We start from the raw sequence: 115,343 nt of genomic DNA, 5'->3' as shown, positions 1-115,343 counted from the left end.
AGACCGCCGGCAATGGTTTTTGAATCATTCAGAGAAAAGACCTCTCTATGTGAAAACAGATGAGGATGGACATATCTACGGCTGGCTCAGCTTTGAAACGTTTTACGGAAGACCTGCATACAACGGGACCGTTGAAATGAGTATTTACTTAAACCAAGACGATCGAGGGAAAGGCTTAGGGTCACTTTTCTTACAAGAGGCCATTGAGTTGGCACCTTCATTAGGCATTCGAACGTTACTTGCCTTTATTTTCGGGCACAACGAAGCCAGCATTCAATTATTTAAAAAGCACGGCTTTGAGACATGGGGTCACCTGCCACGTATCGCAGAAATGGACGGCAGCAGGTACGATTTAGATATTCTAGGAAAAGAATTATAAAACGAGCGTCTCTCCAACAAAGAGACGCTTTTTTATGAAGCATGTAACAGCTGTTCAAACTGTTTCGCATTTTGAAGAGATTTTCTTTGCAGGATGATGCCATGTTCATCCATCAGAATCGCTTGCGGAACAACAGTTACCCCATACAGCTCCATGATTTGCGAAGAGCGCACATACACAGCTTGATCAGGCAGCAATTGAAGAAGCGATGCATCATCTCCTTGTTCATCTCCATTGATCAAAATGAATTGAGTATCGTCGCTAGAGATGTGCTGCTTCATATCAGACAAAATGCTTTTGCATGTCATACAAGTAGAGTTCACAAATAACAGCATCACGGCTCTTCCGCTCTGCAAATATTCCTTTAAAATGACCTTATCCCCTAAATGTGTATAGCTTCGAAATAACGGCGCCGCATCACCAACATCCGCTTCCTTTAATTCAATCCCATCAAGGGTTTTGATTTTATTCATAAATTTTCCGATAAAGCGGGCAAGCAAAAACACCACAGCCAGCTGAGCAATGACAATGAATAACACAATAATCAGTAGAATATCTGTCATTTCACTTGGTCTCCTTCTATAAATGATTCAAATTGATTCCACTTTCTTTTGAACATCATGATGTCTTTTCCCACCGCTATAATGAAACAGACAGCCACTGCAATCAGAAAACAAATAATGTGAAATTGCCATGGAATTGTTTCTACATAGGAATGCACATAAAACAAGCCAATCACAAGAGCCAGCATCGACACATTACGAATCACAATTCCCCAGTGAAGACGGTCATTTTCAAGTAAACCTCCACAGCCGCATGAAATGTTACGATGTCCTCTCAATAAATTGAAAGTGACCGCTCCAGTATAGGTACATAAAAGTGCTGTAAGACCAATCGCAGGTACAAGAGACATGTTCCATACGAACAATAGACCAGTACAAGCCAATTCAATAGTCAAAAACAAATAAAACATTGGCGCCGTGAGCGCAGAAGGCAGCAGCCGATAAGCATTCATCTGTTGCATATGCGCCGTTTGTTTTCTCACTTTATCAAGCCATGCACCTGCAAAGATGATTCCTAAGAAATAGACACCTATAAAATAAAAGACACTCACCTTACGCCATCTCCTTTTGTTGAAATAGTTGAGATTGTGCCTCATAAAGCCTTTTGTACTCTCCACCTAGCGCCATCAGCTCTTCATGGTTCCCTTCTTCAACGAAAGCACCATCTTTCATCACGATAATGCGGTCTGCTAAGCGGGCCGCTCCCATACGGTGTGTGATAAACAAGACCCCTTGATCCTGCGTATGATCGAATAGCTTTCGAATGAGTGAAATCTCCGATAGCGGATCAAGAGCAGAAGTCGGTTCATCTAAAATGATAAAATCACTTTCTCTAAAGAAGGTTCTCGCCATCGCAAGCTTTTGCCATTGTCCGCCAGACAGTTCATGACCTTCTTCAAAAAACCGGCCAAGCTGCGCATCGTATGTTTCTTCCATTTGATGAATTCTTTTCTCTATGCCTGCTTGCCGCGCAGCTGACACCATGCGCTCTTCCTCATCTATTTCGTCGATACGGCCAAATCCAATGTTTTCTTTCACAGTGAATTCGTACTTCATAAAATCTTGAAAAAGGACAGCCATTCTCGCATGATATGATTTTTTATAAATGGTCGAAATAGACTCACCATTGACCTTTTGCATATTCGGCTTGTCTGGATCATATAAACCGGTCAAACATTTAATCAAGGTCGTCTTACCTGATCCGTTATCCCCCACCAATGCAATGCGTTCACCTTTATTGATATGAAAATGTATATGCTCAATAGCAGGCGTTTTCATATTCGGATAGGTAAAAGAGAGGTTTTCTAGCGTAATGGACTGAATACACTCAATCCTCCGAAGCGATGCCCCTTTCTCTGTCTGTTCATCAATTTCTTCTTCTCTCTTTTGAAAAGTTCTCATTTCATTAATATAGAGACTCGTTTCATATAAACTAGAACATTCCCTCGTTAAGTCCTGAAAACCACTTTGAATATTTTGCACAGCTTGCAGCACAGCGACAAACGTACCTGCTGCTAATTTCTTTTGAAAGATAAGAAAGACAATAAAAAGACCGCAGCACACATAGGCAAATGTCATAAGCAATCCGCCCGCCATCTCCCAGCGAACCTGCCGTTTTAGTAATTTATATTTTTCATCTGCACTTTTTACATAATGACCTTTCCATTTTTGAAGAAGATAATGTCCTATTCCATATAAACGGATTTCCTTCAATGAATCTCGCTGTACAACAAGGTCGGACACATACATTTCTCTTCGATCGTTAGCAGTTAACATGCGGTTTAATTGATACCGCGCGCCTCCAAAGAAGAGCTCAATCCACAAGACAGGCAGGGTAAATAAGATCAGAATGACCGCCAAACCCCAATGGATACCGATCATATAAATGAGAAGTGATACAACAGTAATCAATGCGCTCATGATTGTAAAAATACTTCTAACCATACTCAGAACATGCTGATGACTGTTCATCACACGTTGACTTTCATTATAAAAAGACGGATGTTCAAATGTAATATATGGCAGCCTGATTGCCTTTTGAAGCAATTCACCCTTCAAATGCAAACCAATCAAATTTGTCGCTTTTTGCTGACTAAGTTGAAGAATGAATTGAAGCCCATATCCTAAAACCACAATGACCATTTGCAACCCAAATAACCTTAAGACCTTTTGAATGTCTCCTGAAGAAGTCATGAATAAAATAATTTCATTAATCAATGTTTGAATAATCCAGACACTAGCCAAAGGCATAAAACCAACGATCACTTGGATCAATAGAGTTAACAGCAGATATGATCGACTTCTTTTCCAAGTATAGGAGATTGCATATAAACAATGGTTCACTGTACTCATCAAACGCTCCACCTTACACCATTTAGTATAATTGACATATTTTTGATATTTATATTATGATAGCTCTGCGTAACTTCATTCTGAGAGGACGATAACGATGAATTCAATCTTACTTTTACAGCTCACTCTTATTCTTTGCAGTCTTTTATTGACGATCGGAATCATCATCTATTTAAAACACCAGATGGAATTAATCATCTTACCGATCCAGCATGTCGGACAAAAACTTGTTCATCCGCTAATTGAAAAACCATCACCTATTCAAATGAATGATTTGCTGCAAACCAATCACAAGCAACAGCTGCTTATATTCACTGACACAGCATGTCCGCACTGCATCCCATCACTGGAACAATTCCTAGAAACGAAAAGGCAGCGTCAATTAGACATTTCTTTTAGTATTTTGCTAAAGAATGGGCAAGAAGAGGATCAAGAATTATATCGTGATAACCAAACCAACATGCAAATTATCTCAGTGGACGAACAAATGATAGGCGCCTTTCATATTGAAGAGTTTCCATATTACATCTTGGTAGAAGAAGATGAAACAATCTCATATGCAGCCCCTTTTCCGGATGGTCTTTATTCAAGGATTTCTGCAAAATAAACATAAATGAGGCATGTGAAGACAACAAACACACGCCTCGTTTTTTTATTGGTGTGGATCTGCCTGAACATCCTGATCCTTTTCCCTTGCTGCGATTTCACTCGCTCCACTTGAAGCTGTCGCTTGTTCCTCAGCTTGTTCAAACTCACTGCGAGCCTCATTTGAAATGTCTACTTGGTCACCATGCTGATTCACAGTAACAGACGAAGAAGACGATTCTTTTTGAACCTCTTTCTCTAGTTCCTTTAATTTAGACACATGAAGCTCTAAATCTTTTCCTTGCTGAACTAGAGTCAGTTGTTGAAATAATGCCTTTCTCTCTTCTGGAGAATGGTCGCCTTGAACAATTTTCGCAGCTTGGTTTAAAAAAGAATTTGATGTTTGACCCGCTTGACGACTGTTTGACGTCTGCACAGCATTTGTTAAAAATGAAATTGAAGATATGCTCATGCGTTCACATCCTATTAAATAAAATCCTTGAATTTAGCAGCCACATCTAACGCGTTCTTGGCTAGTACATATCTCACCTGTATCACGATCCACGTAGTAACGGAAAGTTCCAACACCTTGAAGGAAACAAGTTGGCGCTGATTTACATGAAGTGACTAATTTTTGTAAAATACATCTTGAAGCTGCAGGTTGAACATTGGTCATTTTGTTTAAGAAACGATCTAACATATGAATTCCACCTTCCAATTTTTATGGTAATACAACACAATAATAACCAATTAAAAGACAACTAACAACATATTTTGATAAATTTACTAATTATTTTTAACTACTAATCTTATTTATGACATAAACTGTCGTTAAAATTTATAGTAAATGTTACTTTTTTCTTATTTGAAGATAATTTATTTATCCATAAATAGTAAAGTGAAGATAGAAATATTTTTTAATTGCTCTACATTCACTCTTCCTAAAGTACTACTTGCTCAAGTATGATAAAGAGTGAATACATAAAGGAGTGAACACCATTGCAACAAACTGAGAAAATCATTCAATCTCTTCATTCGATCACAAAGTGGGGAAAAGTTGGTAGTATATTTCTCTATATTTCAGGCGGCCTAGCTATTCTTATTGGTTTTTGGCTTGTTCTTCCTGCTGCCCTTGGCGTCTTCCTCATTATGATGGGAATCCATGTACAAAAATCTGTAAACGCAGCTGAACAATTAATTCAAGCTCCTGATACTTCTTATGAAGAGTTATTAGAACAATATGCTAAGATGATGAAAATGCAGACGCTATTTGCCATATCAAGTATTGTCACAGTCATTCTCTCATTCATCGCCATTATCTTGATGCTGATATTAGGTGGCCTAGCCTTTCTTCAAGAAATTCCTAGTGACGTCCAGCAATACGAAGGTGAATACGAACAAGAGCTTGGTGACTTTTATTAATGGAGAGGGGTATCAATGAACATTCGATACCCCTTTTGTTTGATCATTTGGCATTATTCATCCTACTAAGCTTGACATTCCGCCTTGATCATTTTAAAATACAAATCGTAATCATTACGAATTAAAGGAGGATCCTATTACTGATGCGCGTAAAAATTACCTTAGCCTGTACTGAAACGGGTGACAGAAACTATATCACAACAAAGAATAAAAGAACGAACCCGGACCGACTGGAGTTAAAAAAATATTCTCCTCGGCTAAAGAAATATACCCTTCATAGAGAAACAAAATGAATTTTTTAGGCATTAAATCGTAATCATTACTTTTTAAGTGAGGCGGAAATCAAAATGAGTATTGTCAAAAGGACAGAAAGAAATGAATAAGCGAATACCTGTTACAGTATTAAGCGGTTTTTTAGGAGCAGGAAAAACAACAATATTAAATCATGTCCTACAAAATCGTAAAGGGTTAAAAGTAGCTGTGATTGTCAATGACATGAGCGAAATTAATATTGATGCAGAACTAGTCAAACAAGGCGGTGAGCTCTCTCGATCAGATGAGAAGCTAGTTGAATTGTCTAATGGTTGTATTTGCTGCACATTGAGAGAAGATTTGTTAATCGAAGTAGAACGCCTGTGTAAGACTGGTCATATCGATTATATTGTCATTGAGTCAACAGGTATTAGTGAACCAATTCCAGTCGCGCAAACTTTCTCTTATATTGATGAAGAAATGGGAATAGATTTGACACGCTTTTGCCGGTTAGACACGATGGTCACTGTTGTAGATGCGAATCGTTTCTGGACCGACTTCCAGTCAGGAGAAAGTTTATTAGACCGTAAACAAGCCGTTTCCGATGATGACGAACGAGAAATTTCCGATTTACTTATTGATCAAATTGAATTTTGTGACGTGCTGATTATAAATAAATGTGATCTAGTATCAAACTCAGAATTAGATCGACTTGAGCGCGTGCTGACCACACTTCAACCAGAAGCATCTATCATCAGAACCTCAAAAGGTAAAGTACAGCCAAGTGACATTTTGAATACTGGTTTATTTGACTTTGAAAAATCCAGTGCTTCTGCTGGCTGGATCAAAGAAATCAACGCCGGGCATTCTCAGCATACGCCGGAAACAGAAGAATACCAAATCTCATCCTTTGTTTATGAAAGAAGACTCCCCTTCCATACTGGCAGGTTAAATAATTGGTTAGATCAGATGCCAGAGCAAATAGTTCGCGCTAAAGGATTTACATGGCTTGCCACACATCATGATTTAACCATTTTAATTTCACAGGCCGGAAAATCTGTTGCGATTGAACCAATTGCATACTGGATTGCTGCCTTGCCTGAGCAAGATAAGGCACGGATATTAAAGCAAGAACCAGAGCTTCTTGAAGAGTGGGACGCAGAATTTGGTGATCGGCATACAAAACTTGTGTTTATCGGCGTAGATTTGCCTAAAGCAGATATCATTCGCACACTAGATCAATGCTTACTCACACCTGAAGAATTTGATCAAGATTGGACTACATTTGAAGACCCCTTTCAATGGAAAATCCAACATTAAAAAAGGAGGGTTTTAAGTGGCAAAGAAATCTAAGATTGCTAAAGAAAAAAAGCGGCAGCAGCTTGTATTGAAATATGCAGAATTAAGAAAAGAGTTAAAAGAAAAAGGTGACTATGAAGCTTTACGGAAATTACCTAGAGACTCTTCCCCTACCCGTTTAAAAAACCGCTGTGAATTAACCGGCCGCCCTAGAGGTTACTTACGAAAATTTAAAATGTCTAGAATTGCTTTTCGTGAGCTTGCCTATAAGGGCCACATCCCAGGAGTAAAAAAATCGAGCTGGTAAAGATTGAGTTGATCTTATCACAGCTCTCATAAAAGTAAAGTAGCAAAAAATGTTTAAAATTCTATTTTCCAGGCATTTCTAAACCTTTTTGAGCTACAAAATAACATTTTAAAAACCAGCAGAGTTTCTGCTGGTTTTTTATAATGACTGGATTCATAAGATGAATAGACCTATTTCAAAAAAAGATTGTCAACAATGATTATGACTTTTTCTCTTCTTTTCAAAAATACATGATCATGATACTTTGTTGTCACTACCCACCGATGTATGACATTTCAACTTTTTTCTGATCTTTCTTCTGTTCTCTCTCGGCTGAATATTGATCATGTCTATTCGACCATAGTTCCTTCAATATATTCTTTATATCTTCATTATCTTTAGCCGAGCGAATCACCCGTTTCAGATCAAAACCCGACGATGCAAAAAGACATGTAAACAATTCACCGCGAGCAGAAAGCCTCGCTCTGTTACATGTTCCACAAAAAGCATCTGAAACAGAAGAAATAATGCCTATCTCTCCTGAACCATCTTTATAAAAGAATCGGTTGGCTACTTCACCTGGATATTGAGGAGGTTCTGGTTTGATAGGAAATGTTGAATCAATTAGACCAATGATCTCTTTCTTTGTCATGACATGCTCTAGATTCCATTTGTTCGTATTTCCAACATCCATAAACTCGATAAATCTGAGAACATGTCCTTCTTTTTTAAAGTAAGCTGCCATTGGTAAAACATCCTGATCATTCACACCTTTTTGAACAACCATATTGATCTTAATAGCAAGTCCAGCTTTTTTTGCAGCCTCAATCCCATCAAACACTTTTTGGATAGAAATATTCCTTCCGTTCATTTGCATAAAACGGTCAGGATTTAATGAATCCAAACTAATGGTGACTCTCTGAAGACCTGCTTTCTTTAACTTATCAGCATATAAAGGTAAAAGCGTTCCATTGGTTGTCATAGCAATGTCTTCGATTCCTGGAATTTTTGAGAGCTTTTCTATTAAGATAGGCAAATCTTTTCGCATTAAAGGTTCACCACCCGTGATGCGTATTTTCACCACACCTAAGTCCTTTGCAAAAAGGGTAGCAAGCTGTTCAATTTCTTCGAAACTAAGCAGTTCTTCTTTATTCAAAAAAGGATAATCTGGTCCAAAAATTTCAGCAGGCATACAGTACGTACATCTAAAGTTACAGCGATCTGTTACTGATATTCTTAAATCGCGCAATGGTCGATGTCTCTTATCCAATATACTGTCCATACTTTGCCTCCTATTCTGTAATACGCTGATGGTGAGTGTAGATATTAAAAGATTTTCCTCTGACGAATCCAACTGTCGTGATATTTAATTCTTCTGCCATATTAAGCGCCAGCTCAGTAGGTGCTGATTTTGAGATGACGATCGACACTCCTAGTTTTGCTGCCTTCAATAAAACTTCTGACGATATCCGGCCGCTAAACACAAGGATTTTATCTCTAAGTGGAATTCGATGAAGTAAACAGTATCCATAGATTTTATCTAAAGCATTATGTCTTCCTATATCAGTTCTAGTGATGAATAGCTTCTCTGTGTCACACAGTCCAGCATTATGCACACCACCAGTATGTTGAAATAATTGGCTTTCTTCTTGTAAACACTTCATTAGATGCATACAGGTTTCAGCAGAAATGTTGATTCGATCAATGGCTGTTTTTGCCGTTTTCACATCTTGGAGAAAATAAAAGTGTCTCCCTTTCCCACAACAAGAACCAATCACTCGCTTTGTAAAATCTGATGACTGAAATCCGCTTGGGTGAACTAAATCAACATATGCAAAGCCCATACTTTCATCTATTGTAAACCTTTTAATCTCATTTTCAAATCGAATGACTCCTTCTGAAGCTAAAAAACCGATAACCAATTCTTTCAAATGATCTGGTGAACAAACAAGTGTCACAAATTCCTCTCCATTCACGATCACAGTTAAAGGGAATTCTTCTACAACTTCATCTGTTTTGCAAGTAAATTGGCCTTCACTGTATTGGTGTATGACTCGTTTCTTTTTAACAGAAGGATTCATTGTATGATCTTCCTTTCAGCACAAATTTAGTTATATGATCCAATCAAATTATGATATTATTTTAAAAAGTCATAAAATTGTAACATATTCCTATCTTATCAAACTTTTTGATTGCTTTATATGGGGGGAACAAAATGAACAAATCGAAAAATCGCTGGCTCATTGCAACAAGTGCTGTAGGAATTCATTTATCTATTGGGTCTGTTTATGCTTGGAGTGTTTTTACGAATCCTTTACATCAAGCTTTTCAGTGGTCATTGACAGAAATAAGCTTGACCTTCAGTATTGCTATTTTATTTTTAGGATTATCTGCTGCTTTCATGGGGCATTTCGTTGAAAGGTATGGTCCAAGAGCATCGGGGCTTTTCTCAGCCATTTTCTTCGGTATCGGAATGACAGGATCAGGGTTCGCTGTCCACATGTCCTCACTCCCTCTCCTCTATTTATTTTATGGTGTACTCGCTGGGATAGGATTAGGAGTAGGTTACATTGCACCTGTATCAACTTTAGTGAAATGGTTTCCGGACCGAAGAGGACTTGCAACCGGCTTAGCTATTATGGGTTTTGGATTTGCTTCTCTTATTTGCAGCCCAATTATCCAATATCTCATTGAAAAAGTGAACATCGCAAATACCTTTTACATTCTTGGAATTTCCTATTTTATGATCATGGTGATCTCATCTCTTTATTTATCACCACCAACATCTGAAGACGTCAAACAGTTTGACGTGTTAAAAACAAATCAAAGAAAAATCCCTCAGGATTTATCACAGCTTACAGCAAATGAAGCGATCAAAACACGACGTTTTTATTATTTGTGGCTCATGCTCTTTATTAATATCACATGCGGAATTGCCATTATTTCAGTTGCATCGCCTCTTGCACAAGAAAGTGTTGGATTCACTGCAGGTGCTGCAGCTGCCCTTGTTGGTATTTTAGGTGCTTTTAATGGTTTAGGGCGGATTGGCTGGGCATCCTTCTCAGATTATATCGGAAGGCCGAATACGTATACAATCTTCTTTAGTATCCAGCTCATTGCCTTTCCTTTACTCCCTTATTTAAAAGAACCGCTCGTCTTTTCAATCGTGATGGCGATCATTTATACGTGCTATGGAGGAGGGTTTGCTTCAATTCCAGCCTATATTGGGGATTTATTTGGCACGAAACAACTTGGTGCCATACACGGTTATATTCTGACTGCCTGGGCCGCTGCTGGTTTAGCTGGACCTTTATTTTCATCCTTTATTCGAGATATAACAGGTAACTACACGCAAAGTCTGATGGTGTTCTCTGGCTTATTTTTCATCGCTTTTATCATATCTCTTCTCATACGGAAAGATATTCAACAGCTTAGAGAAACAAACCTTACTGCTACTTCTTCTGTCTCAGCCCGACCTTAATTTGAATTTGACAGAATCACAATCTAAAGGTAATTTTTAGATATGAAAACGCTTCATAAAGTAATAGGAGGGTGATGATATCATGGGGAAAACAAAACATAAGGGGCCTATTAAGCTTAATAAAAAACCCTCACCAAAGCTATGGGCCTCTTTTGCGCCTATGGGGCTTGGAAAAGTAAAACCGAAACACATTCGAGATACGATGAAAGTGGCATGGGAAAACAAGGATAATCTCCCCTATGCATATCGTATTTTAACGCAGGGCGTGTGTGATGGCTGTGCCCTGGGTGTTTCAGGGTTATATGACCAAACGCTCGCAGGACCTCATATATGCACCACAAGACTAAATGTACTTCGTCTTAATACAATGCCAGCTATTGATCCAAAATGGTTCGAAGATATTCAACAGCTCAAACAAATGGACAGCACCTCTCTTCGCAAACTTGGCCGTATTCCTTATCCACTGATTCGAAAAAAAGGTGACAATGCTTTTACGCGTATTTCCTGGGATGATGCATTAGATCAAATCGCAGCTAAAATCAAATCAATTGATAAACGGCAGCTCGCTTTCTATTTAACGGCTAGAGGAATTACAAATGAAGTCTATTATACCGCTGCGAAGGCAGCTCGCTTTATCGGGACAAATCATATTGATAATGCGTCTCGCATTTGTCATTCACCGAGCAAAACCGCTCTTAAACGATCCCTTGGTATAGGAGCCTCCAGCTGTAATTACAACGATTGGATCGGAACGGATGTCTTAATTTTTTGGGGATCTGTCGCAGCAAACAATCAGCCCGTTTCCACTAAATATATGTATGCGGCGAAAAAGAAAGGAACCAAAATTATTGTCATCAATCCGTACAAAGAGCCTGCCATGGAAAAGTACTGGGTTCCCTCTATTCCAGAAAGTGCTCTATTCGGCACAAAAATCGCGGATGATTTCTATCAAGTCAATATAGGCGGCGATATTGCGTTTATGAACGGCGTCATCAAACATTGGTTTGACATGGAGCAGCATGCTCCCCATTCCGCTCTTGATCATGAATTTATTCAAGCCCATACTACCGGCATACAGGATTTAAAGCAGCATGCCGCACAGTTGAAGTGGGAGGACCTAGAAGCATCATCAGGCTTATCAAAAGAAAGAATGAAGGAATTTGCGATCCTCCTTGCCAATGCCAATTCAGGCGTTTTTATTTGGAGTATGGGTCTTACCCAGCACCGCTTTGCAACTGATAATATATCACAGGTCGCCAACCTTGCTATGTTACGTGGATTTATTGGCAGGAAACATTGTGGTGTCATGCCAATTCGAGGGCATAGCGGCGTTCAAGGTTCTGGTGAAATGGGTGCTGATCCATTCGTTTTGCCGGGCAGTGATTTTGATGAAGAGAATATTGAAAGAATCGAAAAAATTTGGGGGTTTGACATTCCGAAATGGCATGGTGACACCATTGGGCAATCCTTTGAGAAAATGGCTCTCCCAAAAGAACATCCGCAAAAACTCAAAATGCTATTTACGAGCGGCGGAAACTTTTTAGAAACGATGCCAAATCCAGATGCGATCGAAAAAGCTTTATCTGAGCTTGAACTCCGTGTCCATCAAGATATCATTTTGAATACCTCTACACTTGTAGAGGCAGAAGAGACGGTAATTGTTCTGCCTGCTATGACAAGATATGAACAGCCAGGCGGCGGTACATCAACTAGTACGGAACGCATGGTATATTTCAGTCCAGAAATTGAAGGACCTCGTATTGAGGAAGCCAGAGCAGAATGGGACATTTATATTGATCTTGCAAAAAGAGTCCGGCCAGAAGATGCTGAGCTGATTCATTTCGAAACGGCTGAAGACATTCGCCGTGAGATTGCGGTCGCAAATCGAAACTATGACGGCATCCAGCATTTGCGTCATAAAGGAGACGTTTTTCAATGGGGTGGCGCATGGCTATGTGAAGACGGGGAGTGTCCAACACCGGACGGCAAAGGACATCTTCTTCCTGCCCAGCTGCCTCAATACCGAAAAACGGAAGGACATTTTAATATCACGACAAGAAGAGGAAAGCAATTCAACTCCATGATCTATAGTGAAAAGGATGCCTTTAATGGTGGGAAGCGTCATTCTATCTTGATGAATAACGAAGATGCAAAAGAACTTTATGTCCAAGAAGGTGATCCAGTTGTCTTGTTTAATCAATATGGGTCCTATCAAGGAGTGGCTCAATTCGGGGATTTGAAACGTGGCAATATCGCTGTTTATTGGCCTGAAGGGAACGTTTTAATTCCAAAGGGTGTGTATGAGAGCTACTCACAGATTCCCGAGTATAATACGGCGGCAATATTAGAAAAAGCCGAAACTTTTCATGCAAGAAAAGATCAGCACTACGTGGAGAAACGAATTGATGAATTAGAAACTACTTTGAATTGATCTTCAACTAAAAAACAGCTGGGGAAAACAATCCCCAGCTCCCATTCATATCCTACTGACCAAAAGCGCTCGCTTCATTTTGTAGAATGTGATTCAATTCTTCGGCATTCGCAGCCGGTTGATATTGTCCACCACCCGCTTTTGCAACAGACTTTAGACTTTTTGCTTCTTTTTCATTCACGTCAAAGCCGATGATATTGACAATGGTGTCAATTCCGTCTTCATGTAATTCCTTTGCTGCTTGTGAAGGGCTTCCTCCACAAGTTTCTTTACCATCACTGACGACATAGACAATATTTTTTCCTTCAGCCTGGTGATCTTCAAAATCTTGTTTCGTATCTGTTAATGCTTTTGCAAGTGGTGTCCAGCCGGTCGGCTTATACACATTCAGTGCTTGCTGAAATGTTGATGGCTCATATGATCCAAATCCGTAAACGGCTTCAGAGCTTCCACAAGAAACTGCTTTTCCTGCATTTTTATTGGTTCCTTCATGACCAAACACACGTAGCAGGACTTGTGTATCTTCTGATAAAATACTTGCGAAGCTTTGAATAGAACGTTTGGCGATATCGATTTTCTTTTCGCCTTCAACTGATTGTGCCATGCTGCCGCTTAAATCAAGTAATATCACCACATGAGCAGGCTCCTGTTTTGTCACAGCATGAGCTGGTGAAGAAAGAAGCAGGACAAGACTAGCCAAAATGGTTAATACAATATTTCGTTTCATTCATAAAAACCTCCCTTTTTACATTTGTACAGAAAAAGAGAAACGATAGCATACATCAATCGTTTCCCTTTTGTTCAGCAAGTTATTCGTGTAGTTTTAATGATTCTGCCGACAAGATAGAACCCATTTCTTTACCAGTGCTTGCTTGGTAGTATTGGCCTTTACCCGCTTTGGCTACTTGCTTCAATTGACCTTCATAGCCATCGTTAAAGTCTAATCCGATCACATTAACAACAGTCGATCCTTTTGAGTTATGCAATTCTTTTGCTACTTTTACTGGATCTCCGCCACAAGTTTCTTCACCATCAGTGATTAGGTACACAATATGTTTTGTTCCACCATTAAGCTGTTCATCCGTTTGCTTTGCATTTTCAAGAGCACGAGCAATCGGTGTCCAGCCATTTGGTCCAAGTCCGTTTAAAGAGTTTTCAAAGCTTTCTTTTTCGTAAGGCTGTACGCCATAAACGCCTCTAATGACTTCACATGATTGAGCTTTACCTGAATTTTTGTTGTTACCTTCAGAGCCAAACAAGCTCATACGAATTTTAGCGTCTTTTGGAAGTGACTGAGCAAATTTAAATACCTCTTGTTTTGCGAGGTCAAATTTGCGTTCTCCCTCTACTTTTCTTGCCATGCTTCCACTTGCATCAAGTAAGATAGTAACTCTTACATCTTTGTTATGTTTTTTGACTGTAGATGCTTTTGCAAATACTGGTGAAGAGATTGACATAGATAATGTCAATACAGCTAAGGTTACGAGTGTAAATACTTTTTTCAACATCATTTTTCCTTCCTCCTTATGTATTTAATTGAAACATCTTAATCGTAAAATATTCTGTCTTAGAATGGTATAGGACTCGGTCCCTTTTTCTCTTTCATCAAAATCACTAAAAATCTGTCAGTTGTCTAGATATATTCACCTAACACATCATTTTTTCTTTTGTTTTCTCCTTCTTTCGAGGGGCTTTGTATCGGCCATCGGTTCTTGTCGGGACGTAAATGTTTAAGATTTCCTGAGGTGCGTCTTAAGTCGCAAATTGACACATTCTGTTCAAACCTCTTGGAACACAAAAAAAGATGCCCCATTTCTGAGGCAACTTTGCTTTATTTTTTAGCCATATACGTGTTGAGAAAACGTTCAGCTGATTCAATTTGAATCCCTTTATAATAATGTTTCACGATAGCCTCTACTTTTTTGCCTGACTGTGCCATATAGTGCGCACCATACTGACTCATTCCAACCCCATGGCCATACCCTTTTGTCGTAATGATAATTTGCTGGCCCTGTCGTTCCCATGTAAAGTCCGCTGAATGAAGTCCTAGTGACTCTCGAATGTCTCTGCCTGTCAGTGTTTTACCGTTTATTACGGCTTTCGCTACTTGATTTCCTGGCGTCCGTTCTACTATCTGTCCTACCTGAGCCTGCTGAGTGAGCGTCACACCTAATTTTTGCTGAAATTCACTAACTGTGATGGTTTTCTTATTTTGAAATTTTGGCGATTTTTCGTCCCATTTACTTGAGACACTTTTCAAATATGGGATTTCGTTTTTCCAATAAGCTTCGGCATTTTCCGTTTTTCCGTTACTTGTTGAAAAGAATGAGGCATCAATTGGCTTCTCATCATAAGTCAGCACTTTTCCTTGTGTGCTGGCGACAGCTTCTGTGACTTTTTTTAACTTCCAATTGTACGCTTTCCCCCAAATTTTCTTGAGTTCCTGCTTGTTTTTATAAACTTGGAACATTTGGGTGTCATCTACAAGAGAGCCCTTTGGTGATTTGACGGTCTTATCGATGATCATTTGTCTGACGATATACGTTCTTGCAGCGAGTGCCTGTGCCTTGAGTGCTTCCATTTCAAAATCAGCTGGCATTTCAGACGCTACGACACCGATCACATACTCTTCTAAGGGGATGTTTTCTACCTGCTGATGAGCTGAACGATAGACGGGGATAGCGACGGGTGATTGCTTCAATTTGACTGTACCCTTCACTTCTTTTTTAACTGATGGCTCCGCTGATACATGCTGGCTTACCTCCGGTTTCCCTTGAAACGTCGGCAACACAAGTAAAGTTGGAATCATTAAAATAATGATGCATATTCCTGCGATTGTCCATATCATTGGTTTCATATTTGGCTGCCCCCATTTGTCATTGAATCTCTTTTATCCTATGGGCGGGGACAAGCTAATATGACAGCTTCTTTCATTCAGTGGACAAGTCTTTTGATGAAGATATGAGGCTGTTTATCAACTGATTTTACTGTTCGTCTTTATGAATAAAATTTAAGATGGTTGGATACACTAATGATAAGCTTTAAAAATAAAGCATTCTATGATTCTAAAAAAAATCAGCATGCCCCATGGACACACTGATTTCTTTATAATTACGCGTTCAGATCTGATACAACTTGTTCTTGTGTCACATCTGCTGTTTCATCGTTTACTCTTTCAATATCTGCACCGATTGCTGCAAGCTTCTGGTGGAAGTTCACATAACCACGATCGATATGCTTCAACTCCGTGACACGTGTATGACCTTCTGCTACTAATCCAGCAAGTACAAGTGCTGCTCCTGCTCTTAAATCAGTCGCTGATACTTCAGCACCTTGAAGTTGAACCGGCCCGTTGATAATCACAGAGCGACCCTCAATTTTAATATCGCCATTCATGCGGCGGAATTCTTCAGCATGCATAAAGCGGTTTTCAAACACCGTTTCTGTAATCATGCTTGTTCCGTTCGCACGAAGCAATAGCGCCATCATCTGAGATTGCATATCCGTTGGGAAACCAGGATGTGGCATTGTTTTTAGATCGATTGGCTTGAGCTCAGATGGTCCAATGACTCTTAAACCTTCTTCTTCTTCAATGATCTGAATACCCATTTCTTCCATTTTTGCTACAAGTGATGTCATGTGCTCTGGCACTGCGCCCTTTACAAGAACATTTCCTTCTGTAATAGCTGCTGCCACCATGAAAGTACCTGCTTCAATTCTGTCAGGGATGATGTTGTGTTTTGCACCGTGAAGTGTTTCCACACCTTCGATTTTGATTGTACCAGTACCAGCTCCGCGAACCTTACCGCCCATGGCATTGATGTAGTTTGCCAAATCAACAATTTCAGGTTCTTTTGCTACGTTTTCTAAAATCGTTGTTCCTTCAGCTAATGCTGCTGCCATGATGATGTTTTCAGTTGCACCGACACTTGGGAAATCCAAATAGATTTTCGCACCTTTTAAACGGCCTTTTACTTCAGCCTCGATGAAACCATTTCCTACTTGAATTTTAGCTCCCATTGCTTCAAAGCCTTTTAAATGCTGGTCAATTGGTCTTGAACCAATCGCACAGCCTCCAGGTAATGCAACTCTTGCATGACCTGTTCTTGCTAAAAGTGGTCCCATGACGAGCACAGACGCTCGCATTTTACGGACATACTCAAACGGAGCCTCAGTTTCTAGTGCATGAGATGCATCCACTGATACTTCGTTATTTTCAAAATGTACTTCTGCTCCTAAATGACGTAACACTTCATTGATTGTATATACATCGGAGAGCGTAGGTACATCACAAATTACGCTTTTTTCTGTACTTGCTAACAAAGATGCAGCGATAACTGGTAAAACGGCATTTTTTGCGCCTTCTACTTTAACTGTGCCGTTTAACTTTTGACCGCCGCGGACGATGATTTTTTCCAAGGTCTTCCCCTCCGCGTCCCAAATTCTCTATATTAATATTCAGTCGTTACGATTGGTGTGCCAACCGTAATCGTATGATTTTCGTTCATTTCCGAACTTCTGATGGCAATTTGAACATTCATTTTATCATTTGAAGTCATAATGAACTGTTCCCACTTATCTGTGTAAGCGGAAAGCGACACAAAATTAGACTCAACGAGATACTCAACTGGTTTTGCTTGAAATTCATTTGCTAACGTTTCAGCTTTTTTTTGCAAAACAACATCCATCATACCATTTACATGACCATCGAGACAAGTAAAAATTACAAATTTCTCTTGTAATATGCTTTTTGCATGACGTACGAACTGATCATATGTATGCTCCCAGGTATTCAGTGGGCGAGCACCTTTTTGCTCATATAATAAATACGACTTTTGATTGGATTTTGTGTCGGTCTTCACGAGTAAAATTTTCGATAAAGTATCATTTTTTTCATCTTTGTAAATTCCTGTGACTTTGGTGACATGTTTCTCTTCTTTTTCGGTCCACTCATACTGTCGTAGTTCGTCTTTCAAACGTTGCACTTTTTTTGAAAATTGTTCGGATGAAATGTCTACATTTGTTTTGGCGTGAAGGGTCCATCCATCTACTTCAATTTGCTGGTTTTTCAGACCTTCTGCTATTTGGGCGAGCGGAGAAGATTCTTCCGCACGAACACCTTGAATCATCAGAACAAAAAAAAGAATAAACGCAAATAATGGCCAACCTTTTACATACTTTCTCACTTGTCATTCCCCCTTGCTACAAGTGTTGCCGCAAGGAGGTCTATGCATACGTGGAAAAGTCATCAAAGGCCGTACTTTTGACGCTTCTTTTTACGTTCCCGCATAAGGTAGTGACCAAACCTTTTATGTTAGAACATATAAGGAATTTGTCTAGAGAAATTTAAGTAATCAAGGAAGAAATTGCTGACTGCAGATGCGATGGCAATGGTAATGAGCATCATCAGCAATCTTGCCTGAACGATTTTCCCTTTTTTAATCAGTGGATCAATATTTACGGCAAGCAATGCCCACCATGTTACCGCAATAAAAAACAGGTGGATCACAATACTCACGATGGCTTGTTGTCCTACGTCTTCCATACAGTTGAATCCTCCTTTTATTTATTTCTGTAAAGGAAAACTCCCTTTCATTATATCCTCGAAAATCGGAAAGATGAATCATTTGGAAAAAAGAGCTATATTTAGAGTAAATCCCCTCTTATCCTGGTGCCAGGGAGATGATATACTGCGTGTGGAAGGAGCTGAACACATTGAAAGATTCTTTTCCTGACTTTGTTGATTTGTACGGAGAACTGGTTCCCTCATTTGATCATGAATGGGAGGCCATTGCTTTCTACTTTGATTATAGACAGACACAGCTAGAAGAATTAGCGCAATTGTGTCATTTTCATAACATTTCTTTGGATTATTCTGAGGAAAGCCTGTATCAGTTAGAATCACTATACTTTGATGCATTTACCAAGCAGCTGTTTGCTGAGTGGAAAATGCCAATAGATGCATTAGAAGCGATGATGAGTGTGTATATGGGAGAGGTTGTCCTCCGTCATCATTCAGATGCTGACTGGGTCGTGCGGCCTTATATGGACTCTCCGCATCAATATACGCTTGGTTTGCGCCGGCACAATAAAACGTGGCATAGTACGCAGTTTTGCGAGCACTTATATCTTGAAAAACAGGATTCTCACCCGTATGTGTCGATGTACCAATCTCTCATGTCATTCTAAAAAATCCTTCTTATCATTGTGATAAGAAGGATTTTCTGTTTTATTTCCCTGCTACATTTAAACGGTTTAACGCCCGTTTTAATGCGAGTTCCGCCCGGCGTACATCACTTTCATTCGGGTGGTTCAAATGCTCTTCAGCACGCTGTTTCGCTGATTTAGCACGATCGACATCAACTTTATCTGATGTTTCAGCGGCCTGAGCAAGAATGGTTACTTGTTCAGGGCGAACTTCAACAAATCCGCCACTTACTGCAACCAATTCAGTTGATCCACTATGTTTTAAGCGAACTGCACCGATTTTTAGCGGAGCAACCATTGGAACGTGGCCAGCTAAAATACCAAGCTCACCGCTTTCTGCTCTGACACTGACCATTTCCACATCCGCTTCATACACTGGGCCGTCGGGAGTAACGATATTGACTTGAACGGTCTTCATGCTTTTACCCTCCTAAGGACCAGATTAGGCCTCTACACCCATCTCTTTGGCTTTTTCAACCACTTCTTCAATGCGTCCAACTAAGCGGAATGCATCTTCTGGAAGGTGATCGTATTTACCAGATAAGATTTCCTTGAAGCCTTTAACAGTTTCTTTCAATGGCACGTAAGAACCTTTTTGGCCAGTGAACTGCTCTGCTACGTGGAAGTTTTGAGATAGGAAGAATTGAACACGACGCGCTCTGTGTACCACAAGCTTATCGTCCTCAGATAATTCATCCATACCTAAAATGGCAATGATATCTTGTAGTTCTTTATAACGCTGCAATGTTTGCTGCACTTCACGCGCAATGGCATAATGCTCTTCGCCAACGATCTCAGGTGCAAGTGCACGAGATGTTGAAGCAAGAGGATCAACCGCTGGGTAAATACCCATTTCAGTCAGCTTACGCTCAAGGTTTGTCGTTGCATCAAGGTGAGCGAACGTTGTTGCTGGAGCTGGATCCGTATAGTCATCCGCAGGTACATAGATCGCTTGAATCGATGTAACCGATCCTACGTTTGTAGACGTGATACGCTCTTGCAGCTGACCCATTTCTGTTGCAAGTGTCGGCTGATAACCTACCGCTGAAGGCATACGTCCAAGAAGGGCTGATACTTCAGAACCTGCTTGGGTAAAACGATAGATGTTATCGATGAAGAACAATACGTCTTGACCTAGTTCATCACGGAAATGCTCTGCCATTGTCAAACCAGTTAGGGCAACACGCATACGTGCACCTGGCGGCTCGTTCATTTGGCCGAAGACCATGGCTGTTTTTTCGATAACGCCAGAATCTTTCATTTCGTAGTAAAGGTCGTTTCCTTCACGTGTACGCTCTCCAACACCAGCGAATACAGAAATACCGCCGTGTTCTTGTGCGATGTTGTTGATCAATTCTTGAATCAGAACGGTTTTACCTACACCGGCTCCACCGAATAGACCGATCTTTCCACCCTTGATGTAAGGAGCAAGAAGGTCAACAACTTTAATACCCGTTTCAAGAATTTCAACTTCTGTAGAAAGTTGATCAAAAGAAGGCGCTTGTCTGTGGATTGGATCTCTTTGGGCTTCCACACCAAGTGGCTCATCTAAGTCAATGTTATCTCCCAGTACGTTGAATACACGTCCAAGTGTTACGTTACCAACTGGTACTGAAATTGGTTTTCCAAGGTCTACAGCTTCCATACCGCGCTTCACACCGTCTGTTGATGCCATTGCGATGGTTCTGACTGTATTATCACCTAAATGTAGTGCTACTTCTAAAGTTAAGTCGATAGTAACTTCACTTTCGCTTTCCGCTTTATGCGAAACTCTGATCGCATTATAAATCTCAGGCAAGTGACCGTCTTCAAAATGAACGTCTACGACTGGTCCCATGATCTGACTGATGCGTCCTGTTTTCATTGCATTCCCTCCTGACAATTATTTCTATTCTAAGGCAGCTGCTCCGCCGACAATTTCTGTAATCTCTTGTGTAATCGCTGCTTGACGAGCACGGTTATAAGAGAGTGTCAGGTTGTCGATCAATTCTTTTGCGTTGTCTGTTGCACTCTTCATTGCTGTCATCCTTGCAGCATGTTCACTTGCTTTGCTGTCAAGAAGCGCACCGAAAATCAAACTCTCTGCATATTGAGGAAGGAGAACTTCAAGAATTTCTTCTTCAGAAGGCTCAAACTCATAAGATGCGGAACGTTTATTTGGTGTCGCTGCGGCCGAAAGGTCCGTTAGCGGCAATAATTTCTTCTCTGTTACTTCTTGTGAAATGGCACTGACAAAGTGGTTGTAGAACATGTAAAGTTCGTCAAACGCTTCATCAGAGAACATTTGAACTGTACTGCTTGCTAATTCTTTAATATCAGCAAACGCTACTTCGTCTCCAAGCCCTGTTACTTCAGAAATAACTGGAATACCGCGCTTTTTGAAGAAGTCGCGTCCGATTTTACCAATCACAATCACCGCATATTCATCAGCGGATTGATGACGAGATTGAATGGTTTGGTAAGCGGCACGCAAAATCGAGCTGTTAAAAGGTCCTGCAAGCCCCCGATCAGATGTAATGACGAGATACCCTGTTTTCTTGACAGGTCTTGAAAGAAGCATTGGGTGCTTAGCACTTGTTCCAGTTGCGATTGCAGCAACCACTTCCTGGATTTTCTCCATGTAAGGAACAAAAGACTTCGCATTGTTTTCAGCACGATTCAGTTTCGCAGCTGATACCATTTGCATCGCTTTTGTGATCTGACTCGATTTTTTCGTTGACGTGATCCTTGACTTTATATCGCGTAATGAGGCCAAAGATTTCACCACCTTTTTTCAGGAATCCGTGTTCATTTACGTGAAAAGAGAGAAAAAGAGAATCTTTTTCTCTCGGAAAGATTACTAATTAGTTGCTTGGTGCAAACGTACGTTTAAAGCCTTCGATTGCTGTATTCCACTCTTCATCAGCAGGCATGTTTCCTGTTTGAGAGATGGTGTCAAACAAGTCTTTATGGTTTTCTTCAATGTACATGAATAACTCAGCTTCAAAACGTTTGACATCAGCAATCGCGACATCGTCTAAGTATCCTCTTGTAAGTGCATAAAGAATCGCTACTTGTTTTTCAACTTTAAGCGGTTTGTTCAAGTCTTGTTTTAAGACTTCAACTGTTCTAGCACCACGGTTTAATTTTGCTTGAGTCGCTTGGTCTAGATCAGATCCAAACTGAGCGAATGCTTCAAGCTCACGATAAGAAGCAAGATCCAGACGAAGTGTACCTGCTACCTTTTTCATCGCTTTGATTTGTGCAGAACCACCTACACGAGATACAGACAATCCTGCGTTTACTGCTGGACGTACGCCTGAGAAGAAGAGATCAGATTGTAAGAAAATCTGTCCATCTGTGATTGAAATAACGTTTGTTGGGATATATGCAGAGATATCGCCAGCTTGCGTTTCTACGAAAGGCAATGCTGTGATAGAACCGCCACCCTTTTCGTCACTAAGCTTCGCTGCACGCTCTAATAAACGAGAGTGAAGATAGAAAACATCACCAGGGAATGCCTCACGACCTGGAGGACGACGAAGCAATAATGAAAGCTCACGGTAAGCTGCCGCTTGTTTAGAAAGGTCATCATATACAACAAGTACGTGCTTGCCGTTATACATGAATTCCTCACCCATCGTTACACCTGCATAAGGAGCAAGGTAAAGAAGCGGGGCTGGCTGTGATGCAGAAGCTGTGACTACGATTGTGTAATCAAGCGCACCATGCTTACGAAGTGTTTCAACAACACCACGAACCGTTGATTCCTTTTGTCCGATCGCTACATAAATACAGATCATGTCTTGATCTTTTTGGTTTAGGATCGTATCAATTGCAACAGATGTTTTACCTGTTTGACGGTCACCAATGATCAATTCACGCTGTCCGCGTCCGATTGGAATCAAGGCATCAATTGCTTTAATCCCTGTTTGAAGCGGCTCATGTACAGATTTACGGTCCATAACGCCTGGTGCTTCACTTTCGATTGGACGAGTTTTGCTCGTTAAGATTGGACCTAGTCCATCAACAGGCTGACCAAGTGGGTTCACAATACGTCCGATTAATTCTTCACCTACTGGAACCTCCATGATACGACCTGTACGTTTTACATCGTCACCTTCACGGATATCTTTGTAAGGTCCTAAAATCACGATACCTACGTTAGACTCCTCAAGGTTTTGAGCCATACCCATTACACCGTTAGAGAACTCAACCAGCTCTCCTGCCATAATGTTGTCAAGGCCATGTACACGCGCGATACCGTCCCCTACTTGAATGACTGTACCGACATCTTTTACTTCAATTTCAGATTGATAGTTTTGGATTTGCTGCTTTATCAGCGCGCTAATCTCTTCAGCTTTGATACTCACTAAGGTTTCACCCCTTCTAACGATTTTCGCCTGCAAGCTGACGTTCAATGCGGGAAAGCTTTCCGCTGACACTGCCGTCATAAATGCGGTTTCCGATACGGATTTTCACTCCGCCTATTAGATCCTTGTCAATCACATTTTCAACACGCAGTGATGTGACTCCGGCTTTTTTGGCAAATACTTCAGATAAAGATTGAATTTCAGCGCCGCTCAGCGGTTTCACTGAATACACGACCGCATCGTCTATTTGTTTCGTGCGGTTTGCAAGTTTCACAAACTCAGACGTCATTTCAGAGAAAATATTCGTGCGTCCGCGGTCAATCAATAAATACATGGTGTGCAATACATGTGTCGAAACACCTTTGAAAGCTTCTGCAATCAAATGTTTCTTTTTGTCTGCCGTAATCTTTGGATGAACAAGAAAGTCATTCAATTCTTGGTCAGCCTTTAGAACTTTTTTGATCTCATTCAGCTCTTTTTCAGTTTCGTCTACTGCCGAAGAAGCAAGAACGATGTCAAAAAGAGCAGAAGCGTAACGCTTAGAGACAATAGTCACGCTCATCGGCTTTCGCCTGCCTCTTTAAGATACTCTTGAATCAATTTCTCTTGTGCTTGCTCATCAAGTTCTCTTTCAATCACTTTAGATGCAATGAGTACAGATAGTGATGCAACCTGCTCACGCAGTGCAGCCACAGCTTGTTCTTTTTCTTTCACGATTTCAGTTCTAGCAGACTCTTTCAAGCGCTCTGACTCTTGACGTGCTGCTTGAATGATCTCTTCTTTTTGTTTCTCACCAATCTTTTTCGCATTTTCGATGAGTGTATGTGATTCTTCGCGTGCTTCTTTCAATAAGACACGTTGTTCTTCAAGAAGCTTTTCAGCTTGAACGTGCTTTTGTTCAGCACTTGAAATTTCATTTCCTATATAATCTTCACGCTGCTTCATAATACCTAATAAAGGTTTAAGCGCAAATTTCTTTAAAAGTGCAAGCAGGATGAGCATAGCGATAAGCTGGAATAACATATCCCCGGCGTTGAAACTTAAGCCACCTGCTCCTAAAACCACTGGTAACTGAGACATTTAGTACGGCAACTCCCTTCTTTAAATAATATGTTAAGAAACAAAACATAAAGGAATGGCGAAGTTTCGAACTAATCTGATCTTCGCCATTAAAATTCATATTAGAACGCTTCTCACATATTAACCAAAGAATGCCAAGAATGCGATAACGACAGCGATAATTGGAAGTGCCTCAACTAAAGCGACCCCGATGAACATAAGTGTTCTTAGTTCTCTACCAGCTTCTGGCTGACGAGCGATTCCTTCAACTGTTTTAGATACGATTAGACCGTTACCAATACCTGCTCCTAGTGCTCCCAAACCGATTGCAATTGCTGCTGCTATTAAATTCATTAAAAAGCTCCTCCTTTAAAATAACGTCCTTTTTGGACTCTCAATTTTTTAGTGTTCATCGCTGACTTTATGGGAAATGTACACCATTGTCAGCATGGTGAAGATAAATGCTTGGATTGTTCCGACAAACAAACTGAATGCCTGCCATACAATCATCGGCACGATGGCACCTAATGTACCAACGATACCAAGTGCAATGTTTTGCGTGTAGAAATTGGTCGCAAGTCCTGCAAGCAAACCAAGAAGAATCTCTCCAGCAAAAATGTTTCCATAAAGACGCAAACCAAGTGTTAGCGTGTTTGCAAATTCTTCAATAAGTTTCAATGGTACTAAAAGCGGAATTGGTCTGAAGTAGTCTTTCGTATATTCCTTGACTCCTTTTGCCTTGACACCGTAGTAATGTGTCAATCCCATGACCATAATCGCTAGTGTCATTGTGATTGCAGGGTCTGCTGTTGGTGATTTCCACCACAAGTTGTGATCGACCGTAATCGAGAATGGCAGTCCAAGCATGTTTGAAACAAATATGTACATGAGTAATGTAACGCCAAGCGCTAGAAATGGGGCTCCTGTTTTCATGTCCATCGAACTACCTATGATATTTCGAACAAAATCAACAATCCATTCCATGAAGTTCTGCGCCTTTGTCGGACGAATAGACAGAACACGAGTAGTCAGCACCGCTATGAGAAGAACGATGATACTAGCAATCGTAATCATGAGAACATTGGATAAGTTGAACGTTAACCCTAAAAATTCTGTCGTTTTTGAACTGTGACCCAAAGAGTATTCACCTCTCTTCCATAGTAGAACGTTTAAGTTGAATGAAGGAATCTATCATAATGACAGGATATATTGTCATTAATCCTATAACAACACCTGCCAGATGAACTTCATTAGGGTAACGCCAAGCAATCGCTACTGCGAGAATTGCGTTGGCCCACCTGGCTGTACTTCCCATTGAACGAATGGATTTTCCTTTTTTAACCGCTCGATCAAAAGCGTGCATTCTCCGTATAAGTAGGAATAAATTAAAGAAAGCAAAAATTGTGCCGATAATGAAACCAAGAAACAGTGGTTTAAAACCAGGCATGGCATAGCCAAACACAAAAATTGCCAATAGATAGAACATATATTTACTCTGTCTGCGGAAAATCGCGTTTGGATCGTTCATTCATCTGACTCCCGATGAAAAATATTGTAAAAAAGGTGATAATTGGTGATGAAAACTGCGTAGAAGACGCTTATGATAAGCAGTCCTGTTCGAAAAAAATCAATCACCCATCGGTCTAATTGCACAATCAGACTTGAAATCTAAAGATCTATGGGATGTTGCTTCATTCGCTGATACAAACCCTGATAATTAAAGGGTTCACAATGAGGATTAGTAGAGTGCTATAGGCTATGAAAACCTTACCATAATACCCTCGTTTAGCATACAATAGCGTCTATGATGTGTCAATCCGTTGAAAGTTAAAAAACTTTTCTATAGTGATAGAGCACACAAAATGTTCACAATTTCATCAAACTTTAGGAGACACGTGACATTCATTGAAAAAAACAGCTAATGTTCAGTATACATTGATTTTTCTAAGAACGATATCAACCGTTTGTCATATATTTCAAAAAGCCCACATGCACGTTTGCATGTGGGCTTTTATTAAAACATGTTATTTCGTTCCATACATACGGTCACCAGCATCACCAAGACCTGGGATAATGTAGCCTTTTTCGTTCAATTTCTCATCTAATGCTGCAATGTAGATATCAACATCAGGATGATGCTTTTGCATTTCTTCTACACCTTCAGGGGCAGCAATCAGACACATGAAGCGAATGTTTTTCGCCCCGCGTTTTTTCAAGCTGTTCAATGCTTCGACTGCTGAACCGCCAGTTGCAAGCATTGGATCTACTACGATAAATTCACGCTCTTCCACATCAGATGGAAGCTTCACATAATATTCAACAGGCTTTAATGTTTTCGGATCACGGTATAAACCGACATGTCCCACTTTAGCAGCTGGAATGAGTTTCAAAATCCCGTCCACCATTCCAAGACCTGCTCTTAAAATTGGCACAACACCGAGTTTCTTCCCTGAGATCACGTTTGATTTGGCTACTTGTACAGGTGTTTCTACATCTACCTCTTCAAGCGGTAAGTCTCTTGTGATTTCAAATGCCATTAATGTTGCGACTTCATCCACTAGCTCTCTAAATTCTTTTGTTCCTGTATGAACGTCACGAATATATGTAAGTTTGTGCTGAATAAGCGGGTGATCAAATACATAAACCTTTGCCATTGCTTGCTACAACTCCTTTTCTGTCATCTTCCGGTGAACTTTGCACACTTCCTACAATTCTACATAAAAAGACGTCATCTTTCAATATGATTCGCAAATCCTACAAAAAAAACCCACATGCCAATAATAGGCAAATGGGTCTGCTTTTTAATAATCTAATTCGTTATATAGAGGGAAGCGGGCAGTTAGATCAGATACACGCTTTTTCGCTTCTTCTAATTTCGCTTCATCTTCATGATGTTTTAGAGCAAGCGCAATAATGGAACCGACTTCTTTCATCGCCTCTTGATCGAAACCACGGCTTGTCACTGCTGCTGTACCAACACGTACACCACTTGTGACAAAAGGTTTTTCTGGATCATAAGGAATCGCATTTTTGTTCACTGTAATACCGATTTCATCAAGAACATTTTCTGCAATTTTTCCTGTGATGCCAAGAGAACGCAAGTCGATGAGAACAAGATGGTTATCCGTTCCACCAGATACAAGCTGAATATTTTCAGATAACAGGGTTTCAGCTAGCTGCTTTGCATTATCAATGACGTTTTGTGCATATGTTTTGAAATCTCCGTTCAATACTTCACCGAAAGAAACAGCTTTTGCAGAGATGACATGCATCAGTGGTCCACCTTGAATACCAGGGAAGATCGATTTGTCGATCTTTTTACCAAACTCTTCACGGCATAGGATCATTCCGCCGCGAGGTCCACGCAATGTTTTGTGAGTTGTCGTTGTCACAAAATCTGCATATGGAACTGGATTTGGATGAAGACCTACTGCAACAAGACCCGCAATGTGAGCCATGTCGACCATAAAGTAAGCACCGACTTCATCCGCAATCTCACGGAACTTTTTGAAATCAATTTGACGTGGGTATGCACTTGCACCCGCTACAATTAGCTTTGGCTTATGTTCACGTGCTTTTTCAAGTACATCTTGGTAGTCGATATGCTGCGTTTCTTTATCGACACCATATTCTACAAAGTTGTACTGTACACCACTAAAGTTGACAGGGCTTCCGTGCGTTAAATGCCCGCCATGTGATAAGTTCATACCTAGCACTGTATCGCCATGCTCAAGAATGGTAAAGTATACGGCCATATTCGCTTGAGCACCTGAGTGAGGCTGTACGTTCACATACTCAGCACCAAAAATTTCTTTTGCGCGGTCACGTGCGATATCTTCTACAACGTCTACATGTTCACAGCCGCCATAGTAGCGTTTACCAGGGTAGCCCTCTGCATATTTGTTTGTTAATACAGAGCCCTGCGCTTCCATGACTGCTTCGCTTACAAAGTTTTCTGATGCAATTAATTCAATTTTGTCCTGCTGGCGTTTCCGCTCTAGTTGAATTGCCTTGAATACTTGTGCGTCTTGCTCAGGTAAATGTTTCATCAGCGAAATCCTCTCCAATCTATTTCCATTCGATGTTTTCACCATCTCATTGTACACGGTTTTTGAGTGAAATGTAAAAGTTTTTTTGGGAAATCGACTTCTTTTTTTGCGAAAAACCGAATATTCAAGCGGTGAAGCGTCTTCATCATTCAACATTATATTAGAAATATATCTAAGCTATGATCTTGTATAAACCGCTCGTTCTCCGCCAATCAGCTTCGGACGCGTTTTCGCAAACGTCACATGTGCATGTCCTAATTGATGACGACTGAGGCGAACAGGTACAGCGACTCTCTTTAGATGCATCCCAATCAATGTATCACCGATATCGATTCCAGCATGCGCCTCGATGGATTCAACTAACACAGGATGTTCCATGTGCTGATACGCATGAGCCGCCATCGAACCACCCGCCTTTCGGACAGGTACTGCCGCTACAATCTCTAGGTTAAGCCGGAAAGCCACTTCTTCTTCCACAACAAGAGCACGATTCAGATGCTCACAGCACTGGAAAGCGAGCTCAATGCCAGTCTCTCGTCTTAGCTGATCCAATTCTTGATAGATAGACGCAGCAATTTGCTCACTTCCTGCTGTACCAATATGCTCGCCAGCCACTTCCGATGTACTGCAGCCGATGACTAAAATTTGTCCAGCACGCAGTTCGACCATTTGATGAAACTCTTTTAACATTTCAAGCCAATCTTGACCAATGTTCATGTTAAGCGCTCCTTATAGGTGCTTTTCTTCGTAATCAGCGATTTTACCAATCCGCACAGCATGTCGTCCTGCCGTAAATTCTGTTGTCAGCCAAATGTGCGCAATCTCACGTGCTAATCCAGGTCCAATAACTCGCTCTCCCATCGCAAGGACGTTTGTATCATTATGTTCTCTAGTCGCTTTCGCACTAAATGTATCATGCGCCAGCGCACAGCGAATTCCTTTCACTTTGTTTGCTGAGATGCTCATACCGATGCCTGTCCCGCAAATTAAAATGCCGCGGTCGACTTCTCCGTTTGCCACCATATTAGCTACAGGAAAAGCATAATCTGGGTAGTCTACAGAACCTGATCCACATTCACAACCCATATCAATGTATTCAATCTTCAATTCATCCATCAGTTGTTTGATTTCTTCACGAATATTCGTTCCGCCGTGATCGGATGCAATGGCTACTTTCATCGGGCAATTCCTCCTAAGGGTGAGTTGATCTGTCATGCCTTACATTTATTCTTTATTTATAGTTATATTTTAACCTCTGCCTAGTCATTTGCAAACAAAAGCAGAAAAACCGTTGACGCAACGGTTTTACAGGTTGTCCATTATGAGGATGTCTGATCTTTTTTCAATCTCTCAGCCAGTTGAAAGAGCAATGCTTCAAGTTCATCACGTGTTTCCTGATAAACAGACAGACTTCCTCCAAACGGATCGGATACATCGCCTTCTGTTCCTGTCGCAAATTCCTTTAGAGTGAAGATCTTGTCTTTTGCATGCGCATATTGCTCCACAATCAACTGTTTATGCTGCATGGTCATGGTGAAGACGTAATCTGCTTCTCGCAGAAGATCCTCTGTCAGTTTTGATGAAGAATGGTTCAGTGGAATGCTTTTCTCAAATAATGCTTCGACCGCTTGAGGAGAAGCCTTCCCAGCATCTAAGGCAAAAATGCCCGCTGATTTAACAGTGACCTCTAAACCTTTATCATGTGCAATTGAAGCAAAAAGGGCTTGAGCCATAGGACTTCTGCATGTATTTCCCGTACAAACAAATAAGATTTTCATCTTTCGCCCTCCTTTTCTTCTATTATATAGCATTTCATTCTACATGTTATGTAAGGAGATTGACTAGAGCGGAAATAATAATTTGATACCAAAGGCTAGTAAAATGATTCCGCCAAGCGCCCCGCTATATGATCCAACCCATGATCGAACCTGTTTACCGAGTAATAATCCAAGCCATGTGAGGATCATACTAAAAAAACCAAACAATAAAATGGTCATCCACACGTGAGAACCGTAAATTCCGAGACTTAAACCAACGGAAAAACTGTCTAAGCTGACACTTGTTGCAAAAAGAACGAGACCAGCCCCAACAGGTGCGATAAATGGTTTATCCTCTTTGCGAATAGACGCAACGATCATTTGCAGCCCGAGCACCAAAAGCAGCGCCCCGCCGATATAGGTGGCAAGGAGACCGAGCCAGCCTGATAGGAGCTGACCTGTCAGCATACCAAAAAGCGGCATAAACATATGAAATATCCCAATGACAAGTCCAATATAAATGATCTGGCGGAACCTCAGCTGAACCATCCCCATGCCAAGTCCAACCGAAAAAGCATCCATTCCCAGTGCAAAAGCCATGATGCTGAGCGTCAGCAATTCGCCAGCTAGTTCGTACATGTAAATCCCCCTTGGACACGCATTCTCCTTTAACCTATGTTTGTCCAAGAAGGGTTAGAACTATTTGAACGAAGAGAGGGTACGCCCTCCTGCCGCTTTTTGCAGACGGTTCATGATCGCTGAACCCACTCCCTGCTCTGAAAAGGCTTCTGAAATAATGACATCTACATCTGTCTCATCAAATTGTCTCAGTACACGATATAAGTTTGCCGCAATCGTTTCAGGTTTCCCTCTCCATCCACAGCTGAAAACAACATCTGCCGCAAACAACGATTTCTTTTCTTCTGTTGTCAGCACGCCCACTTTTAGACCTTCTGCCTGGTATGTTTGAATGTGATGCTGCATCTCTTCATCACTTCCAGAAAAAAGATACATTTGAGCTTCAGGTGCATAGTGTGTGTATTTCATTCCTGGCGATACAGGCGCTTCGTCCTTTTTTGTCAGCCCCGGGTCGACACTGACCGCTCCAACTACCTCTTCTAAAGCTTCTTTTGTAATCCCGCCAGGCCTTAAGATCACTGGAAACTCGTCGACACAGGATACAACCGTTGACTCAACGCCAATTCCAGTTGAACCGCCATCGACAATTCCAGCGATTCTTCCATCGAGATCACTCGCTACATGGTCAGCTTGTGTCGGTGAAGGTTTTCCTGAACGGTTGGCACTTGGTGCGGCAATCGGCAGACCAGCTGCTCGGATGAGCTCAAGCGCAATCGGATGGTCAGGCATTCTCACACCGACCGTGGATAAACCTGCTGTGACCTGCTTTGATAAAGCACCCGGCTTACATGGAAGAACAATGGTTAAAGCGCCCGGCCAAAAGGCTTCCATCAGCGCCTTTGCTTTTTCACTTTCTATTTGCGCAAATTCGTGAAGCTGCTGAACCTCCGCAATGTGGACAATCAATGGATTATCACTTGGACGCCCTTTCGCTTCATATATTTTCATGACAGCTTCTGTCTCTTTCGCATTTGCCCCTAGTCCGTAAACAGTCTCTGTCGGAAAAGCGACCACTTCGTTTTGCTGCAATAACACAGCTGCCTGTTCAATTTGTGGATAGTATGTGGATAAACTCTTTTCTAAATCCACAGACCACCTTTTTGTATTTAACATCATACAAACTCCTTTTAAAAAAGATAAAACTGTTGATATATCTCAATTATCCTTTTGAAAGTATAAAAGATGATGATCAATAAAACAAGCGTTGTCCACAATTTGTGGATAACGCTTGTTTAACAGTGGATAAGTATGTGTATAAGTCCAGTATGTTGTGATTAACTTCCTTTTTTATGAAGAACCACAGCTTGTTCTTTCGCCAATATCTCTTTTGCATGTGCAGATACCCACATGCTTTCTGGAATGTCCTCTAATGGCGTGAAGCCCATCAATGCCAAAAAGTCATGTGAGGAGGAGTGGTTTGCGACGACATAAAAAGTATCCACACCTATTTTTCCTCCGAGCGTTTGAACACTTTGGAACAAAGACACGATGTGTCCCTGACCTAGTTTATCTGATATGACAAGGGACCGCAGCAAGCCCTCTTGTTCACTAAGCTGTTCAAGACCTAAACACCCCGCCAGCTGACCGTCCGCATCTTCCATGACAACAAATGTCGTACGCTCTGCAAGCGTGACGCCGCCTTTCGCTTGTCCCTTTTCAAGAAAAGCATTGATCGCTGGGGCATCTTCTTCTGTGGCTATTCTTAATTGATAATACATGCTTTCACCTCTTTTTGATCTCTTACTTCAACTCTATGAGGCAAAAACAGATTTATACCTTTTTTAGGAGAAAAGACTAGAGACCCATTCGAATAAAAAGAATTTCACTTCACCGGTCTCTTCTTTCTCTTCTTTCACCACTTCATTAACAGACTCATCTGTTTGCTGCGCTGTCACTTGGTTATCCTCATCCCCCTCTGGCGATGCGATGGCTTCTCCATTTGAAAAATCGATAAAGCAGAGCGGCGGGAATAACACACACCACCAATTGGCTCCATCCCCTTCTCCAAGTGTAATTAAAATGGCTTCATATTCCCCTGCAGGATAGACGAAATTCCCATATAGCTTTGTTGGAAATGAGGCTTTTTGAAAGCTGACTGAGACGGATTGATCAATGTGCTGTTCCTTCAATTTCGCTTTGGCAATACGATTGATTTCTGGCAGCTTGGTCCGAATTACACGTCTTGCTTCTTCAATGGACGTGAGGTCTTTAACCCACTCTGTCATATTGGCATTGACCTCGTCACGAATGCTTCTTTTCACATCCTGATCCGCTGAACGATCACTATTTGCTAAAATGCGTAAGCGGATCGCTTCGTCTGGTATCACAACAGGCTGATTTGCAGAAGCAGCCGCTGTCTCCTCCCTTCCAAGGTTTGCAAAAGCACCGCATAATAATAGAAACATATAAAGACAAATCATCATTTTACTTTTAAACATGATGTGTTCCCCCCACTTTTTCTCTTCGCTACAAACATTGTGTCCAGGAAACCCATCTCATAAACAGACAAAATGATTTTTTTAATAGATTATAAGTCAAATCAAAAAAGCCGTCCCATTAAGAACGGCTTTGGAGTGAGGATTGGTAATCGGAAGGGTACAGTCTCCCATCCCAATCTCGGCTGATTTTTAACCCTGATTCTGTTTTGATGACAGTCATTGCTCCTTTTTTCTTGATTTCTTTTTTAACCTTTCCTTTTTGATCAATAAATTGAATCATCATTTCATAGTCAAATTCAATTCTGTCATCGCTTTCATCTGAAGGCGTAAACGTAATTTTCTTCAGCTTAATTTGACAATCTTGATCCTTTGCTGCTTCTAACACGCTCGGGAACATGCTGTCTTGTGTATATTCTTGATATTCATGCTCAGTTAAATAAAACTTCAGCTTCTCCTTCATGTCAGTTAGGTCATCTGTTCGATTCACTGTGTATTGTGCTTTTTTATAGCTTTCTCCAAATGCTGCTGCTTCTTTTTTAAAGCTCGGTTTACCACAAGCACTCACAATCAATAGTACACTGACGATGACCAACACCATCGCATACCTTCTGTTCACACCATTCGCTCCTTCAAAACAAATTTATGTAAAAAAATCATGATCAGAATGTTCATTCTTCTATATATACGTTTCTCTTTTACCATAAGTTTCATCTTTACATAATAAAATAGTCCGACTTTTTTCAGCCGGACTTTCCGTTTTGAATGTGTGCGCAAACAGCTCGGTCTTTCCCGTTTATGTCCTTGACGATGCGGACATCTGCCGCGGGAAATGACTGCAAGAGAAGTGCTTTTACATCTTGCCCTTGCGTATGTCCAATTTCAAAGACAACGACCGCCTGCTCATGAAGTACCCAGTGAAGATCACGAATGAGACGCTTGTAAAACCACAGACCATCACGTCCATCTGTCAGCGCATTCACTGGCTCATGCTTCGTAACCACCTCTGACAAACTGTCCATTTCTTCTGCTGCAATATAAGGTGGATTGGAAATAAACAGATCCACTTTGATGCCTTGATCCATGATAGGTTCGAGTAAGTCGCCTTGTAAAAAATGGACGTCTGCACCAAGCGCTTGTTGATTCCGCTTTGCTACCGCAAGTGCTTCATGTGAAATATCCGTTGCTGTGACAGATAATGTTTCTTTTTCAAGAGCCAGCGTAATCGCAATTGCCCCGCTTCCTGTGCCAACGTCCACTGCTTTGAGCGGCTGATCGTGCGGGAAGACGTCACTCACCAGATTCAGCGCCGCCAAAACGACCTCTTCCGTTTCAGGACGAGGAATGAGAACATGTTTGTTCACCTCGAAGGGACGGCCGTAAAAGAATTCAATACCCGTTAGATGCTGAACAGGCACGCCTTTCTTATGCTGCGTGACAAACTCGCTGAATAACCGATCTTGCTCCTCTGGCAGCAGATCATGAAAACGTGCAAGAAGTTCACTTCTGCTTAGGTCCATTACATGCATAAAAAGGAGCTCTGCTGCGTTTTGGTCTCTACCGGCTTCCGTTAACAAAGAAGAAGCCCATTTAAGGGCTTCAAAGATGGTTCGCTGATTATTTTGCATTTTGAAGCTTTCTTGCTTGGTCTTCCATAATTAATGCATCTATGACCTCGTCAAGTTTTCCTTCTAAAATTTGATCAAGCTTTTGAATCGTCAATCCGATGCGGTGGTCCGTTACACGGTTTTGCGGGAAATTGTACGTACGGATACGCTCTGAACGATCCCCTGTTCCAACAGCAGATTTACGCGTTTGATCATATTCAGCCTGTGCTTCACGCTGGAATTTATCATAAATTCTCGCACGCAACACTTTCATGGCTTTTTCTTTGTTTTTGATTTGCGACTTCTCATCCTGACAGGATACAACCACACCTGTTGGAAGGTGAGTTAATCGAACAGCAGACATGGTCGTATTGACACTTTGTCCGCCAGGTCCGCTTGATGTGAAAGTATCTACACGGATGTCTTTTTCATGGATATCAATTTCAACTTCTTCAGCCTCAGGCAAGACAGCAACTGTCGCTGTTGATGTATGAATCCGTCCGCCTGATTCTGTTTCCGGAACACGCTGCACGCGGTGTGCGCCGTTTTCAAACTTTAGTTTGGAGTATGCGCCTTTCCCGCTGATCATAAAGATAATCTCCTTATAACCGCCTGTGCCAGTGACACTCGCTTCCATCACTTCCGTTTTCCAGCCTTGCATTTCAGCATAACGGCTGTACATACGGTAAAGATTTCCAGCAAAAAGCGCGGCCTCTTCTCCTCCCGCTGCACCACGAACCTCCACAATAACGTTTTTGTTGTCATTTGGATCTTTCGGGATCAGCAAGATTTTCAGCTCGTCTTTTAAACGTTCCGTTTCCTCTGTGAGCTCTGAAATTTCTTCTTTGACCATGTCGCGCATCTCGGCATCCAGCTTCTCTTCCAGCATTGCTTTCGCTTCACTCAACTGGTCGTATGCCGCACGATATTGTCTATATACCTCAACAGTTTCTTGAATATCAGATTGTTCCTTCGAATATTCACGAAGCTTCTTAGGGTCGTTCACCACTTCAGGATCACTTAAATATTCATTTAGCTTTTCATAGCGTTCTTCAATTGATTTTAAACGGTCTAACATGGTCTTCACCTCTGTTTTGTGCGTAACAGTCTAATTATAGTATAGCGGGGTATGACAGTCAAAAAAATTTCCAAAACAATTGATTTTCTGCAATTTTTCGCTAGAAAACACGATCTTTGGCGATTGGTTACTTGTTTTGTCTAACGTGAAGGAACAGGTCCTCCTTGAAGAGAATGGTACTTATAATTGAAAAAAGGGAGGGCATTTGGTTTGAATACAAATGAGGTTGCAAAAGAAATTGGTGTTTCTTCAAAAACGATTCAGCGTTGGGTTAAACAGCTCAACATCCCTGTCGCCCGGAATGAACTTGGACATTATGAATTTCATGAAGATATTGTACAGCTGCTCAAAGAAGTCAAACACCAAATGAGTGAAGGTGTGATCCTCCAAGACATTCGACTGCCAATCCACGAGGAAACCGTTCAACAGTTATCACCTGCTGCAGAAACTGATGCCTCCACAAAGCGGATTGAAGCATTAGAAAAGCAAGTGAAACAGCTCATTCAGCAGCAATTGCATGTCACTACTGATGTAGAAAATCGACTCCAAGAACTCGAACGGAAACTGGCTAAAAAAGCAGATGAAGGTGTATCATACCAGCTGCTTCAGCACCGCAGAGAAATTGAAGATCTCACCACTAAACTTGAGCGTCTTGCTGCGAGCTTGAAACAACCCTCTCAAATAGAAGAAAAAAAGGAAATCACACACCCTGACATCAAAAAAAAGCGTGTGCTCTTCCCTCTGTTTCATTCATTTCGCTAAGAAAGGCTGCCTCATGAGGCAGCCTTCTACTATATTATACGGTAAGTGCAATAATGATCGGTAATGTAATGAGTGACATGATGGCACTGATCACAAATGCGGATGCAGTTTCTGCCTCTTGTTTCTCAAATCGTGTGGCGATCATCGCTGCAACAGCTGAACCTGGGAAGGCAACAAGCAATACAGCTTTTGTAATTTCGTCAGCCGAAAGACCCATAAGAACGGCAATAAGATACATAAGTAGCGGTTGTACAGCTACTTTTAATAGTGCAATACTAAATGCTGGTAAGCTTAGTTTAATTTTTCGAATACCTACAGTGACACCGACTGCGAATAGCGCAACCCCTGATGTCACACTTCCGATTTCCTCTAACATTTCATGTCCGATTTCAGGAAGTTTAAATCCTAAAAGTACAAGAATGATACTTGCTAGCGGTGCAAGTGCAAGCGGCTCTGATAAACCGTGCAAAATCGCTTTTGTTGTCATTTTTAGGAAACTTTCGCCGTCTTTGGCTTTTCCTTTTGTTTTTTCACCGACAGTTGACACAATAATGGCAATTGGATCAAGCAATGCATTTACAACTATTCCGGTAATAGCAATCGGAATTGCAACTTCTTGAGCCCCAAATAAACTGCCCAAGACCGGAATCCCCATAAATGCAAAGGTCGGTTGTGCTGAGTTTAACGAGAAAACAGATGAATCTGTTAAATCATATTTAAAAGCAAATTTCGTAACTAAAAGGATAATAATATAAAAACCAACGATTCCGAAAATCAATGCAATGAAAAATGGAATTTGACTATAGAATTTATCTTTTGGTGTTGACAGAATGCTGGCGATAAAGTGCGCTGGCAAAGCATACTTTGTAACAAGTGTACTTACACCTTTTGCAGATTTAGCGTCATAGCTGCCGAAGTTCCCTGCGAACCAACCCAGCGCGATAACGAAAAAAATCGGTGCTAGGAGGATCAAAATATTTAAAAAGTCCATCTTACTATTCCTCCTTGAATCTTTTACATGTCTCTTATTTTATTGCGGCATTGCTTAGATTACCCGAAACAATGCCGCGTTACACTTTTTATTATGCTCTTACTATTTTTTTATATTCAGGAATCCACATTGCATCTTTCACAGCTTGTTCGATGTTGTCAGGCGTTTTTCTTGCGACACCATCTTCAATAGCTGCTTTCGCTACTTCAACAGCCACATGGATTGACACTTCTTGCAATTTATCAATGCTTGGCAGTAGACCAGCACCTGGTTTCTCATGATCAACCATTTCAGCAATTGCATTCGCAGAAGCGACGAACATGGCTTTTGTGATGATTTTTGATTCTGTTACGATCGAACCAAGACCAAGTCCAGGGAAAACGAACGCATTGTTTGATTGTCCGATTTCATATTCGATTCCGTTATACTCAACGTTTTCGAACGGGCTTCCTGTCGCAATCAGTGCACGGCCGTCTGTCCATTTGAATAGATCCTCTGGCACTGCTTCAGCAAGTGGTGTTGGATTAGACATTGGCATGATCACTGGACGCTCTGTATGAGCTGCCATTTCTTTAATGATTTCTTCAGTGAATGCACCGCCTTGACCTGATGTACCGATAAGGATTGTTGGCTTCGCTTGGCGAACAGTTTCAGCAAATGAGATTTGTCCTTTTTCATCGCGTGCCCAGCCTTCTACTTCAGCAGAAGAACGAAGGTATGGTTTTTGGAAATCAAGCACTTCATCTTCAAATTGATCTGTTAGCAAACCTCTGTAGTCTAATGTCCAGAATGCATTGTTTGCTTCTTCTTCCGTTAGACCTTCAAGGACCATTGCGTCACGCACTTGATCTGCGATTCCGATACCAGCTGATCCAGCTCCGAAAATGACAACACGGTGATCTTTCAATTGAGTACCAGTTTTCTTGACAGCTGCAAGAACACCCGCTAAAGTAATGGCACCAGTACCTTGAATATCATCATTGAACGTTAAGATGTTATCATTGTATTTTTTCATGATGTTACGCGCATTTTTGTTTCCAAGGTCTTCCCAGTGAAGTAAGGCTTTCGGGAAGAATTTAAGCGCTGCTTTTACATAAGCATCAATGAATTCTTCGTATTTTTCACCTTGTACACGTTTGTGATGGTTTCCGATGTATAATGGATCATTCAATAATTTTTCATTGTTTGTGCCAACATCTAATACGACTGGAATCACGCGGCTTGGATCAATACCTGCTGCAGCTGTGTAAACAGCTAATTTACCGATTGCGATGTTGATACCACCAACACCCCAGTCACCAATTCCAAGAATGCTCTCAGAGTCAGTTGCAACGATAAGGTCAATATCTCCTGCTGTTGCATGTAAGTTTTCAAATGCTTTCTCAATGCCGTCAATGTTGTCGATTGAAAGATAGACACCATGAGGTCTTCTGTATTCATGGCTGTATTCTTGAATCGCTTCACCAACAGTTGGTGTGTACACAACAGGAAGCATTTCACGAAGCTTATCTGTTAGAAGCTTATAGAACAATACTTCGTTACGGTTTTGCAAATCACTTAAGTATACGTTTTGACGAAGACGATCTGGCTGTGCCAGAAATTGCTTGTACGCTCTCTCCGCTTGTTGTTCTAGAGTGAGAACAGTTGGAGGAAGTAAACCTTCTAGTCCAAGCTCTTGTCTTTCTTCTTCAGAGAAAGCAACGCCTTTGTTCAACGTTGGAATCGATAATACATCTTTACCTGTCAAAGTGGTTTCGAGGTACCCTTCTTTTGTTTTCTTCACGTTGTTCATCAAAAACTACCCTCTTTCTAAAATATAAATAAAGTGAACTATTAATTTAAAGAACGATTAAGGAGAAAAATCCTTAATCAAAAAAATTATGACAAGAAATCGAACTTTTCGTTAAAATGCTTTACACTACAGTTAGTCATTTTATGCCTGCTTATGCTAAAACGCAAGCGTTGAAAATTAGATAATTTTTTCGTAGCGTTATTTAATTTATTTAAGTACAAATGATGGGTGTTCAGCCAAAATCTCGAAAAACGAAACACAGCGGCATTTGCTATTTTTTTAATTGTCAAGTGTTGTACCAACGTCAAGTCTTGGTACTTCATGGTGATGTCTGCATCGTGCTTCGTATGATTCCTGCGCACCTACTAAAATAATGGGATCATCATAGGATGCGGGTTTACCGTCGATCAAGCGTTGTGTTCTACTCGCTGGGGAGCCGCATACCGAACAAACTGCTTGAAGTTTTGTTACAAGCTCTGCACATGCCATTAAATGCGGAACAACACCAAATGGCTCTCCTCTGAAATCTTGATCAAGGCCTGCAACAATGACTCGGTAACCTTTATCAGCCAATTGAGTGACAATGTCAATGATTGTCTCATCAAAAAATTGCACCTCATCAATGCCAATGACATCGGTTCTTTCTGATATGTGCGTTATTATGTCTTTTGGTGAGGCTACTGCAATCCCATCGACTGATGAACCGTTATGTGAGACAACTGAGCTTGTACTATATCGGTTATCAATCGCTGGTTTGAATATTTTTACTTCTTGTTTGGCAAAGGTGGCTCTTTTGGCTCTCCGAATCAATTCTTCCGACTTTCCAGAAAACATACTTCCGCAGATGACTTCAAGCCAACCGCTTTGTTTCATCACATACATAAGGTCTTCTCCCCCGTTTTAAAGTTCCATCAATCCACGTAAAAAAACAGGCAAGAACGGATTCCTGCCTGTTTATTGTATCTATTATTACTTAAGACCGTATTTTTTGTTAAAGCGGTCAACACGTCCATCAGCAGAAGCGAATTTTTGACGGCCTGTATAGAAAGGATGGCACTCAGAGCAAATCTCGATGCGTACCTCTTCTTTTACTGATCCAGTTTCAAACTCATTTCCACAAGCGCATTTGACTGTAGCTTTTTTGTAGTTAGGATGAATTCCTGTTTTCATCTACTGTCATCTCCTTCCGCCCTGAATCCAATTCGGAAACAGAGTTAATATCTCAGAATAAATTCTGAAACGCACATGATGAAATTATAACAGTGTGAGTCTATGATTGCAAATGTATTTTTTCAACAAGCTATCTTCTTGATGCAGACATGTTCGCTTGTTTCCATTCTTGCGTTAAAATATCGAAAAATTCTTGGTTTGTCTTTGTTTTTCTCATTTTGCGCATGAACTTCTCAGCAAAGTCAGGTGTATCTGACATCGATTTTCTCATCGCCCATAGACGGTCAAGATGCTCTTTTGGTACAAGCAGTTCTTCTTTTCTCGTACCAGAACGACGAATGTCGATCGCTGGGAAAATTCTTCTTTCTGCAAGAGATCGGTCCAAATGAAGCTCCATGTTCCCCGTTCCCTTAAACTCCTCATAAATCACATCATCCATACGTGATCCCGTATCCACAAGCGCAGTGGCTAAAATCGTCAAGCTTCCTCCTTCTTCAATGTTACGCGCAGCACCAAAGAAGCGTTTTGGACGGTGGAAGGCCGCTGGATCAATACCGCCGGAAAGCGTTCGGCCGCTTGGCGGGATGACAAGGTTGTATGCACGAGCAAGCCTTGTGATGCTGTCCATTAAGATGATGACATCTTTCTTATGTTCAACAAGACGCATGGCACGCTCTAATACAAGCTCTGCTACTTTAATGTGGTTTTCCGGTACTTCGTCAAAGGTTGAACTAACAACATCCCCTGCAACAGAACGTTCGATATCTGTTACTTCCTCCGGGCGTTCGTCTATCAAAAGGACAATCAGCTCTGACTCTGGGTGATTTTCAGAAATGCTGTTGGCAATTTCTTTGAGCAAAATGGTTTTCCCAGCCTTAGGCGGTGCAACAATTAAACCACGCTGCCCAAACCCAACTGGCGCCATCATATCCATAATTCTAGTAGACAGGTGATTAGGCTGTGTTTCAAGAATCATTTGACGATCAGGGAATAGCGGCGTGAGTGCAGGAAAGTGAACACGTTCCTTAGCTGATTCTGGGTCGTCCCCATTTACCGCTTCTACATGAAGGAGGCCATAGTAGCGTTCATTCTCTTTTGGAGGTCGTACCTTTCCAGACACCTTATCTCCGTTTCGTAAATCAAAGCGTCTGATTTGTGAAGCTGAAATATAAATGTCTTCAGAACTTGGAGAATAGTTAATTGGTCTTAAGAAACCAAATCCCTCAGACTGAATAATTTCAAGAACCCCTTCCATAAATAAGAGATCCTCTTGCTCAGCGTTCGCCTTTAAGATGGCAAAAATTAATTCTTTTTTTGTTAGTTTGCTGTAATAAGAGATTTTGTATTTTTTTGCTAACTCATACAGCTCTTTTAATTTCATATTTTCCAAAGATGAAATCGAAACATCTTTCAATATGGACACCACACTTTTCTAGTCAATGTATTTCATTACAAATGCATGACCATTGTATTTGATTAGCTTTTAATTCCGTTTTGTTGGAATGACCTCGCTCTCATGGTAACGCTCCCACTCGTTTTATCGTAAAAGATAGGAACAATGTGAAATTGAGCTTTGTCAACATAGAGAAGGATAATGAGTATATCGTCATGATGCGGCAGTATTTAAACTTGTTGAAGCTTAAAAGAAGTAAATTCGCAGAAAATTTCGCAGCACTCTTTAGTTTTACCTCATTTGCAGAGAATATTCAACTTTAAAAAGAAAATGATATACATTTGACACCTATATGAAAAGCGGGTAATGAATACCCGCTTTCAGATTACGGACGAATGACAAGATTCGGTTTTTTCTTTAAGCTGTGTCTGCCGTCTACGAAACGAACTGTACCCGATTTCGCACGCATAACAACACTATGTGTTGTTCCAACAGAGCCTTTGAATTGAACACCTTTTAATAGCTCGCCGTCTGTTACACCAGTCGCTGCAAAAATGGCGTCGTCACCTTTCACGAGGTCTTCCATTCTTAGGACTTTGCCAACATCCAGCCCCATTTTCTCACAGCGTCTCAGTTCTTCTTCACTTTGAGGAAGAAGCTTTCCGTGGATTTCACCACCAAGTGCCTTTAACGCAACAGCAGAAAGGACACCTTCTGGCGCTCCGCCTGAACCAAATAGAATATCAACACCTGTGTGATCAAATGCTGTATTAATGGCTCCTGCAACGTCACCGTCATCGATCAGTTTAATTCTTGCTCCTGCTTCTCTCAGTTCAGCAATAATTTTCTCATGTCGATCTCTGTTTAAAATCGTTGCAACGACATCTTCAATATCTTTGTTTTTTGCTTTTGCCACAGCGCGAAGATTATCAATGACAGGCGCTTCGATGTCGATGCAGCCTACCGCTTCTGGACCTACTGCGATCTTATCCATGTACATATCAGGTGCATTCAGCAGGTTGCCATGATCTGCAACCGCAATAACAGCTAAGGCATTCCAGCCGCCGCTTGCCACAATATTTGTTCCTTCTAATGGATCAACAGCAACATCCACGCGGGGTCCGTATCCGTTCCCAAGCTTTTCCCCAATATAAAGCATTGGTGCTTCGTCCATTTCTCCCTCGCCAATGACCACTGTTCCTTTCATCGGAATGGTATCAAATACATCACGCATTGCACTTGTTGCAGCATCATCCGCTTCGTCTTTTAATCCTCTTCCCATCCAACGGGCAGATTTTAATGCGGCTGCTTCTGTCACCCGTACTAGTTCCATCGATAAACTTCTTTCCATTTTTGTCCAAATCTCCTCTCACAGTCAAAGCCTTACGAATTTTGAAGTTCTTCTATTTCTTGGTCATTCAGCTTTTCACGCCAGATGGTTGCACCCAAGCCTTCAAGCTTCTTCTCAAGCAAACTATATCCTCTGTCTATATGTTCAAGCCCTGTGATTTCGGTCACACCGTCTGCCATTAACCCTGCAACGACGAGACAAGCACCTGCACGCAGGTCACTTGCTTTGACCTTTGCTCCTTGAAGCTGCGTTTGCCCAGTTATAATGGCAGATCTACCTTCGACCTTCATGTTTGCACCCATTCGACGCAATTCATCAATGTGCTTAAAGCGGGCTGAGTAGATCGTATCTGTGACCACACTCGTGCCTTTCGCCTTTGTTAAGAGCGCCGTCATCGGCTGCTGAAGGTCAGTCGGAAAGCCCGGATACACAAGGGTTTTGATATCGACAGGCTTGAGTCCTTCGTTTCTGCCAACGATCAGCATCTGATCGTTGCTCGTTTCAATGGTGAACCCCATTTCTCTAAGTTTCGCCGTAATTGATTCTAAATGAGTCGGGATCACATTATCAAGAACAACTTCATCTCCCATCGCAGCACCAGCAATTAAAAATGTGCCTGCTTCTATGCGGTCAGGGATGATGGAATGCTTACAGCCATGAAGAGATTCTACACCTTCGATTCGAATCACATCAGTACCTGCACCTTTGATTTTGGCTCCCATGCTTGCAAGCAGTGTCGCTACATCAATAATTTCGGGTTCTTTTGCGGCATTTTCAATCACCGTTTTTCCTTCAGCCAGTACGGCTGCCAGCATGATATTGATGGTCGCACCTACACTGACAACATCAAGGTAAATACGAGCTCCGACTAATTTTTCAGCGCGCAAATAAATCGCACCCTGCTCGTTTGTCACCTCGGCTCCAAGTGCTTCAAAGCCTTTGATATGCTGATCGATCGGCCTAGGTCCTAAGTGACATCCTCCTGGCAGTCCGATGACAGCCTGCTTGAACCTGCCAAGCATGGCTCCCATTAAATAATAGGATGCACGCAGTTTCTTCACCTTTCCATTAGGAAGCGGCATACTGATCATGGAAGAAGGATTGACGATCATTTCACCTTTTTCAAACGTAACCTTTCCGCCAATCTCTTCTAACAGATCTCGTAATGTGTCAATATCTGAAATATGCGGAAGGCCCTCAATGGTTACTGGAGAATCAGCGAGAATCGTGGCAGGAATCAGTGCCACTGCACTATTTTTCGCACCACTAATATGTACGGTCCCGCGCAAAGGGTCACCGCCGGCAATGTTTAACTTTTCCATATTTGTCTCCCTTCTTAAAGAAGATCACTGTTGGAGTTATACTGTTTGTGGATGTCGCGCTTTAAAAGGTCTTGTCCAAAATTTAGCCAATATCAAGAGAAAGAATACAGGTTAAACGAAATTTGTCGGAAGAAAAATAATCGAAGCTTTGCGAGGCTGTGATGTTCTCTTCTTTGCACAAAACATTTCTTAGCGTTTTTAAGGAAAACTGCGGCAAACGGGAGACAATCCCGCCTGCCACAATCACTTATTTATTCCAGTCTGCTAAAAATTGCTCAATGCCTGCATCCGTTAACGGGTGTTTTGTCAGCTGCTTGATGACTTTCAGCGGCATTGTGCCGATATGAGCACCTCTAAGCGCAGCTTCTGTCACGTGCTGCGGGTGACGAATGGATGCAGCAATGATTTGTGTATCTAATCCGTGAACATCAAAAATAGTTTTCACTTCGCTGATGAGATCGAGACCATTTTGGCCAATGTCATCTAAGCGGCCGAGGAATGGAGAGACATACGTTGCACCAGCTCTAGCTGCAAGCAATGCCTGGTTTGCACTAAAAATCAAAGTGACGTTTGTTTTAATACCAAGGTCTGTTAACGCTTTGACAGCTTTAAGGCCATCTGTTGTCATCGGTACTTTGACCGTGATATTTGGTGCGATGGCAGCAAGCTCTTTTCCTTCTTCAATCATTTCTTCTGCTTTGAGGGAAATGACTTCTGCACTGACAGAACCTGATACGACGTCAGTGATTTCGCGAAGACGGTCGTGGAATGATACGTCCTTTTCTTTCGCTACTAAACTAGGGTTTGTTGTCACGCCTGCTAAAATGCCAAGCTCGTGCGCCTCTTTGATGTCTGCGATATTCGCTGTATCTACGAAAAATAACATAACCGTGCCACTCTCCTATTAATAAATTGTCTGAAATGTAAATTTTGATTGCGCTTTCTCAAGATATGGAGAAAACCGCCTGTGACTCAGGCGGCTTTCGGTTCTCATCAAATTATGCTTGGTTAGAAGAACCAAATTCGCGCATTTTGCCGATAACAGTCGCTTTAATTGCGTCACGAGCTGGTCCAAGATATTTACGTGGATCATACTCTTCTGTTTTTGCAGCAAGTGTTTCGCGTACTGCTTTCGCAGAAGCAATTTGGTTTTCAGTGTTTACATTGATTTTTGCTGTACCAAGTGAAATTGAACGCTTGATGTCAGCAGTTGGGATACCTGTTCCGCCGTGAAGAACAAGTGGAAGGCCTGTCATTTTACCGATTTCTTCCATTTCAGCGAAACCAAGGTTTGGTTCACCTTTGTATGGACCATGAACTGAACCTAGTGCAGGTGCAAGGCAGTCAATGCCAGTGCGTTCTACAAGCTCTTGGCATTCTTTTGGATCAGCATAAATAACGCCCTCAGCGATGACGTCGTCTTCTTGTCCGCCAACAGTTCCAAGCTCAGCTTCTACAGATACACCGTGGAAATGTGCAAGCTCAACTACTTTCGCAGTTGTTGCTACGTTCTCATCGAATGGGTGGTGAGAAGCGTCGATCATGACAGAAGTAAATCCTGCATGGATTGCTTTTGCACAAGATTCAAAGCTTGAACCGTGATCTAAATGAATCGCAACAGGAACTGTTACATTATATTCTTCGATTAACGCTTTTACCATTGCGACAACTGTTTTGAAGCCGCCCATGTAGCGTCCTGCCCCTTCAGATACTCCTAAGATAACTGGAGATTTCTCTTCTTCAGCAGCTTGTAAAATCGCTTGCGTGAATTCTAAATTATTTAAGTTAAACTGTCCAACAGCGTAACCTTTTTCCTTTGCGTCTTTCAACATTTCTGTCATTGAAACTAAAGGCATGATGAAAAATCCTCCCTATGTAGCTAATTTGCTTACTAAAAAAAGCTCTCCACCCTAGCATGACCAGAATTTCTCGCCATATGTAAACTTTCAAAGTCAGATCGCTTTCTTCTTCTTATCTAGGATACCAATTATTCGACAAATCGGCAACAGAATGACTCGATTCAATCATTTCCATCTAACCATTTGTTTCGAGCGGCAAGTATTCTTTAACAGCATCTCGGATTTCATCAATATCAAATGGTTTCGCAAAGTGCGTCAATGCACCGAGTTCTTTTGATTCTTGGATCATGTCTAATTCGCCATAGGCTGTCATAATGATGACACGGATGTCTTCATCAATTAATTTCATGCGTTTTAAAATTTCAATACCATCCATTCCGGGAATCTTCATATCAAGCAGGACAAGGTTTGGTCTATGATTTTTCACAATATCTAACGCCTGAAGTCCATTGGCTGCTTGGAAGGTTTGATAGCCTTCTTTATGAAACACTTCATTTAATAATATTCTAATACCGTATTGATCATCGACAATTAAAATTTTCTCATTCATCTGTTACACCCCATTGCTTTCATTTTTCGCCATAAAAAGAGCTGTTGTTAAATAATTCTGTTTGATTTTCACATTTCCTTTATTTATAATAGTTTACTTTACGACATTTTCTGAGCATTTTTCCTAATATTCTCTTTATATTCTATTATAAAATGATCTGACCGAAGGAGGAAATCAGTCTTGTTAAAAATTTTCACGACCCAGTTATCAGGTATTTTTTCACGTATTGGAGAAAAGCAGGCTGAAGCGATCGAGGATGGTGCACGCCTTCTTGCACAAGCCGTTGTCAGTGGACATGCTGTTTATTTTCAAGGAAAGAATGAACTGGCTGCTGTAGCCCTAGAGGCAACTGAAAGCAAGGAGCCCTTTCCAGGTGCGAAAGTACTGCCGCTTGATCAAACGGAGCTCAGCTTGCTTCATCCAAGTGACAGGGTGCTGCTATTTTATTCAGACCCAGAAGACGAGGATATTCAATCTCTTGTAAAAGAGCTGCACGCTCAAGGTACGCCCATTGTTGGTGTCGGTCCAGCACAAAAGGAGCCGTCCATGATTGAAGAGCATTGTGATGTCCACATTGATTTTCAGCTCAAGAAACCGCTTGTGCCCGCTGATGACGGAACAAGGTTCGGTTATCCTGCTTTAATGACATGCTTATACGTCTACCACGCTCTATCGTTTACTGTGAAAGAAATCGTTGAGGAATATGAATAAAAAAACTGCCGAGAAGATCATATTCTCGGCAGTTTTTGATTTATTTTGATTCAGATGCTTGCAGTGAAGCACCAACGAAATCTCTAAATAATGGCTGTGGTCTTGTCGGTCTTGAGACGAATTCTGGGTGGAACTGAGAAGCAAGGAACCAAGGATGATCCTTCAGCTCGATAATTTCAACAAGACGTCCGTCTGGGCTTGTACCAGAGAAGACAAAGCCTGCGGCTTCCATTTGCTGTCTGAATTCATTATTAAACTCATAGCGATGACGGTGGCGTTCGTAGACCACTTCGTCATTGTATGCAGCAAATGCTTTTGAGTCTTCATTTAATTTACATGGATACAGACCAAGACGAAGTGTTCCGCCTAGATCATCTACATCCTTCTGTTCTGGAAGAAGGTCAATGATTGGGAATGCTGTTTCAGGATCAATTTCCGCTGAATGAGCTCCCTCAAGGCCTAGTACGTTTCTCGCATATTCGATCGACGCAACTTGCATTCCTAAGCAGATTCCGAAGAATGGCACTTTGTTTTCACGGGCATATTGTGTAGCAATGATTTTCCCTTCCACTCCGCGGTCTCCGAAGCCTCCAGGAACGATGATGCCGTCTACATCTTGCGCGAAATCAGCCATATTTTCTGCTGTCACTTCTTCTGCATTGATCCATTTGATTTGAACGTCTGCATCAAATGCATAACCAGCATGGCGAAGTGATTCAACGACAGAAATGTATGCATCTTGCAGTTCAACATATTTTCCTACTAGACCAATTGTGACTTGTTTTGAGAGATTTTGTACTTTATCGACTAGCGCTGTCCACTCCGTCATGTCTGCATCTTGGCAGTCAAGTTTCATATGTTCACATACAAGCTTGTCTAGTCCTTGTTTTTGTAAATCAAGCGGAATAGAGTACAGCGTGTCTGCATCCTGACATTCAATAACAGCTTTTGTATCGATATCACAGAATAACGCAATTTTGTCCTTCATGTCTTGGGTCATTGGCATTTCAGTTCTGACCACAATAACGTTTGGCTGGATACCAAGGCTGCGAAGTTCTTTTACACTATGCTGTGTTGGTTTTGTTTTCAGTTCACCAGCTGCTCGGATGTAAGGAACAAGGGTACAATGAATGTACATCACGTTTTCACGGCCAATGTCACTCTTCATTTGACGAATCGCTTCAAGGAAAGGAAGGGATTCGATGTCTCCTACTGTTCCACCGATTTCTGTAATAACCACATCTGCACCTGTTTCTTTTCCGGCACGGTACACGCGGTCTTTGATTTCATTTGTAATATGGGGAATAACCTGTACGGTTCCGCCTAAATAGTCGCCTCGGCGCTCTTTCTTCAGAACAGTAGAGTAGATTTTACCAGTTGTGACGTTGCTGTACTTATTTAAGTTAATATCAATGAAGCGCTCGTAGTGACCTAAGTCAAGGTCTGTTTCAGCACCGTCATCTGTGACGAAGACCTCACCGTGCTGATATGGACTCATCGTCCCTGGGTCTACGTTGATATATGGATCGAATTTTTGAATGGTGACATCCATCCCTCTATTTTTCAGAAGGCGGCCTAACGATGCAGCCGTGATCCCTTTTCCAAGTGAGGAAACAACTCCTCCTGTTACAAAAATATACTTTGTCATTTCGTATGCTCCTCTCTTTTTTACCCTTGCATGACTAGACATGCACAGCTTCATCCTTATTAGAGTGTATCCCTAAATCTCTTGAAAAATAAGAAAGCTCCCTTTCAAATAAATGAAAGGGAGCGTAAATGAACGTATCTTTACGTACTCTTTTTAGAGAGCCCAAAATACATACTACATAGTTCGCTCTCGAAAGTCAAGACGGTTTTGTCCTGTTTTGAGGACCGGTTTGTGAGGGTTATTTTTCTTCCTTATTATCGTCTAAATCGTCTTCGTCAATTTCTGTTAAGCCGTCATCATCTTCGTCGTCATCGTCTTCGTCGAAGTCTTCTATATCTTCGTCAATTTCCTCATCATCGTCTAGGTCGAGATCATCGTCGTCTTCAACAAGATCAAGATCTTCTTCAAGCTCTTCGATTTCTTCTTCCTCTTCAATTTCATCGAAGTCTTCTTCAACGACAGCTGCTTTTGTTTTTTTCTTTTTCGCTTTTGTTTTCACAGCTGGCTGAACTTCTTCTTCGATTTGATCAACTGGATACCAGCTGCGAAGTCCCCATCTCTGATCACCTAACGAAATAAAGCGGCCATCTATATTTAAGTCTGTATAAAATTGAGCAAGTCGATCATCAAGATCAGATTTTTGTATCCCTTGTAAACGGACCATTTCATCTATTAACTCGGAAAACGTAATCGGTGTTTTGCTGTCTCTGAAAATTTCATATGCAAGTTCAACTAAAGACATGTGCTTGAGCTGCTCCTGTGAGTATTCTTTCAAACTCAAGGTCAGACACTCCCTTTCTATTACATGTATGTATCCATTTATCAGTGAAATAATAAGTGTTTATACCTTATTTTTACGACAAACCATACCTCTCATTATAAACAAATTAGAGGAGTTTATGCCACCTTTAATCATGTTAATTTTTGATTTTTTCTCATGGGGCGCACCATCTGCGTGAAATTGGTCTGGCTTTTGTGTACGGTATGCTTTTTGTCTTTTAGTTTGTTCATCTCTATTTTAAAACTGGATTCTCTGAATGAATAAGATAACGATAGCAATCGTACATACCATTCCCGCAGGCATGAGGACAAATAGTTTTCTGCGGCTGTTTTCTTTTTCTTCCTTCTTTTTTGGAGACTTTGAAAGCTCTGTGGAGACCATAATCCATATGATCATCGTGACTAATCCTAAAATACCCATAAATGTTGTGTTCATCATGATAACCTCCATATTGATACTTTTGCACATTTTATCATATTGATAAGGTGGCATGGGACAATATTGGAAATGATTTCACATTTAAGAACTGATTATCGCACCAAAACAGACCACCTCACGTCAGGTGGTCTTTGCTTGGTTTCTACATATCTAGCAGTTTGCGCGAGATGACTAGGCGCTGGATTTCTTGTGTGCCTTCATAAATTTGAGTGATTTTCGCATCTCGCATGTATCGTTCGACTGGGTAATCCTTTGTATAACCGTAGCCGCCGAAGATTTGAACGGCTTCTGTTGTTACTTTCATGGCTGTATCTCCAGCAAAGAGCTTTGACATAGCTGATTCCTTTCCATACGGAAACCCTTTCGTTTCAAGCCATGCTGCCTGATAAGTAAGCAGCCTGGAGGCTTCAATTGCAGTTGCCATATCTGCCAGCTTAAAAGCGATCCCTTGCTGCTGTATGATTGGTTTGCCAAATTGCTTGCGCTCCTTCGCATAATGGACCGCCGCATCAAGAGCGCCTTGTGCAATCCCAACAGCCTGAGCAGCAATACCGTTTCTACCTCCATCGAGCGTCATCATGGCTATTTTGAATCCTTCTCCTTCTTGTCCGAGCCGGTTCCTTTCATGAATCCGGCAATCTTCAAATCGAATTTCAGTCGTTGGCGATGAGCGGATGCCCAGTTTGCTTTCCTTTTTGCCAACCGAGAACCCGGGGGTCTCTTTTTCTACAATAAAGGCGGTTGTATTTCGAGATGCAGCTTCTTGGTCTGTCACGGCAAACACAATATAATAATCCGCAATGCCGCCATTTGTAATAAAGATTTTCGCACCGTTCAGGACGTATTCACTGCCTGCCTTTACTGCCGTTGTCTTCATTCCACCGGCATCTGAACCTGAACCGCTCTCAGTGAGTGCATATGCCCCTACCTTCTGTCCTTCTGCAAGCGGCTTTAAATAGGTCTCTTTTTGTTCATCTGTTCCGAAAGTATAGATAGGCCACGAGGCGAGAGAGGTGTGGGCGGAGAGGATGACGCCTGTAGAGGCGCACACTCTTGAAAGCTCCTCCACTGCGATGACGTAGGCTAAATAATCACTGCCGATCCCGCCTACCTCTTCCGGCCAAGGAATGCCCGTTAAACCGAGCTCCGCCATTTGGCGAAAAATAGCTGGATCATACATTTCTGTCTCGTCCCGCTCTGCTGCTGTTGGCTCTACTTCATTTTTCGCAAAATCCCTCACCATTTTTTGAATCATTTCATGTTCATCACTTAATTGAAACTGCATCATGAGCCACCTCGTTTCATATTAGCTGTTTACAAATGACCAGCCTTTGAATTTCACTTGTTCCTTCATAGATCTCACAAACTTTCGCATCACGAAAGTAACGTTCTGCTTGATAGCGATTCGTATAACCGTCCATGCCGAGTAAATGGATCGCTTCTGTACTGATCTCAACCGCCGTTTTTGACGCAAATAGCTTTGCCATGGATGCTTCCTTTGTCACCGGACGATTCGCCTCTTTATAAAAAGCCGCTTGATAGACTAATAGTTTGGCAGCTTCAAGCTTCGCTGCCAAATCACCCAGCCGAATGGTCGTTTCTAGACCTGCCGGGTGCTGCTTTAAATACGTCACCGCTTCGGTTAATGCGGCTTCAGCTATACCGAGGCTTTGAGCCGCGATACCGATTCTCCCCGCATTTAAACTAGACATGGCTATGTGAAAGCCCTCTCCTTCTGCACCGAGCAGCTGCTGTTTTTGAATCCGCACATCATCAAAATGAAGCGTGACAGTTTTTGACCCATGGAGCCCCATCTTTTTCTCATCTTTTCCAATCGTAAATCCTGGTGTACCTTTCTCGACAATGAATGCCGATATATTTTTTTTCGCAGAAGCAGGATCTGTCACGGCAAAGACAAGATACAGTTCTGCTTCCCCGCCGCTTGTGATAAACATTTTTGTACCATTTAACACATAGTGGTCGCCTGCCCGCTCCGCTCTTAACTGAATACTGGAGGCATCTGAGCCAGCCTTGGGTTCAGTCAGGCAAAATGCCCCCAGTTTCTGCCCGGATGCAAGCAGCGGAACATAGGATTTTTTTTGCTCATTCGTTCCAAAAGCCAAAATAGGCATCGTCACAACAGATGTATGAACGGACACAATGACACCGATAGTCGCACTCACTTTGGATAATTCATGAATCGCAATGATATATGTTGTAAAATCTGCTCCTAAGCCTTGATACGAAGCTGGTATTGGAATCCCTAGAAAGCCTTGGCGTCCCATTTCAGCTAAAAGTGTTCTTGGGAACTGACCTTGTTCCATGGCTTCCACTTCAGGGAATACACGCTGTCTTGCAAATTCTGCTGCCTGTTCTCTCCAGAGACGCTGTTGATCCGTAAGCAAAACATCCATCTTGACTCCCCCTATGAGTGGTCGTGGTATGTGTAAAAACCTCTCATTGTCTTTTTACCCAGCCAGCCTGCATTTACGTATTTTTTCAAAAGAGGACAAGGTCGGTATTTGCTATCCCCAAGTCCTTCATGAAGGGTATTCATAATAAATAAACATGTATCTAGTCCGATGAAATCAGCGAGACGAAGCGGCCCCATTGGGTGATTCATTCCAAGCGTCATGACCCCGTCAATGCTTTCTGCATCTGCCACGCCTTCATAAAGGGTGTAAATGGCTTCATTGATCATTGGCATCAATATGCGATTTGATACAAACCCTGGGAAGTCTTCCACTTCAATTGGGGTTTTGTTTAATGTCTTTGCTGTTTCATAAACGATTTGATACGTGTCGTCACTTGTTTGCAGCGCTCGAATGACCTCAACCAGTTTCATGACAGGCACCGGGTTCATAAAATGCATGCCAATCACTTGCTCCGGTCTCCCCGTAACAGCTGCTAATTCTGTGATTGACAAGGAAGATGTGTTTGTTGCAAATATCGTCTTCGCCTCTGCAAATTGATCAAGTGTTTCAAAGATTTGTTTTTTCACACTCATTTGTTCAGATGCAGCTTCAATCACTAAATGAGTCTGCTGCACGTCCTTTAAATCTGTGGAAACGGCAAGCCGCTGCGTAATATCTCGGACTGCCTGATGGGCCAGCTTTCCTTTTTCTGCTCGTTTCGTCAGTTGTTTGGTCATGGAGGAAATGGCTCGATGAATCTGCTTTTCAGATGCATCATGCAGCAGGACTGTGTAGCCTGACTGAGCAAAAACTTGGGCAATGCCTGATCCCATTTGACCTGCTCCAACGACCATGACGGTCTCTTCTGTACTCATGACGATGAACGCCTCCCTTTTAATCTACCTTTATCATGATGGCATCTCCTTGACCGCCTCCACTGCAAATCGCCGCGATGCCAATGCCTCCGCCTCTTTGTCTCAATGCATGAATCAAGGTCAATATGATACGTGTTCCGCTTGCCCCAATGGGATGACCAAGCGCTACTGCTCCACCGTTGATATTCATTTTCCGCCGATCCAGCCCGGTTATTTTTTCACATGCCAGCGCCACAGCTGAGAAGGCCTCATTGATTTCAAAGAGATCGATATCCTCTAGACGCTTGCCTGTTTTCTGTAAAATCTTCTCGATGGCAAAGGCTGGTGTTTTCGGAAAATCCTTTGCCTCTACGGCTACCTGCGTATGCCCAAGCACGACTGCCATTGGCTTTACGTCATGCTGCTCCGCATATGTGTCTTTCATTAAAAGAAGCGCACTTGCTCCATCATTGACACCTGGTGCATTTCCAGCGGTAATGGTACCCGTTTGATCAAAAACAGGCATGAGCTTTGACAGTCGTTCATATGACGTATCACGCCGCGGGGATTCATCTTCTGTGATCAGCCGCTCTCCCGTTTTCGTCTTGACGGTGACTGGGGTGATTTCCTGTTGAAAAAAGCCGTTTTTCTGCGCTTCGATGGCCCGTTCATGACTTCTTAGTGCCCAAAGGTCTTGCTCTTCCCGCGTGATACCAAGCTCCTTTGCAGCCATGCTCCCATACTCACCCATATGAACGCCTGTAAACGAACAGGTTAATCCATCTAAAATCATCGCATCTTGTACCGCACCATCTCCCATTTTGTAGCCCCATCGCGCTTTTTTTAGCAAATAAGGGGCGTGTGACATGGACTCCATACCGCCTGCTACGATGACCTCAGCATCTCCAGCTCGAATGATTTGATCTGCTGTGCTCACACTGCGCATTCCTGATGCACAGACTTTATTGATAGTTTGCGTCGGAACGGACCACGGAAGGTCAGCATTTCTTGCTGCTTGCCTTGAAGGAATCTGTCCTTGTCCTCCCTGCAAAACACTTCCCATGATGACCTCATCCACAAAATGTGAATCCCGTACTCTTTCCAGCGCAGCTTTGATCGCTATTCCGCCTAGTTCTGCGGCAGTCAACCCACTGAAAGCACCGCCTAGTTTTCCAAATGGTGTTCTTGCTCCAGATACAATGACCGTCGTTCTCATGTATGTCCCCTCCCGTTTGTTACCGCTTACATATTATCTAAGCAGCTGATGTACAGCGCCATGTATAAGCCGATGAATATCCTATTCATCGGCCTGTTTTGTTTACGAAACCTGCTTTCCAGCCTCACCAAACACTGATTTTTCAAGAAGTTCTGCGACATCAAATGTGCCTACCTGCTCCTCTACTTCCTTCGCCTTCGTGCCATCTCCCAGCATGGTGAGGCAATAAGGGCATCCTGAGCTGATGATGGACGGCTGCACCTTTAACGCCTGCTCCGTTCGGGCAGTGTTAATCCGGGTACCTGTCTCTTCTTCCATCCACATTAAGCCCCCGCCTGCACCGCAGCACATACCGGTTTCACGATGACGCTCCATTTCTCTCAGCGTCACACCAGGGATGGCTTTTAAAATGTCTCTCGGCGGATCATACACCTCGTTATATCTGCCTAGGTAGCAAGAGTCGTGGAAGGTAATCACTTCGTTCACTTCATGTACAGGCGTTATTTTCCCTTCTTTCACTAGCTCTGCCAGTAATTCTGTATGATGGTACACTTCTGCCTCAAGTCCGAAGTCTGGATACTCATTTTTAAATAAATTGTAGGCGTGCGGATCAATCGTGACGATCTTTGTGACCCCGTTTTTCTGGAATTCTTCAATATTTTTTGCAGCAAGCTCTTGGAATAAAAATTCGTTTCCAAGTCTTCTTGGTGTATCGCCTGAGTTTTTCTCTTTATTGCCTAGGATGGCAAAGGAGACCCCTGCTTCGTTGAGGAGCTTTGCAAAGGCAAGCGCAATTTTTTGGCTTCGATTGTCATATGCCCCCATTGAACCAACCCAGAATAAATAATCGAAGGTTTGATCTGCTTTTTTCAGCTCTTTTACTGTCGGCACATGCACATCTTCTCTCAGTTCACGCCAATTTTCTCTTTCTTTCCGGTTCAATCCCCACGGGTTCCCTTGGCGCTCAATGCTTGTCATGGCACGCTGTGCATCTGCATCCATTTTCCCTTCGGTCAGCACAAGATATCTGCGCATATCAATAATCTTGTCGACGTGTTCATTCATGACAGGGCATTGGTCTTCACAGTTTCGGCACGTCGTACATGCCCAAATTTCTTCTTCTGTAATGACCTCACCAATGAGAGAAGGATGATACATTGAGCTGGCCGCCGATTCCTCTGCACCTGCTCCTCTCGCCTGCAGCGCCAGCTGATTTCCTGTTGTCTGCCTGAAGGCAAGCTGCGGGACCCATGGTGTCTTCGATGTAATGGCGGCCCCTTTATTTGTTAAATGATCTCTTAACCTTAAAATCAAATCCATTGGAGACAGCATCTTCCCTGTTCCTGTTGCTGGGCACATATTTGTGCAGCGCCCGCATTCCACACAGGCGTAAAGGTCGATCAGCTGTGACTGACGGAAGTCTTCAATTTTTCCCACACCGAAGGTCTCTTGTGTCTCATCTTCAAAATCAATTTTTTGCAGCTTGCCTGGCGGGTCTAATCTGCTGGCAAATACATTCACCGGTCCTGCAATGAGGTGAGCGTGCTTTGACTGCGGGACATATACTAAGAATGTCAGCAAAATAAGGAGATGCACCCACCATGCGACATAAAAAACGACCGTTGCTGCAAGAGGTGAAATTCCGCCCAGCAAGAAAGCAATACTGGAGGCGATTGGCTCAGTTGGTGATTGAGAGTGTCCATGCCAAATGATGTTCATCCCGTTCCCCAGTAAGACTGTCAGCATCAAGCCGCCAATAAATAAAAGCACTAGACCTGATTTAAAGCCTCGTTTTAAACGGACAAGCTTCTCCACATACCTTCTATGGAATGCCCAAACAACGGCTACTAAAATGAGAAGTGTGACCACCTCTTGGAAAAAGGTAAAGAAGCCGTAAAGCGGACCTAAAGGGAGTCCGCTGCCCGGAACGAGTCCCTTCATAATAAAATCAAGGGCTCCGAACTGTACAAGGATAAATCCGTAGAAAAACAGCACATGAATGATGCCGCTCTTCTTGTCCTTTAACAGCTTCTTTTGCCCAAACACATTGACCCAAACACGCTCTAAGCGTTTCTTCATGTCTTGTTGAAATTCTTCTTTTTTACCAAGACGAATATACGCCGCTCGTGTTCGAATGAGATAAATAAACAAATACACAGCGTAAGCGGTCACCGCCGCAAATGCGATCAAGTTCATTATTAAAAGGCTATTCATCTTGCTCCCCCTTTCATTCCCCAAAAACCACTTTGTTCCGTTTCTATGTTGTACCTCTATCATAAATAATGAATGAGCATTCAGTCAATATTTTTTACACGTTTGGGTACACTATTGAAATATGCAAAAAAGGAGGAAGCTTCATGATCGCATTGATCATCCTACTCGTACTCATTGCCATCGTTTTTCTCGTGATGGTAGACCTTTATATGGGAAAGAAATATTTTTCTACCCGCGCTTTTGAACGGTCTTTTGACAAAACAAGCGGTGATGCAGCTTTTTATCATGATGGCGAACCATTTTTTGATCAGCTGCTCGCGGATATTCAACAGGCCTCTTCTTCTATTCATATGATGTTCTTTATTGTAAAGAACGACAAGATTGGCCAAGGGGTCTTACAAGCACTGAAAGCCAAAGCGGAACAAGGGGTTTCAGTCTTTTTGCTGACCGATCGACTAGGGTCCTATCCGTTTGATCAAAAGTCCATTGATATGCTAGAAAAAAGCGGCATCCAATTTTACTTTTTAAATAAGCCTCGTTTCCCTTTTTTGATTTATCGGTTAAACATGAGAAATCATCGTAAAATTACGGTGATTGATGGAAAGATTGGCTATATTGGCGGGTTTAATATTGGCGATGAATATGTTGGAAAAAATGGCCAGTTTGGCATTTGGAAAGATTATCATTTGCGCATGACAGGGCAAGTTGTCGCAGATCTCCAGCATGTGTTTTTGAATGATTTATACCGGTCATCTGGCATTCATCAGCTGCAATATGAGGTTTTTCCTGCTTTGGAACTGGGAACACTACAATGCACAACACGCGCGACTGCTGGTTTTTCTTTAGAAGCTTTGTTTCTCAAAGATATTCAGCAGGCGAGAAAGCAGATCATCATCTGTACGCCTTACTTTATTCCATCTGCCCCTCTTCTGAGTGCACTGCTTGATGCACGAGAGCGAGGTGTCACGGTTGAAATCATCATCCCAATGAAAGCGGATCATCCACTTGTCAAAGAGGCTGGATTTCATTATTTGAAAGACCTCATTGCCTCTGGCTGCCTTGTGTATCGTTTTTATAAAGGATTTTATCATGCGAAAGCCATTCTAATTGACCAGAGACGCTGTATGATTAGCACGGCAAATTTTGATAAACGCAGCTTGTTTCTAAATGAGGAAGTAGACGTCGCCATTGATGATGCCGACTTTACTGCACACGTAGAGGAAAAAATTCGGGAGCACATGGAAGTGTCTGAGCTTATGACAGAGGAGAAATTGACCCAGCGTCCGCTTTTGTCACGTCCGCTGGAATGGGTTGGCGCCATGTTCTCGTACTTTTTATAAAGGAGATGACCTATGCGTTATCGATTTGGTTATGTATCCAATGCCGTCACCTTGTGGGAAGCTTCTCCTGCCAAGTCGCTGACCTTTGCAAGATACAGTAAGCTCTCAAAGGAAGAGAGAGAAGAGGCTTTATTGCGAACAACGAAAGCCAATCTCGTGAATACATTAAGAACGCTCTATTTCGCCATTGCCCATGATATCCCGCTTTACCGTTTTTCAAGTTCGATCGTCCCGCTCGCGACCCATCCCGATGTGCGCTGGGACTTTGTGACACCTTTTCAAAAGGAGTTTCATGAAATTGGCGAGTTGGTGAAACGGCACGGATTACGTGTGAGCTTTCACCCTAATCAATTTACCTTGTTTACTAGCCCAAAGCCTTCAATCACAGAAAATGCCGTGATCGATATGACGTACCATTATCAAATGCTTGAAGCGATGAAGCTCGAAAAGGAAGGCTATATGAACATTCATGTGGGCGGTGCGTACGGTGATAAAGAATCGGCGCTTCAACGTTTTGATGACAATATCCAAAAGCTTCCGGCGCATATCAAGGCGAGAATGACGCTTGAGAATGATGACAAAACCTATACGTCGTTAGAAACCCTTGGTGTATGTGAAAAGCAAGGTATTCCATTTGTTTTTGATTACCATCATCACGTGGCCAATAAAGATGACGATGCCGCGCTTGAAGACATTCTGCCAAGAATGTTCGACACTTGGACGAGCACTGGCATTCCGCCTAAAATCCATTTATCCTCACCTAAATCAGAAAAAGCCATACGCAGTCATGCAGATGGTGTAGATATGTCCTTTGTCTTACCGCTTTTTCATGCATTAAAACCGTATGGGCGTGATGTAGATTTTATGATTGAGGCGAAGTTAAAGGATCAGGCACTGCTCCGACTTGTCGAAGAGCTGTCTGCGATAAGAGGCAATAAGCGAACGGGCGGAGGAACCTTTGAGTGGAAATCATAGAGAAAGGTTTATCCCTGTGCAAACAGGGGTAACAAAGCTATTGTGAGAAAGTAATTAACAGGAGGATATGAAGATGTCTCAAATCTATTCAATCCAAATCGCTGCGAAAGCATTGAATTTACATAAGCTTATTTCTCTTTATCAAAAATGCCACCAGGCTCAACATCGTCTATATGTGTATTCTAAAAAAACAATGTGCAACATCAAGAACATCGTAGAGCTTGAAACCTTCAGGCTCACTCATTTAGAGTCTGATTACTTAATTGTCGTAGAGGGAAAAAAAGCGCAAGATCTCTTGCAGCCATTTGAAAAAGAGCAGGTTTCATAAAAAAGAGCAGCCCTCAGGCCGCTCTTTTGTTATATCCACTCTTTTGCCAACCAAACTTGTTTTGAAGCTGCATCCATTTTCACTTGTACCCCGATTGGCATCGTAAGCATCGGGTGTGTATGGGCACAGTCAAAATCTGCGATGAGCGGTCTCTTTGTCTCTCCAAGCACCTCAAGTAAAATCTCGTAAGGTTCTTTTCCCGTTCCCTCATCATCAAACAGCTCATGTTTTCCCAAAAGAATACCTGATACCCGCTCAAACACTCCATTTACTTTCAATAAAGAGAAGTTTTTTTCTACAACCGAAGCGGTTTTCATGCAATCTTCAATAAGGAGGACGTCTCCGTTTTGAATGGCTGGCATGAACTCACTTCCCCATATGCCGTACATGGCATTCAGATTCCCGCCGATCAATCTACCTTCTGCCTGTCCCTCTATGACGCACAGCCAATCGTTTGGACGCTGCTTTTTATCACGCGTCTTTTCTTCCCAATTGATTCGTTCATCCGTCCAAAAAGGTGGTTTTTTGACCTGATAAGGAATGGTTTGAGGCTGCATCAGGATGTCTTCGAACGACTGATATGTATAAGCGGCGAACGGTTCAAACTCTCCAAAAGATGGGACAAGCGCCGGTCCGTAGAATACAGGCAGTCCCGTTTTTTCGTAGGCGGCTAAAAGAATCGCTGTCGCATCTGAATAACCGATCATGATTTTCGGATGTTGATTCAGCAGCTCAAAATCAAGATAAGGCAGCAAACTATTTGAATTTGTCCCGCCAATCATTGACATAACGCACGCCAAGTCCTCTCTAGCCATTAGCTCATTCAGCTCATCGGCTCGTTCTTGAATTGTACCTGAACGATAGTGATCCTCTTTCCCTGTTAATGATCCTGGTACCACAATGAATCCTTTTTGCTCAAGCCACTTCTTCGCCCGCTGATACCTAAGAGGCGAGGTCGCTGATGCAGGACTTGAAGGTGAAAAAATACCGATCTTATCTCTCTTTTGTAATCGCCGAAGCCCCTTCATTCCATCAGATCCTTCCTACACGAGTTTTTTCTATCCTAACAAAAAAAGCCCTTTATCAAAAGGGCTTTCAGATTTTTGACAAAGGGCTATAATGATCTTTATTTTAGTCCTTTATCTTTTTTCAGCGTGATAGAAAACCTTTGCAGTCTAGGAAGGACGAGCACTGAAGCGGAGCGAATTGAACATTCGTGAGCACCAGAGCGCAGGACTGACAACGAATGCGAGGGTTTGTCTACACGCTGAAAGCCCTTTATCAAAAGGGCTTTCTCTTTCTTCTTAATGACCAAACTGCGCTTCGTGCAGTCTGCTGTATACGCCGCCCATTTGGATTAAGTCTTGGTGGCGGCCTTGTTCTTGAATGCCTTCCTCTGTCACGACGATGATACGGTCGGCGTGTTTAATTGTCGCAAGGCGGTGGGCAATGACGAGCGTTGTCCGTCCGACAGCCAGTTCGCTCAGTGCATCCTGTATGGCTTTTTCTGTTTCTGTATCAAGTGCTGATGTGGCTTCATCTAGAATGAGAATGGACGGGTTTTTCAGGAACATCCGCGCAATCGACAGACGCTGCTTTTGACCGCCTGACAGTTTGACGCCGCGCTCACCTATCACGGTATTTAACCCTTCTGGGAAACGCTGAACGAGTTCCTCTAAATGCGCACTTCTTACAGCCTCCCAAATCTCTGCATCACTGGCTTCTAGGTTGCCGTACGCAATGTTTTCACGAATGGTGCCCGAGAATAAAAAGACATCCTGCTGCACAATACCGATCTGCTGCCTTAAAGAAGACAATGTCATCGACTTTGTGCTTACACCATCAATCGTGATGTCCCCTTCATCCACATCATAAAAACGAGGCAGCAGACTGCAAATGGTTGATTTCCCCGCTCCTGAAGGCCCGACAAACGCAACCGTTTCTCCTTGTTTGATCTTTAAATCGATATCCTTTAGCACATGGCTGTGCTCATCGTAGCCAAATGTCACGTTTCGATATTCAATTTCACCTTTCAGTCCGTATACATCACGTGCTCCCTCTGTATCCTTCACATCCGGCTCTGTTTCTAGCAAATCGACATAGCTTTTAAAGCCCGCAATGCCTTTCGGATACATTTCAATGACCGTGTTGATTTTATCAATCGGTCTAAATAAAACATTTGTGATCAGAACAAACGCGATAAAGCCACCTGCCGTTAATTGACCTTGCAGGACAAACCATGTACCTGCGAGAAGGACAAACAGTGTCACAAGACGTGTCAGAATATAGCTGATCGATCCATTGACCGACATAATTTTATAGGAAAGAAGCTTCGCCTTCCGAAAACGGTTGTTGTTTTCAGCAAAGCGTTTTTTCTCAAAATGTTCATTGGCAAAGGCTTGAACAAGACGAATGCCGCCGATATTGTTTTCAACCCTTGCATGAAAGTCTCCAATGTCATTGTTCAGCTGTGTAATCGCATGCGTCATTTTCTTATTAAAATGAAGGGCAAGCCAGATGATGACAGGCATGATCAGGAAGGTTAAAATAGCCAGCTGCCAGTTAATCATCAGCATGACAGCAAAGGCACCAAGAATTGTCATAATCGCTATAAACAAATCTTCAGGACCGTGATGCGCCACTTCTCCAATGTACATGAGGTCGTTTGTCATCCGTGACATGAGCTTACCCGTTTTGTTGTTATCAAAGAATTTAAAGGATAGGCGCTGAAAGTGATCAAACAGCTTCTTCCTCATATCTGTTTCAATATTAATTCCAAGCATATGCCCCCAGTACGACACAATAAATTGCATAACCGAGCTGAGTGCATAAATGACAAACAGCGCAAGTGCGGTCCAGCCAATGACCGCCCAGTTCCCTGTTGGCAATAATGTATCAATGAAGTAGTTCACGATAAGCGGGAAACCCAGTTCCATCAATCCAACGGCGACAGCGCAAAAGAAATCTAAAAAGAACAGACCTCGATAGGGCCTGTAATAGGCGAAAAAGCGTTTTAGCATATGTAAAAGAACCTCATTTCCTCTATAATTGATAATCATTTTCAATTATAGAGGAATCCTCTTTAAAATACTAGATCAGGAAATGATTTCTTTGACTTGAAATCCTCATAACACGCCAGAAAACAACCGGGCAAATGATTCCTTCAATCGCTCTTTTAACCCTCTTTTATAAAAATGAACAGGTCCCATTTGCTCACATTCTTTCATATCTTCTTCATAATGGGCCATCAGTTGCTCAATGGGCTTTTTCGCGGCTGTAAAGACATTGACCTCAAAATTGAGCTGAAAGCTTCGCATATCCACATTTGCGGTACCGACTGAGGCAAGTTCTCCATCTGCGATCATCACTTTTTGATGCATGAAGCCCTTTTGATAGTGATACACCTTGATGCCCTCTTTTAGGAGCTCAGAAAAATAGGATCGTGTGGCGTATTGTGTGAGAAAGCCGTCATTGATCTCCGGTACCATCACCCGGACATCCACCCCTCTTGTAGCAGCAATTTTTAATGCTGTACGAAGGGATTCATTTGGGACAAAATAAGGTGTTGCAATCCAGACAAATTGTTTCGCATTTGAGATGAGTGCATCATATAAATCACTCATACTTTCTTTCATATCGGGTCCAGTCGGTACAACCTGAATGACATCCTCTCCCGTCACAGGATGCGGCGTATGATACTTCGGATCCTCAATTAATACTTCATCTGATACATACTCCCAGTCGAGCATAAAAACAGAGTGAAGGGTCTGAACAGCCTCACCCTTTAACATGGTATGAGTATCACGCCAAAAACCGATATTTTCATCACGTCCGACATATTCTTTTCCGACATTTAACCCGCCGACAAACCCTGTCTTCCCATCAATTATCACGATTTTGCGGTGATTTCGGAAATTGAATTTTTGATTAAAAAAACCATATTTTAAAGGCAGAAAAGGAGCGACCTTTACTCCTTCCTGCTTCAAGCGTTTAATATCTTTTCGGGAGAAGCGAATGCTGCCAGCCGCATCATAGATGAAGCGAACCTCTACCCCTTCTTTCGCTTTTTCTATCAGAATCTCCATCATCCGGTGCCCGAGGAAATCTGATTTGAACATGTAGTATTCTATATGGATGAACGATTTTGCCTTTTTTAATTCTTCAAATATACGGGGAAAAGTCTCCTCCCCATTCTTTAAAATGTCCATATCACTATTTGTGTTCACATGCATGCCTGTTGCTTTTTCTGTGTAATGAAAAAAAGTCCGCTGATTTTCGGTTAGACGCGATTCATCCGGCTTGCTCTCAAGCTCAGATATTCTGCGTAACTTTTCACGGTTGTACATTCTCTTTGATTTGAATAAATGACCTTTCACATAGAGCTGTCCTGAGAACAAATAAAACATATAGCCAATGATCGGGAAAAAGATCAGCACATACATCCATAACAACGTGTGCTGTGATGTACGGTTCTCTAGCATGAGTGAGATGATACTAAATAAAATAATGGCGATATAAACTGCCGCGTACAGCTGAATGCTCCACGCTGGCACAGGCCACCAATACACCACATATGCCCCGAATATCATAAAATATAAAAATAAAAATTCCAATCTCCTCTTTTTCACATTCTCCGCCCTCATTCGTTTCTGTCTTTTTCTCTTCCATACCCTTTGCACAGCTTGTATGAAACGCACGGCCTATGCCTTTCTCCTAGCTTTTACAGACTTGGACCATTTGATCCGATATAATGGATAAATATGTGATGGAAAGGAAGATTTGTTTATGCATACACCACCTCCTTTAAAAAAAGGTAGTCATCTTCGTGTCATTGCCCCAAGCCGAAGTGCCAGCATTTTATCAGAAGAAGGAATCGCTCAAGCAAAAAAGCGTTTAGAGATGTTAGGCTTCACCGTCTCTTTTGGACAACACGCGTTTGAATGTGATCTTCATTCCTCTTCATCTATTGAACACCGCTTGTCTGATCTCCATGAGGCGTTCACAGATGATGAAGTCGACGGTATTTTGACAGCCATTGGAGGCTTCAATTGCAATGAACTCTTGCCTTATATTGATTACGACTTGATTCGTCAGCATCCTAAAGTTCTTTGCGGCTACAGTGATATCACCGCACTCGCAAGCGCCATTACCGCCAAATGTGATATGGTGACATACTCTGGCCCTCATTTCTCCAGCTTCCAAATGGAGCAGGGACAAGAGGAGCAGACCGCTATGTTTCAAGCCTGCTTGATGAATGACGATGAGTCTTTTGATGTGATCCCTTCGACAAAGTGGAGTGATGATGCTTGGTATCTTGATCAAGCGAACAGGCAATTTCATCCGACAAAATGGGGAATATATCAGGAAGGAACAGCTGAAGGCACCTTGTATGGCGGTAACCTTTGTACACTGAACTTACTGCAAGGGACGTCGTTTATACCTCATATCAAGGATGCCATCTTATTTGTGGAGGATGATGAGTTGGTTTTCCCTGAAATGTTCGCCAGAGACCTCACCTCCCTCATGCAGCATGCAGAATCAATCAAAGGGTTGATCATCGGACGCTTCCAAAAGAAATCCGAGATGACAGAGGAACATTTGAGGTTCATTTTAGATAAACATCCAATGCTCAAACACATCCCAGTGATCTACGATGTCGATATCGGACATACGCAGCCGGTCTTCACCTTACCGATTGGCGGAGACGTGAAGCTAGCGTGTAAAGATGGAGCCGTGCAGCTGCGCATTCTATCATAAAACAGAGCCAAAAAAGCACCCAAATAAACGGTGCTTTTTTCTATGCCACGATCTTTTATAAAATTTTTTCAGAAAAAAGTGATCCAACCCTCCATCCCCTTCGTTAAGTAGATGTAAAAAGAAAAGAGAGGAGGGGGCAACATGTTCTCTGATGTACTTAGCCAATTATTTGATTCTATTTCTAACATTATTAATACGCTTGGGTAATGTTCAACACCTGCTGTCCTTAGAAGATAGCGGGTGTTGAACATCAAAAAGCCCCACTCCTATAGTAGAGCGGGGCTTTTTTGTATTACATCTTTTCCGGTGCAGATACGCCAATTAGTTTTAATGCATTAGCAAGCGTGATTTGTGTTGCTTTCATGAGTGAAAGACGTGCTGTTGTTTTTGTTTCGTTTTCTACATCAATAACCTTCTCGGCATTGTAGAAGCTGTGAAGGGCTGATGCAAGGTCATAAATATAGTTCGTCACGCGGTGCGGAATGCGCTTTTCAGCTGCTTCTGCTACAACTTCTGGGAAGCTGCCAATGATTTTGAGAAGATCGTATTCTTTTTCCGATTGAATGTGAGAGAAATCTGCTTTTTCAAGGTTCGGCTCGTAGCCTTTTTCTTCACCTTGACGCAGCATGCTGCAAATTCTCGCATGTGCATATTGTGCGTAGTACACAGGGTTTTCGTTAGACGTAGAGATGGCTAAGTCTAGGTCAAAGTCCATGTGTGTCGCCGCACTTCTCATCGCAAAGAAATAACGAGTGGCATCTAAGCCTACTTCTTCAATCAGGTCACGCATGGTGACGGCTTTTCCTGTACGCTTACTCATCTTCATCTTTTCACCGTTTTTGTATAGGTGAACGAGCTGAATGATTTCTACTTCAAGCTTGCCAGCGGGATATCCAAGTGCTTGAATCGCCGCTTTCATTCGAGGGATATAGCCGTGATGGTCCGCTCCCCAAATGTTAATGAGCTGATCAAAGCCTCTGTCTAATTTGTCTTTATGATATGCGATATCTGGAAGCAAGTAAGTGAAGCTGCCGTCCTTTTTAATAAGCACGCGGTCCTTGTCATCGCCAAAATCAGTTGAACGCAGCCACGTTGCACCGTCTTCTTCAAAGACATAGCCTTTAGCGCGAAGGGTTTCCAGCGCTGGTTCGATTTTTCCGTTTTCATATAAAGAGGTTTCTGAATACCATACATCAAATGGGACACGGAAATTCTCAAGGTCTACACGCAATTTCTCTAATTCGTATTTTAATCCGTATTCACGGAAGAACTTCATCCGCTCTTCTTCTGGCTCATGCACGAAACGGTCACCAAATTCATCCGCCAGCTTTTGCCCGATGCCTTTGATGTCTTCTCCTCTGTAGCCGTCTTCAGGCATCTCTTTTTCAAGACCGAGTGCCTCAAAGTAACGTACTTCTACAGATAAAGCGAGATTATTGATCTGATTCCCTGCATCGTTGATATAGTATTCACGGCTCACATCGAACCCTGCTTTATCAAGGATGTTGCAAAGGGAATCACCTACAGCTGCTCCGCGGGCATGTCCAAGGTGAAGGTCACCTGTTGGGTTGGCTGAGACGAATTCGACTTGCACCTTTTGGCCGCCGCCTGTATTCGTTTCACCATATGCCTCTTTTGCTTCAAGGACAGCTGGGATGAGCTTTGTTAAATACTGATTGTTCATATAAAAGTTAATGAACCCTGGACCTGCGATATCCAGTTTTTCAATAGAAGCTTTCCCTTTATCAAACGCATTGACAATGTCCTCTGCGATTTGGCGAGGTGCTTTTTTCGCAATGCGGACAAGCTGCATCGCCATGTTGGTGGAGTAATCACCGTGAGTTTTGTCTTTCGGCACTTCTAAAAGGACATCTGGTACCTGGCTTTCATCAGCAAGTCCTGCTTTGACGACTGCCGCAATGATTTCTTCTTTTAACGCATCTTTGACCTGTTCTGCGATATTCATGAACGTAAATCCTCCTTATACGAAATCGATAATGTATGTAAATGCTTTTGATCTTCCCCTGTCAGCATATCGTACGTAATGTGCAGCAGTCCCTTGTCCACATCTAGATCAATGCCATGTGTGTGTACATCAAGCTGTAGTGTACCGAAGGGCATCGTGTAATGTGTGACGGTCGTTTCTCCGATGAGAAAGCGCTGCTTCATTTGAATGGCACCTGATCTCATGACAAAAATTTCTTTTTCACTCATTTTCACAACGGTTTTTACTTGACCCATTTCATGTTCTTCATGGTAAGTGAGATACGTTTTGTCATTCTTCTCTTGATACGTTCCAGTCGTGCGGAATTCGATCGTTTCAGCCGGCTCCGTCTCTGGTTTCATCACTGACTTGACATGAATTGAAATTTGGTTTTGTGTCATTTTGCACTTCCTTTGCTAAGACCCGTTTAACTAAAATAGTATACCATATTCATGATCGCCTATCATACCATCATTTCTCTTCTTCACGGCGATTAAACTTCGTTTTTGATCTTCCGCCATCCCTTTAGAAAAAAAGAAACAGGACACTCACTAATACCACCAATCCAGCCTTTACGCCCAAGTCTTTTCTGTTGATTAAATAAAAAAGAGCTTGTACGCCTGAACTTGCCAAAAATACCTGAAAAAAATTAAATGGCACGATTTGCGTCTGCTTACATACCACCTGCATGAATAACGCAATGGCCGTCAGATAGAAAAAGCCTCGATCCTGAAACAGCCCCATCATCTCTTCCTTTGCTTCCTTTTTCGAAGCAAAAACGGGCGGCTCAGCTTTGAGCTCTCGTTTCAGCGTGAGAATGCCTGCCGCTAACACACATAAAGCGAGAAGCACCATCAATATAGAAGAAAACATGAACTGCCTCCTTTTTCATGTAAAAAAAGAGCTTGTCCACATGAGATGACAAGCTCCTCTATCAAGGTGTTATTTCACAAATCCAAGCAGCATTTCGCGTAAAAGCTTGCTCGCTGTATTCGCTGTTTGGTCAGAATGATCATATACAGGTGCTACCTCAACAAGGTCTGCACCGACTACTTGGACATCAGATCCTGCAATCGCATGAATAGATGCAAGCAGCTCTTTTGATGTAATACCGCCAGCATCCACCGTGCCTGTACCAGGTGCATGAGCCGGGTCTAATACATCAATGTCGATCGTCACATAAACTGGACGCCCCTTCAGCTTTGGCAATACTTGCTTCAATGGCTCCAGCACTTCAAATTTAGAAATGTGCATGCCCGCTTCTTTTGCCCATTTGAATTCTTCTTTCATTCCAGAACGAATCCCGAAAGAGAACACATTTTCAGGTCCAATGAGTCCTGCTACTTTACGAATCGGTGTTGAATGAGACAGCGGCTCACCCTCGTATTCCTCACGAAGATCCGTATGTGCGTCCATATGGATGATCGCCAAATCAGGGTATTTCTTATGCATCGCACGGAAAACCGGCCAAGATACAAGATGCTCGCCGCCCATTCCTAATGGAAACTTCCCTTTTTCTAAAATGCTGTCGACATACTCTTCAATTAAATCTAAGCTTTTCTGTGCATTTCCAAAAGGAAGTGGAATGTCACCGGCATCAAAGAATGGCACCTCGTGAAGCTCACGATCTAAATAAGGGCTGTACTCCTCTAAACCGATCGATACTTCACGAATGCGGTTCGGACCGAAACGTGAGCCTGGGCGGTAACTGACGGTCCAGTCCATCGGCATGCCGTATAAAATGACTTTTGCATCTTCCCATGTCGGATGACTTCCAATAAACACTTTTCCTGAATAAGCCTCGTCGAATCTCATGCAAGATTCCTCCTTTTACGCTTCAAAAAATGCGCAAACTGTCATTTGCGCATTTCCACTTCGCTTGATTTATTTGATTAAGTCACTCACAAATTTCGGCAGAACGAATGCCGCTTTGTGCAATTCTTTTGTGTAATATTTCGTCTCAATATCAAAGAAACGGCTGTCTTCTACAGCAAGTGGATCATATTTTTTTGAACCGATGGTAAATGTCCAAAGACCACTTGGATACGTTGGAATATTCGCTGTGTAAAGCTTCGTGATTGGGAAAATCTCTTTCACATCGCGCTGTACATTTGTAATTAGCTCAGGTGTGAACCAAGGGTTGTCCGTTTGTGCCACGAAAATACCGTCTTCTTTGAGTGCTTTTGAAATTCCTGCGTAAAATCCTTTAGAGAACAGGTTCACAGCTGGTCCAACTGGTTCAGTTGAGTCCACCATGATGACATCATACTCATTGTCAGCTTCAGCAATGTGCATAAAGCCGTCTCCGACTTTAACATCTACACGAGGATCGTCTAGTTTCCCAGCAATAGAAGGAAGGAATTTCTTCGAGTATCCGATGACTTTGCCATCAATATCAACAAGTGTCGCTTTTTTCACACTTGGATGCTTCAGGATTTCACGAATGACACCGCCGTCTCCTCCGCCTACGACAAGAACATTTTCCGGGTTTGGATGAGTGAAAAGAGGAACATGTGCCACCATTTCGTGGTATACAAACTCATCTTTCTCAGATGTCATCACCATACCGTCTAAAAACAGCATATTGCCAAACTCTTCTGTTTCCACCATTTCTAAATGCTGAAAATCTGTTTGTTCTGTGTGAAGGGTTTTGTTCACCTTCAATGTAATACCAAAATTCTTCGTTTGCTTCTCTGTATACCAAAGTTCGCTCATTGTCCATCTTCCTCTCATCCAATAATAAACAAACATCTATTGTTAGCGCCTTTATCGGCTATGACTATATCGATTGTCCAAGAAAAAAGTATAGTGGATTCATATCAAATTGTAAAGAACCGCATGAGTTCTCTTCAATCTTAATGCACGCTCTTGCAATCATTTGTTTAAAACGGTTTTCTTTGTTCCATACTGATAAAAAACCGTCAAAATGAGGGCTTTGCATGGACACAATCATGAGTAATAAAAAAATCCGCATGACCGTGAAAACGATTCGAGCCTGTTTTTTTATCGGCTTGCTCGCTTTTCTATTTGCAGGCACTGTCTTTTTGACGATTCTTTTAATAGCCAAATGGCAAGGTGCCCCTTCTGTTCAAGTTCCCCAATCCACGACCATTTATGCAGCCGATGGTTCAAAGCTTGGAGAATCCAGCTTTGGAGAAAAGAGATATTGGGTGCCATTAAAGGACATGTCCTCTCATATCAGGCAGGCAGCTGTAGCTGTTGAGGATAAAACTTTTTATGAGCATCATGGCTTTGATGTGAAACGGATGGCGGGTGCTGCAGTGGCTGATATTCGTGCCATGGCTAAGGTACAAGGCGCCAGCACGATCACCCAGCAATATGCACGAAATCTGTATTTAGATCATGATAAAACGTGGAAGCGGAAATGGAATGAAGCCTTTTACACGATCCGCTTAGAGCAAAACTATACAAAAGATGAGATTTTAGAAGGATACTTGAACACCATTTATTATGGTCATGGAGCTTATGGCGTAGAAGCGGCGTCCCGGCTGTATTTTGGAAAAAAGGCAAAGAATTTGACCCTCGCTGAATCTGCCTTACTTGCCGGTATCCCAAAGGGCCCTTCTCTCTACTCCCCTTATGTGAATGAAGAGAAAGCCGGCGCAAGAAAGAATATGATTTTGAGGCACATGCAAGAGGACGGCATGATTACGAAAAAGGCAGCCGCTGAAGCCACGAAAGAAAAACTGTCCTATCGCCCTTTGCAGAAGAAGCAGCTGCAAGCAAAGCAAGCCCCGTATTTTTATGATGATGTAATTCGTGAGTTGAAACAAAGCTTGGGGTTAACTGAGGAGCAGATCGAAACCTATGGCCTTCATATCCAAACGACTTTAAATCCAGAGTTACAGAAAATTGCAGAGAAGACGTTAAAAAGCACAATCTATTCGAAATCAGATATCCAAATCGGTTTTACTGCTATCCATCCCCAAACAGGTCATGTACTCGCCCTCATAGGGGGAAGAGATTATGAGAAAAGTCCATTCAACCGAGTGACACAAGCGAAAAGACAGCCCGGTTCAACAATGAAACCTCTTCTCTATTACATTGCCTTGCAGAATGGGTTTACACCAGCAACCGTCATGCGCAGTGAAGAAACGGTTTTTGAGCTCGATGATCAAGGAAGCGGTGCTGCTTATTCACCAAGCAATTATCATGGCTATTACGCCAATGATGGCATTACCATGCTTCAGGCCTTGGCGCTGTCTGATAATATTTATGCCGTGAAAACCCATCTATTTTTAGGAATGGAGCAGCTTGTACGTGCTGGCAAAACATTTGGCATCAACGAAAAACTAGATCAAGTGCCATCACTTGCCCTAGGCACGTCCCCTGTCAAACCAATTGAAATGACCAATGCTTACGCAATGCTTGTCAATGGCGGAAAACGCGTCAAACCAACCTTTATTACGAAAGTAACGGACGCAAAAGGCAACGTGCTTTTTGAAGAGAAACAAAAACGAGAGCAAGTCTTAGATGAAAAGGCAGCATTTGTTACCACCGATATGATGTCAGGAATGTTCAATGATCAGTTAAACGGCTATACGAGTGTCACTGGCCGCACCATTATGAAGGATCTCACACGAACATACGGAGGGAAATCAGGAACGACAGGAGCGGACAGCTGGATGATCGGCTTCTCTCCCCAGCTCGTCACAGGTGTGTGGACGGGCTATGATAAAGGGCGTACCATTGACTCGGTCGAAGAAACAGCCTATGCAAAAAAGATATGGGCATCCTTTATGGAATCAGCCCTCTCGAAGCAGCCAGCGTCCTCCTTCATGCCGCCAGACGGTGTAAAAGGTGTGTATATCAATCCAAAAACCGGCGATCTTGCGGGTCCAGGGTGTGAATCAAAGGTATTCACCTATTTTATAGAAGGAACGGAGCCGACAGGTGTTTGCTACGGTGCGGAGGATAAATCTTTTGAGGAAGATCCGGTTCAAGATCAAAGGCCAAAGAAATGGTGGGAAAAGTGGCTGAAACGTTAAAAAAAGACATGAAAAACCCCGAGATCTGCATCTCGGGATTCTCCATGTCCTAGCTTTAACACCAGTTTACTCAAAAACCAGCTGGAATTGGTAGCAATTCACCATTCTTCACAAAAATTTCACAATTATTCAGAGACAGACAATCCTTCTTTTAATTCATCTGTGGATGCTTCCCATAGTGCTTCATTATGACTCTTCAAGAAATCAGCCAGCACCTTTTTCGAGACGTCATCCATATGACTGACGACGATTTTTCGCTTCATCGATTTATCCATTAAATTCACATGCTCTGGAAGCGACTTATACCCGCGGCGGATTGAACGGTCAACGGTCATTTCACATGCCGTCACACCCGCATAATAAGGACCTTCTTCTCTGCGGTCAATGGTCACCCATACGAGCCAATACAGCTTTCCGTTCGGCACCTCTTCTTTGCTTTTCAAGAATTTAATTCCTTTTTCCACGGCACTTCTTGCATGCATCGCACCAATATCAATGACAGCTTCCTTTTCCTCTACGTCAATGATCACTGGCGAAATGTTATCAAGGCTGAGCGCGCCCGCTCCAAAGCCTCCGTGTCCGTCGGTTGCATCTGTTTTTTTAATGATGTTAAAACCAATTGGTTTCTTTTTTTTACCTTCCATTCATTAGACCTCCTAAAGCAGCGGCTTCAAAATAAGATTAAACCAGTATATGATTTGATCCCGCATTCCGATCAATGGACCAAAAACAAACTGTCCTAGCGGCGTGATCACGAATATGAGAAAAATGATGATCCCATATTGTTCAAATTGCGTCATTTTCGCCCGGATACCAGGGCTGACGACGTCCTCAATAATACGATACCCATCCAGCGGCGGAAGTGGCAATAAGTTAAATAGGAACAAAATGACGTTCAAGTTAATAAAGATTAAGAAGAAATTATCGACTCCCGGCTCAAAGCGCATGAGCGACTCCCCGCCAAATTTCTGAAGAAGCACGTACACGAAAAAGCCTAGAAACGCCAACACCAAGTTACTTAAAGGGCCAGCAATCGAGACGCAGATTCCTGCTAAGCGCGGGTTTTTAAAATGATAACGATTCACCGGCACAGGTCTCGCCCAGCCGAATCCAGCCACAAAGATCAAAATCGTCCCAAATACATCAAGATGCTTCAGTGGATTTAATGTGAGTCTCCCTTGGTTCTTAGCTGTCGGGTCTCCGAAACGATACGCAACATATGCATGCGCCAGCTCGTGCATCGTAAATGCAACAACAAGCGTAATGGCGACATATGGAATAAGTTCTAATGGATACACAAGAAATTGGTCCAAAGGCATGAATCCCTCTTTCTTTCTATACAATGATTTACTTCATTCAGTATACTATAAGAAGTCCCTTAAACTAAAGGGAAGCGTAGCACGAAAAGGAAAAAGGAGGTTTTCGCATTGCCGATTGTCACCGTTCAAATGCTAGAAGGAAGAACAGACGAGCAGAAAAGAGCTCTTGTAGAGAAAGTCACTGATGCTGTTGTTGAAACAACAGGCGCAGGTGCAGAAAAAGTCTCTGTCATTATTGAAGAAATGAAAAAAGAACACTATGCCGTAGCAGGAAAACGAATCAGCGACCTGTAAGCATAAAAAAAGGACAAGCACATAGGGTGTTTGTCCTTTTGTCTCTTATTTTATCTGTACCACGCTTTGTTACGGTTCACTTGATTTTTATGAGCCGCATCAAAGAAATCGACTGTGTAGGAATAATCATAATTCATTAAGCAGACAATGCCGCTGCCTTGAGGGTCATGCGGTAAGCCAAAGTTATGACCGTATTCATGCGTAGCCGCTTTTGCTGTATTCGCTGTTCCTTGATCAAGGTTGACGGCAAATGCACTTCCGCTCGGTGCACTATTGTATACATATGCGATTCCGCCCGCATCAAAGTTTGGATTTGCTGTAAATCCTGTGACAAAATCGTAACCTCTGCCATCAAAGCTGCGCTGAAGGTTTGACAAGATTTGCTCTGCATTTGATCCAGAAGATGTCCAAGATCCTACTGCTTGTACGACAAAGTCTACATCATGGTCACGGTTAAAGGTGACGTCCGCTTGCTCAATAATGCTGACAATCCGCGTCTGCCAGTCACTATATTTCGCACGATACTGCGCATCTGCTACAGCATAGACCGTTACTTTCTGACTGCCTGTACTTGCCTTTGTTGAAATAGAATCTCCTGTATTCGCCTTAAAGGTTCTAGAGCCTACCTGCTTACCAGACTCATCTAATACCTTTGTTTTCACATCTCGTTCAATTGGAGGTGCTTTCGTCAAATCTTTAAAATCGTTTGCCTTTGGCAACCCCTCACTAATATGTGTTTCGAACGGCGCATGACCATGATCATGCCCATGACCAGCACTCGCGACTGGTGCCGAAGCTGAACTTACTCCCGGTAACAAACTACCTACCAATAAAAATGACAAAAAGACTGAACGCTTTTTCATTCCTATCCCTCCTTTGATTTTTACAAGGTTATATATTCACTGAAAATTCACCATTTTCCTTCTATTCAGTCAAAAACAGGGAATTAGATACACAGAAAAAAGTCGAAATACGTCATATTCACTAATTTTTCGGATATTTCAGCACACATTTCATCGAAAAATAGCGCTTTTGGTCTGGGTCTTACAAAACAAAAAAAGCCCTAAATGCTGGGCTTTTGCGAAACTAGTTCAATTCCTTCAATTGATCAATATAAGCAAGCGCATCCTCAAATTCTTCGTCCGTATAGCGCTGCTTGCTTTTAATGGTGAAGACCTTTTCCTTTACCTCATCTTCTGGCAGGTCATCAAAGTATAAAATTGTGGAGACGAGCTCTAGGAAACGAGACGACTGCTCGTTCATCTGCTGCGTCAGTACTTTGAGGTCAGGCATGTCCACTTCACACTGATCGAGAAACTCTTTCCCATTGTCCGTCAGCGAATAGCGATATTGATAGTATCCGCCCTTTTTTTCCTTCATTTCGTCCAAGAATCCAAGGTTGCACAGCTCTTCAATTCTGAGCGTCAACTCCTCTGAATAGGGGCCATAAAAATGAAAATCGTATTTCTCGTAAAAAGGCAAATCTAGCTTTTTTGCTATGTAAATCATCTTTTGCAGCTTCTTCCGTCCAACGATTTCCCCTGATTCAGAGAATACCTTCATCAACTTTGCATGCTCTTTCAACAAATTCCCGACATCTCCTTTTTCAGTACTTCCTTATCCCAATCCAAGCAGCTTCATGATCGCCTTCTTTTCTTCAGCTTTTTCCGACATATCTACAATTAAGTCCATCGGGAAATAAAGTTTATGATCGGTTCTTCGTTTACCGGAAATGGCGTCAACAATATCTGACTGTCTCGACAGCTCTTTAATATGACCACTTTGCGTCAAAAGGTGGATCGGCAGTCTCTCTTCTTCCTCCCCTGGTCTGTAGAAGTCGTAGGGCAAGTCAGAGGAAGAGTCGACGACTAAATAATAGTCAGGATCAATGCCTGCCTCCTTGAACAAGGCGGTCAGCTTGAAATATTTCGTCATTTCTTCATTCGGATTAAACTCTGTATATTGGAACAATCGGCGGTTCATAAAACGGCGGCACAAATCAGCCAGCACGTGATCTTCTTCGTCTTCCCACGCCTGAAAATAAAATAAGACAATGGATTCATCCAGCTTAATATAGTCCTCTGTGGTGACATTCCCCTCAAAGATCGAATAAAAATGAACAGGGGCATGTGTGAAAATATAGCCCGTTTCATGCAGCTCTTTTGCACGATGGAGAATTTTCGTTAAAATGACTTCCGCACTGCGTGTCACTGGGTGGAAATAAACTTGCCAGTACATTTGATAGCGGCTCATAATATAATCCTCGACCGCATGCATCCCGCTCTGCTTCATCACAATCTGATCTTCTCTCGGACGCATCACGCGCAAAATACGTTCCATATCAAAATGGCCGTAGCTGACGCCTGTATAGTAGGCATCACGCTGCAAATAGTCCATACGGTCGGCATCAATTTGACTTGAGATCAAACTGACCACCTGTTTGTTTTGATACGTTTTGGCAATCACTTCTGCCACATGCTTCGGGAAATCATCACTAACCCGGCGAAGCACTTCATTGACTTCGGTTTGCCCTAAAATAATATCTCTTGTAAACGATTCATGGTCTAAGTGGAAGACCTTTTCAAAGGAATGAGAAAATGGACCATGTCCGAGGTCATGAAGCAAGGCTGCACTCAGTACAAGCTCGCGTTCTCCCTCATCCCATTCCGGCCGACCTTTGAATACATCATCCACAATCCGTCTCACAATCTCGTATACACCGAGTGAATAATTGAAACGGCTGTGTTCTGCACCATGAAACGTCAAGTAAGTGGTTCCTAGCTGTTTAATTCGTCGCAGGCGCTGAAATTCTCTTGTTCCTATTAAATCCCATATTAATGCGTCCCGTACGTGAACATAACGGTGCACAGGATCTTTAAATACCTTTTCCTCAGATAATTTCCCTTTTGGATACGCCATCGTTTCGTCCCTCTTTTTTTAAGACGTGTTTCTATTATATCGGGTAACTTTCCCCGAAAACATCCTTGAATTTGCTGGTGAATGTGTTCTCAAAGATTGCACGGACGTAAAAAGCCCGACCTGACAGGGACGGACCTCTTTTTAGGTCGACTGAACACATTCAGTGACATTTATTTAACTTTTTTTTGAACCTTTTCGAGTAACTCATCTTCTGTTGGTGCGGATAATGGGCGATTGTTTACAAACGCAAAAGCCTTTTTTCGTCCTGGACCACAATAGGATTGACAGCCAATCTCAATTTTTGCATCAGGGTCAACCGATTTGAGTCGAGGCAGCAACGTCTTTAGGTTCGTCGCATCACAATCGTCACATACGCGAAACTCATTAGCCATGGTCTTACGCTTCCTTTCAATGATGAACTTCATTCTATATGAAACAGTTGGAAAACCAAGAGTCATAATATACCACCCAACATTGTACATCGAAGCGGCTGGACTTGCAAGACGCTTTGCCGTCCCAATGACGCGCTTACATAAAAGCTAGTATTTTCCACTATCCTTTTAGCAAACTTGTATAAACCTTCTTGAACTTGGCTAATCTAATACCATCAAATCATATGGGGGTTTAAACACATGTCAAAACAAAGACAAGATGCATGGTCAGAGGAAAATGATCTCCTCCTGGCAGAAACCGTCTTACGTCACGTCAGAGAGGGCAGCACGCAGCTTAATGCGTTTGAAGAAGTAGGAGATAAACTGAACCGCACCTCAGCGGCATGCGGTTTTAGATGGAATGCTGTCGTCAGGCATCAATATGAAAAAGCGCTGGCACTTGCCAAAAAACAGCGAAAACAACGGATGCGCGCACTTGGCAATGGCCAGCCTGCGAAAAAACGATTACTTTATCAGCCGCAAGTAGAAGAAACGGTCACTCAAGAAGAATTCTCACAAGAATTGGAGCCAGCAAAGGAAGAAACATTTGCACCAGCTGCTGAAACAGCCGAACAGCTTCAGTTTGTGGATCAAAGCTACAATGAAGAGTTAGCTAGTTTATCACATTTATTGTCACAGGCTTCTCATGCCCCAAATACCGCAGAGAAAAAGCCGGAAGCAAATCCATTTAGGCAGCATCAAGAATTAACCATCGACGATATCATTGATTTCTTACGCCGTTATGAAGGCGATGGTCAGCAATCCACTGCCTTACGTATGGAAAACAGCCGCTTAAAACGAGAAAACAATGAGCTTTCTCATAAAGTCTCGCAGCTAGAAGCTGAAGTGAAAAAGCTTGAAAAGGATCAGCTCACAATTCAAGAAGATTATGAAACACTCGTCAAAATCATGAACCGTGCAAGAAAACTAGTTTTGTTTGAAGAGGACGATAGTGCCGCACCAACCTTTAAAATGGACCGAAACGGCAACCTCGAAAAAATGGCAGAATAACTAAAAGTGCTCCCCGCCTCGGGAAGCACTTTTTTAAATGCCCAAAAATAGCATCACACTAAAAAGGACATTGATCAAAAACACGAACATAAAAATATACCTGACCTGCCTTACCTGAAAATCACCAAACATAAAAATATAAAGACCTGCGATGCCAAGTGTCAGGACAGGCTGAAGAAATGGCACTAAAAGCGAAATGCCGTAGCCGGCTCCCATGAGGACAGGAAGCCATAGTAAATAGAGGTAACCGCCGTTTTTGGATTTCACCAGAACCCTTCCTTTCTTTTTACGAAAACACCTTTTCATTCCGCTCAATCATCCGCGTCATGTTTTTCTCAAATTCCAGTTGTTCTTCTGCGTTCAGTCCTGACGCTGTCAGCTGATCACTGAGCTTTTGAAGCTCTTCTAGTAAAAGACGCATAAGAAGCGCGCAATCAATTGGTTCTCCAGTTAATTCTGATAAAGACGCCATCGTATCAGGCTGTATATCAGGAAACACGGCCTTCACTTCTTGTCGTTTGTCCTTTAAGGCGGCGTTATAAAAACGACGGATCAAGTCGGCACGTTCCCGCCCGCTTCCATCTGCACACAAATAAATTTGCACAGCGACTCCACCGCGTAATCTACGCTGAGAAATGCCTGCAAATTTCTTTCCATTGATGCTTAGATCGTAGCTGCCCGGACAATAAGAGCCGACAATCTCATAAGCTTCAATGTCCACCTCATACTTAGACAGCATCCGGCGGACCAATTCCACCATCGCATCATACCCGCGGTCAATATCAATGCCCTTCTTTTGTTCTGCAAAGATTAATGACACATTCAAGACACCTTCATCCAGCACCACAGCAAGGCCGCCTGAATTGCGTACAATGACGCGATAGCCCTCTTCCTCAAGCAGTTTCACGCCATCTTGCAGAAATGGAAGTCTTGTATCCTGAATCCCAAGCACAATCGTATTGTGATGTACCCAAGAACGCGCTGTCGCTGGTGAGAGACCCTTCCCAACCGACGCACAAAGCGTATCATCCATCGCAAAGGATTGCTTCGGGTCCACATAAAGACCGAGGCTCGATTGATCTATGATTCGCCATTTCGGCTGTGTCAGTAACTCAATAGGTTCATTTTTCATGTCCTGCATATCCTCTCGTTCATAAACTGTGTTTATTATAACATGGGGGAGAATGAGAGAGAAAAAAGCTCTATGACAAGGAACGTCACAGAGTTTTTCAACTGGATGCTTTGGTTTTCTTGTTCTTCCTTTTTTCGATGAAATAAACAGCTGCAATCAAAACGACAGGAATCCCAACCACGAGGCATGCAGCGATCAATGTGTTCCACGGCAAATCGATCATCTCCTTAATAGACTAAACTTCTATGTAACAGCCCTCACTGACCCAACTCAACAAGTCTTCAGCCACCAATTCCGCATGCTGAGGGTCTATCACACCAGCATCGACAATCCACACTGTTTTCTCCTCTTCTTCCTCGCATAAGAAATACTTGCCCGCCGCCATCGTCACCAATGGCTACATAGCAGCTGGCATAATGATGAACTTCCCACGTTGCATTGCGTTCCACTATGTCCTCAGTTCCGTATAGAAGCAGGTCGCCTCCAATGGAACATCCATTTGATTGTTTTAGTAAGGTCTTATAGACATAGGGGAAAATCAAATTTAGTTCAGCTTCTGCCTCTTTGATATGTATCTCACTTGCTGGCTCTTTCATGTTCAGATTTTGGATTTGAAATAGATTGATCATTTTTGAAAGCCTCCTATATTTTAAGCAGCTAATTTTTTCATGACACTTTTATACATCCGAAGGAGCAACTTTAATATGAAATAGAAAATAGCCACATCGAGTATAAAACCTAACCACAGAAATTCAAAGGCATGATGTGAGTGTAGAACTAGCCAATCAATGGGGAAACCTCGATATTCGGCATCTGAGAATGAAACTCCTCTCATCAAAGCTGTCCCAATGACAAGAAGAAAACTGATACTTAATAGCCAGTTAAATGTTTTTTTGTTTTTGTGTTGTTTATGTTCCATATGCATTCCTTTCCCTGTTTTACTACCTACTACAAAACTTGATATTTCCTTATTCCTCTAGATATCAGACCTAATTTACCTTTTTCTAGAACAATAGACAGCAGTTCTATCTATGACAACAGTTCTTTATTTATTGCCATGCAAAGTGATATTATTCGCGTAAAGTAGTTGATTAAAATAAAGTAAAAAACCTTGAAAAGCAAGTCATAGCCATTCAAGGTCAATTGATTTTCACTATTTATTCCGATTAAGTCTAATCCTCAATTAAATCTAGATAATATTCATTATTATTGAGAAACTTTTTGAAAAAATCCTCTAACGATTCAGCTATTTGAGTATCAAAATAATATACTGGATTATTAACTAATTTTAAATCTAATGAAATATAAACACCTTCGTTTACTTCAAAAAAAATAAGTTTATTTTCATCATCAAAAAGTCCATCTAAATCTGGATCAAATTCAAAAACACCTTCTCTTAATCTAATATCTGCTACTGTCCCTGGTCCCATAATTCTATTTATTGAGTTAGCACTTTGACCTTTAATAAAACCATAGCCAATTTCTAAATATAATTGTCTTAAATCATTTGGAAAACTTATGTCCATTCTTTGTTCAGCTTTTAAAATGTCATCTTCAGATACCTTATAAGTTTTATTTTCTAGTTCATTAATAAATTTAAAATTAGCCATATGCTATTTTACCTCCTTGGAAATAGTTTACCTGATGGAGCTCCCTTTCCATGTATCCCTGATTGATGTTCGTTAGGATATTTAGCCGGATGAATATTCCACCACTCATGGGCGCCACCAAAGTTGTTCTCTATGATATGATGAGCATCATACGGTTGACCAACCCTCCGAGCAACCTCTCCATTCTTATCAAGTACTTCTTCTGTATATCTTGGCCACTTTTGTTTGGTTTTTTCTTCCCACTCTGCAATTAATTTATCTTTCAAGCTCGATGTAAATTTGCTTCTATGCTTAGCAGTCTCTTTTGGTGTCAATTTTTCATAGTTTTTGTTTCTTAAGGCTTCTTTAATAAGATGAATTTGATCTTTATTAACCTTACGTCCAGTTTTAGCCTCTATATCCCTAAGATAAGCTTTTGCTAAATCCTTATTAAGTTCACCCGCACCTTTAGCAGTCTTCTCAACCCTCTTTACCACATTCTTCCCTTGATCAATCTTAAAGACATATTTCCCGCCTTTAATGATTTTCATAAATGGGATGATAGAGGCTGCGGATAGGGCTTGATCTGTGCTACTAATATTTTCGCTAGTTTCTGGGTCTTTACCAGTAACCGCTCGGTATCCGTCATAGATGCCGCTGTATTCTAAAATGATGTTTTCGGCGGTTGAGACAACTTCACCGTCTAGTATGCGTTTGGCATTTCCGTGGCTGCGGCTTTCTGGGATGTTGTCGACTTCTTCTATTCTTACTTCGTCGTTTGCGATATACGTTCGAATGATTTGTTTATTGGCATAAACGGTGTATCTCCCGCCTATAAAATCAATGTCCGACGGATCTGTGATTACTTCATCAGCGATGTCGAATTCTTTTAGCTTTTTGATGCCTTTTACGTTATATAGTTTACCATTTACGACCCTGATGTCTCTAAGAATCTTACTTTTCCCGCTCACAACTTCTTTTTGTAATGTCGTAAGCCATGGATCGTTTGCTTTGACTTGCTTGTTGACGTTTCGGAGGGTGTCTCTATGAACCACCGTCCTCACATTTGCCTGTTCTTTCTCACCCAATTTCTTCAGCATGATCATCATCGGATTGTCTTTCGGGTTGTCTATTTTGTCATTCAATCCACTGATCGTGCTTCTTACTTTTTCTTCTTTTGTGTCTTTGAAAATAGATCCCTTTTGATAGCTGGTGATCTCGATTTTTGGGCCGGTGAACATGGTGCTTAAGGTGTTTATGTATTGTTTCATTGTTTGCAATGCACTTGTTGTTTCATTCATAGCACTTGTTTGTTCTCTGTCAAAGGCATGGAGCAGTCCAATGGTTCTGGATGTCTCAAGCCACGCTTTTTGATAGCTCTGTTGAAACGCAGACTCGTCTACATGAGGCAAGTGAACGATATGACTGACCCTGCCGATCGCCTGGCTTACATCTGATACGATGTCAGAAATCGCTCGCTCCGCTTTTTTTAAACCTGAATCAAGTTCGTGTTCAATAAATGTTTGTGAAATAAAACCGTGTTGATTTGATTCAAGGGCATGAAGTGCCTGCTTTGTTTTTTTGAGCGCAGAACTGTATTCCTCAATGACAACCTGAAAGAATTGCAAGAAAGGAATATGGCATTCTGTATAAAATGCTCGAATGGCTTGCCCTGCCTCTCCCTTTAGTGCATCATCAAGTGAGATGATGTGGTCGATTTGTTTTTCTAGTGAGCTGATGTTTTGTGATTGCTGCTTTAACGAATTCAGTGTTTGGTCAATTCCATTGATTAGCGCAAAGGCGTCAAGGGTTTTCATTCCGTTCTCCTTTATTTTCTTTTATGACTAGAAGCAAGCGATTTGTCCGTTTCAATCATGGTGCTCACGGCTTGTTCTGTTTGTACAAGCTGTTTCTGAAGTATCTCTATATAGGATGTACTTAGTTCATTCAATTGCTGGTTGATCTTTTCTATCTGTTCTGTGGTGGAGAGCTCATTTTTCCCTTTGATGGTTTTTGGAAGTGTTGAATGGACATGAGCGCCTGCTTGTTTTACATTTTTTAATGCTTTTTTCGCCTCACTGGCATCTATTTTAATTTCTTTGCTCATTTTATTTTCCTCGTTTTTCTTCCAGTTGTTTTTGCTTCTCTTTTTCTATCTTTCTTTCAACTGTATGAATATCACGTTCTAATGAATGGATATCTGCTGTCAAGTCATTGATTTTTTCATCAATTCGATTCAATAGATTGGTGAGCTGTGCATCCTTTATCTCTTGACTAACCGATTTCATCTCTTCCCTAAGGCTATCAAACGTATCTGCCAAGTGGCCAAACCATGTATGTGAAGTAAGGTCTGGACGCGTGATGTTCTTGCTCGCATCTGACAAGGCCATTTTTGCCTCTTTCACTTCTTTTCGACATATGCTCAGTTCGATGATTTGTTCTTTTTTTATGGATATGTCTGCCTTTAACGAATACAAGGCTGTTGTATAACCGATGATAGCTCCAGACATCGTCAAACACCTCTATTCCTCAAATAGTCCTCCGTTATGTTACCATTTCCTAGCACAAGAGGCATATGATTGAAAACGAATTCAACGAAAAATGAATCGTAGGTATTGGGTTTTTATACCTATTTCACACGCGCAAAAAAAGCTAGCTTCGTGTGAAAACGAAACTAGCTTTTTTGATCGTTACTATTATCGTGCTTGAACTGCTGTGATGAGCGCAAGGTTGTAAACGTCTTCGGCATTACAGCCTCTTGAAAGATCGTTTACTGGCTGGTTTAAGCCTTGTAAGATTGGACCTACAGCTTCAAAGTTACCTAAGCGCTGTGCAATTTTGTAGCCGATGTTTCCAGCTTCTAGGCTAGGGAAAACAAATACGCTCGCATCGCCTTTGATGACGGAATCTGGCGCTTTTTTCGCTGCTACTGAAGGAACGAAAGCTGCATCGAATTGGAATTCTCCATCAAGTACAAGCTCAGGTGCCTTTTCTTTTGCAATACGAACTGCTTCAGATACTTTTTCTGTTTCGTCTGATTTTGCTGAGCCTTTTGTAGAGAAGCTAAGCATTGCCACACGTGGTTCGATGTCGAACATTTTGGCTGTGTTTGCACTTTCGATCGCAATTTCAGCTAGATCTTGGCTGTCTGGTGCAATGTTGATCGCACAATCAGCAAACACATATTGCTCTTCGCCGCGAGCCATGATGAAGACGCCAGATGTTTTCTTTACGCCTTCTTTTGTTTTAATGATTTGAAGTGCTGGGCGCACTGTGTCAGCAGTTGAGTGTGCTGCACCGCTCACAAGTCCGTCTGCAAGACCTTTATATACAAGCATTGTACCGAAGTAGTTTTCATCTAGTAATGCTTTTCTTGCCTGCTCTTCTGTTGCTTTGCCTTTACGTCTTTCTACGAAAGCTTGTACAAGCTCTTCAAAACCTTCATATGTATGAGGATCATACACGTCGACACCATCAAGTGTAAGACCTAATTCTTTTGCTTTTGCTTCAACTTCTTGTTTTTTACCTACAACAATTGGCTGCAATACTTTGCCATCTGCTAGTTTTTGAACGGCTGTTAGAATGCGTTCGTCCATTCCCTCAGGAAAAACGATCTTTACTCCTTTACCTGCAACCTTTTCCTGAACTGTTGAAAAAATATCTGCCACTTATATACCCTCCTTGATTTTACAAAAAAAGCGTTCTCTTTTAAGCATACTCTTCTTCTACATAAATTCAAACTACCAACTTACATTATAGCGCTTACAAATTAAATTCTTATTTTTCAAACTAATTTAATCAATTTCCATAAAAGCTGTTTTCGTCGTTCAAGTTTTGATCACATCTTCATTTGGACAAACTATGTTATAGTTGGAACAGATGGAAAACTGTAAATAGGAGTGAAATAAATGAGCGAACAACATACAACCAATGAAGCAGCTCAAACACTAGACGGCTGGTATGCACTGCATGATTTTAGAACCTTTGACTGGACAGCTTGGAAGCTGCTGACAAGTGATGAGCGCCAAGCGATTCTTCATGAGTTCACAGGTCTATTAGAAAAATGGAAAACAGCTGAGCACGATAAGGCTGGAAGCCAAACAATCTATAGTATTGTCGGCCAAAAAGCAGATATTATGCTCATGATTTTGCGTCCAACCATGGAAGAACTGGGTGAAATTGAACTTGAATTCAATAAAACACGACTAGCAGAGTTTACAATCCCAGCTTATTCGTACGTTTCAGTTGTGGAACTCAGCAACTACTTAGCTGGAGGCGGAGATGGCGGAGATCCTTACGAGAACCCGCATGTACGTGCGCGTCTATACCCAGAGCTCCCTTCTTCTCAATACGTGTGCTTCTATCCAATGGATAAAAGACGTTCTGGCAATGACAACTGGTACATGCTCTCCATGGATGAGCGTAAATCACTCATGAGAAGCCACGGCTTAATTGGCCGCAGTTATGCTGGGAAAGTAAAGCAGATCATTACAGGCTCCGTCGGTTTTGATGATTATGAGTGGGGCGTCACTCTTTTCGCTGACGATGTGCTTCAATTTAAAAAATTGGTTTATGAAATGCGCTTTGATGAAGTCAGTGCACGCTACGGCGAATTTGGTTCCTTCTTTGTCGGAAACCGATTAGCAAACGAGCAGCTGGCGTCTTATTTCCATGTATGATAAACTCTTAAGGCTTCGGAACTTTCCGAAGCTTTTTTTATGTATTTGTTTAGAAAAGGTGATCACATCATGAAAAACTTCCCCATCGCTATTTTTGCTTTAACGCTCGGTGCGTTTTCGATTGGCATGACTGAATTTGTCATTATGGGACTTTTGCCAAACGTCGCAAACGACCTTCATGTATCCATCTCTGCTTCAGGGCAGCTGATTACTGGATATGCACTTGGTGTCGCAGTTGGCGGACCTATTTTAACATTATCAACTGGGAAAATGTCGAGGAAACGTCTTCTCATTCTATTAATGATCCTGTTCGTGGCGGGAAATGCTGTTGCCGCTGTATCGACCACTTACGGTCTATTAATGGCCGCACGTATTTTGACGTCATTTGCTCATGGAACCTTCTTTGGCGTCGGAGCCATAATGGCTGCGCGGCTTGTGCCTAAGGAGAAAAGTGCAAGTGCGATCAGCTTCATGTTTACAGGACTGACGGTCGCCAATGTACTGGGTGTGCCGTTTGGTACCTTCATCGGAAATCAATTCGGCTGGCGTATGTCGTTTCTTGTTATTGCCGTCATTGGGCTCATTTCCTTAATCGGTATCATCAGCTTAGTACCCAATCAATCGAAGGAAGAAGTACTGGATATTCGAAATGAAGTGTCTGTTTTGAAAAAGCCACAGGTACTCGTTTCTTTTGCAATGACGATCTTTGGTTTTGCAGGTGTGTTTACCGCCTTTACGTATATCAGCCCGATCCTGCTGCAAGTGACTGGTTTTCAGGAAAATGGGGTGACGCTCATCCTTGTTCTCTTCGGGCTTGGGGTGACCATCGGGAATTTAGTTGGCGGAAAGCTTGCCGATTGGAAGCTGATGCCGAGTATTATGGTGACACTGATCCTGCTGATGGCTGTCCTGTTATTGTTTACAATCACTTCCGAATTCAAAGTACCTGCTGTGCTGACCATTTTTGTTTGGGGAATCATTTCATTTATTCTTGTTCCTACCTTGCAATACCGCACGATGAACATGGCACATGAAGCACCGACACTCGCATCGACGCTTAGTCATTCTGCCTTTAATATTGGGAATGCTGGCGGTGCAGCGCTTGACAGTCTTGCAGCTTGTTCCGTTATTTGCTGCAGCTGTAACCTTCATTGGGCTCATCATTACGATTATGAGCTATCAGTCAGATAGACGAACAAAAAGGACCTGAGTCAGGTCCTTTTTTATTTCATCACGGTCATTTCTGGCTCTTCTATTTGTTTCACACGTTCCTGAACTGGATGGGAAAAGGAGTGCTCGGATAAGACGATATGAGATACGGTTTTTGTAAACCCAGACACTGCCTGAATAAAGGCTTCAATTTCTTCAAGAGAAGCGACTGACAGCTTAATGAAAAAGCATGACTGTCCTGCCACTCGATAAGCAAAAAAAGCGCGTGGGTGCTGATTCATAAAAGCCACAAAACGTTGATACTCCCCGTTTAGCACTGTGACTTCCAGCAGGCAGTCAATCATAAGCCCTAATTTTTTATAGTTAACCTGAACCGAATACCCTTCAATAATTCCTGCATCCTCTAATTTACGTACTCTTTCTGCTACCGCAGGTGCGGATAAGTTGACTCGTTTGGACAATTCCCTCATAGACAAGCGGGCATCTTCTTTCAATTCATTTAAAATATGCACATCAACATCGGTGATTTTCATTCGTACCTCTCCTATCCGAAAGTCGTTCCATTTGAAAAGTATTTTATGATAATACTTATGATTCGAAATGTAAAATAAAACTAAATAATGGTAGAATTTATTTTAACGGAATTGAATGAAAAAGCAAGTATGGAGGGATCACCTGATGAAAGAATCTTTAGACAGCAAGGCTTCTAAAACGTTTCCCATCACACTTGCCATCGCGCTCACACTTGGCGTCTTTGCGGCGGGATCGGAAGAACTGGTGATTTCACCACTGCTGCCTGATTTATCAAACTCCTTTCAGCACTCTCTTGATATTCTCGCCCTTTCCATCAGCATTTATGGGTTAGCTGTGCTGGTTGGAGCCCCGCTGCTTGTTCCTTTAGGGGACCGGTATTCAAGGGAACTGTGTTTGATCATCGGGCTTTCTTTCTTTTTGATTGGAACCGTGATGTGTGCGGCTGCCCCGAATTTGGCAGTGTTTTTTGCTGGCCGTGCCATTTCTGGGCTGGCGACCGGTGTATTTGTGCCAACAGCCTATGCTCTTGTAGGCGACCGGGTTCCTTACGAATATCGAGGCAAAGTGATGGGGCTCATTGTGTCGAGCTGGTCTCTTTCTCTTGTCCTTGGTGTACCAATTGGCGCCTTCATCGGGCAGAGTTTAAACTGGCGATGGACCTTTTGGATTTTCGCCATCATGAGTCTCATTGTCCTGCTGCTCGTCATCCTTGAATCTCGTAAACAAACCGCCACAGCGAATACAGGAGCACCTCAAGCTAGGGAGAAAGCTGGCTCTATATGGGGCGCTTTGAAAATTGATCGTGTCCCCGCCTATTTGACCGTGACATTTTGTAATATGCTAGGATTTTATGGCATGTACTCGTTCTTAGGAGCTTATCTGCAAAGTCTGTTTTCTGGAGGGCAATCGACGGCAGGACTTCTGATCATGGCTTACGGCGTCGGTTTTTCCATGAGTGTATTTACAGGGAAATTAGCAGACTGGTTTGGCAAAACACGTTCTCTTTTCTTTGTGCTGGGCGGCATTACGCTCGTTCTCGCCTTACTTCCTTATGCACCTTTCTCATGGACATTGCTGATTTTCGCCCTATTTATTTGGGGTGCCATGCAAAGTTTATCTGTCACGCTTTTGAGCACTGTCCTAAGCGACTGCTCCCAAACCCACCGAGGCAAAGTGATGGCTTTTTACAGCCTTGCGTCCAATCTTGCCGTTATGCTTGGTTCCGCTCTTATGGGACCTGTCTATGTCCATTTCGGCTATCATACGGTAGGGCTTGTATGTGCACTCATTACGCTTGTTGGTTTTCTCATTAGCTTCGCCAGCTATAAACGTGAACGAACCTTACAGCAGAAACATAAAAACACATTTGAAACGTAAGCTCAATTCACTGCACATCTAGGTATGTGCAGTTTTTTAGATCAATTTTTAATATCATCATAAAATACATTTTTTATAAATTTTGTTGACAATTGCCAATTTTATTTTTTATAATCTAGTAAAAATTTGAAAAAGATTGGATGGTAAACATGATCTTAAAGAATGATGTTTTTCATTTCAAAGAAGAGCCCATCGTTTCACCTAAGATGTTTACAGTCAATACACTAGGCCCTGAGGGGACAAGCAGTGAATATGCAGCAAAACATTTCATCTCTCATTCCACCACTACACTCGGCACTCATACGAAACTATCCCTTTACGACACGTTCGAAACTTGCATTGAACATACTCTCTCTAACGCACTCCAATACACTCTCGTTCCACACGCATACGAAGGAATCAAACACTTCTACATGAGACCTGACCTGCAGCTTTTACAAATTTTCAGATGTGACACACCCATGTATGGTTTGGCTGTCAGACCAGATTTCCCATTTCAAGAACAAATGCTCCACCATTTAAAAATTGTCTCTCACCCTGCACCTGTCAATTTGATTCAATATTTCATTCACCAAAATGCTGAATTTGAGCTAGTCAATTCTACAAGTACTGCCGCAAAAAAAGTAAGAGACGGCGAATTTGATTTCGCTTTAACTAATGAGGTAGCCAGAGCCACATACGGCCTCACCTTCATTCGAACGTTTAAAAGCATCCCAATGAGCTGGTCCATATTCGGAAAAGGAGAGATATAATATGCAAACTGAACAAAAGACGCAAGAACGATATTTTCCTCAAGCCAAAAAAGTAGAATGGGAGAATGGTGTCACACAATATTCCACGGTCAGAGGTGATACGGAAGTGTTAATTTCATACGTCCCTCCTCACACGATCATAGAACCTCACGAGCATCCCGAAGCACAAATCGGCATCGTATTAAAAGGCGAGCTTCAAATGACGGTCGGCCCATCGACCCAATTGCTCACCCCTTTAGAATCAGCCTATATCGCACCACCTTTTGTCCCTCACGGCGCATCTAACCTGACAGATGAGGAAGCGATCGCCATTGATATTAAGAGATTAAAAGATGGCGAGGAATATACGGCTCCTCCTACTTATTTCTTAGATATTTTCAAAACACGGGATTTACTCCCTGGCATGGAAGTCACCTTTTTTGTTGAGGATTGGATGGAGCTCATGATTGCCAACATTCCTGGAAATGGCGGTGAAATGCCTTTTCATAAACACCGCAATGAACAAATCGGCATTTGCATCAGTGGAGGTTATGATATGACCATTGAAGGCTTTACAGAGAAAATGGAATTTGGCACCACTTATTTCTGTGATCCAAAGGAAGATCATGGTGCGATAAATCCAAAGCCGGAAGCATCAAAGTCTATTAATCTCTTCTTCCCTCCCCGCTATAATCGGTTGAAGCCAAAAGCGTCTAAGGTGAAGAAATGAACCTCGACGGAAAAGTCGTCCTGATTACAGGAGGTGCATCAGGGATTGGGCTTGCCGCAGTCAAGCTTTTCCTTGAGCATGGAGCAAAAGTAGCAGTGGCTGATATCAATGAACAGAGCGGCAAACAACTCGTCGAATCATTGCCGCACGAGCATCTTGCGTTTTTCAAAACAGATATTACGAATGAGTCTGACTGTCAAAAAACCGTTCAGTTCGTGCTGAACCGTTTTGGAACAATTGATGTTTTGATTAACAATGCAGGCATCGAAATTGTCTCCCCCGTTCACGAGATGACGCTGGAGGATTGGAACCACATTTTACAGGTCAACCTGACGGGTGTATTTCTTATGAGTAAGCATGCATTGCCGCATATGCTTGAAAAGAAAAGCGGAAGTATTATCAATACAGGATCTGTCGGGGGTCTTGTCGGCTGGCCTGACATCCCTGCATATAACGCAACAAAGGGCGGTGTCATCCAGCTAACCAAATCCATGGCGGTCGACTATGCCGCCCATCAAATCAGGGTGAACTGTATCGCCCCGGGCATTATTGATACGCCATTAAATGAAAAATCCTTTTTAGACAATCATTCAGAAAGTCTTGAGGTTGTCAAAAAAGAAAAAGCAAAGGTGAACCCATTACTTCGTCTCGGAAAACCCGAAGAAATTGCGGGCGTCATGCTGTTTCTCGCCTCTGATCTATCCAGTTATATGACTGGAAGTGTTGTCACAGCAGATGGCGGTTACACCGCTAGATAAAAAGGAGTGCTTTCATTGAGTAAAAAAACCGTACTTGTCATTGCTGATCTGGGAGGATGCCCGCCCCATATGTTTTACGAAAGCGTGGCTGCATCGTATCATATCGTTTCTTATATCCCGAGACCCTTTGCTATTACAAAGGGACACGCTGAGCTAATCGAAAAATACTCCATTGCCGTCATCAAAGATCGAGATTATTTTGACACAAACCCTTCTTTTGAACACCCAGATTCTATTTACTGGGCACATGACGATTATCTGAAATCCGAGGAAGAGGTGGTGGACGACCTAGTTCGTGTGGCTTCCTTTTTCAAAGCGGATGCGATCACCACCAATAATGAATTATTCATTGCACCAATGGCAAAAGCAGCTGAGCGTCTTGGACTGCGCGGCGCTGGGGTAAAGGCAGCTGAATTAGCGCGTGATAAAAGTCAAATGAGGGCTGCATTCAACGCGGCTGGGGTCAAAGCAGTAAAAACTCAGCCTGTCACTACTTTAGCTGATTTCCAGCAAGCCATTGAACATATCGGGACACCGCTTATTTTAAAGCCTACATACTTAGCAAGCTCCATTGGCGTGACCCTTTTTCATGACCGAGCCGGCAGTGATGATCTCTTTTTAAACGTACAATCCTATTTGCAAACCATTCCCGTTCCAAACGCTGTGACGTATGAAGCTCCGTTTGTCGCTGAAACATACTTAGAGGGTGCTTACGAGGATTGGTATCAAGAGGACGGCTACGCTGATTATGTCAGTGTTGAAGGGTTAGTCGTTGAGGGTGAATATATCCCTTTTGTCATTCATGATAAGACCCCTCAAATCGGTTTTACAGAAACGGCTCATATTACTCCGTCGATCCTAGACAATGAAGCCCAGCAACTCATCATTGAGGCAGCAAAGAAGGCAAATGAAGGGCTAGGTCTTGAAAACTGTGCCACTCATACAGAAATCAAGCTTATGAAAAATCGAGAAACCGGATTAATCGAATCAGCAGCTAGATTTGCTGGCTGGAATATGATTCCGAATATCAAAAAGGTCTTTGGGGTAGATATGGCCAAGCTGTTGATTGATGTATTAGTCGATGGAAAAAAGGCTGATTTGCCAAAAGAACTGCTTTCTGGACATACGCATTATTTAGCAGACTGTCATTTATACCCTCAGCATTTCAAAGAGAGCGGACACATTCCGCCTGAGGTCACACATATCACCATTGATCATGTTCATATTCCGCAGGACACTTTAGTTGGAGATACTGTCATCATCAGTGAATCCGTCCCACCTAAAGGAACCTTTGTGGATCTATCTTTATTCGAAGCATTTAATGGCATCGTGTCTCTTGAATTAAAAGGGTCGTCTTCTCAGGATGTTGCCGCATCCATCCGTAACATTCAGAAGCAGGCAACCATTCAGTTAATGGATGAACTAGTGAAGGGATAGAAAGAGAGGGTAACGTGGTGAAGATCTTACCATCTAACATGATTGAACGGCTGCCAGAACAAAAATTTGGAACCGTATTTGAGAAAATTGCACATAAAACACAAAACGGAGCGAACATTGTGAACCTTGGTCAGGGAAATCCCGATCTTCCTACTCCTGCCCATATTGTGAGTGCCCTTCAAGAGGCAGCAGGCACTTTGCAATTTCAGCAATATGCTCCTTTTAGAGGCTTTGACTTTTTCAAGCAAGCCATTGCAGATTTCTACAGAAAGGAATTCGGCATTGAGGTTGACCCGCAGAAGGAGATTGCCCTTTTCAATGGAGGGAAAACAGGCCTTTATGTGATGAGTCAGTGCCTGCTTGATCCAGGGGACATTGCCCTCGTCCCCGATCCTGGATACCCAGAATATCATTCAGGCATCTTGATGGCGGACGCAAAGCCATACTGCATCCGACTGGAAGAGGAAAATGGCTATTTGCCGAATTTCCCGTCAATTGATCCAGACGTGTTAAAAAAGGCAAAGGTTCTTTTCTTAAATTATCCGAATAACCCTACAGGTGCTGTGGCAAGTGAAGCATTTTTTGAAGAGGCTGCGGAATTTGCCTCAGCTCACGGTCTGCATGTGATTCATGATTTTGCCTATGGTTCATTTCATTATGAGCAAAAACCAGTAAGCTTTCTAAAGGCACCTCTTGGAAAAAAAGTAGGCGTGGAATTATATTCTTTATCCAAAACATTCAATATGGCAGGATGGAGAGTCGCTTTTGCTGTAGGGAATGAGGACATCATTCATGCCATAAACGCCTTCCAAGATCATGTGTTTGTCAGTATGTATGGCGGATTTCAACAAGCCGCCACCATTGCCTTACAAAGTGATGACTGTCATATTCAATCCTTGAAAGAAGTCTACCTTGAACGAATGAATTTCTTCATCCGTCAAGCGGAGAAGCAGCTTGGCTGGACCATTGAACGTCCAGCCGGCGCCTTTTATTTATGGGCTTCGATCCCTGATGATTTCGAGGATTCTCATGCTTTTGCCGACTATTTACTCGAGCATGCAGATGTCGTCGTGACGCCTGGGGGTGTATTTGGAGCACATGGAAGACGTCATGTCCGCATCTCAATGGTGGCGCCAATTGAACAGCTTGCCCTTTTTATCGATCGGCTCCATATACTGCCGATTCGCTTTCATCAAAAAACCCGCATATAGCGGGTTTTTCATGTTATATACTTTTCATTGAACCACCATCGACGGATATTTGCTGTCCGGTGACATAGGAGGCTTCCTCTGATGCGATAAAAGCGGCCAATGAAGCCATTTCACTCGCTGAACCTACTCTTTGCATCGGGATTTCTGACGCAACAGCCTGTACAGCTTCTTCCCGTGATAATCCCTGTTGACGCATCATGTTTCCGATAAATTGTTCATACCGATCTGTAGCAATAAATCCTGGGTTTAAACAATTTACTGTGATTCCTGAGGGCGCAAGCTGTGTGGCTGCATTTTTACTAGCATTGATAATCGCTGCATTCATCATACTGTTCGTAAACATTTGGTCACCAGGTTCCTTCCAGAGGTTCCCGACAATTTGAATGATCCGGCCGTATTCATGTCTTTTCATCATCGCTGCCGCACGTTTCATCGTATCAATGTACGCAATGGCTTTCTGAGAAAATGCTGCGAGCATCTGCTCACTTTCACATGAATCAAAAGTATCTGGCTTCCCTCCTGGAATGTTATTAATCAACACATCCAGTCTGCCAAACTCTTTTTCTATTGCCGCAAAGGCCTCCGCTCGCACTCCTTCATGCGACATATCGCCACAGAAAAGAGACACCGGCTCTTTTGTTTCTGCCATACGCCCAATGTGCTGCTGCGCATCTTCTAGTGAGGATTGATTTCTAGAATTGATGATGACTTTTACATGGTCTTGGGCGGCAAGCTTTATAGCAATTGCCTTTCCAATCCCTGTACTTGCCCCTGTGACAAATGCAATTCTTTTAGACAAACTCATCCACATCCCTTTTCTACTCAACTTAGTAAAAATACATAAAATGACACATATAGAATGTATTTCAACAAAAAAAGACCTTTCTCCTGCGAAAGGCCTCTGTTCTTTATTTAAATGTCGTTTCCCAATCAAATCCGATCGTCTCATCATTCCAAGCGATTCTCTTTTCATCTGGGTTTTTCGGGTCATAGGATTCTGTCGTGAAATACACAATTTGCAGCGGCGTCTCGCCTAGTACCCGGTAGCCATGTGCGACACCCTTTGGGATGAGGAGCAGCATTGGATTGTCTTCCCCCATATAATACACGTCGGTTTCACCCTTTGTAGGAGAATCCTCACGCAAATCGTATAAAACGACCTGGGCATGACCTGCTGGGAAAAACCAAACGTCGTCTTGCTTTTCATGATAATGAAAGGCTTTGATCACTCCTGGAAAGCTTTTCGACCACGATGCCTGCCCAAAGCGTTTCAGCATCGGCTCATCATCTCGAATGAGCTCTGCAAAAAAGCCGCGATCATCACAATGTTTCATGAGTTTTTTCGTTTGTACACCATCAATCATGCTGATGCCATCTCCCTTCTTTCTGCAAATATTCGTGAAGTGCATCCTTCCAATGTCTTGGTTGCCAGCCTGTGGCTTCAATCGCTTGAAGGTCTAACACAGAATAGGCTGGACGAGGCGTTTGGAAGCCGTACTCTTCCGTGGAAATTGGCTCAATGGTCGTAGACAGGCCGCTTTTTGCGACAATTTCTGACGCAAAGTCAAACCAGGAACAGCTGTCTCGGTTACTGACATGGTAAATCCCTGCCTTCTGATCAAACAAATGAATGATTGCCTCTGCGACATCCTTTGTATAAGTAGGTGATCCTACTTGATCGTTCACGATGCGCAAATGATCCTTTGTTTCTGCGAGCCTAAGAATGGTATTCACAAAGTTATGTCCCTCATGTCCGTATAGCCACGATGTACGGATGATTTTCACTTCGTCTGACACGAGATGAATCAATTCCTCACCAAGCTTTTTACTTTTTCCATAAATGGTTTGAGGATCTGCTTGTGCATCGACTTGGTAAGGGCTGTCTGCTTGCCCGTCAAATACATAATCTGTACTGACATGTAACACATCAGCCCCCACGTTCTTTGCCTCCAGCGCTGTATAATAGGCGCCAATGCCATTGACAAGATACGCCTTTTCCGTTTCTGTTTCACATTGATCAACAGATGTATATGCTGCTGCACTGACAACAATATCAGGCTGAAAGTGTCTCATTGCGTGTCTGACTGCTTGCTGGTCTGCGATATTGAGCATACTCCTCGTTAAGGCAATGACGGTGATATCTTTTTCCTTGAGCTGTCTGCTCAATTCTTTCCCTAGTTGCCCGCCTGCACCGGTGATTAAAACTTTCATCCGTCACCCTTCTTCGCCCTGATCAAATTTGGCACAATACCAATTGATCGTTTTTTCAATACCTGCTTCAAATGACGTTTCCTGCGTCCAGCCGAGCTCCCGTTTTAGCTTACTGGCATCAATGGCATACCGTCTGTCATGCCCTTTTCGATCTTGAACAAACGCAATACGGTCATGACTGATCCCGAGCTGCGTCAGAATGGTCTTGGTCAAATCGAGATTCGTTTTCTCGTTGCCGCCGCCAATATTGTACACCTGCCCAGCTGTTCCGCTTTCAAGGACCTGCTTTACAGCTCTCGCATGATCCTCTACATACAGCCAATCGCGAATCTGCTGGCCGTCTCCATAAATCGGGATGTTTTCACCATTGATCGCTTTTCTAATAATAGTCGGTATTAATTTTTCTTCATGCTGATACGGTCCGTAGTTGTTGCTGCATCGTGTGATCATCGCGGGTAATTGGTGAGTGTGGATATAAGATTTCACAAGCAGATCTGAACTCGCCTTGCTTGCTGAATAAGGATTATTCGGTGAAAGTGGTGTTAGTTCTGTGAAAGCAGGATCATCCAGCTCCAAATCTCCATATACTTCGTCTGTTGAAATATGAATGAGTTTTTTCGCCTTTCCTTTTAAGACTGCCTCCAGCATACGATAGGTGCCGAGCACATTGGTTTGAATAAAGGGCTCAGCCGATTCAATACTGCGATCAACATGGGATTCCGCTGCAAAATGAATGATGGCATCATAGACTTCATCAAATGCTTGATCCAACTCATGCTGAAGGGTGATATCCCCTTGAATAAAACGAAAATGAGACAGCTTTAATAATTCATCCATCTCCTCTGGATGACTGGCATATGTTAACTTGTCAAAAACAGTGAGCCGGACATCGGTTTCCTGAAGCAGCAGCTTCACAAAATTTAGTCCAATAAATCCCGCTCCGCCTGTAATTAAATAAGACTTCGTCATTCGTATCCCTCTTTTTTCTTCATCGTTTCAAACATTTTCGTAGATGCTTGGTGGAGAGATTCATGTGTTCCTGCATCAATCCACCACCCTTTTAACATATCATAGGTCAGCTGGCTATTTGAGATATAGAGATTGTTTACATCTGTAATCTCTAATTCGCCTCGATCTGACGGCGAGATTTTCTCTATATATTGAAAGACTTCTTGATCATAAAAATAGATGCCGGTGACGCAGTAAGATGAACGCGGATGCTCCGGTTTTTCCTCAATTGATAATATCCGGTGGTGAGCGGCATCAATTTCTGCAATGCCAAACCGCTTTGGATCTGCCACTTCTTTCAACAGAACCTTCGCTCCGCTTTCTTGCTGCTGAAAGGCTTCAACAAAAGGGCTTAGCGAATCCTCAAATACATTATCACCTAGCATCAGCACAAATTTCTCCTCTTCTACAAAGGGCTTTGCATAGGATAAACCGTCCGAAATTCCAGAAGCTTCAGGCTGTACCTGATAGACAATGTTCATCCCGAGTTCCTGATCGCCTTCAAGTAGCTTTTGAAACAGCGGGATTTGTTCTTCTTGTGATATGACCATCACATCTAAAATCCCTGCTTCTTTCAGTTTGAACAAAGACCAATAAATCATTGGATATGGACCAACCGGCAATAAATGTTTATTGAAAATCTTCGTTAAAGGTGCCAGTCGTGATCCCTTTCCTCCTGCTAAAATAACTCCCTTCACATCTACACATCCTTATGTTCTTTTTGGTGATGATTCATGAGGTTTATAAGAATGTCTTTCACTCGTTCGGTTCCTTTTCCATCAATGAGTGACCGTCCATTGAGATGAATGCTCCTGCGGAGAAAGTAACTGGCGGATAGTCTTTCAACAGCACGCCATATATCCTTTTCATCCACAAGGTCACCTAATCCAAGATGGTGGCAGGCTCCCTTTTGTGCAAAACGAGTGGCTGTCACTGCTTGGTGGTCTACTTGCGAAAGGACAATGCTGGGCACCCCGATACAAACTGCCTCATATAACGTCATCCCGCCAGCAACAATCGCCAGATCGGCTTCTGCAAGACGGGCAGGTAATTGATCCGTATGGCGAATGAATTGAATATGCGCAGCCTCGATTTGTTCTTCGATGCGAGAGGCTTTTCCTGTAACCGCTAGAATGTGTAAATGGCCAGCTTCGAAGAGTGCTGATACAGCCTTTGATAACAATCCGCCTGGATCACTGCCTCCAAGGCTGATAACCACCTTTTTGCATTCTTTTCGAACCTCATATGTGTCTTTTAATCTGCTGATCTCGTGATCTAACAATAAATAAGGTGTTCCATAAAAATAGTCCGTTCCATTTACTTGCAGACGCTTTTCGTCCAGACCACCATAAATGCCGTTCACGACAGCATCAGCAAGCTGGCAGGCTTCTGCTCTTTCTTCTTCAAATAAGACCAGCCTTGCAGAGGCGGAGGACGCTTTGATCGATCGAAGAAACTGGAGGTCACAATCAAGCACATCAATCAGCAGAAGATCAGGATTCAGCTCTTTTATGTCCTGCTCCATTTGAAGGAATACGTTTGGTTCCTGCACTAAATGAACGTGCCAAGCTGGATGCGAGAGCATTTCTACACAAATCTGTTCATTTGTATAGAAATATAAGTCGTTTCCTTCTTGAAACAATTCTTTTGCCAGCCGTCTCATTCTGGCGACATGCCCCATCCCTCTTAAAAAACCACCGTACACAACAATCATGATTTTTTTATTCATTCAGCATCCTTCTGTCTCACAAATTGATTCAACCGAACAATATCAGGATCTTGTTCACAAATGGAGATAAGCTCAGCCGTAGGCACAGCAATAGATCCACCAGCTTTCTCAAGTAAACGGGTGGCAAATACATAATCTTCTTCTGTATCAATCGTGAATCGATAAGCAGGATATGCGAGTTCTTTGGGCGGTGTGAATAATTGCAGTTGAAATCGCTCAGGATGCTTTCGGATATACAGCGTCACATGCTCACGCTCCGGCTGCGTAAGGGGAAAATTGTCGATTTCACGTAAAATTGATGCGTCGATCATTTCCCCGGAAATACCGAGTGGCGTTCCAGTCGTATACGTGTAATCAGCCTTCTTCTGTCTATGTTCTTCAACCATTTTCGACAAAAGCGCTGGATCTATAAATGGATTATCTCCCGTTAAACGGACAATGGTTTGAGGTTCAAAATGACGGACAACCTGCGCAAATCGCTGCAGTACATCTATCTCACTACCGCGAAATACCTTATAGCCCTTTGATAAACAATATTGAGCCAACAGATCATCCTCTGCCTCGACTGTTGTAGCAATCATGAGGTTCTGGGTTTTGTGATTGTAATGATCTGATTGCTTTACCCGTTCAACAATGAAATCGATCAGTGCCATACCGCCGATCGGTTTCATCACCTTTTTTGGCAGTCTTGTTGAGCCCATTCTAGCTTGTATGACAAAGAGCACATCATTGATCATGCTCGGACTCCTGCATGAGCACATCTTTCCACGAAACGCCTGTATGGGCTGGGATGTCTCTCACAGCCTTGGCGCCAAGTAAAATCTCCATGTACCGCGGATGCAGACCTTGGATTTTTTGTCCTGGACGTAATACGGCTAGGTTTTGTGCTGTCAAAGTCTCGCCCTTTGCAATACCTTTTGTTGTAAAAATCCCTCGATACGCAAATTTACGAATCTGCCCTTCAATGGCTGTTGTCGTTTTATAAGAACTGCCAAGAATCTCCTCTGACAGAGGATGAGCGTCTTCTTCTGATTGATTTCGGTCCTTTTCCGCCGCTCGAATATGCTGAACCATTTCCTTTAATTCCTCTGGATCAAGTGCAAAGGAATGATCGGCCCCAGGCAGCGTCTTATCTACCGTGAAATGTTTTTCAATCATGGCTGCCCCAAGCTTCACAGCGGCAACAGGGGCTTCAGTTGGATGCTCACTATGATCAGAAAAGCCAATGACTGCCTCAGGAAAAGCCGAGGCTAAAGTTTGAAGCACACGAAGATTCGTGTAAGCTCTAGGTGCTGGATACTTTGCTACGCAATGCATAATGGCGACTTGATGGTTTTGCTCGCTTGTAATTGCCTCATATGCTTCATGAACATCTGCAATAGTGGCTCCGGCTGTTGAAAAAATGATGGGCTTTTGAAAAGAAGCCGTGTGACGCAAAAGAGGCAAATGATTGATTTCATAGGATGCCAGTTTGAAAGCCGGCGGATCGGTTTGATTCAATAGATCCGCAGATTCTTCGTCACACACTGTGCTTAAAAACATCAGCCCTTTTTCCTCACAGCGCGTCAATAAAGCTGGCAGCCATTCGGGCGGCAGCTCCATTTGTTCGACTAAAGAAAAAATGGATACCTCTTCTCCCTTGGCTGTTTCGTATAAACCCGGTTCCTTTTGATACATCCGATCAGCTTGAAACATTTGAAACTTCACTGCATCGGCACCTGCTTCTTTTGCCACATCAATTAAAGCAAGCGCCTGATCCAGCTTTCCATCATGGTTAATGCCTGCCTCTGCAATGATAAAAACAGGCGCACCATCCCCCACTTTGCGATCTCCAATATAGAAATGCGCCATCTTATCTCTCTCCTTTTTTCGGCCATACATGGTAATACAAGAAGGCATTTGTTGTTCTAAAGCCCATCTTTTCGTACAGCTGAATGGCGGTTGTGTTATGCAGCTGTGTTCCGGCAGAAATAAAACAATGCCCTCTCTCATAAGAGACCTTCATCATCTCGATAAACAGTTTTTTCCCGATCCCTTTTCCTTGTACATCCGGTCTAATCGCAAACAGCTCAAGCGCCATTTCATCGCCCTTGGTCATCCCTTGTATCAAGCCCACGACTTCATCGTTCACCTTTGCCACGAGATTGATATCTGCACGTCCGAGCAAATTGTTTCTCATCCATTCTTGATAGAAATGCTGGACGACATTCTGGTCTAAAAATGGATCGAGTGCATACCGGCTTTTCACAAAAGCCTGATGACCAAGTGAAACCGCCTCATCGTATTCCTTTTCATCCGGCAGACTTATCACCACATCTTCACCTGTTGATGGCATCTCCATGTGAACAGGCGGCGCCTCAAGCCGAGTGAGACCGCCCACATAGTACACATGTGACAGCCTTTGGACGATCCGGTTTTTTTCAAGTTCAGCCGCTTCAAGACGTAAAAAGAAAAAATCGCATTTTTCTGTTCTCATCCAATTGATGAAGCGCTCCATCAATTCTTGAAAAGCAGATGATGACTCAGCTTCCGCAAACTTCACATGAAAAATATGCTGATCAAATATGCCGCTTTCCCATTTTGACCAGTCGAATAACAGCACCGCTTTGAGCTGGGCGCCACTGACAAGACCAAACTGCTTGAAGCCTTTCATTTGTTCAGCTTGTTGGCCGTATTTCTCCAGCCAAGCGGACAGCACCTGATCGTCTATTGCATGAACGGTCTTCATGAAGATGCCTTCTGTTCTTTTAAAATAGACAGCACCGCGGTGATGACATCCTGCACATCTTCATCTGTCATACTTGGATAAAGAGGCAGTGAGAGAGTCCGCTTGTAGTAAGCGAGTGACTTAGGGAAATCCTCTGGTGAATAGTGATAGGTTTGTTGATAGTATGGATGCAAATGAACAGGGATAAAGTGAACACTCGTGCCGATTTTATACTCCTTTTGCAGCTGATCAATCAGCTCATCGCGTGTGATGAATGCTTCTTTTGGATCCACTTGCAGTACATACAAATGCCATGCATGTCTTCCCTCATGATGGACAGGCGGCAGAATCAGCCCTGCTTCTTTTTGAAAAGCCTGATTGTATGTTTTCGCAATTTGTTCTCTCCGCGCCTGCATATCATCCAGACGGCTTAGCTGGACAAGCCCTAACGATGCCTGCACATCAAACATGTTCATTTTATAGCCAGGTTCCTCGACCTCGTAGTACCATGTTCCTTTTTCTCCATAACGATTCCATGCTCCCTTGCTCATCCCATGGAGTGCTAGTCTTCTGATCCGAGCGGCAAGCGCATCATCGTTTGTCGTCAGCATGCCGCCTTCTCCAGTCGCTATGTTTTTCGTCGCATAAAAACTAAAGGCAGTCGCATCACCAATCGCTCCAATGGGCTGGCCATGGTACGTTGTATACAGAGCATGAGCGGCATCCTCGAGCACAAATAGATCGTACTTTTTGGCAATGGCTAAAATCCGGTCCATATCGCACGACTGACCAGCAAAATGAACAGGGACAATCGCTTTTGTATGTGGTGTAATCGCCGCTTCTAGTTTCTCTGCATCGAGATTGAGAGTCGCTGGGTCAATATCGACAAATACAGGTGCTGCCCCTGTATGAATGATCGTATTGGCTGTTGCGCAGAATGTCAGAGGCGTTGTAATCACCTCATCCCCACTCCCAATCCCTCTAGCCTTTAAGGCTAAAAATAAAGCAGCCGTACATGAATTGACAGCGATCGCATGTTTTGCACCGGTCAGCTGCCGAAACTCTTCTTCAAACTGTCTTACTTTTGGTCCGGTTGACAGCCAGCCGGATTTTAATGTTCCAATGACTTCGTCAATTTCTTCCTGCTCAATCAACGGCAGGGCATAAGGAAGAAATTGCGCTCTCTTTTTTTCCATATCGCTTGCACACCCCTATCTTCATCTCTGAAAATCCACACCTGTTTTTGTTTTAAGCAGAGAAAGCAGAACATCGGTCGATCGCGCATGCGGATAATGTTGTTTAATGAATTGAGCTCCTTGCTGCTTTGCCAGCTTCATCTCTTGATCATCCGACAAAATACGAATGGCTTTCTCAGCCAGTTCAACAGGGTTTTCCATATGATAGCTGCCAAGCGACTCGTAATAAGGGTATCTTCTGCCTTCTGTCATTTTCCCGATCAGCACACTCTTTTCAAAGAGCATTGCTTCAAGACCGACGGTTGATGTGAGCGTAATGACCATATCCATATATGGCAGCAGGTCATATAAGTCGATATCTTTTTTAATCAATCTCACATGATTTCCAGCTCGTTCAATGGACACATACTCATTTAATCGGTTTCGGGCAATTTCCCACGGATGCGGCTTCATGATCAACTGAATGTCTTTCCGTTTTGCAATCGTTTTAAGAACATCACCATAGAAGGCTTCTGAGAACGGCTGCGTTGCCACAAGCACGGTCTTTTTGGCAGGATTGAAGTTCAATTTACGAAAGATGAGTTCCTGTTGAAGCGGCGTTCGATCCTTCACCAAATCAAACCTCGGATGACCTGTGATCTCCACCTGTTCCGGCTGACAGCCTTTGTCTACATACCAGTCCTTTTCATACTTTCCAAACACCCCATGGCACGTCGTGAAAATCGGCAAAAAGGCTTCGTCTCCCATAAGTGCGCCGTGCTGAAGACAGATACTCGTGAGCTGGCGTTTCACTGTTTGCAGTGCCAGTACGCGGCTGTAAGCATCCTCCGTCGTCCCCACAATGACGGCTGCAATTGGCTCCATCTGAAATAGAACTTCTGTCTGGTCAATCACATCAATAAATTGCACAATGTCCTTCCGAAGCTTTTCTCTAAAAAAGACATTGCCAAAGACGGGGTGCTTTGCGTAAGGTTTAAGGAGAGCATTTGCTTTTTCAATATATTCAGCATGGGCTTCTTTATTAACCTCTCCGGCTAATTCCGGCTTGCTGATGACGGGTAAACCGAAATAATCTGCCTTCTTCCAGCGAGCGAGCACCACCGTTTGACTCGTATGGAACCGCGTGTAATTTTGTTCAGTAAAACGCAGATGTTCAAAGTGAAGCAATACCTTTCCATTCGCCGGACGATAAGCAATTCGCTTGATCTGCTGCTTATGCTGATCAAAAAATGGCTGAATCTCTTCCGGCAATGGACAATCGGTTGTCAATTCTTGACCGAATACTTCATCCTCCATGCGTTCCCTTACTTCAGGACTGATATATTGATAGAAATTGCTGATCAACCCAAGAGGAATTTGTTTATAGGACAAATCCTTCATGAGATTCACATACTCAAAGTACACCTGCCAATAATGATGAATATAGTGCGACACTTCAGGTCACCTCCCATGTCTTTGTTTTAATATGTGGCGGAGCTCCCAGCAGGTAGACTGCTCAGGAAGTGCTTGAATAAAGGCACTTTTCTCTTCTTCTGCCAGCTGATAGTGAATCGACTGTTCTGTGATGTAATTTGTATCTAAAACTTCATCAAAGGGATAGAACGGATAAAAATGATTTAATCGAAAAAAGAACCGGGCATCTCCTATTCGATAAAAATGCGGACTCTCGTCCCAGTAAGACCCAAATTCAGCTTGAATCTTTGATAAAATAGATGCACGATGAACGACCGAGCAATGATCTATGGCACAGGGTGCATTCCATTGCACCGTTTGCGCAGGTCGAATCGTTTCCTTTACTGGCTCTTTTTTGCTATTTAAATAGATTACTTTCGATGCAGAATAGACAATATCATCACCTGGTCGTGCATCTAGATAATGAGTGAGCTTCTCTAAACGGTCCGGGGCATAGACATTGTCATCTGTGGCATAGGAAATATACTCGCCCTTTGCCAGTTCTAATGCTTGATTAATCAGGACGGCGTATCGGGTTTTCACTGTTCTCTCCTCCAGCGATTTGACACCGCTTTGGATAAAATGAACACGGGGATCTTTGCGAAAGGGCTCAATCGCAGCAAGGGTTTTTTCGTTTGAACCATCATCCATGATAAATAGTTCAAAGTCTGAAAGCGTCTGCTGCAAGACCGCTTCAATCGATCTGCCGACGTAAGCCGCCTTGTTGTAGCTCGTCATAATGACAGTTACTTTTGTCAAAGTTTTCACCTCGGTCTCTTTCAAACTATGTTTATCATATGTGTCTCCTCTTAAAGAGACTGTAGAGTGACCTATTTTTTATAAAATTGTATTTTTTTATTGATCTATCTTTGAAAAACGCGAACTTTTTGGTAATATAAGTAATCATTTATGTGTATTAAAGGAGTAAAGAACATTGGAAGCTATGAAGAATGATCACTCCCAAGAAGAGGAAGCAAAAGGTTTTTTTCGATTTTTTAAAATTTTCGTCGCAACAAAAACGATTATTCGCTCATATCAACATTCCTCTATTCCAATTTGGCTGATGATGCTCCTTGCAAGTATCGCTGGTACAGGCTGGGTCTACGAAGGTTATTTTAGCGAGTATATGGGCAATCATATTCCGTTCCCTTTTATTCTGTTACAAGGAGCGGGATATGGTATTCTTGCAGGCAATCTGGTTCTATTTTTCGGTGTACTCATCCTAAAGTGGTTAGGGCATCTTTTTTTTGGCAGTCAAACAGCATATCGAGATGTGCTCAAAGCCTGCACGCTGACGATCTTTTTCCCTTCCGCTTTATTTTCACTCAGTTGGATTTTCACTATTGGAATGCTTGGTCCGTATACGTTTGTCAAAATCTCACCTTATTTAGATCAGCATTATGAAGTTTGGTATTATCTCGATCTTTTGACACTGATTGATGCTTATGCAAAGACGTGGATATTTGGAATGACTGTTTTAGGCATTGTCGCTGTGATGAAGCTCAGATTATGGCAAGCCTTTCTCATTGTGATCACACCGCTTGCGGCATGTTTTCTTATCATTACACTTTTATTTGGTGTCCAGCGCGCTGTAAATTGGATGATGTAAGGAAGGTTGAGCATCAGAGAGAATTTGATATTCGTGAGCAACGAAGCGCAGATCTGGCAAAGAATGCGAGGGTTTGCCCACGCCTAAGGAACTGCACCGCAGTTCCTTTTTTTCGTTCAATGTACATATTCCATCCTCCTGTCTCATAGTGTGAAAGAGAGAAAGAATGCTATGGAAACAACAGGTGCTTAAGCGCCTTCTGTTTAGAACACCATGAGGAAAGAGGAGGAACGTTATGAAATTGAAAAATCAATTTGGGCAAGGTTCGGGTTTCGAAGGTCAAGATTTTCGCCAGCAACAATATGGAGCAAATCCGTATCCTGCGCAGCAGATGGGTTATTCAGTCCCTCCCCAAATGCAGGGTCAAATGCAAGGACAAATGCAGCAGGGATTTTCACCACTGCCGTCTACTGGTTCTTCACAAGGGGGGCAGGGCACGCAGAGCGGCGGGCAGCCGTATCAAATTCCTTCTGGACCGATTTATCAGCAGAATGTCACTGGTCAGCTGCCAATCGAGCAGTCCTATATTGAAAATATTTTACGATTGAACCGCGGCAAGGTAGCCACGATTTACATGACGTTTGAGGCAAGTAAGGAATGGAACTCGAAGATTTTCAGAGGCGTCATTGAAGCTGCAGGACGTGACCACATTATCATTAGTGATAATAAGACGGGAACACGATACTTACTATTAACGATCTATCTTGATTACATTACGTTTGATGGGGAAATTCAATACGACTATCCATACTCTATGTCCACGTATTCTCCGAGATAGATAACGCCACATATAGCAAAAGCAAGGAGCAGGCGCCCTTGCTTTTTTCTTTTGACTAGGTTTTTGTCACACCTCTAAGGCGCTGGTCATAAGATGCCTAGTAGTTTTTATCAAACGCCTAGAGGTGACATCAATGACTGTTGAGCTGGATTATACATCACCGAATGTTAAATATTCATACGATCTGAGTCAAAGCCCCCTTGTGAAGTACGATCAGCATAATCTGATTAATGTTTTAGGAAAAAAACAATTAAACTCGTTGGATCAAGTATCCCTGCTGGATATATATTTGAGTAAAAGCAAAGTCGTAGAGCCTCATTATCATCAAAATGCCGCAGAGCTTGTTTATTGTATAGCCGGTTCTGCTGCTGTCTCGATGCTGAATCCATTCACAAAAAAACTGCACACCTATACCATCACCCCTGGACAGGTGGCAAACGTACCTCAAGGCTGGTGGCACTATGAAGTTGCCCTCCAAGACAGAACTCATTTGTTAGCCGTTTTTAACGCATCTACGCCAGAAGTGATCCTAGGCTCAGACCTTCTCACCCTCACCCCTGCTCACATCATGGCACATACGTATTGCATGAACGAAACACAGTGGAAGCAGGCGACACAGCCTGTGAAGCCAAGTGTGTTTATCGGACCATTTTGCCACAGAGAAGAGGAGGCACAAACGCATCCTGTCCCTCCGTCTCACTACATCCCTTATTATCAAGCACCGCCAAATTATGCCCCTTACTGGAATTAAGAAAAAAACCGATGCCCCTCTCAGAGCATCGGTTTTTTGACTTATAAATTTTTTGCTGCTGCACTGACAAGCATGATCCAAGAAGCGATAAACGCCACTCCGCCAATTGGGGTAATGGCACCTAGAATCTTCACCTGTGTCAATGCCAGCACGTAAAGGCTTCCTGAGAAGAAAAGGATGCCTGCAAGCATCACCCAGCCAGCGGTGGGAACTAGAGAAACACCTGACAGCTTATCTGCAAGAAAGGCGACAATAAATAATCCAATCGCATGGAACATCTGATATTGAACCCCTTTGTTCCATATGTCTATATACTTTTCAGGGATTTTCCCTTCCAGACCGTGCGCACCGAAGGCTCCGAGTCCAACAGCTAGCATGGCATTAATCGCACCTAAAATGAAAAATAGTTTCATTCGTCATTCTCCTTATCTCGTCAATTATGTTTATCATAGCGCGGGTGACAGACGACATTCAACTTTCCCTTTACGTTGACACGAGATTGTCGGATTTCTTTTTCTTTCGTAACAGGACTTGATCGACCGCAATCGCAATGAGTGTACCTAGAACAAGACCATTGCTTAATAATGAAATGAGCACAGGATGCATGCCTTTCAAGGCTCCCTGCGGTACAAACATCGCCCCTACACCTGCTAAAACGGCAATCCCTAGGACAAAGCGAATCCGCGGAATTTCTTCTTTCTCATACTGATCAAACTCTGACATCGCAATCCCAATCATCGAGGAGAACACCACAAAGTTTACAGCAAGCCCCACAGGTGATGGCAATGCGGAGAAAAAGCTCATGAGCAGCGGGAACAAACTAATGAGTACAATGAGCAGACTTCCTATGAAAAATGGCTTTCTCGATGGAATTTTCGTTGTCTGTATAAATCCTGCTGCTCCGGAAATAGGTACAGGCGCAATGGCACCGATCAATCCGCTCAGTAAGTGACCAAATGCTGCGACAAAACCAGCCGGCCGAGCTCTCTTCCGCTCACGCAGTTCACCAAATGCCTTCACTGAACTTTCCACAATTCGAATACTTGCCAGCATGTTCACAATGAGTAAGATCGTAATAAAAAAGGACGTGACAAGTAGTCCACTGTCAAAGACCGGCATGCCGAATGGGAACAGCTTCGGAAACTCGATGATTTTTTCTGGAATTCGAACCGGCTTTGCCAACCCGAGTAGAGCGAATAACAGCCAGCCTCCTGCAAGGGCAAATAACACAGAAAACTGCCTTAAGTAATGCCATTTTGAGCGGCTGATCATGAAGGTAAGGATAATAATCAAGATCGATAAGCAAAAGACAAGCCCGTCCACCTGATTTCCTCGATAGCCGATGCCCATCAGCCCTTGCATGATCGGCTGACTTAACTGCACAACTAGCAGCAGCAAGTAAATGCCTGTGACGACTGGCGTAAATAAAGAAGCGAGCCAATTAATGATTTTAAATAAACTAAAAATAAAAAAGAATGCGGCACTAAAAATTAAAGCTCCTTGTAAGGCTTGCAGGGTTTCAGGATACGTCGCAAAAATTGTTCCTGTCATGCCTGCATAAAGGGTATACACACCCCACCAAAGCCCTGCTGGACTTTCATTGATCGGCAGCATATGGCCGCATAAACACTGCACCATCGCCACAAGACCAAGTGAAAAGAATGTACTTTGAATCAGCTCCGCTGACTGCACTTGGTTCAATTCAAACGCTTGTGCAATCGCAATAGGTACGGCAATAGAAGCTGCGATAAAAAATGCCATCCACTGAATGGCGCCCAAAAATAGTTTCAAACCGATCACCTTCCCTTTGTCGTGACAAGACCATTAAAAATCAAAAATAGAGTCGCCGTTCCCATCCTTCTCTTTTTGCCCCTCTTCTTGATGCTGAAATTTCTTCGCACCACTCGCACCCATCAGTTTCTCAAGCATGGCTTGATCTGAGGATACGGGCGGCGCGGACGGTGTCTGTATCGAAGAAGGTGGCGAGATAACCGGCGACTGCGGCATTTGCACCTGTGATGGTGCATCGAGAATGACCTCACATAGTGAAGAAATCGCTGCCACATGACGTTTCACCTCTTCATCATTTCCACTTTGTTTCGCCTTTTGAACCGCTTCCTCCATTTTTTGAAGCAGACTTGATATATGAATATTCAAGGGTAGACCCTCCAATCTAAAAAATTCGTTTTCCAACATTATTTTACCAAATGAACAAACGAAATGGGTTCATTTTTCCAAAGCAGTGCGCTCATGTTGCTCTTATTTGACCCGGCATGGTCGTTCACACATAATAAAAGGAACAAAATCGTCTATGAAAGGATTGAATAATGGACAAACTCACTGCTCTTTTTCAGAAACAAAAAGTCTTTCAAAAGCCGCCGGTTCAAGAACGCATCCGTCTCCTTAAAGACTTAAAAGCAGAAATCAAACAGCATGAAAAGGATATTTTACAAGCCTTAGCCCATGATTTACATAAATCCGAACAAGAAGCCTATACAACAGAGATTGGGATGGTATATGAAGAAATCAATCATACCATCAAGCATCTTCACAAATGGGCAAAGCCAACACGCGCGCGAACACCTCTGACTCATATCGGATCGAAAAGTATGATCATCAAAGAACCTTACGGCAGTGTGCTCATCATTGCCCCTTGGAACTATCCTTTCCAATTGGCTCTTTCTCCATTAGTCGGAGCTATTGCTGCGGGTAATGCCGTCATCTTAAAACCGTCTGAGCTGACGCCGCAAGTCTCACAAATAATCAGCGCAATGGTGGAACGTGTATTTCAAGAAGACCATGCAGCTGTCGTAGAAGGCGGTGTAGATGTGAGTACAGAGCTGCTGAAACTGCCCTTTGATTATATCTTCTTTACAGGAAGTGTGGCAGTCGGCAAAGTCGTCATGGAAGCCGCCGCAAAGCATTTGACTCCTGTCACACTCGAACTTGGCGGAAAAAGCCCTTGCATCGTCATGCCTGATGCAGACATCAAACTAGCGGCGAAGCGAATCACTTTCGGCAAATTCACCAATGCAGGGCAAACATGCATTGCGCCAGACTATTTGCTCGTTCATGAGTCCATTAAAGAGGACCTTTTGCGGGAAATGACAGCTTGTATCCGGGACTTTTATGGTGAACACCCTGAAACACATCCGCACTTTGGGAAAAATGTCAGCCAGCGTCATTTTGACAGACTCTCACAATTCCTCTCAAATGGAACGATTGTCACGGGTGGACAGCGCAATGAACACGAGCTCAAAATCGCTCCGACCATTTTAGACCACATCACATGGGAAGATCCCGTCATGCAGGAGGAAATTTTCGGACCGATTCTGCCTGTCATGACCTTTGATTCTCTGCATGAGGCAGCGCATATGATCAAAACAAGGCCGAAGCCGCTTGCTCTTTACTTATTTACAACAAGTAAAGAAACAGAATCCTATATTCTAGACCATCTTTCATTTGGCGGAGGATGTATCAATGACACGCTCATGCATGTCGCTACTCCTTACCTGCCATTCGGAGGCGTGGGTGAAAGCGGCATGGGACGATATCATGGGAAAGAAAGCTTCTTTACCTTTACGCATGAAAAAAGCGTCCTGCGCCAAACCAATCGCTTCGATTTTTCCTTCCGTTATCCAAATGCGAAAAACGGACTCGACTTGGTTCGTAAATTTTTAAAATAAACAGGACGAAGGGGCTCTTCCCTCGTCCTCTTTTCACTCAATACCTTGGATACACCAGTTGATTTCTTCGATCCCCATTTGTTTTAAATACGCGTTTACCTTTGAAAACGGACGACTGCCAAAAAAGCCGTTTCTTGCAGAAAAAGGACTTGGATGAGGTGACTCAATGATGTAATGCTTGTTTTGATCAATGCGTTCTTTCTTATTTTGAGCATGTCTTCCCCATAACACAAAAACGACGGGCTGATCACGTTCATTCAGCACATCAATGACACGGTCTGTCACACGTTCCCAGCCCTTGCCTTTATGCGAGTTCGCCTCGCCCTTTCTCACGGTCAGCACAGTGTTTAAGAGCAGCACACCCTGCTCTGCCCAGCTCACAAGTGAGCCATGATTTGGAACAGGACAGCCAAGATCATCCTTTAGCTCCTGAAAAATATTTCTCAATGAGGGCGGATGCTTCACGCCAGGCTGAACAGAAAAGCTTAATCCATGTGCCTGACCTGGGCCATGATAAGGGTCTTGTCCCAAAATCACCACTTTGACCTCTTCATAAGACGTCAAATGAAGCGCACGATAAACGTCATCCGGTTTCGGAAAAACGGTCTGCGTGCGATATTCTTCCTTCATCCATTCACGTAATTCCTGATAATATGGCTGTTCAAATTCACTTTTCATCACAGCCCACCAGCTATCATTTAAAAATGGCTTCATTGGGGTTCTCCTCCTTCTATTTGCTGCGTTAGTCTGGAGATCATCGGTTTTCCGTCCCACACAATATCACTCTCTGATTCTCGTTTTTTCATCGCTGGTTCTTCTAATAAGACAGCAAAGTTAGCTGTCGGCAGGTCACCCAGCCCATGCTTTTCACTTAGATCATCTAAGTAGTTCTTCCTTGTTTCACCAAGATCACTAGACTGATTCCCACCGCCGTCAAAAAACGCATAGATCACGCTGGCAGCTGGCACTCGTTTGACACGGGCATGCTGTGATACACGCAAAAAGAAGTCCCAGTCCCAATAATGATGCATCGCTGGATCAAAGTAGCCAATCTCATCGTGTATACAGCGTTTGTACATACTGCCGGAAGGAACATAGGTAGAAAAAACACGCATATCCTCAATAGCTGCTGTATAAGCAAATAAACGTCTCGACACCGGGAAACGGGTCGCGCCTTTTTCTTCAAATGACACAATTTCTGCATCAGAAAAGACAAAATCGGCGTCCTCCAGCGCCTTACTCATACGTTCAATATGACAAGGTGTAAAGTAATCATCGTCGTCACTCAGCATGATGACATCGCCTGTCAGCTCCCGCACCCCCACGTTTCTAGCATTCACATGCTGGACATTCTCATCTAAATGGATCAAGCGGATCGGAAGTTCAGAGTAGAGTTCCTGGATGATGTCGACTCGCTCTCCTGCATCATTCACGACCACAATTTCAAAAGGCTGTACAGTTTGTCTCGTAATGGATTCAAGCAGCTCACACAGTGCGCTGAGCCGGTTATGTGTCACAATTAATAAGGAAATCTTCATATTCAGCTTACTCCTTTAATAGATTCGTCTTTTTCCATTAAAACATAAAATGACGTTCTTCTCATGATATAAAAGGCGGTTTGATGTGACGGGAAAATGGGAATTTTTGATGAAAAGGAGTGATCACGATGGAATACTTCACAGTAGAAAATAGCAAAGAAGCCAAACAGACCATTGAACAAATACATTCAGCAAAGGATGATATTTTCGTTTTTGCGTACGATCCAGAACGCTCTGATACCGTCACAGAGCATACAAATGCCAAAAGCATGACAGCGGTCGATCAAGGGATTTTAGATCAAATCGCCAATGTCATCCGCACCCGGGATGACGAGCTCATGGCCAAAATGATGTCGGTTGGCGCGGATCAGGAATTAACCTTAACACTTTTAGACGAACTGAAAAAAGGAAAATTGGTGATTTGTAAAAGGTAAGGAGAAAGGCGTTCCTCCTAGGGTGGAACGCTTTTTTATGTCGTTTCATTGTGATAAACGGAAAAGCTGATTATAATAAGGGATAGAACAGTAACTGTTACACATCACATTGGAGGTTCAGCAACTATGTCTATGAATAAAGCACTCACCATCGCAGGGTCGGATTCAAGCGGCGGTGCAGGTATCCAAGCAGATTTAAAAACGTTTCAAGAAAAAAACGTCTACGGGATGACAGCTTTAACCGTTGTCGTTGCAATGGACCCTCATAACCATTGGGATCATCAGGTGTTTCCAATTGATACGGCGACGATTCGTGCGCAGCTCTCTACCATTGTAGAAGGCATTGGGGTAGATGCACTGAAAACGGGTATGCTCCCAACAGTCGACGTGATCGAACTTGCAGCTGACACTATCAAAACATACGACCTAAAAAATGTCGTCATTGATCCTGTTATGGTTTGTAAGGGTGCGAACGAAGTGCTATATCCGGAGCACGCTGAAGCACTACGCGAAAAGCTTACGCCACTGGCAACCGTCATCACGCCTAACCTTTTCGAAGCAGGTCAATTAAGCGGAATCGGTGAGATCAAAACGATCGAACAAATGGAAGAAGCAGCAAAACGCATTCACGAACTTGGTGCCAAGTATGTGGTCATCACGGGAGGCGGTAAGCTAAGCCAAGATAAAGCGATCGATTTGCTTTATGATGGACAAACCTTCGAACGCCTTGAAACAGATAAGATCGACACAGAATACACACACGGCGCAGGCTGCACATTCTCAGCAGCAGTCACAGCTGAACTAGCAAACGGCTCAGACGTGAAAGAAGCCATTTATGCAGCAAAAGAATTCATCACAGCTGCCATCAAAGGCTCTTTCCAGCTAAATGAATACATCGGACCAACAAAGCATTCTGCTCATCGTGTTGACAAATAGAACAGAAAAACCCGATTCGCCTTGTTAATGGGCGAATCGGGTTTTGTTTGTACTTACAAGCTCTTGTATACCTTCTCTATTCTCTCAAATTCATCACGTAAATCACTATCATCAGGTCTTCCCGTAATCACTTTTAAAAACTCGATAAATTGACGACCTGATTCAATGAGTTGATATACAAACTCTTTAAAGTCAGCCACCAATATCTGATTTTCAAGTGATAACATAATTTCTCGATCGGATTTTCTCTCCAACTGTATTTCTAGGGGTAAACTTGGATAATAAATCTTTCCGTACCCTTCTTCCATGTAATCTACTAATACATTTTTATAATAATGCCACAACTCTTCAATAGAATCTGGATTTTCGAAATCCTCTATTTTCCCCTTTTTCCCATGATCGAACGTAATTGTTCCTTCAAGGTTTGTAAACCCTTGTTCCATAAAATCTTCTTTTGTAGCAACGAAGGTTTTGATCTTTTCAATATCATCAATGGTTACAAACTTCTTCTTGTCCTCCAAATAAATATACGTTTCTATCTTCAATTGACGTCACCCTTTCATTTCATGAAAAAAAGCATACCCGCGTCTGGGTACACTCTTTTATCCATACAGGAATACCTACTTTTGCTGATCAGATTCTTTCGCCATTTTTCGAATAAAGGCTTCAATGGATTCAACAAATAAGGCATATTCTTTCATTTGTTTATACGTATCTGACAGCTTCTCTTTTAATTCTTCCTGCTCTAGAGAAGGTTCACCGAGAATAGATTGGACTTGAATGAGCAATTCTTTATATTCTTCACGTTTATCTTCAACATGATCTGCCATTGTCTCCAAGCGTTTTCTAGTCGTCGGCTGCTGTTTTGAATTCAAGTAAACAACCCCTTTTTGT

The 115,343-nt window shown here is 42.5% G+C and carries 126 protein-coding genes (1 of these 126 only partly in view); 32 read left to right on the top strand and 94 right to left on the bottom strand.

Annotated features, from left to right (window positions below; genetic code table 11):
- Positions 1–379 carry the 3' portion of a GNAT family N-acetyltransferase gene (locus tag C6Y06_RS02025; protein ID WP_189288291.1) on the top strand. Its footprint begins 131 nt before the window's first position, so only the last 379 of its 510 coding nucleotides appear in the window; the start codon falls outside the window, past its left edge; its stop codon occupies positions 377–379.
- Positions 380–411: 32 nt separating this feature from the next.
- On the opposite strand, the gene C6Y06_RS02020 is transcribed toward C6Y06_RS02025, so the two are convergent.
- From C6Y06_RS02020 to C6Y06_RS02010, 3 genes are read right to left on the bottom strand one after another with little or no spacing between them, the layout of a single operon-like run.
- Positions 412–942: a TlpA family protein disulfide reductase gene (locus C6Y06_RS02020; protein WP_060597477.1), complete on the bottom strand. Its 531-nt coding sequence runs from the start codon at positions 940–942 to the stop codon at positions 412–414.
- Entirely contained in the window at positions 939–1,493 is a 555-nt protein-coding gene (locus C6Y06_RS02015) for a MauE/DoxX family redox-associated membrane protein (protein ID WP_106036447.1), read from the bottom strand. Before C6Y06_RS02015 ends, C6Y06_RS02020 begins: the two co-directional genes overlap by 4 nt.
- A 1-nt stretch (position 1,494) precedes the next feature.
- Entirely contained in the window at positions 1,495–3,294 is a 1,800-nt protein-coding gene (locus tag C6Y06_RS02010; protein WP_106036446.1) for an ABC transporter ATP-binding protein, read from the bottom strand.
- 97 nt (positions 3,295–3,391) lie between these two features.
- Between C6Y06_RS02010 and C6Y06_RS02005 the strand changes: the two genes are divergently transcribed.
- Positions 3,392–3,901: a thiol:disulfide interchange protein gene (locus tag C6Y06_RS02005; RefSeq protein WP_034660262.1), complete on the top strand. Its 510-nt coding sequence runs from the start codon at positions 3,392–3,394 to the stop codon at positions 3,899–3,901.
- Between the two features lie 45 nt (positions 3,902–3,946).
- Here C6Y06_RS02005 and C6Y06_RS02000 read toward each other — a convergent pair whose 3' ends face one another.
- A complete protein-coding gene (locus C6Y06_RS02000; protein ID WP_034660263.1) occupies positions 3,947–4,351 on the bottom strand; it encodes a hypothetical protein in 405 nt (134 codons plus the stop codon).
- Between the two features lie 527 nt (positions 4,352–4,878).
- On the opposite strand from C6Y06_RS02000, the gene C6Y06_RS01990 reads away from it, so the two are divergent.
- The 4 genes from C6Y06_RS01990 to rpsN all read left to right on the top strand — a co-directional run bounded on the left by C6Y06_RS01990 (position 4,879) and on the right by rpsN (position 7,159).
- Positions 4,879–5,301: a DUF5362 family protein gene (locus C6Y06_RS01990; protein ID WP_034660265.1), complete on the top strand. Its 423-nt coding sequence runs from the start codon at positions 4,879–4,881 to the stop codon at positions 5,299–5,301.
- 143 nt (positions 5,302–5,444) lie between these two features.
- Positions 5,445–5,594, top strand: coding sequence for a 50S ribosomal protein L33 (gene rpmG, locus C6Y06_RS01985; RefSeq protein WP_003214771.1), 150 nt, complete (start codon positions 5,445–5,447; stop codon positions 5,592–5,594).
- Between the two features lie 82 nt (positions 5,595–5,676).
- Positions 5,677–6,873 carry a GTP-binding protein gene (locus C6Y06_RS01980; protein ID WP_106030733.1) on the top strand — a complete coding sequence of 399 codons (1,197 nt, stop codon included), beginning with the start codon at positions 5,677–5,679 and terminating at the stop codon, positions 6,871–6,873.
- 16 nt (positions 6,874–6,889) lie between these two features.
- Entirely contained in the window at positions 6,890–7,159 is a 270-nt protein-coding gene (gene rpsN, locus C6Y06_RS01975; RefSeq protein WP_025093900.1) for a 30S ribosomal protein S14, read from the top strand.
- Positions 7,160–7,412: 253 nt separating this feature from the next.
- Here the strand turns inward: rpsN and moaA are convergent, their stop codons facing one another.
- Positions 7,413–8,420 (bottom strand): GTP 3',8-cyclase MoaA, encoded by a 1,008-nt coding sequence (moaA, locus tag C6Y06_RS01970; RefSeq protein ID WP_034660268.1) that lies wholly within the window; start codon positions 8,418–8,420, stop codon positions 7,413–7,415.
- A gap of 10 nt (positions 8,421–8,430) precedes the next feature.
- Entirely contained in the window at positions 8,431–9,219 is a 789-nt protein-coding gene (fdhD, locus tag C6Y06_RS01965) for a formate dehydrogenase accessory sulfurtransferase FdhD (RefSeq protein ID WP_106030610.1), read from the bottom strand.
- Between the two features lie 134 nt (positions 9,220–9,353).
- Here fdhD and C6Y06_RS01960 point away from each other — a divergent pair, with 134 nt between their 5' ends.
- Both C6Y06_RS01960 and C6Y06_RS01955 read left to right on the top strand, forming a co-directional pair.
- Complete coding sequence (locus C6Y06_RS01960) at positions 9,354–10,619, top strand: L-lactate MFS transporter (protein WP_060597484.1); 1,266 nt, start codon at positions 9,354–9,356, stop codon at positions 10,617–10,619.
- Positions 10,620–10,701: 82 nt separating this feature from the next.
- A complete protein-coding gene (locus C6Y06_RS01955) occupies positions 10,702–13,050 on the top strand; it encodes an FdhF/YdeP family oxidoreductase (RefSeq protein ID WP_066031620.1) in 2,349 nt (782 codons plus the stop codon).
- A gap of 52 nt (positions 13,051–13,102) precedes the next feature.
- Here C6Y06_RS01955 and C6Y06_RS01950 read toward each other — a convergent pair whose 3' ends face one another.
- The 6 genes from C6Y06_RS01950 to C6Y06_RS01925 all read right to left on the bottom strand — a co-directional run bounded on the left by C6Y06_RS01950 (position 13,103) and on the right by C6Y06_RS01925 (position 18,595).
- Positions 13,103–13,777, bottom strand: a complete 675-nt coding sequence (locus C6Y06_RS01950) for a VWA domain-containing protein (protein WP_034660275.1) — start codon at positions 13,775–13,777, stop codon at positions 13,103–13,105.
- 82 nt (positions 13,778–13,859) lie between these two features.
- The gene (locus C6Y06_RS01945; RefSeq protein ID WP_080869567.1) at positions 13,860–14,558 is read right to left on the bottom strand and encodes a VWA domain-containing protein; all 699 of its coding nucleotides are present in this window, start codon (positions 14,556–14,558) and stop codon (positions 13,860–13,862) included.
- Positions 14,559–14,881: 323 nt separating this feature from the next.
- Entirely contained in the window at positions 14,882–15,907 is a 1,026-nt protein-coding gene (gene spoIID, locus C6Y06_RS01940; protein WP_034660277.1) for a stage II sporulation protein D, read from the bottom strand.
- A 254-nt stretch (positions 15,908–16,161) separates the two neighbouring features.
- Positions 16,162–17,469, bottom strand: coding sequence for a UDP-N-acetylglucosamine 1-carboxyvinyltransferase (gene murA, locus C6Y06_RS01935; RefSeq protein ID WP_034660278.1), 1,308 nt, complete (start codon positions 17,467–17,469; stop codon positions 16,162–16,164).
- A gap of 32 nt (positions 17,470–17,501) precedes the next feature.
- On the bottom strand, positions 17,502–18,236 hold the full coding sequence (locus C6Y06_RS01930) for a YwmB family TATA-box binding protein (protein ID WP_034660279.1): 735 nt from the start codon (positions 18,234–18,236) through the stop codon (positions 17,502–17,504).
- Between the two features lie 128 nt (positions 18,237–18,364).
- Entirely contained in the window at positions 18,365–18,595 is a 231-nt protein-coding gene (locus C6Y06_RS01925) for a DUF1146 family protein (protein ID WP_034660280.1), read from the bottom strand.
- Between the two features lie 137 nt (positions 18,596–18,732).
- On the opposite strand from C6Y06_RS01925, the gene C6Y06_RS01920 reads away from it, so the two are divergent.
- On the top strand, positions 18,733–19,239 hold the full coding sequence (locus C6Y06_RS01920; protein ID WP_374955720.1) for a hypothetical protein: 507 nt from the start codon (positions 18,733–18,735) through the stop codon (positions 19,237–19,239).
- Positions 19,240–19,279: 40 nt separating this feature from the next.
- Here the strand turns inward: C6Y06_RS01920 and C6Y06_RS01915 are convergent, their stop codons facing one another.
- The 21 genes from C6Y06_RS01915 to prfA all read right to left on the bottom strand — a co-directional run bounded on the left by C6Y06_RS01915 (position 19,280) and on the right by prfA (position 36,233).
- Positions 19,280–19,675: a F0F1 ATP synthase subunit epsilon gene (locus C6Y06_RS01915; RefSeq protein ID WP_034660282.1), complete on the bottom strand. Its 396-nt coding sequence runs from the start codon at positions 19,673–19,675 to the stop codon at positions 19,280–19,282.
- A gap of 24 nt (positions 19,676–19,699) precedes the next feature.
- A complete protein-coding gene (gene atpD, locus C6Y06_RS01910) occupies positions 19,700–21,121 on the bottom strand; it encodes a F0F1 ATP synthase subunit beta (RefSeq protein ID WP_034660283.1) in 1,422 nt (473 codons plus the stop codon).
- Positions 21,122–21,145: 24 nt separating this feature from the next.
- Positions 21,146–22,012, bottom strand: coding sequence for a F0F1 ATP synthase subunit gamma (locus C6Y06_RS01905; RefSeq protein ID WP_034660284.1), 867 nt, complete (start codon positions 22,010–22,012; stop codon positions 21,146–21,148).
- 88 nt (positions 22,013–22,100) lie between these two features.
- The gene (atpA, locus tag C6Y06_RS01900; RefSeq protein WP_034660286.1) at positions 22,101–23,609 is read right to left on the bottom strand and encodes a F0F1 ATP synthase subunit alpha; all 1,509 of its coding nucleotides are present in this window, start codon (positions 23,607–23,609) and stop codon (positions 22,101–22,103) included.
- A gap of 16 nt (positions 23,610–23,625) precedes the next feature.
- Positions 23,626–24,171, bottom strand: a complete 546-nt coding sequence (locus C6Y06_RS01895) for a F0F1 ATP synthase subunit delta (RefSeq protein ID WP_034660287.1) — start codon at positions 24,169–24,171, stop codon at positions 23,626–23,628.
- Entirely contained in the window at positions 24,168–24,689 is a 522-nt protein-coding gene (gene atpF, locus C6Y06_RS01890; protein ID WP_034660288.1) for a F0F1 ATP synthase subunit B, read from the bottom strand. Before atpF ends, C6Y06_RS01895 begins: the two co-directional genes overlap by 4 nt.
- A gap of 120 nt (positions 24,690–24,809) precedes the next feature.
- Complete coding sequence (gene atpE, locus C6Y06_RS01885) at positions 24,810–25,022, bottom strand: F0F1 ATP synthase subunit C (RefSeq protein WP_003214968.1); 213 nt, start codon at positions 25,020–25,022, stop codon at positions 24,810–24,812.
- A gap of 48 nt (positions 25,023–25,070) precedes the next feature.
- Entirely contained in the window at positions 25,071–25,805 is a 735-nt protein-coding gene (gene atpB / locus C6Y06_RS01880; RefSeq protein WP_003215198.1) for a F0F1 ATP synthase subunit A, read from the bottom strand.
- A 7-nt stretch (positions 25,806–25,812) separates the two neighbouring features.
- Positions 25,813–26,196 carry an ATP synthase subunit I gene (locus C6Y06_RS01875; protein WP_024423731.1) on the bottom strand — a complete coding sequence of 128 codons (384 nt, stop codon included), beginning with the start codon at positions 26,194–26,196 and terminating at the stop codon, positions 25,813–25,815.
- Positions 26,197–26,692: 496 nt separating this feature from the next.
- A complete protein-coding gene (upp, locus tag C6Y06_RS01870) occupies positions 26,693–27,322 on the bottom strand; it encodes a uracil phosphoribosyltransferase (RefSeq protein ID WP_003214553.1) in 630 nt (209 codons plus the stop codon).
- Positions 27,323–27,469: 147 nt separating this feature from the next.
- Positions 27,470–28,717, bottom strand: a complete 1,248-nt coding sequence (glyA, locus tag C6Y06_RS01865; protein ID WP_034660289.1) for a serine hydroxymethyltransferase — start codon at positions 28,715–28,717, stop codon at positions 27,470–27,472.
- A gap of 177 nt (positions 28,718–28,894) precedes the next feature.
- Positions 28,895–29,434, bottom strand: coding sequence for a TIGR01440 family protein (locus tag C6Y06_RS01860; protein WP_058013477.1), 540 nt, complete (start codon positions 29,432–29,434; stop codon positions 28,895–28,897).
- A 12-nt stretch (positions 29,435–29,446) separates the two neighbouring features.
- Complete coding sequence (gene rpiB / locus C6Y06_RS01855; RefSeq protein WP_003214714.1) at positions 29,447–29,896, bottom strand: ribose 5-phosphate isomerase B; 450 nt, start codon at positions 29,894–29,896, stop codon at positions 29,447–29,449.
- Positions 29,897–30,036: 140 nt separating this feature from the next.
- Complete coding sequence (locus C6Y06_RS01850) at positions 30,037–30,495, bottom strand: low molecular weight protein arginine phosphatase (protein ID WP_060597488.1); 459 nt, start codon at positions 30,493–30,495, stop codon at positions 30,037–30,039.
- Between the two features lie 63 nt (positions 30,496–30,558).
- Complete coding sequence (locus C6Y06_RS01845) at positions 30,559–31,113, bottom strand: manganese efflux pump MntP (protein ID WP_034660292.1); 555 nt, start codon at positions 31,111–31,113, stop codon at positions 30,559–30,561.
- A gap of 60 nt (positions 31,114–31,173) precedes the next feature.
- Positions 31,174–32,226, bottom strand: a complete 1,053-nt coding sequence (locus C6Y06_RS01840) for an L-threonylcarbamoyladenylate synthase (RefSeq protein WP_081311467.1) — start codon at positions 32,224–32,226, stop codon at positions 31,174–31,176.
- Between the two features lie 161 nt (positions 32,227–32,387).
- A complete protein-coding gene (locus tag C6Y06_RS01835; protein ID WP_034660294.1) occupies positions 32,388–32,831 on the bottom strand; it encodes a GNAT family N-acetyltransferase in 444 nt (147 codons plus the stop codon).
- Positions 32,832–32,894: 63 nt separating this feature from the next.
- Positions 32,895–33,551 (bottom strand): stage II sporulation protein R, encoded by a 657-nt coding sequence (gene spoIIR / locus C6Y06_RS01830; protein WP_034660295.1) that lies wholly within the window; start codon positions 33,549–33,551, stop codon positions 32,895–32,897.
- A 118-nt stretch (positions 33,552–33,669) separates the two neighbouring features.
- Entirely contained in the window at positions 33,670–34,149 is a 480-nt protein-coding gene (locus tag C6Y06_RS01825) for a hypothetical protein (RefSeq protein WP_034660296.1), read from the bottom strand.
- A gap of 142 nt (positions 34,150–34,291) precedes the next feature.
- A complete protein-coding gene (gene prmC, locus C6Y06_RS01820) occupies positions 34,292–35,176 on the bottom strand; it encodes a peptide chain release factor N(5)-glutamine methyltransferase (RefSeq protein WP_106036445.1) in 885 nt (294 codons plus the stop codon).
- Positions 35,166–36,233 carry a peptide chain release factor 1 gene (prfA, locus tag C6Y06_RS01815; protein ID WP_106036444.1) on the bottom strand — a complete coding sequence of 356 codons (1,068 nt, stop codon included), beginning with the start codon at positions 36,231–36,233 and terminating at the stop codon, positions 35,166–35,168. Before prfA ends, prmC begins: the two co-directional genes overlap by 11 nt.
- Positions 36,234–36,443: 210 nt before the next feature.
- Between prfA and racA the strand changes: the two genes are divergently transcribed.
- On the top strand, positions 36,444–36,995 hold the full coding sequence (gene racA, locus C6Y06_RS01810) for a chromosome-anchoring protein RacA (protein WP_066031616.1): 552 nt from the start codon (positions 36,444–36,446) through the stop codon (positions 36,993–36,995).
- A gap of 34 nt (positions 36,996–37,029) precedes the next feature.
- On the opposite strand, the gene C6Y06_RS01805 is transcribed toward racA, so the two are convergent.
- The 10 genes from C6Y06_RS01805 to C6Y06_RS01760 all read right to left on the bottom strand — a co-directional run bounded on the left by C6Y06_RS01805 (position 37,030) and on the right by C6Y06_RS01760 (position 47,423).
- Positions 37,030–37,986 carry an AEC family transporter gene (locus C6Y06_RS01805; protein WP_060597492.1) on the bottom strand — a complete coding sequence of 319 codons (957 nt, stop codon included), beginning with the start codon at positions 37,984–37,986 and terminating at the stop codon, positions 37,030–37,032.
- A gap of 91 nt (positions 37,987–38,077) precedes the next feature.
- Positions 38,078–39,778 (bottom strand): oxaloacetate-decarboxylating malate dehydrogenase, encoded by a 1,701-nt coding sequence (gene malS / locus C6Y06_RS01800; protein ID WP_066031615.1) that lies wholly within the window; start codon positions 39,776–39,778, stop codon positions 38,078–38,080.
- A 279-nt stretch (positions 39,779–40,057) separates the two neighbouring features.
- Entirely contained in the window at positions 40,058–40,660 is a 603-nt protein-coding gene (locus tag C6Y06_RS01795) for a thymidine kinase (RefSeq protein WP_003214626.1), read from the bottom strand.
- 87 nt (positions 40,661–40,747) lie between these two features.
- On the bottom strand, positions 40,748–40,948 hold the full coding sequence (gene rpmE, locus C6Y06_RS01790; RefSeq protein WP_003215407.1) for a 50S ribosomal protein L31: 201 nt from the start codon (positions 40,946–40,948) through the stop codon (positions 40,748–40,750).
- 130 nt (positions 40,949–41,078) lie between these two features.
- The gene (gene rho / locus C6Y06_RS01785) at positions 41,079–42,362 is read right to left on the bottom strand and encodes a transcription termination factor Rho (RefSeq protein WP_003215202.1); all 1,284 of its coding nucleotides are present in this window, start codon (positions 42,360–42,362) and stop codon (positions 41,079–41,081) included.
- 364 nt (positions 42,363–42,726) lie between these two features.
- A complete protein-coding gene (gene glpX / locus C6Y06_RS01780; RefSeq protein WP_012011567.1) occupies positions 42,727–43,692 on the bottom strand; it encodes a class II fructose-bisphosphatase in 966 nt (321 codons plus the stop codon).
- 32 nt (positions 43,693–43,724) lie between these two features.
- Entirely contained in the window at positions 43,725–45,014 is a 1,290-nt protein-coding gene (locus C6Y06_RS01775) for a UDP-N-acetylglucosamine 1-carboxyvinyltransferase (RefSeq protein WP_034660302.1), read from the bottom strand.
- A gap of 247 nt (positions 45,015–45,261) precedes the next feature.
- Positions 45,262–45,900: a fructose-6-phosphate aldolase gene (gene fsa, locus C6Y06_RS01770; protein ID WP_034660303.1), complete on the bottom strand. Its 639-nt coding sequence runs from the start codon at positions 45,898–45,900 to the stop codon at positions 45,262–45,264.
- 112 nt (positions 45,901–46,012) lie between these two features.
- A complete protein-coding gene (locus C6Y06_RS01765) occupies positions 46,013–46,870 on the bottom strand; it encodes a class II fructose-bisphosphate aldolase (RefSeq protein WP_034660304.1) in 858 nt (285 codons plus the stop codon).
- 178 nt (positions 46,871–47,048) lie between these two features.
- Complete coding sequence (locus C6Y06_RS01760; RefSeq protein ID WP_003214681.1) at positions 47,049–47,423, bottom strand: response regulator; 375 nt, start codon at positions 47,421–47,423, stop codon at positions 47,049–47,051.
- Between the two features lie 180 nt (positions 47,424–47,603).
- Here C6Y06_RS01760 and C6Y06_RS01755 point away from each other — a divergent pair, with 180 nt between their 5' ends.
- Positions 47,604–48,134: a DUF2529 domain-containing protein gene (locus tag C6Y06_RS01755; protein ID WP_060597495.1), complete on the top strand. Its 531-nt coding sequence runs from the start codon at positions 47,604–47,606 to the stop codon at positions 48,132–48,134.
- Between the two features lie 40 nt (positions 48,135–48,174).
- Here the strand turns inward: C6Y06_RS01755 and pyrG are convergent, their stop codons facing one another.
- The 8 genes from pyrG to C6Y06_RS01715 all read right to left on the bottom strand — a co-directional run bounded on the left by pyrG (position 48,175) and on the right by C6Y06_RS01715 (position 57,699).
- Complete coding sequence (pyrG, locus tag C6Y06_RS01750; protein ID WP_003215143.1) at positions 48,175–49,782, bottom strand: glutamine hydrolyzing CTP synthase; 1,608 nt, start codon at positions 49,780–49,782, stop codon at positions 48,175–48,177.
- Between the two features lie 238 nt (positions 49,783–50,020).
- The gene (gene rpoE, locus C6Y06_RS01745) at positions 50,021–50,563 is read right to left on the bottom strand and encodes a DNA-directed RNA polymerase subunit delta (RefSeq protein WP_034660308.1); all 543 of its coding nucleotides are present in this window, start codon (positions 50,561–50,563) and stop codon (positions 50,021–50,023) included.
- A gap of 237 nt (positions 50,564–50,800) precedes the next feature.
- The gene (locus C6Y06_RS01740) at positions 50,801–50,998 is read right to left on the bottom strand and encodes a hypothetical protein (RefSeq protein ID WP_034660309.1); all 198 of its coding nucleotides are present in this window, start codon (positions 50,996–50,998) and stop codon (positions 50,801–50,803) included.
- Positions 50,999–51,143: 145 nt separating this feature from the next.
- Entirely contained in the window at positions 51,144–52,286 is a 1,143-nt protein-coding gene (locus tag C6Y06_RS01735) for an acyl-CoA dehydrogenase (RefSeq protein WP_106036443.1), read from the bottom strand.
- A gap of 16 nt (positions 52,287–52,302) precedes the next feature.
- Complete coding sequence (locus C6Y06_RS01730) at positions 52,303–53,415, bottom strand: acyl-CoA dehydrogenase family protein (protein ID WP_106036442.1); 1,113 nt, start codon at positions 53,413–53,415, stop codon at positions 52,303–52,305.
- Positions 53,416–53,426: 11 nt separating this feature from the next.
- Entirely contained in the window at positions 53,427–54,290 is an 864-nt protein-coding gene (locus C6Y06_RS01725; RefSeq protein WP_106036441.1) for a 3-hydroxybutyryl-CoA dehydrogenase, read from the bottom strand.
- Positions 54,291–54,309: 19 nt separating this feature from the next.
- Positions 54,310–55,485 (bottom strand): acetyl-CoA C-acetyltransferase, encoded by a 1,176-nt coding sequence (locus tag C6Y06_RS01720; protein ID WP_106036440.1) that lies wholly within the window; start codon positions 55,483–55,485, stop codon positions 54,310–54,312.
- A gap of 102 nt (positions 55,486–55,587) precedes the next feature.
- Entirely contained in the window at positions 55,588–57,699 is a 2,112-nt protein-coding gene (locus C6Y06_RS01715) for a (Fe-S)-binding protein (protein WP_106036439.1), read from the bottom strand.
- Between the two features lie 143 nt (positions 57,700–57,842).
- Between C6Y06_RS01715 and cls (C6Y06_RS01710) the strand changes: the two genes are divergently transcribed.
- From cls (C6Y06_RS01710) to C6Y06_RS01700, 3 genes are all read left to right on the top strand, one after another.
- Entirely contained in the window at positions 57,843–59,039 is a 1,197-nt protein-coding gene (gene cls, locus C6Y06_RS01710) for a cardiolipin synthase (RefSeq protein ID WP_106036438.1), read from the top strand.
- Positions 59,040–59,051: 12 nt separating this feature from the next.
- Positions 59,052–60,014 (top strand): UV DNA damage repair endonuclease UvsE, encoded by a 963-nt coding sequence (gene uvsE / locus C6Y06_RS01705; RefSeq protein ID WP_106036437.1) that lies wholly within the window; start codon positions 59,052–59,054, stop codon positions 60,012–60,014.
- Between the two features lie 73 nt (positions 60,015–60,087).
- Entirely contained in the window at positions 60,088–60,342 is a 255-nt protein-coding gene (locus tag C6Y06_RS01700) for a general stress protein (protein ID WP_095285673.1), read from the top strand.
- Between the two features lie 29 nt (positions 60,343–60,371).
- On the opposite strand, the gene C6Y06_RS01695 is transcribed toward C6Y06_RS01700, so the two are convergent.
- The 3 genes from C6Y06_RS01695 to cls (C6Y06_RS01685) all read right to left on the bottom strand — a co-directional run bounded on the left by C6Y06_RS01695 (position 60,372) and on the right by cls (C6Y06_RS01685) (position 64,970).
- A complete protein-coding gene (locus tag C6Y06_RS01695; protein WP_106036436.1) occupies positions 60,372–61,370 on the bottom strand; it encodes a S66 family peptidase in 999 nt (332 codons plus the stop codon).
- Positions 61,371–61,646: 276 nt separating this feature from the next.
- Complete coding sequence (locus C6Y06_RS01690) at positions 61,647–63,362, bottom strand: ABC transporter ATP-binding protein (protein WP_060597738.1); 1,716 nt, start codon at positions 63,360–63,362, stop codon at positions 61,647–61,649.
- 105 nt (positions 63,363–63,467) lie between these two features.
- Positions 63,468–64,970, bottom strand: coding sequence for a cardiolipin synthase (gene cls / locus C6Y06_RS01685; RefSeq protein WP_223251422.1), 1,503 nt, complete (start codon positions 64,968–64,970; stop codon positions 63,468–63,470).
- Between the two features lie 157 nt (positions 64,971–65,127).
- Here cls (C6Y06_RS01685) and C6Y06_RS01680 point away from each other — a divergent pair, with 157 nt between their 5' ends.
- Positions 65,128–66,099 carry a S66 family peptidase gene (locus tag C6Y06_RS01680; RefSeq protein ID WP_060597504.1) on the top strand — a complete coding sequence of 324 codons (972 nt, stop codon included), beginning with the start codon at positions 65,128–65,130 and terminating at the stop codon, positions 66,097–66,099.
- A gap of 292 nt (positions 66,100–66,391) precedes the next feature.
- On the opposite strand, the gene argS is transcribed toward C6Y06_RS01680, so the two are convergent.
- From argS to speE, 5 genes are all read right to left on the bottom strand, one after another.
- Positions 66,392–68,065, bottom strand: coding sequence for an arginine--tRNA ligase (gene argS, locus C6Y06_RS01670; protein WP_106036434.1), 1,674 nt, complete (start codon positions 68,063–68,065; stop codon positions 66,392–66,394).
- Positions 68,062–68,484, bottom strand: coding sequence for a YwiB family protein (locus C6Y06_RS01665; RefSeq protein WP_003215400.1), 423 nt, complete (start codon positions 68,482–68,484; stop codon positions 68,062–68,064). Before C6Y06_RS01665 ends, argS begins: the two co-directional genes overlap by 4 nt.
- Before the next feature lie 124 nt (positions 68,485–68,608).
- Positions 68,609–68,956 (bottom strand): hypothetical protein, encoded by a 348-nt coding sequence (locus C6Y06_RS01660; protein WP_106036433.1) that lies wholly within the window; start codon positions 68,954–68,956, stop codon positions 68,609–68,611.
- A gap of 69 nt (positions 68,957–69,025) precedes the next feature.
- Positions 69,026–69,898, bottom strand: a complete 873-nt coding sequence (gene speB, locus C6Y06_RS01655) for an agmatinase (protein WP_060597508.1) — start codon at positions 69,896–69,898, stop codon at positions 69,026–69,028.
- 69 nt (positions 69,899–69,967) lie between these two features.
- Positions 69,968–70,798 carry a spermidine synthase gene (speE, locus tag C6Y06_RS01650; RefSeq protein ID WP_106036432.1) on the bottom strand — a complete coding sequence of 277 codons (831 nt, stop codon included), beginning with the start codon at positions 70,796–70,798 and terminating at the stop codon, positions 69,968–69,970.
- 224 nt (positions 70,799–71,022) lie between these two features.
- On the opposite strand from speE, the gene C6Y06_RS01645 reads away from it, so the two are divergent.
- Complete coding sequence (locus C6Y06_RS01645; RefSeq protein WP_106036431.1) at positions 71,023–73,092, top strand: transglycosylase domain-containing protein; 2,070 nt, start codon at positions 71,023–71,025, stop codon at positions 73,090–73,092.
- A 125-nt stretch (positions 73,093–73,217) separates the two neighbouring features.
- Here C6Y06_RS01645 and C6Y06_RS01640 read toward each other — a convergent pair whose 3' ends face one another.
- Together C6Y06_RS01640 and C6Y06_RS01635 are read right to left on the bottom strand one after the other, a co-directional pair.
- Entirely contained in the window at positions 73,218–73,736 is a 519-nt protein-coding gene (locus C6Y06_RS01640) for a YwhD family protein (RefSeq protein ID WP_066031598.1), read from the bottom strand.
- Positions 73,737–73,748: 12 nt separating this feature from the next.
- Positions 73,749–74,405 (bottom strand): site-2 protease family protein, encoded by a 657-nt coding sequence (locus tag C6Y06_RS01635; protein ID WP_223250429.1) that lies wholly within the window; start codon positions 74,403–74,405, stop codon positions 73,749–73,751.
- A 114-nt stretch (positions 74,406–74,519) separates the two neighbouring features.
- Here C6Y06_RS01635 and C6Y06_RS01630 point away from each other — a divergent pair, with 114 nt between their 5' ends.
- Positions 74,520–74,705, top strand: coding sequence for a 2-hydroxymuconate tautomerase (locus C6Y06_RS01630; RefSeq protein ID WP_012011601.1), 186 nt, complete (start codon positions 74,520–74,522; stop codon positions 74,703–74,705).
- Positions 74,706–74,755: 50 nt separating this feature from the next.
- Here the strand turns inward: C6Y06_RS01630 and C6Y06_RS01625 are convergent, their stop codons facing one another.
- The 4 genes from C6Y06_RS01625 to C6Y06_RS01610 all read right to left on the bottom strand — a co-directional run bounded on the left by C6Y06_RS01625 (position 74,756) and on the right by C6Y06_RS01610 (position 78,016).
- Complete coding sequence (locus C6Y06_RS01625; protein WP_060597512.1) at positions 74,756–75,568, bottom strand: zinc-dependent metalloprotease; 813 nt, start codon at positions 75,566–75,568, stop codon at positions 74,756–74,758.
- A gap of 223 nt (positions 75,569–75,791) precedes the next feature.
- Positions 75,792–76,292, bottom strand: coding sequence for a YwgA family protein (locus tag C6Y06_RS01620; RefSeq protein ID WP_012011603.1), 501 nt, complete (start codon positions 76,290–76,292; stop codon positions 75,792–75,794).
- Between the two features lie 30 nt (positions 76,293–76,322).
- On the bottom strand, positions 76,323–77,624 hold the full coding sequence (locus tag C6Y06_RS01615) for an HD domain-containing protein (protein ID WP_106036430.1): 1,302 nt from the start codon (positions 77,622–77,624) through the stop codon (positions 76,323–76,325).
- 170 nt (positions 77,625–77,794) lie between these two features.
- Complete coding sequence (locus C6Y06_RS01610; RefSeq protein WP_003215259.1) at positions 77,795–78,016, bottom strand: YuzB family protein; 222 nt, start codon at positions 78,014–78,016, stop codon at positions 77,795–77,797.
- 240 nt (positions 78,017–78,256) lie between these two features.
- On the opposite strand from C6Y06_RS01610, the gene C6Y06_RS01605 reads away from it, so the two are divergent.
- A complete protein-coding gene (locus C6Y06_RS01605) occupies positions 78,257–79,066 on the top strand; it encodes an RsfA family transcriptional regulator (protein WP_106036429.1) in 810 nt (269 codons plus the stop codon).
- 33 nt (positions 79,067–79,099) lie between these two features.
- On the opposite strand, the gene C6Y06_RS01600 is transcribed toward C6Y06_RS01605, so the two are convergent.
- The 9 genes from C6Y06_RS01600 to pta form a co-directional block, all read right to left on the bottom strand.
- Positions 79,100–79,333 (bottom strand): DUF5970 family protein, encoded by a 234-nt coding sequence (locus C6Y06_RS01600; protein ID WP_048237691.1) that lies wholly within the window; start codon positions 79,331–79,333, stop codon positions 79,100–79,102.
- Positions 79,334–79,352: 19 nt separating this feature from the next.
- On the bottom strand, positions 79,353–80,198 hold the full coding sequence (gene lipL, locus C6Y06_RS01595) for an octanoyl-[GcvH]:protein N-octanoyltransferase (RefSeq protein WP_106036428.1): 846 nt from the start codon (positions 80,196–80,198) through the stop codon (positions 79,353–79,355).
- Between the two features lie 281 nt (positions 80,199–80,479).
- Positions 80,480–80,827 (bottom strand): SMI1/KNR4 family protein, encoded by a 348-nt coding sequence (locus tag C6Y06_RS01590; protein ID WP_317615035.1) that lies wholly within the window; start codon positions 80,825–80,827, stop codon positions 80,480–80,482.
- A 20-nt stretch (positions 80,828–80,847) separates the two neighbouring features.
- Complete coding sequence (locus C6Y06_RS01585; RefSeq protein ID WP_066031593.1) at positions 80,848–81,117, bottom strand: hypothetical protein; 270 nt, start codon at positions 81,115–81,117, stop codon at positions 80,848–80,850.
- Positions 81,118–81,370: 253 nt separating this feature from the next.
- Positions 81,371–81,808: an SMI1/KNR4 family protein gene (locus C6Y06_RS01580; RefSeq protein WP_060597516.1), complete on the bottom strand. Its 438-nt coding sequence runs from the start codon at positions 81,806–81,808 to the stop codon at positions 81,371–81,373.
- Between the two features lie 8 nt (positions 81,809–81,816).
- Complete coding sequence (locus tag C6Y06_RS01575; RefSeq protein ID WP_106036427.1) at positions 81,817–83,604, bottom strand: T7SS effector LXG polymorphic toxin; 1,788 nt, start codon at positions 83,602–83,604, stop codon at positions 81,817–81,819.
- Between the two features lie 11 nt (positions 83,605–83,615).
- A complete protein-coding gene (locus C6Y06_RS01570; protein ID WP_095285665.1) occupies positions 83,616–83,894 on the bottom strand; it encodes a YwqI/YxiC family protein in 279 nt (92 codons plus the stop codon).
- Position 83,895: 1 nt separating this feature from the next.
- Positions 83,896–84,297: a YwqH-like family protein gene (locus tag C6Y06_RS01565; protein WP_106036426.1), complete on the bottom strand. Its 402-nt coding sequence runs from the start codon at positions 84,295–84,297 to the stop codon at positions 83,896–83,898.
- Between the two features lie 186 nt (positions 84,298–84,483).
- On the bottom strand, positions 84,484–85,455 hold the full coding sequence (pta, locus tag C6Y06_RS01560) for a phosphate acetyltransferase (RefSeq protein ID WP_106036425.1): 972 nt from the start codon (positions 85,453–85,455) through the stop codon (positions 84,484–84,486).
- A 240-nt stretch (positions 85,456–85,695) separates the two neighbouring features.
- Here pta and hemQ point away from each other — a divergent pair, with 240 nt between their 5' ends.
- Both hemQ and C6Y06_RS01550 read left to right on the top strand, forming a co-directional pair.
- A complete protein-coding gene (hemQ, locus tag C6Y06_RS01555) occupies positions 85,696–86,466 on the top strand; it encodes a hydrogen peroxide-dependent heme synthase (protein ID WP_034660358.1) in 771 nt (256 codons plus the stop codon).
- 69 nt (positions 86,467–86,535) lie between these two features.
- Complete coding sequence (locus tag C6Y06_RS01550; protein WP_223251421.1) at positions 86,536–87,657, top strand: MFS transporter; 1,122 nt, start codon at positions 86,536–86,538, stop codon at positions 87,655–87,657.
- Positions 87,658–87,689: 32 nt separating this feature from the next.
- On the opposite strand, the gene C6Y06_RS01545 is transcribed toward C6Y06_RS01550, so the two are convergent.
- Positions 87,690–88,169 (bottom strand): Lrp/AsnC family transcriptional regulator, encoded by a 480-nt coding sequence (locus tag C6Y06_RS01545; protein WP_041816025.1) that lies wholly within the window; start codon positions 88,167–88,169, stop codon positions 87,690–87,692.
- A gap of 145 nt (positions 88,170–88,314) precedes the next feature.
- On the opposite strand from C6Y06_RS01545, the gene C6Y06_RS01540 reads away from it, so the two are divergent.
- The 6 genes from C6Y06_RS01540 (at position 88,315) to C6Y06_RS01515 (ending at position 94,414) form a co-directional block, all read left to right on the top strand.
- Positions 88,315–89,547, top strand: a complete 1,233-nt coding sequence (locus tag C6Y06_RS01540) for an MFS transporter (protein WP_060597520.1) — start codon at positions 88,315–88,317, stop codon at positions 89,545–89,547.
- A gap of 149 nt (positions 89,548–89,696) precedes the next feature.
- Complete coding sequence (locus C6Y06_RS01535) at positions 89,697–90,299, top strand: type 2 periplasmic-binding domain-containing protein (RefSeq protein WP_060597521.1); 603 nt, start codon at positions 89,697–89,699, stop codon at positions 90,297–90,299.
- Position 90,300: 1 nt separating this feature from the next.
- Positions 90,301–91,008: a 3-((4R)-4-hydroxycyclohexa-1,5-dien-1-yl)-2-oxopropanoate isomerase gene (bacB, locus tag C6Y06_RS01530; RefSeq protein ID WP_060597522.1), complete on the top strand. Its 708-nt coding sequence runs from the start codon at positions 90,301–90,303 to the stop codon at positions 91,006–91,008.
- Complete coding sequence (locus tag C6Y06_RS01525) at positions 91,005–91,766, top strand: SDR family NAD(P)-dependent oxidoreductase (RefSeq protein WP_060597523.1); 762 nt, start codon at positions 91,005–91,007, stop codon at positions 91,764–91,766. Before bacB ends, C6Y06_RS01525 begins: the two co-directional genes overlap by 4 nt.
- Before the next feature lie 15 nt (positions 91,767–91,781).
- A complete protein-coding gene (gene bacD, locus C6Y06_RS01520) occupies positions 91,782–93,203 on the top strand; it encodes an alanine--anticapsin ligase (protein WP_060597524.1) in 1,422 nt (473 codons plus the stop codon).
- A gap of 17 nt (positions 93,204–93,220) precedes the next feature.
- The gene (locus C6Y06_RS01515) at positions 93,221–94,414 is read left to right on the top strand and encodes an aminotransferase class I/II-fold pyridoxal phosphate-dependent enzyme (RefSeq protein WP_189288288.1); all 1,194 of its coding nucleotides are present in this window, start codon (positions 93,221–93,223) and stop codon (positions 94,412–94,414) included.
- Between the two features lie 13 nt (positions 94,415–94,427).
- Here C6Y06_RS01515 and C6Y06_RS01510 read toward each other — a convergent pair whose 3' ends face one another.
- The 12 genes from C6Y06_RS01510 to C6Y06_RS01455 form a co-directional block, all read right to left on the bottom strand.
- Positions 94,428–95,219, bottom strand: a complete 792-nt coding sequence (locus C6Y06_RS01510) for an SDR family oxidoreductase (RefSeq protein WP_315850791.1) — start codon at positions 95,217–95,219, stop codon at positions 94,428–94,430.
- A 103-nt stretch (positions 95,220–95,322) separates the two neighbouring features.
- On the bottom strand, positions 95,323–95,778 hold the full coding sequence (locus C6Y06_RS01505) for a dTDP-4-dehydrorhamnose 3,5-epimerase family protein (protein WP_060597527.1): 456 nt from the start codon (positions 95,776–95,778) through the stop codon (positions 95,323–95,325).
- On the bottom strand, positions 95,771–96,625 hold the full coding sequence (gene rfbD / locus C6Y06_RS01500) for a dTDP-4-dehydrorhamnose reductase (protein ID WP_060597528.1): 855 nt from the start codon (positions 96,623–96,625) through the stop codon (positions 95,771–95,773). The genes C6Y06_RS01505 and rfbD overlap by 8 nt, the downstream gene beginning before the upstream one ends.
- A gap of 3 nt (positions 96,626–96,628) precedes the next feature.
- Positions 96,629–97,594, bottom strand: coding sequence for a dTDP-glucose 4,6-dehydratase (gene rfbB, locus C6Y06_RS01495; RefSeq protein WP_060597529.1), 966 nt, complete (start codon positions 97,592–97,594; stop codon positions 96,629–96,631).
- Complete coding sequence (locus tag C6Y06_RS01490; RefSeq protein ID WP_034660377.1) at positions 97,591–98,331, bottom strand: sugar phosphate nucleotidyltransferase; 741 nt, start codon at positions 98,329–98,331, stop codon at positions 97,591–97,593. The genes rfbB and C6Y06_RS01490 overlap by 4 nt, the downstream gene beginning before the upstream one ends.
- Positions 98,332–98,333: 2 nt before the next feature.
- Positions 98,334–99,362, bottom strand: coding sequence for a PseG/SpsG family protein (locus tag C6Y06_RS01485; protein WP_106036424.1), 1,029 nt, complete (start codon positions 99,360–99,362; stop codon positions 98,334–98,336).
- Complete coding sequence (locus C6Y06_RS01480) at positions 99,359–100,099, bottom strand: cytidylyltransferase domain-containing protein (protein WP_106036423.1); 741 nt, start codon at positions 100,097–100,099, stop codon at positions 99,359–99,361. The genes C6Y06_RS01485 and C6Y06_RS01480 overlap by 4 nt, the downstream gene beginning before the upstream one ends.
- Positions 100,089–101,213, bottom strand: coding sequence for an N-acetylneuraminate synthase family protein (locus C6Y06_RS01475; protein ID WP_106036422.1), 1,125 nt, complete (start codon positions 101,211–101,213; stop codon positions 100,089–100,091). The genes C6Y06_RS01480 and C6Y06_RS01475 overlap by 11 nt, the downstream gene beginning before the upstream one ends.
- A 1-nt stretch (position 101,214) precedes the next feature.
- Positions 101,215–102,090, bottom strand: a complete 876-nt coding sequence (locus tag C6Y06_RS01470; protein ID WP_106036421.1) for a GNAT family N-acetyltransferase — start codon at positions 102,088–102,090, stop codon at positions 101,215–101,217.
- The gene (locus C6Y06_RS01465) at positions 102,087–103,265 is read right to left on the bottom strand and encodes a DegT/DnrJ/EryC1/StrS family aminotransferase (protein WP_106036420.1); all 1,179 of its coding nucleotides are present in this window, start codon (positions 103,263–103,265) and stop codon (positions 102,087–102,089) included. Before C6Y06_RS01465 ends, C6Y06_RS01470 begins: the two co-directional genes overlap by 4 nt.
- 21 nt (positions 103,266–103,286) lie before the next feature.
- A complete protein-coding gene (locus tag C6Y06_RS01460) occupies positions 103,287–104,699 on the bottom strand; it encodes a capsular polysaccharide export protein, LipB/KpsS family (protein WP_106036419.1) in 1,413 nt (470 codons plus the stop codon).
- 6 nt (positions 104,700–104,705) lie between these two features.
- Entirely contained in the window at positions 104,706–105,476 is a 771-nt protein-coding gene (locus C6Y06_RS01455) for a glycosyltransferase family 2 protein (RefSeq protein ID WP_181185421.1), read from the bottom strand.
- A gap of 175 nt (positions 105,477–105,651) precedes the next feature.
- Between C6Y06_RS01455 and C6Y06_RS01450 the strand changes: the two genes are divergently transcribed.
- From C6Y06_RS01450 to C6Y06_RS01440, 3 genes are all read left to right on the top strand, one after another.
- Positions 105,652–106,326 carry a YIP1 family protein gene (locus C6Y06_RS01450; protein WP_106036418.1) on the top strand — a complete coding sequence of 225 codons (675 nt, stop codon included), beginning with the start codon at positions 105,652–105,654 and terminating at the stop codon, positions 106,324–106,326.
- Between the two features lie 235 nt (positions 106,327–106,561).
- Positions 106,562–107,104 carry a spore coat protein GerQ gene (gene gerQ / locus C6Y06_RS01445; protein WP_060597535.1) on the top strand — a complete coding sequence of 181 codons (543 nt, stop codon included), beginning with the start codon at positions 106,562–106,564 and terminating at the stop codon, positions 107,102–107,104.
- A 133-nt stretch (positions 107,105–107,237) separates the two neighbouring features.
- Positions 107,238–107,855 carry a cupin domain-containing protein gene (locus tag C6Y06_RS01440; RefSeq protein WP_060597536.1) on the top strand — a complete coding sequence of 206 codons (618 nt, stop codon included), beginning with the start codon at positions 107,238–107,240 and terminating at the stop codon, positions 107,853–107,855.
- Between the two features lie 41 nt (positions 107,856–107,896).
- Here C6Y06_RS01440 and C6Y06_RS01435 read toward each other — a convergent pair whose 3' ends face one another.
- The 3 genes from C6Y06_RS01435 to C6Y06_RS01425 all read right to left on the bottom strand — a co-directional run bounded on the left by C6Y06_RS01435 (position 107,897) and on the right by C6Y06_RS01425 (position 110,012).
- Complete coding sequence (locus C6Y06_RS01435) at positions 107,897–108,268, bottom strand: DUF423 domain-containing protein (RefSeq protein ID WP_106036417.1); 372 nt, start codon at positions 108,266–108,268, stop codon at positions 107,897–107,899.
- Positions 108,269–108,338: 70 nt separating this feature from the next.
- Positions 108,339–109,646: a purine/pyrimidine permease gene (locus C6Y06_RS01430; RefSeq protein WP_106036416.1), complete on the bottom strand. Its 1,308-nt coding sequence runs from the start codon at positions 109,644–109,646 to the stop codon at positions 108,339–108,341.
- Between the two features lie 33 nt (positions 109,647–109,679).
- A complete protein-coding gene (locus C6Y06_RS01425) occupies positions 109,680–110,012 on the bottom strand; it encodes a YwdI family protein (RefSeq protein ID WP_034660391.1) in 333 nt (110 codons plus the stop codon).
- A 170-nt stretch (positions 110,013–110,182) separates the two neighbouring features.
- Here C6Y06_RS01425 and C6Y06_RS01420 point away from each other — a divergent pair, with 170 nt between their 5' ends.
- Positions 110,183–111,541 (top strand): aldehyde dehydrogenase, encoded by a 1,359-nt coding sequence (locus tag C6Y06_RS01420; RefSeq protein ID WP_106036415.1) that lies wholly within the window; start codon positions 110,183–110,185, stop codon positions 111,539–111,541.
- Between the two features lie 33 nt (positions 111,542–111,574).
- Here C6Y06_RS01420 and C6Y06_RS01415 read toward each other — a convergent pair whose 3' ends face one another.
- Positions 111,575–112,255, bottom strand: a complete 681-nt coding sequence (locus C6Y06_RS01415; protein ID WP_034660393.1) for a uracil-DNA glycosylase — start codon at positions 112,253–112,255, stop codon at positions 111,575–111,577.
- A complete protein-coding gene (locus tag C6Y06_RS01410) occupies positions 112,252–113,079 on the bottom strand; it encodes a glycosyltransferase family 2 protein (protein ID WP_060597540.1) in 828 nt (275 codons plus the stop codon). Before C6Y06_RS01410 ends, C6Y06_RS01415 begins: the two co-directional genes overlap by 4 nt.
- Before the next feature lie 128 nt (positions 113,080–113,207).
- Between C6Y06_RS01410 and C6Y06_RS01405 the strand changes: the two genes are divergently transcribed.
- Positions 113,208–113,513, top strand: a complete 306-nt coding sequence (locus C6Y06_RS01405) for a general stress protein (protein ID WP_106036414.1) — start codon at positions 113,208–113,210, stop codon at positions 113,511–113,513.
- 126 nt (positions 113,514–113,639) lie between these two features.
- Positions 113,640–114,449: a bifunctional hydroxymethylpyrimidine kinase/phosphomethylpyrimidine kinase gene (locus tag C6Y06_RS01400; RefSeq protein WP_034660396.1), complete on the top strand. Its 810-nt coding sequence runs from the start codon at positions 113,640–113,642 to the stop codon at positions 114,447–114,449.
- Positions 114,450–114,502: 53 nt separating this feature from the next.
- On the opposite strand, the gene C6Y06_RS01395 is transcribed toward C6Y06_RS01400, so the two are convergent.
- Both C6Y06_RS01395 and C6Y06_RS01390 read right to left on the bottom strand, forming a co-directional pair.
- The gene (locus tag C6Y06_RS01395; protein WP_106036413.1) at positions 114,503–114,994 is read right to left on the bottom strand and encodes a hypothetical protein; all 492 of its coding nucleotides are present in this window, start codon (positions 114,992–114,994) and stop codon (positions 114,503–114,505) included.
- 75 nt (positions 114,995–115,069) lie between these two features.
- The gene (locus C6Y06_RS01390) at positions 115,070–115,324 is read right to left on the bottom strand and encodes a hypothetical protein (protein WP_008359596.1); all 255 of its coding nucleotides are present in this window, start codon (positions 115,322–115,324) and stop codon (positions 115,070–115,072) included.
- Positions 115,325–115,343: the final 19 nt, after the last annotated feature.

Source organism: Bacillus sp. MZGC1 (assembly GCF_002998605.1).
Classification (GTDB): domain Bacteria; phylum Bacillota; class Bacilli; order Bacillales; family Bacillaceae; genus Bacillus.
The sequence above is the reverse complement of the archived record's forward strand: the minus strand, read 5'-3'. Positions and strand labels throughout refer to the sequence as shown.

Coding starts and splice junctions, on each gene's coding strand:
- C6Y06_RS02020 (WP_060597477.1), bottom strand. CDS start 942: ATGACAGATATTCTACTGATTATTGTGTTATTCATTGTCATTGCTCAG.
- C6Y06_RS02010 (WP_106036446.1), bottom strand. CDS start 3,294: ATGAGTACAGTGAACCATTGTTTATATGCAATCTCCTATACTTGGAAA.
- C6Y06_RS02005 (WP_034660262.1), top strand. CDS start 3,392: ATGAATTCAATCTTACTTTTACAGCTCACTCTTATTCTTTGCAGTCTT.
- C6Y06_RS02000 (WP_034660263.1), bottom strand. CDS start 4,351: ATGAGCATATCTTCAATTTCATTTTTAACAAATGCTGTGCAGACGTCA.
- rpmG (WP_003214771.1), top strand. CDS start 5,445: ATGCGCGTAAAAATTACCTTAGCCTGTACTGAAACGGGTGACAGAAAC.
- C6Y06_RS01980 (WP_106030733.1), top strand. CDS start 5,677: ATGAATAAGCGAATACCTGTTACAGTATTAAGCGGTTTTTTAGGAGCA.
- moaA (WP_034660268.1), bottom strand. CDS start 8,420: ATGGACAGTATATTGGATAAGAGACATCGACCATTGCGCGATTTAAGA.
- fdhD (WP_106030610.1), bottom strand. CDS start 9,219: ATGAATCCTTCTGTTAAAAAGAAACGAGTCATACACCAATACAGTGAA.
- C6Y06_RS01960 (WP_060597484.1), top strand. CDS start 9,354: ATGAACAAATCGAAAAATCGCTGGCTCATTGCAACAAGTGCTGTAGGA.
- C6Y06_RS01955 (WP_066031620.1), top strand. CDS start 10,702: ATGGGGAAAACAAAACATAAGGGGCCTATTAAGCTTAATAAAAAACCC.
- C6Y06_RS01950 (WP_034660275.1), bottom strand. CDS start 13,777: ATGAAACGAAATATTGTATTAACCATTTTGGCTAGTCTTGTCCTGCTT.
- C6Y06_RS01945 (WP_080869567.1), bottom strand. CDS start 14,558: ATGTTGAAAAAAGTATTTACACTCGTAACCTTAGCTGTATTGACATTA.
- spoIID (WP_034660277.1), bottom strand. CDS start 15,907: ATGAAACCAATGATATGGACAATCGCAGGAATATGCATCATTATTTTA.
- C6Y06_RS01925 (WP_034660280.1), bottom strand. CDS start 18,595: ATGGAAGACGTAGGACAACAAGCCATCGTGAGTATTGTGATCCACCTG.
- C6Y06_RS01920 (WP_374955720.1), top strand. CDS start 18,733: ATGATATACTGCGTGTGGAAGGAGCTGAACACATTGAAAGATTCTTTT.
- C6Y06_RS01915 (WP_034660282.1), bottom strand. CDS start 19,675: ATGAAGACCGTTCAAGTCAATATCGTTACTCCCGACGGCCCAGTGTAT.
- atpD (WP_034660283.1), bottom strand. CDS start 21,121: ATGAAAACAGGACGCATCAGTCAGATCATGGGACCAGTCGTAGACGTT.
- C6Y06_RS01895 (WP_034660287.1), bottom strand. CDS start 24,171: ATGAGCGTGACTATTGTCTCTAAGCGTTACGCTTCTGCTCTTTTTGAC.
- atpF (WP_034660288.1), bottom strand. CDS start 24,689: ATGTCTCAGTTACCAGTGGTTTTAGGAGCAGGTGGCTTAAGTTTCAAC.
- atpE (WP_003214968.1), bottom strand. CDS start 25,022: ATGAATTTAATAGCAGCAGCAATTGCAATCGGTTTGGGAGCACTAGGA.
- C6Y06_RS01875 (WP_024423731.1), bottom strand. CDS start 26,196: ATGAACGATCCAAACGCGATTTTCCGCAGACAGAGTAAATATATGTTC.
- upp (WP_003214553.1), bottom strand. CDS start 27,322: ATGGCAAAGGTTTATGTATTTGATCACCCGCTTATTCAGCACAAACTT.
- glyA (WP_034660289.1), bottom strand. CDS start 28,717: ATGAAACATTTACCTGAGCAAGACGCACAAGTATTCAAGGCAATTCAA.
- C6Y06_RS01860 (WP_058013477.1), bottom strand. CDS start 29,434: ATGAACATTGGTCAAGATTGGCTTGAAATGTTAAAAGAGTTTCATCAA.
- rpiB (WP_003214714.1), bottom strand. CDS start 29,896: ATGAAAGTAGCCATTGCATCCGATCACGGCGGAACGAATATTCGTGAA.
- C6Y06_RS01850 (WP_060597488.1), bottom strand. CDS start 30,495: ATGAAAATCTTATTTGTTTGTACGGGAAATACATGCAGAAGTCCTATG.
- C6Y06_RS01845 (WP_034660292.1), bottom strand. CDS start 31,113: ATGTACGAACTAGCTGGCGAATTGCTGACGCTCAGCATCATGGCTTTT.
- C6Y06_RS01840 (WP_081311467.1), bottom strand. CDS start 32,226: ATGTTAAATACAAAAAGGTGGTCTGTGGATTTAGAAAAGAGTTTATCC.
- C6Y06_RS01835 (WP_034660294.1), bottom strand. CDS start 32,831: ATGTATTATCAATTAAGAATAGCCACAGAAGAAGATGCCCCAGCGATC.
- spoIIR (WP_034660295.1), bottom strand. CDS start 33,551: ATGTTTAAAAGTAAAATGATGATTTGTCTTTATATGTTTCTATTATTA.
- C6Y06_RS01825 (WP_034660296.1), bottom strand. CDS start 34,149: ATGGTGTTGGTCATCGTCAGTGTACTATTGATTGTGAGTGCTTGTGGT.
- prmC (WP_106036445.1), bottom strand. CDS start 35,176: ATGCAAAATAATCAGCGAACCATCTTTGAAGCCCTTAAATGGGCTTCT.
- prfA (WP_106036444.1), bottom strand. CDS start 36,233: ATGTTAGACCGTTTAAAATCAATTGAAGAACGCTATGAAAAGCTAAAT.
- C6Y06_RS01805 (WP_060597492.1), bottom strand. CDS start 37,986: ATGGACTTTTTAAATATTTTGATCCTCCTAGCACCGATTTTTTTCGTT.
- malS (WP_066031615.1), bottom strand. CDS start 39,778: ATGAACAACGTGAAGAAAACAAAAGAAGGGTACCTCGAAACCACTTTG.
- C6Y06_RS01795 (WP_003214626.1), bottom strand. CDS start 40,660: ATGTATGTGATGAAACAAAGCGGTTGGCTTGAAGTCATCTGCGGAAGT.
- rpmE (WP_003215407.1), bottom strand. CDS start 40,948: ATGAAAACAGGAATTCATCCTAACTACAAAAAAGCTACAGTCAAATGC.
- glpX (WP_012011567.1), bottom strand. CDS start 43,692: ATGGAAAGAAGTTTATCGATGGAACTAGTACGGGTGACAGAAGCAGCC.
- C6Y06_RS01775 (WP_034660302.1), bottom strand. CDS start 45,014: ATGGAAAAGTTAAACATTGCCGGCGGTGACCCTTTGCGCGGGACCGTA.
- fsa (WP_034660303.1), bottom strand. CDS start 45,900: ATGTTATTTTTCGTAGATACAGCGAATATCGCAGACATCAAAGAGGCG.
- C6Y06_RS01765 (WP_034660304.1), bottom strand. CDS start 46,870: ATGCCTTTAGTTTCAATGACAGAAATGTTGAAAGACGCAAAGGAAAAA.
- C6Y06_RS01760 (WP_003214681.1), bottom strand. CDS start 47,423: ATGAATGAGAAAATTTTAATTGTCGATGATCAATACGGTATTAGAATA.
- pyrG (WP_003215143.1), bottom strand. CDS start 49,782: ATGACAAAGTATATTTTTGTAACAGGAGGAGTTGTTTCCTCACTTGGA.
- C6Y06_RS01740 (WP_034660309.1), bottom strand. CDS start 50,998: ATGAACACAACATTTATGGGTATTTTAGGATTAGTCACGATGATCATA.
- C6Y06_RS01735 (WP_106036443.1), bottom strand. CDS start 52,286: ATGCAGTTTCAATTAAGTGATGAACATGAAATGATTCAAAAAATGGTG.
- C6Y06_RS01730 (WP_106036442.1), bottom strand. CDS start 53,415: ATGGATGTTTTGCTTACGGATCAACAGCGTCTCTGGAGAGAACAGGCA.
- C6Y06_RS01725 (WP_106036441.1), bottom strand. CDS start 54,290: ATGAGTACAGAAGAGACCGTCATGGTCGTTGGAGCAGGTCAAATGGGA.
- C6Y06_RS01720 (WP_106036440.1), bottom strand. CDS start 55,485: ATGAGAACGACGGTCATTGTATCTGGAGCAAGAACACCATTTGGAAAA.
- C6Y06_RS01715 (WP_106036439.1), bottom strand. CDS start 57,699: ATGAATAGCCTTTTAATAATGAACTTGATCGCATTTGCGGCGGTGACC.
- cls (WP_106036438.1), top strand. CDS start 57,843: ATGATCGCATTGATCATCCTACTCGTACTCATTGCCATCGTTTTTCTC.
- uvsE (WP_106036437.1), top strand. CDS start 59,052: ATGCGTTATCGATTTGGTTATGTATCCAATGCCGTCACCTTGTGGGAA.
- C6Y06_RS01700 (WP_095285673.1), top strand. CDS start 60,088: ATGTCTCAAATCTATTCAATCCAAATCGCTGCGAAAGCATTGAATTTA.
- C6Y06_RS01695 (WP_106036436.1), bottom strand. CDS start 61,370: ATGAAGGGGCTTCGGCGATTACAAAAGAGAGATAAGATCGGTATTTTT.
- C6Y06_RS01690 (WP_060597738.1), bottom strand. CDS start 63,362: ATGCTAAAACGCTTTTTCGCCTATTACAGGCCCTATCGAGGTCTGTTC.
- C6Y06_RS01680 (WP_060597504.1), top strand. CDS start 65,128: ATGCATACACCACCTCCTTTAAAAAAAGGTAGTCATCTTCGTGTCATT.
- argS (WP_106036434.1), bottom strand. CDS start 68,065: ATGAATATCGCAGAACAGGTCAAAGATGCGTTAAAAGAAGAAATCATT.
- C6Y06_RS01665 (WP_003215400.1), bottom strand. CDS start 68,484: ATGACACAAAACCAAATTTCAATTCATGTCAAGTCAGTGATGAAACCA.
- C6Y06_RS01660 (WP_106036433.1), bottom strand. CDS start 68,956: ATGTTTTCTTCTATATTGATGGTGCTTCTCGCTTTATGTGTGTTAGCG.
- speB (WP_060597508.1), bottom strand. CDS start 69,898: ATGAGATTCGACGAGGCTTATTCAGGAAAAGTGTTTATTGGAAGTCAT.
- speE (WP_106036432.1), bottom strand. CDS start 70,798: ATGAGCGAACTTTGGTATACAGAGAAGCAAACGAAGAATTTTGGTATT.
- C6Y06_RS01645 (WP_106036431.1), top strand. CDS start 71,023: ATGGACACAATCATGAGTAATAAAAAAATCCGCATGACCGTGAAAACG.
- C6Y06_RS01640 (WP_066031598.1), bottom strand. CDS start 73,736: ATGGAAGGTAAAAAAAAGAAACCAATTGGTTTTAACATCATTAAAAAA.
- C6Y06_RS01625 (WP_060597512.1), bottom strand. CDS start 75,568: ATGAAAAAGCGTTCAGTCTTTTTGTCATTTTTATTGGTAGGTAGTTTG.
- C6Y06_RS01615 (WP_106036430.1), bottom strand. CDS start 77,624: ATGGCGTATCCAAAAGGGAAATTATCTGAGGAAAAGGTATTTAAAGAT.
- C6Y06_RS01610 (WP_003215259.1), bottom strand. CDS start 78,016: ATGGCTAATGAGTTTCGCGTATGTGACGATTGTGATGCGACGAACCTA.
- C6Y06_RS01605 (WP_106036429.1), top strand. CDS start 78,257: ATGTCAAAACAAAGACAAGATGCATGGTCAGAGGAAAATGATCTCCTC.
- lipL (WP_106036428.1), bottom strand. CDS start 80,198: ATGAAAAATGAACCTATTGAGTTACTGACACAGCCGAAATGGCGAATC.
- C6Y06_RS01590 (WP_317615035.1), bottom strand. CDS start 80,827: ATGATCAATCTATTTCAAATCCAAAATCTGAACATGAAAGAGCCAGCA.
- C6Y06_RS01585 (WP_066031593.1), bottom strand. CDS start 81,117: ATGGAACATAAACAACACAAAAACAAAAAAACATTTAACTGGCTATTA.
- C6Y06_RS01580 (WP_060597516.1), bottom strand. CDS start 81,808: ATGGCTAATTTTAAATTTATTAATGAACTAGAAAATAAAACTTATAAG.
- C6Y06_RS01575 (WP_106036427.1), bottom strand. CDS start 83,604: ATGAAAACCCTTGACGCCTTTGCGCTAATCAATGGAATTGACCAAACA.
- C6Y06_RS01570 (WP_095285665.1), bottom strand. CDS start 83,894: ATGAGCAAAGAAATTAAAATAGATGCCAGTGAGGCGAAAAAAGCATTA.
- C6Y06_RS01565 (WP_106036426.1), bottom strand. CDS start 84,297: ATGTCTGGAGCTATCATCGGTTATACAACAGCCTTGTATTCGTTAAAG.
- hemQ (WP_034660358.1), top strand. CDS start 85,696: ATGAGCGAACAACATACAACCAATGAAGCAGCTCAAACACTAGACGGC.
- C6Y06_RS01550 (WP_223251421.1), top strand. CDS start 86,536: ATGAAAAACTTCCCCATCGCTATTTTTGCTTTAACGCTCGGTGCGTTT.
- C6Y06_RS01545 (WP_041816025.1), bottom strand. CDS start 88,169: ATGAAAATCACCGATGTTGATGTGCATATTTTAAATGAATTGAAAGAA.
- C6Y06_RS01540 (WP_060597520.1), top strand. CDS start 88,315: ATGAAAGAATCTTTAGACAGCAAGGCTTCTAAAACGTTTCCCATCACA.
- C6Y06_RS01535 (WP_060597521.1), top strand. CDS start 89,697: ATGATCTTAAAGAATGATGTTTTTCATTTCAAAGAAGAGCCCATCGTT.
- bacB (WP_060597522.1), top strand. CDS start 90,301: ATGCAAACTGAACAAAAGACGCAAGAACGATATTTTCCTCAAGCCAAA.
- C6Y06_RS01525 (WP_060597523.1), top strand. CDS start 91,005: ATGAACCTCGACGGAAAAGTCGTCCTGATTACAGGAGGTGCATCAGGG.
- C6Y06_RS01510 (WP_315850791.1), bottom strand. CDS start 95,219: ATGAGTTTGTCTAAAAGAATTGCATTTGTCACAGGGGCAAGTACAGGG.
- C6Y06_RS01505 (WP_060597527.1), bottom strand. CDS start 95,778: ATGATTGATGGTGTACAAACGAAAAAACTCATGAAACATTGTGATGAT.
- rfbD (WP_060597528.1), bottom strand. CDS start 96,625: ATGAAAGTTTTAATCACCGGTGCAGGCGGGCAACTAGGGAAAGAATTG.
- rfbB (WP_060597529.1), bottom strand. CDS start 97,594: ATGACGAAGTCTTATTTAATTACAGGCGGAGCGGGATTTATTGGACTA.
- C6Y06_RS01485 (WP_106036424.1), bottom strand. CDS start 99,362: ATGAATAAAAAAATCATGATTGTTGTGTACGGTGGTTTTTTAAGAGGG.
- C6Y06_RS01480 (WP_106036423.1), bottom strand. CDS start 100,099: ATGATCAATGATGTGCTCTTTGTCATACAAGCTAGAATGGGCTCAACA.
- C6Y06_RS01475 (WP_106036422.1), bottom strand. CDS start 101,213: ATGGCGCATTTCTATATTGGAGATCGCAAAGTGGGGGATGGTGCGCCT.
- C6Y06_RS01470 (WP_106036421.1), bottom strand. CDS start 102,090: ATGAAGACCGTTCATGCAATAGACGATCAGGTGCTGTCCGCTTGGCTG.
- C6Y06_RS01465 (WP_106036420.1), bottom strand. CDS start 103,265: ATGGAAAAAAAGAGAGCGCAATTTCTTCCTTATGCCCTGCCGTTGATT.
- gerQ (WP_060597535.1), top strand. CDS start 106,562: ATGAAATTGAAAAATCAATTTGGGCAAGGTTCGGGTTTCGAAGGTCAA.
- C6Y06_RS01440 (WP_060597536.1), top strand. CDS start 107,238: ATGACTGTTGAGCTGGATTATACATCACCGAATGTTAAATATTCATAC.
- C6Y06_RS01435 (WP_106036417.1), bottom strand. CDS start 108,268: ATGAAACTATTTTTCATTTTAGGTGCGATTAATGCCATGCTAGCTGTT.
- C6Y06_RS01420 (WP_106036415.1), top strand. CDS start 110,183: ATGGACAAACTCACTGCTCTTTTTCAGAAACAAAAAGTCTTTCAAAAG.
- C6Y06_RS01415 (WP_034660393.1), bottom strand. CDS start 112,255: ATGAAGCCATTTTTAAATGATAGCTGGTGGGCTGTGATGAAAAGTGAA.
- C6Y06_RS01410 (WP_060597540.1), bottom strand. CDS start 113,079: ATGAAGATTTCCTTATTAATTGTGACACATAACCGGCTCAGCGCACTG.
- C6Y06_RS01405 (WP_106036414.1), top strand. CDS start 113,208: ATGGAATACTTCACAGTAGAAAATAGCAAAGAAGCCAAACAGACCATT.
- C6Y06_RS01400 (WP_034660396.1), top strand. CDS start 113,640: ATGTCTATGAATAAAGCACTCACCATCGCAGGGTCGGATTCAAGCGGC.